The organism is Oceanobacillus alkalisoli (assembly GCF_022213125.1).
Taxonomy (GTDB): domain Bacteria; phylum Bacillota; class Bacilli; order Bacillales; family Amphibacillaceae; genus Oceanobacillus; species Oceanobacillus alkalisoli.
The window spans coordinates 1-115,343 of record NZ_JAKNRA010000007.1 but is presented as its reverse complement, the minus strand read 5'-3'; the positions used below and the strand labels follow the sequence as shown (position 1 = coordinate 115,343).

107 protein-coding genes and 1 pseudogene (1 of these 108 running past the window's edge) are annotated in these 115,343 nt (G+C 40.7%); 21 read left to right on the top strand and 87 right to left on the bottom strand.

The features are described from left to right. The 29 genes from L3V42_RS10680 to L3V42_RS10540 all read right to left on the bottom strand — a co-directional run. On the bottom strand, positions 1–798 hold the beginning of the coding sequence (locus tag L3V42_RS10680) for a UPF0182 family membrane protein (RefSeq protein WP_238471965.1). 1,953 nt of this gene lie to the left of the window's left edge; 798 of the gene's 2,751 nt are visible here — the first part of the coding sequence; it begins with the start codon at positions 796–798; its stop codon lies off the left edge, out of view. 275 nt (positions 799–1,073) lie between these two features. After that, a complete protein-coding gene (locus L3V42_RS10675; protein ID WP_235762589.1) occupies positions 1,074–2,123 on the bottom strand; it encodes an FUSC family protein in 1,050 nt (349 codons plus the stop codon). A gap of 675 nt (positions 2,124–2,798) precedes the next feature. After that, positions 2,799–5,888, bottom strand: a complete 3,090-nt coding sequence (locus L3V42_RS10670) for an AAA family ATPase (RefSeq protein WP_238471964.1) — start codon at positions 5,886–5,888, stop codon at positions 2,799–2,801. 23 nt (positions 5,889–5,911) lie between these two features. Further along, a complete protein-coding gene (locus tag L3V42_RS10665; protein ID WP_235762587.1) occupies positions 5,912–7,063 on the bottom strand; it encodes an exonuclease SbcCD subunit D in 1,152 nt (383 codons plus the stop codon). 98 nt (positions 7,064–7,161) lie between these two features. Continuing rightward, positions 7,162–8,358: a PDZ domain-containing protein gene (locus L3V42_RS10660; protein WP_235762586.1), complete on the bottom strand. Its 1,197-nt coding sequence runs from the start codon at positions 8,356–8,358 to the stop codon at positions 7,162–7,164. Between the two features lie 206 nt (positions 8,359–8,564). Further along, complete coding sequence (locus tag L3V42_RS10655; protein ID WP_235762631.1) at positions 8,565–10,025, bottom strand: S41 family peptidase; 1,461 nt, start codon at positions 10,023–10,025, stop codon at positions 8,565–8,567. Positions 10,026–10,733: 708 nt separating this feature from the next. Further along, complete coding sequence (locus L3V42_RS10650) at positions 10,734–12,167, bottom strand: murein hydrolase activator EnvC family protein (protein WP_235762585.1); 1,434 nt, start codon at positions 12,165–12,167, stop codon at positions 10,734–10,736. Between the two features lie 48 nt (positions 12,168–12,215). Further along, a complete protein-coding gene (gene ftsX / locus L3V42_RS10645; protein ID WP_235762584.1) occupies positions 12,216–13,109 on the bottom strand; it encodes a permease-like cell division protein FtsX in 894 nt (297 codons plus the stop codon). Continuing rightward, a complete protein-coding gene (gene ftsE / locus L3V42_RS10640; RefSeq protein WP_235762583.1) occupies positions 13,099–13,785 on the bottom strand; it encodes a cell division ATP-binding protein FtsE in 687 nt (228 codons plus the stop codon). Before ftsE ends, ftsX begins: the two co-directional genes overlap by 11 nt. Before the next feature lie 298 nt (positions 13,786–14,083). Continuing rightward, the gene (cccB, locus tag L3V42_RS10635; RefSeq protein ID WP_235762582.1) at positions 14,084–14,446 is read right to left on the bottom strand and encodes a cytochrome c551; all 363 of its coding nucleotides are present in this window, start codon (positions 14,444–14,446) and stop codon (positions 14,084–14,086) included. A gap of 167 nt (positions 14,447–14,613) precedes the next feature. Further along, positions 14,614–15,715 (bottom strand): peptide chain release factor 2 gene (gene prfB, locus L3V42_RS10630; protein WP_235762581.1). Its coding sequence is split into 2 segments (ribosomal slippage): positions 14,614–15,642 and positions 15,644–15,715, totalling 1,101 coding nucleotides; the frame shifts between segments, so codons are not numbered across the junction. Positions 15,716–15,823: 108 nt separating this feature from the next. Then, a complete protein-coding gene (gene secA / locus L3V42_RS10625; RefSeq protein WP_235762579.1) occupies positions 15,824–18,340 on the bottom strand; it encodes a preprotein translocase subunit SecA in 2,517 nt (838 codons plus the stop codon). 171 nt (positions 18,341–18,511) lie between these two features. After that, positions 18,512–19,066, bottom strand: coding sequence for a ribosome hibernation-promoting factor, HPF/YfiA family (gene hpf / locus L3V42_RS10620; protein WP_235762578.1), 555 nt, complete (start codon positions 19,064–19,066; stop codon positions 18,512–18,514). Between the two features lie 413 nt (positions 19,067–19,479). Continuing rightward, positions 19,480–19,833, bottom strand: coding sequence for a flagellar protein FliT (gene fliT / locus L3V42_RS10615; protein WP_238471963.1), 354 nt, complete (start codon positions 19,831–19,833; stop codon positions 19,480–19,482). Beyond that, positions 19,833–20,228 (bottom strand): flagellar export chaperone FliS, encoded by a 396-nt coding sequence (fliS, locus tag L3V42_RS10610; RefSeq protein WP_235762576.1) that lies wholly within the window; start codon positions 20,226–20,228, stop codon positions 19,833–19,835. Before fliS ends, fliT begins: the two co-directional genes overlap by 1 nt. Before the next feature lie 12 nt (positions 20,229–20,240). Continuing rightward, on the bottom strand, positions 20,241–21,767 hold the full coding sequence (locus L3V42_RS10605; protein WP_235762575.1) for a flagellar hook-associated protein 2: 1,527 nt from the start codon (positions 21,765–21,767) through the stop codon (positions 20,241–20,243). A gap of 12 nt (positions 21,768–21,779) precedes the next feature. After that, complete coding sequence (gene flaG, locus L3V42_RS10600) at positions 21,780–22,148, bottom strand: flagellar protein FlaG (protein ID WP_235762574.1); 369 nt, start codon at positions 22,146–22,148, stop codon at positions 21,780–21,782. 75 nt (positions 22,149–22,223) lie between these two features. Then, complete coding sequence (gene csrA / locus L3V42_RS10595; RefSeq protein ID WP_235762573.1) at positions 22,224–22,454, bottom strand: carbon storage regulator CsrA; 231 nt, start codon at positions 22,452–22,454, stop codon at positions 22,224–22,226. Next, positions 22,448–22,900 carry a flagellar assembly protein FliW gene (gene fliW, locus L3V42_RS10590; protein WP_235762572.1) on the bottom strand — a complete coding sequence of 151 codons (453 nt, stop codon included), beginning with the start codon at positions 22,898–22,900 and terminating at the stop codon, positions 22,448–22,450. The genes csrA and fliW overlap by 7 nt, the downstream gene beginning before the upstream one ends. A 256-nt stretch (positions 22,901–23,156) precedes the next feature. Further along, positions 23,157–24,047 (bottom strand): flagellar hook-associated protein FlgL, encoded by an 891-nt coding sequence (gene flgL / locus L3V42_RS10585; protein ID WP_235762571.1) that lies wholly within the window; start codon positions 24,045–24,047, stop codon positions 23,157–23,159. 9 nt (positions 24,048–24,056) lie between these two features. Beyond that, entirely contained in the window at positions 24,057–25,541 is a 1,485-nt protein-coding gene (gene flgK / locus L3V42_RS10580; RefSeq protein ID WP_238471962.1) for a flagellar hook-associated protein FlgK, read from the bottom strand. A gap of 24 nt (positions 25,542–25,565) precedes the next feature. Beyond that, positions 25,566–26,054: a flagellar protein FlgN gene (locus L3V42_RS10575; RefSeq protein ID WP_238471961.1), complete on the bottom strand. Its 489-nt coding sequence runs from the start codon at positions 26,052–26,054 to the stop codon at positions 25,566–25,568. Between the two features lie 45 nt (positions 26,055–26,099). Further along, positions 26,100–26,360, bottom strand: coding sequence for a flagellar biosynthesis anti-sigma factor FlgM (gene flgM / locus L3V42_RS10570; RefSeq protein ID WP_238471960.1), 261 nt, complete (start codon positions 26,358–26,360; stop codon positions 26,100–26,102). A 194-nt stretch (positions 26,361–26,554) separates the two neighbouring features. Continuing rightward, entirely contained in the window at positions 26,555–26,968 is a 414-nt protein-coding gene (locus tag L3V42_RS10565) for a TIGR03826 family flagellar region protein (protein WP_235762567.1), read from the bottom strand. Between the two features lie 47 nt (positions 26,969–27,015). After that, positions 27,016–27,702: a ComF family protein gene (locus L3V42_RS10560; protein ID WP_235762565.1), complete on the bottom strand. Its 687-nt coding sequence runs from the start codon at positions 27,700–27,702 to the stop codon at positions 27,016–27,018. Between the two features lies 1 nt (position 27,703). Next, positions 27,704–29,113: an ATP-dependent helicase ComFA gene (locus L3V42_RS10555; RefSeq protein WP_500797181.1), complete on the bottom strand. Its 1,410-nt coding sequence runs from the start codon at positions 29,111–29,113 to the stop codon at positions 27,704–27,706. Between the two features lie 113 nt (positions 29,114–29,226). Beyond that, positions 29,227–30,069 (bottom strand): DegV family protein, encoded by an 843-nt coding sequence (locus L3V42_RS10550; protein WP_238471958.1) that lies wholly within the window; start codon positions 30,067–30,069, stop codon positions 29,227–29,229. Between the two features lie 252 nt (positions 30,070–30,321). Beyond that, the gene (locus tag L3V42_RS10545; RefSeq protein ID WP_238471957.1) at positions 30,322–31,017 is read right to left on the bottom strand and encodes a response regulator; all 696 of its coding nucleotides are present in this window, start codon (positions 31,015–31,017) and stop codon (positions 30,322–30,324) included. Between the two features lie 65 nt (positions 31,018–31,082). Next, entirely contained in the window at positions 31,083–32,222 is a 1,140-nt protein-coding gene (locus tag L3V42_RS10540) for a sensor histidine kinase (protein ID WP_235762561.1), read from the bottom strand. 168 nt (positions 32,223–32,390) lie between these two features. Here L3V42_RS10540 and L3V42_RS10535 point away from each other — a divergent pair, with 168 nt between their 5' ends. Beyond that, entirely contained in the window at positions 32,391–33,038 is a 648-nt protein-coding gene (locus tag L3V42_RS10535) for a YigZ family protein (protein WP_235762560.1), read from the top strand. Positions 33,039–33,082: 44 nt separating this feature from the next. Here L3V42_RS10535 and L3V42_RS10530 read toward each other — a convergent pair whose 3' ends face one another. From L3V42_RS10530 to L3V42_RS10490, 9 genes are all read right to left on the bottom strand, one after another. Beyond that, on the bottom strand, positions 33,083–33,238 hold the full coding sequence (locus L3V42_RS10530) for a hypothetical protein (protein ID WP_235762559.1): 156 nt from the start codon (positions 33,236–33,238) through the stop codon (positions 33,083–33,085). A gap of 517 nt (positions 33,239–33,755) precedes the next feature. After that, on the bottom strand, positions 33,756–34,244 hold the full coding sequence (locus L3V42_RS10525; protein WP_238471956.1) for a VanZ family protein: 489 nt from the start codon (positions 34,242–34,244) through the stop codon (positions 33,756–33,758). Between the two features lie 124 nt (positions 34,245–34,368). After that, positions 34,369–34,701 carry a helix-turn-helix domain-containing protein gene (locus L3V42_RS10520; protein WP_235762557.1) on the bottom strand — a complete coding sequence of 111 codons (333 nt, stop codon included), beginning with the start codon at positions 34,699–34,701 and terminating at the stop codon, positions 34,369–34,371. Positions 34,702–34,762: 61 nt separating this feature from the next. Then, complete coding sequence (gene sinI, locus L3V42_RS10515; protein WP_235762556.1) at positions 34,763–34,897, bottom strand: DNA-binding anti-repressor SinI; 135 nt, start codon at positions 34,895–34,897, stop codon at positions 34,763–34,765. A gap of 197 nt (positions 34,898–35,094) precedes the next feature. Beyond that, positions 35,095–35,754 carry an LPxTATN C-terminal sorting signal domain gene (locus L3V42_RS10510; protein ID WP_238471955.1) on the bottom strand — a complete coding sequence of 220 codons (660 nt, stop codon included), beginning with the start codon at positions 35,752–35,754 and terminating at the stop codon, positions 35,095–35,097. A gap of 33 nt (positions 35,755–35,787) precedes the next feature. Continuing rightward, positions 35,788–36,360, bottom strand: a complete 573-nt coding sequence (gene sipW / locus L3V42_RS10505) for a signal peptidase I SipW (RefSeq protein WP_238471977.1) — start codon at positions 36,358–36,360, stop codon at positions 35,788–35,790. After that, positions 36,344–36,781 carry a hypothetical protein gene (locus L3V42_RS10500; RefSeq protein ID WP_238471954.1) on the bottom strand — a complete coding sequence of 146 codons (438 nt, stop codon included), beginning with the start codon at positions 36,779–36,781 and terminating at the stop codon, positions 36,344–36,346. Before L3V42_RS10500 ends, sipW begins: the two co-directional genes overlap by 17 nt. 34 nt (positions 36,782–36,815) lie before the next feature. Beyond that, positions 36,816–37,376 (bottom strand): TasA family protein, encoded by a 561-nt coding sequence (locus L3V42_RS10495; RefSeq protein ID WP_238471953.1) that lies wholly within the window; start codon positions 37,374–37,376, stop codon positions 36,816–36,818. Between the two features lie 100 nt (positions 37,377–37,476). After that, complete coding sequence (locus tag L3V42_RS10490; RefSeq protein WP_235762551.1) at positions 37,477–38,172, bottom strand: TasA family protein; 696 nt, start codon at positions 38,170–38,172, stop codon at positions 37,477–37,479. Positions 38,173–38,589: 417 nt separating this feature from the next. Here L3V42_RS10490 and srtD point away from each other — a divergent pair, with 417 nt between their 5' ends. From srtD to L3V42_RS10475, 3 genes are all read left to right on the top strand, one after another. Then, on the top strand, positions 38,590–39,195 hold the full coding sequence (gene srtD / locus L3V42_RS10485) for a class D sortase, LPxTATN-specific (protein WP_238471952.1): 606 nt from the start codon (positions 38,590–38,592) through the stop codon (positions 39,193–39,195). Between the two features lie 216 nt (positions 39,196–39,411). Next, positions 39,412–40,353, top strand: a complete 942-nt coding sequence (locus L3V42_RS10480; protein ID WP_238471951.1) for an LCP family glycopolymer transferase — start codon at positions 39,412–39,414, stop codon at positions 40,351–40,353. Between the two features lie 163 nt (positions 40,354–40,516). Then, positions 40,517–42,565 carry a penicillin-binding transpeptidase domain-containing protein gene (locus tag L3V42_RS10475; protein ID WP_238471950.1) on the top strand — a complete coding sequence of 683 codons (2,049 nt, stop codon included), beginning with the start codon at positions 40,517–40,519 and terminating at the stop codon, positions 42,563–42,565. 40 nt (positions 42,566–42,605) lie between these two features. On the opposite strand, the gene L3V42_RS10470 is transcribed toward L3V42_RS10475, so the two are convergent. The 4 genes from L3V42_RS10470 to L3V42_RS10455 form a co-directional block, all read right to left on the bottom strand. Beyond that, positions 42,606–43,073, bottom strand: a complete 468-nt coding sequence (locus tag L3V42_RS10470; RefSeq protein WP_235762547.1) for an IDEAL domain-containing protein — start codon at positions 43,071–43,073, stop codon at positions 42,606–42,608. Positions 43,074–43,276: 203 nt separating this feature from the next. Next, a complete protein-coding gene (locus L3V42_RS10465) occupies positions 43,277–44,794 on the bottom strand; it encodes an FAD-dependent oxidoreductase (protein ID WP_235762545.1) in 1,518 nt (505 codons plus the stop codon). Between the two features lie 55 nt (positions 44,795–44,849). Then, positions 44,850–45,797, bottom strand: coding sequence for a hypothetical protein (locus tag L3V42_RS10460; RefSeq protein ID WP_235762544.1), 948 nt, complete (start codon positions 45,795–45,797; stop codon positions 44,850–44,852). 67 nt (positions 45,798–45,864) lie between these two features. Further along, entirely contained in the window at positions 45,865–46,392 is a 528-nt protein-coding gene (locus L3V42_RS10455; protein ID WP_238471949.1) for a folate family ECF transporter S component, read from the bottom strand. 301 nt (positions 46,393–46,693) lie between these two features. Between L3V42_RS10455 and L3V42_RS10450 the strand changes: the two genes are divergently transcribed. Together L3V42_RS10450 and L3V42_RS10445 are read left to right on the top strand one after the other, a co-directional pair. Beyond that, the gene (locus L3V42_RS10450; protein WP_235762542.1) at positions 46,694–46,993 is read left to right on the top strand and encodes a DUF2089 family protein; all 300 of its coding nucleotides are present in this window, start codon (positions 46,694–46,696) and stop codon (positions 46,991–46,993) included. Beyond that, complete coding sequence (locus tag L3V42_RS10445; protein ID WP_235762541.1) at positions 46,993–47,283, top strand: hypothetical protein; 291 nt, start codon at positions 46,993–46,995, stop codon at positions 47,281–47,283. The genes L3V42_RS10450 and L3V42_RS10445 overlap by 1 nt, the downstream gene beginning before the upstream one ends. 745 nt (positions 47,284–48,028) lie before the next feature. Here the strand turns inward: L3V42_RS10445 and L3V42_RS10440 are convergent. The 6 genes from L3V42_RS10440 to L3V42_RS10415 all read right to left on the bottom strand — a co-directional run bounded on the left by L3V42_RS10440 (position 48,029) and on the right by L3V42_RS10415 (position 55,046). Continuing rightward, complete coding sequence (locus L3V42_RS10440; protein ID WP_238471948.1) at positions 48,029–48,766, bottom strand: Cof-type HAD-IIB family hydrolase; 738 nt, start codon at positions 48,764–48,766, stop codon at positions 48,029–48,031. Then, on the bottom strand, positions 48,766–49,947 hold the full coding sequence (locus tag L3V42_RS10435) for an MDR family MFS transporter (protein ID WP_310739802.1): 1,182 nt from the start codon (positions 49,945–49,947) through the stop codon (positions 48,766–48,768). Before L3V42_RS10435 ends, L3V42_RS10440 begins: the two co-directional genes overlap by 1 nt. A 125-nt stretch (positions 49,948–50,072) precedes the next feature. Next, positions 50,073–50,231: a hypothetical protein gene (locus L3V42_RS10430; protein ID WP_238471947.1), complete on the bottom strand. Its 159-nt coding sequence runs from the start codon at positions 50,229–50,231 to the stop codon at positions 50,073–50,075. Positions 50,232–50,493: 262 nt separating this feature from the next. After that, a complete protein-coding gene (locus tag L3V42_RS10425; protein WP_238471946.1) occupies positions 50,494–50,952 on the bottom strand; it encodes a chemotaxis protein CheW in 459 nt (152 codons plus the stop codon). 12 nt (positions 50,953–50,964) lie between these two features. Further along, on the bottom strand, positions 50,965–52,971 hold the full coding sequence (locus L3V42_RS10420; RefSeq protein ID WP_238471945.1) for a chemotaxis protein CheA: 2,007 nt from the start codon (positions 52,969–52,971) through the stop codon (positions 50,965–50,967). Between the two features lie 50 nt (positions 52,972–53,021). Beyond that, positions 53,022–55,046 carry a methyl-accepting chemotaxis protein gene (locus tag L3V42_RS10415; protein WP_238471944.1) on the bottom strand — a complete coding sequence of 675 codons (2,025 nt, stop codon included), beginning with the start codon at positions 55,044–55,046 and terminating at the stop codon, positions 53,022–53,024. A gap of 245 nt (positions 55,047–55,291) precedes the next feature. On the opposite strand from L3V42_RS10415, the gene L3V42_RS10410 reads away from it, so the two are divergent. Continuing rightward, complete coding sequence (locus tag L3V42_RS10410; RefSeq protein WP_238471943.1) at positions 55,292–55,759, top strand: flavodoxin domain-containing protein; 468 nt, start codon at positions 55,292–55,294, stop codon at positions 55,757–55,759. An 8-nt stretch (positions 55,760–55,767) separates the two neighbouring features. On the opposite strand, the gene L3V42_RS10405 is transcribed toward L3V42_RS10410, so the two are convergent. The 3 genes from L3V42_RS10405 to L3V42_RS10395 form a co-directional block, all read right to left on the bottom strand. After that, positions 55,768–56,586 (bottom strand): metallophosphoesterase, encoded by an 819-nt coding sequence (locus L3V42_RS10405; protein ID WP_235762533.1) that lies wholly within the window; start codon positions 56,584–56,586, stop codon positions 55,768–55,770. Positions 56,587–56,602: 16 nt separating this feature from the next. Continuing rightward, on the bottom strand, positions 56,603–57,784 hold the full coding sequence (locus tag L3V42_RS10400; RefSeq protein ID WP_238471942.1) for an acetyl-CoA C-acetyltransferase: 1,182 nt from the start codon (positions 57,782–57,784) through the stop codon (positions 56,603–56,605). 89 nt (positions 57,785–57,873) lie between these two features. Continuing rightward, positions 57,874–58,281, bottom strand: a complete 408-nt coding sequence (locus L3V42_RS10395; protein WP_238471941.1) for a YbaN family protein — start codon at positions 58,279–58,281, stop codon at positions 57,874–57,876. Positions 58,282–58,982: 701 nt separating this feature from the next. Here L3V42_RS10395 and L3V42_RS10390 point away from each other — a divergent pair. Then, positions 58,983–61,043 carry a catalase gene (locus tag L3V42_RS10390; protein WP_238471940.1) on the top strand — a complete coding sequence of 687 codons (2,061 nt, stop codon included), beginning with the start codon at positions 58,983–58,985 and terminating at the stop codon, positions 61,041–61,043. A 76-nt stretch (positions 61,044–61,119) separates the two neighbouring features. Here L3V42_RS10390 and L3V42_RS10385 read toward each other — a convergent pair whose 3' ends face one another. Then, positions 61,120–61,668, bottom strand: a complete 549-nt coding sequence (locus L3V42_RS10385; RefSeq protein ID WP_235762529.1) for an NADPH-dependent FMN reductase — start codon at positions 61,666–61,668, stop codon at positions 61,120–61,122. 422 nt (positions 61,669–62,090) lie between these two features. Between L3V42_RS10385 and L3V42_RS10380 the strand changes: the two genes are divergently transcribed. Continuing rightward, the gene (locus L3V42_RS10380) at positions 62,091–63,296 is read left to right on the top strand and encodes a M20 family metallopeptidase (protein ID WP_439651884.1); all 1,206 of its coding nucleotides are present in this window, start codon (positions 62,091–62,093) and stop codon (positions 63,294–63,296) included. Positions 63,297–63,487: 191 nt separating this feature from the next. On the opposite strand, the gene L3V42_RS10375 is transcribed toward L3V42_RS10380, so the two are convergent. Beyond that, on the bottom strand, positions 63,488–65,311 hold the full coding sequence (locus L3V42_RS10375) for a YhgE/Pip domain-containing protein (RefSeq protein ID WP_238471939.1): 1,824 nt from the start codon (positions 65,309–65,311) through the stop codon (positions 63,488–63,490). After that, positions 65,311–67,254, bottom strand: a complete 1,944-nt coding sequence (locus L3V42_RS10370) for an efflux RND transporter permease subunit (protein WP_238471938.1) — start codon at positions 67,252–67,254, stop codon at positions 65,311–65,313. The genes L3V42_RS10375 and L3V42_RS10370 overlap by 1 nt, the downstream gene beginning before the upstream one ends. Before the next feature lie 279 nt (positions 67,255–67,533). Between L3V42_RS10370 and L3V42_RS10365 the strand changes: the two genes are divergently transcribed. From L3V42_RS10365 to L3V42_RS10355, 3 genes are all read left to right on the top strand, one after another. Then, positions 67,534–68,118: a TetR/AcrR family transcriptional regulator gene (locus L3V42_RS10365; protein ID WP_235762526.1), complete on the top strand. Its 585-nt coding sequence runs from the start codon at positions 67,534–67,536 to the stop codon at positions 68,116–68,118. Positions 68,119–68,410: 292 nt separating this feature from the next. Beyond that, a complete protein-coding gene (locus L3V42_RS10360; RefSeq protein WP_235762525.1) occupies positions 68,411–69,268 on the top strand; it encodes a malate synthase in 858 nt (285 codons plus the stop codon). A 202-nt stretch (positions 69,269–69,470) separates the two neighbouring features. Then, a complete protein-coding gene (locus tag L3V42_RS10355) occupies positions 69,471–70,931 on the top strand; it encodes a DASS family sodium-coupled anion symporter (RefSeq protein WP_235762524.1) in 1,461 nt (486 codons plus the stop codon). A 281-nt stretch (positions 70,932–71,212) separates the two neighbouring features. Here L3V42_RS10355 and srtB read toward each other — a convergent pair whose 3' ends face one another. The 11 genes from srtB to L3V42_RS10300 all read right to left on the bottom strand — a co-directional run bounded on the left by srtB (position 71,213) and on the right by L3V42_RS10300 (position 81,469). Then, positions 71,213–72,004: a class B sortase gene (srtB, locus tag L3V42_RS10350; protein ID WP_235762523.1), complete on the bottom strand. Its 792-nt coding sequence runs from the start codon at positions 72,002–72,004 to the stop codon at positions 71,213–71,215. Positions 72,005–72,027: 23 nt separating this feature from the next. Continuing rightward, the gene (locus L3V42_RS10345; protein ID WP_235762522.1) at positions 72,028–72,798 is read right to left on the bottom strand and encodes an ABC transporter ATP-binding protein; all 771 of its coding nucleotides are present in this window, start codon (positions 72,796–72,798) and stop codon (positions 72,028–72,030) included. After that, the gene (locus L3V42_RS10340; protein ID WP_235762521.1) at positions 72,788–73,771 is read right to left on the bottom strand and encodes a FecCD family ABC transporter permease; all 984 of its coding nucleotides are present in this window, start codon (positions 73,769–73,771) and stop codon (positions 72,788–72,790) included. Before L3V42_RS10340 ends, L3V42_RS10345 begins: the two co-directional genes overlap by 11 nt. 23 nt (positions 73,772–73,794) lie before the next feature. Further along, on the bottom strand, positions 73,795–74,757 hold the full coding sequence (gene isdE / locus L3V42_RS10335) for a heme ABC transporter substrate-binding protein IsdE (RefSeq protein WP_235762520.1): 963 nt from the start codon (positions 74,755–74,757) through the stop codon (positions 73,795–73,797). Positions 74,758–74,937: 180 nt separating this feature from the next. Beyond that, positions 74,938–76,776: an NEAT domain-containing protein gene (locus tag L3V42_RS10330; RefSeq protein ID WP_235762519.1), complete on the bottom strand. Its 1,839-nt coding sequence runs from the start codon at positions 76,774–76,776 to the stop codon at positions 74,938–74,940. A 25-nt stretch (positions 76,777–76,801) separates the two neighbouring features. After that, positions 76,802–77,443, bottom strand: a complete 642-nt coding sequence (locus tag L3V42_RS10325; RefSeq protein ID WP_235762518.1) for an NEAT domain-containing protein — start codon at positions 77,441–77,443, stop codon at positions 76,802–76,804. A 414-nt stretch (positions 77,444–77,857) separates the two neighbouring features. Then, complete coding sequence (locus L3V42_RS10320; protein WP_238471937.1) at positions 77,858–78,805, bottom strand: cation diffusion facilitator family transporter; 948 nt, start codon at positions 78,803–78,805, stop codon at positions 77,858–77,860. Positions 78,806–78,937: 132 nt separating this feature from the next. Then, positions 78,938–79,363, bottom strand: a complete 426-nt coding sequence (locus L3V42_RS10315) for a DUF3021 domain-containing protein (protein ID WP_238471936.1) — start codon at positions 79,361–79,363, stop codon at positions 78,938–78,940. After that, positions 79,360–79,815, bottom strand: a complete 456-nt coding sequence (locus L3V42_RS10310; protein WP_238471935.1) for a LytTR family DNA-binding domain-containing protein — start codon at positions 79,813–79,815, stop codon at positions 79,360–79,362. Before L3V42_RS10310 ends, L3V42_RS10315 begins: the two co-directional genes overlap by 4 nt. Before the next feature lie 10 nt (positions 79,816–79,825). Beyond that, positions 79,826–80,572 (bottom strand): ABC transporter permease, encoded by a 747-nt coding sequence (locus L3V42_RS10305; RefSeq protein WP_235762514.1) that lies wholly within the window; start codon positions 80,570–80,572, stop codon positions 79,826–79,828. A gap of 15 nt (positions 80,573–80,587) precedes the next feature. Continuing rightward, a complete protein-coding gene (locus L3V42_RS10300) occupies positions 80,588–81,469 on the bottom strand; it encodes an ABC transporter ATP-binding protein (protein WP_238471934.1) in 882 nt (293 codons plus the stop codon). Positions 81,470–81,579: 110 nt separating this feature from the next. On the opposite strand from L3V42_RS10300, the gene L3V42_RS10295 reads away from it, so the two are divergent. After that, positions 81,580–81,939: a Ger(x)C family spore germination protein gene (locus L3V42_RS10295; RefSeq protein ID WP_438822756.1), complete on the top strand. Its 360-nt coding sequence runs from the start codon at positions 81,580–81,582 to the stop codon at positions 81,937–81,939. Between the two features lie 379 nt (positions 81,940–82,318). On the opposite strand, the gene L3V42_RS10290 is transcribed toward L3V42_RS10295, so the two are convergent. The 4 genes from L3V42_RS10290 to L3V42_RS10275 all read right to left on the bottom strand — a co-directional run bounded on the left by L3V42_RS10290 (position 82,319) and on the right by L3V42_RS10275 (position 86,895). Continuing rightward, the gene (locus tag L3V42_RS10290; protein WP_235762511.1) at positions 82,319–83,041 is read right to left on the bottom strand and encodes an amino acid ABC transporter ATP-binding protein; all 723 of its coding nucleotides are present in this window, start codon (positions 83,039–83,041) and stop codon (positions 82,319–82,321) included. Continuing rightward, positions 83,038–83,709, bottom strand: a complete 672-nt coding sequence (locus tag L3V42_RS10285) for an amino acid ABC transporter permease (protein ID WP_235762510.1) — start codon at positions 83,707–83,709, stop codon at positions 83,038–83,040. Before L3V42_RS10285 ends, L3V42_RS10290 begins: the two co-directional genes overlap by 4 nt. Positions 83,710–83,903: 194 nt before the next feature. Further along, positions 83,904–84,743: a transporter substrate-binding domain-containing protein gene (locus tag L3V42_RS10280; RefSeq protein ID WP_235762509.1), complete on the bottom strand. Its 840-nt coding sequence runs from the start codon at positions 84,741–84,743 to the stop codon at positions 83,904–83,906. 184 nt (positions 84,744–84,927) lie between these two features. Continuing rightward, positions 84,928–86,895 (bottom strand): acetate--CoA ligase, encoded by a 1,968-nt coding sequence (locus L3V42_RS10275; protein ID WP_238471933.1) that lies wholly within the window; start codon positions 86,893–86,895, stop codon positions 84,928–84,930. A 251-nt stretch (positions 86,896–87,146) separates the two neighbouring features. Here L3V42_RS10275 and L3V42_RS10270 point away from each other — a divergent pair, with 251 nt between their 5' ends. The 3 genes from L3V42_RS10270 to L3V42_RS10260 all read left to right on the top strand — a co-directional run bounded on the left by L3V42_RS10270 (position 87,147) and on the right by L3V42_RS10260 (position 90,163). Further along, positions 87,147–88,895 (top strand): carbon starvation CstA family protein, encoded by a 1,749-nt coding sequence (locus tag L3V42_RS10270; protein WP_238471932.1) that lies wholly within the window; start codon positions 87,147–87,149, stop codon positions 88,893–88,895. Positions 88,896–88,958: 63 nt separating this feature from the next. Further along, positions 88,959–89,216, top strand: a complete 258-nt coding sequence (locus tag L3V42_RS10265; RefSeq protein ID WP_235762507.1) for a cory-CC-star protein — start codon at positions 88,959–88,961, stop codon at positions 89,214–89,216. A 23-nt stretch (positions 89,217–89,239) separates the two neighbouring features. Beyond that, positions 89,240–90,163, top strand: a complete 924-nt coding sequence (locus tag L3V42_RS10260) for an ArsA family ATPase (RefSeq protein ID WP_238471931.1) — start codon at positions 89,240–89,242, stop codon at positions 90,161–90,163. 82 nt (positions 90,164–90,245) lie between these two features. Here L3V42_RS10260 and L3V42_RS10255 read toward each other — a convergent pair whose 3' ends face one another. Then, the gene (locus L3V42_RS10255; RefSeq protein WP_238471930.1) at positions 90,246–91,118 is read right to left on the bottom strand and encodes an SDR family oxidoreductase; all 873 of its coding nucleotides are present in this window, start codon (positions 91,116–91,118) and stop codon (positions 90,246–90,248) included. A gap of 174 nt (positions 91,119–91,292) precedes the next feature. Here L3V42_RS10255 and L3V42_RS10250 point away from each other — a divergent pair, with 174 nt between their 5' ends. Then, positions 91,293–92,588, top strand: a complete 1,296-nt coding sequence (locus L3V42_RS10250) for an NCS2 family permease (RefSeq protein ID WP_235762504.1) — start codon at positions 91,293–91,295, stop codon at positions 92,586–92,588. Positions 92,589–92,661: 73 nt separating this feature from the next. On the opposite strand, the gene L3V42_RS10245 is transcribed toward L3V42_RS10250, so the two are convergent. Genes L3V42_RS10245 through L3V42_RS10235 form a run of 3 tightly spaced genes read right to left on the bottom strand, consistent with a single transcriptional unit; the run spans position 92,662 to position 94,515 of the window. Then, positions 92,662–93,351: an ABC transporter ATP-binding protein gene (locus tag L3V42_RS10245; RefSeq protein WP_238471929.1), complete on the bottom strand. Its 690-nt coding sequence runs from the start codon at positions 93,349–93,351 to the stop codon at positions 92,662–92,664. Continuing rightward, positions 93,348–93,725 (bottom strand): GntR family transcriptional regulator, encoded by a 378-nt coding sequence (locus tag L3V42_RS10240; RefSeq protein WP_238471928.1) that lies wholly within the window; start codon positions 93,723–93,725, stop codon positions 93,348–93,350. The genes L3V42_RS10245 and L3V42_RS10240 overlap by 4 nt, the downstream gene beginning before the upstream one ends. A gap of 4 nt (positions 93,726–93,729) precedes the next feature. Beyond that, positions 93,730–94,515 carry a hypothetical protein gene (locus tag L3V42_RS10235; RefSeq protein ID WP_235762501.1) on the bottom strand — a complete coding sequence of 262 codons (786 nt, stop codon included), beginning with the start codon at positions 94,513–94,515 and terminating at the stop codon, positions 93,730–93,732. 346 nt (positions 94,516–94,861) lie between these two features. Between L3V42_RS10235 and L3V42_RS10230 the strand changes: the two genes are divergently transcribed. The 3 genes from L3V42_RS10230 (at position 94,862) to L3V42_RS10220 (ending at position 98,445) form a co-directional block, all read left to right on the top strand. After that, positions 94,862–96,271 carry an amino acid permease gene (locus tag L3V42_RS10230; RefSeq protein WP_235762500.1) on the top strand — a complete coding sequence of 470 codons (1,410 nt, stop codon included), beginning with the start codon at positions 94,862–94,864 and terminating at the stop codon, positions 96,269–96,271. Between the two features lie 184 nt (positions 96,272–96,455). Further along, positions 96,456–97,724, top strand: a complete 1,269-nt coding sequence (locus tag L3V42_RS10225) for an alcohol acetyltransferase (RefSeq protein ID WP_235762499.1) — start codon at positions 96,456–96,458, stop codon at positions 97,722–97,724. A 1-nt stretch (position 97,725) separates the two neighbouring features. Further along, the gene (locus L3V42_RS10220) at positions 97,726–98,445 is read left to right on the top strand and encodes a DUF6320 domain-containing protein (protein ID WP_235762497.1); all 720 of its coding nucleotides are present in this window, start codon (positions 97,726–97,728) and stop codon (positions 98,443–98,445) included. A gap of 194 nt (positions 98,446–98,639) precedes the next feature. Here the strand turns inward: L3V42_RS10220 and L3V42_RS10215 are convergent, their stop codons facing one another. Continuing rightward, positions 98,640–99,548: an RluA family pseudouridine synthase gene (locus L3V42_RS10215; RefSeq protein WP_238471927.1), complete on the bottom strand. Its 909-nt coding sequence runs from the start codon at positions 99,546–99,548 to the stop codon at positions 98,640–98,642. A gap of 212 nt (positions 99,549–99,760) precedes the next feature. On the opposite strand from L3V42_RS10215, the gene L3V42_RS10210 reads away from it, so the two are divergent. Continuing rightward, positions 99,761–100,330: a biotin transporter BioY gene (locus tag L3V42_RS10210; protein WP_238471926.1), complete on the top strand. Its 570-nt coding sequence runs from the start codon at positions 99,761–99,763 to the stop codon at positions 100,328–100,330. A gap of 207 nt (positions 100,331–100,537) precedes the next feature. On the opposite strand, the pseudogene L3V42_RS10205 reads toward L3V42_RS10210, so the two are convergent. The 13 genes and pseudogenes from L3V42_RS10205 to L3V42_RS18405 all read right to left on the bottom strand — a co-directional run. Then, positions 100,538–100,864, bottom strand: a pseudogene (locus L3V42_RS10205) (alpha-hydroxy-acid oxidizing protein); the annotation flags it as partial. A 179-nt stretch (positions 100,865–101,043) separates the two neighbouring features. Then, positions 101,044–102,594 carry a class I adenylate-forming enzyme family protein gene (locus L3V42_RS10200; RefSeq protein WP_235762493.1) on the bottom strand — a complete coding sequence of 517 codons (1,551 nt, stop codon included), beginning with the start codon at positions 102,592–102,594 and terminating at the stop codon, positions 101,044–101,046. A gap of 373 nt (positions 102,595–102,967) precedes the next feature. Continuing rightward, a complete protein-coding gene (locus tag L3V42_RS10195; RefSeq protein ID WP_238471925.1) occupies positions 102,968–103,936 on the bottom strand; it encodes an ROK family glucokinase in 969 nt (322 codons plus the stop codon). A gap of 73 nt (positions 103,937–104,009) precedes the next feature. Beyond that, the gene (locus L3V42_RS10190; RefSeq protein ID WP_238471924.1) at positions 104,010–105,680 is read right to left on the bottom strand and encodes a glycoside hydrolase family 13 protein; all 1,671 of its coding nucleotides are present in this window, start codon (positions 105,678–105,680) and stop codon (positions 104,010–104,012) included. A gap of 249 nt (positions 105,681–105,929) precedes the next feature. Beyond that, positions 105,930–106,898, bottom strand: a complete 969-nt coding sequence (locus L3V42_RS10185) for a sugar phosphate isomerase/epimerase family protein (protein WP_235764110.1) — start codon at positions 106,896–106,898, stop codon at positions 105,930–105,932. 15 nt (positions 106,899–106,913) lie between these two features. Further along, positions 106,914–107,948: a Gfo/Idh/MocA family protein gene (locus L3V42_RS10180; protein WP_235764115.1), complete on the bottom strand. Its 1,035-nt coding sequence runs from the start codon at positions 107,946–107,948 to the stop codon at positions 106,914–106,916. Between the two features lie 4 nt (positions 107,949–107,952). Then, a complete protein-coding gene (locus L3V42_RS10175; RefSeq protein ID WP_238471923.1) occupies positions 107,953–108,984 on the bottom strand; it encodes a Gfo/Idh/MocA family protein in 1,032 nt (343 codons plus the stop codon). 87 nt (positions 108,985–109,071) lie between these two features. Further along, positions 109,072–110,097, bottom strand: a complete 1,026-nt coding sequence (locus tag L3V42_RS10170) for a LacI family DNA-binding transcriptional regulator (RefSeq protein WP_235764108.1) — start codon at positions 110,095–110,097, stop codon at positions 109,072–109,074. Between the two features lie 39 nt (positions 110,098–110,136). Then, positions 110,137–110,988, bottom strand: coding sequence for a DUF1189 domain-containing protein (locus L3V42_RS10165; RefSeq protein WP_235764107.1), 852 nt, complete (start codon positions 110,986–110,988; stop codon positions 110,137–110,139). 33 nt (positions 110,989–111,021) lie between these two features. After that, positions 111,022–111,873 carry a sugar ABC transporter permease gene (locus L3V42_RS10160; protein ID WP_235764106.1) on the bottom strand — a complete coding sequence of 284 codons (852 nt, stop codon included), beginning with the start codon at positions 111,871–111,873 and terminating at the stop codon, positions 111,022–111,024. Between the two features lie 2 nt (positions 111,874–111,875). Continuing rightward, positions 111,876–113,186, bottom strand: coding sequence for a carbohydrate ABC transporter permease (locus L3V42_RS10155; RefSeq protein ID WP_235764105.1), 1,311 nt, complete (start codon positions 113,184–113,186; stop codon positions 111,876–111,878). Positions 113,187–113,249: 63 nt separating this feature from the next. Continuing rightward, the gene (locus L3V42_RS10150; protein WP_235764114.1) at positions 113,250–114,524 is read right to left on the bottom strand and encodes an extracellular solute-binding protein; all 1,275 of its coding nucleotides are present in this window, start codon (positions 114,522–114,524) and stop codon (positions 113,250–113,252) included. Positions 114,525–114,870: 346 nt separating this feature from the next. Beyond that, positions 114,871–115,343: LPxTATN C-terminal sorting signal domain (locus tag L3V42_RS18405; RefSeq protein WP_305082620.1), on the bottom strand; the 473-nt coding region annotated here is incomplete at its 5' end.

Below are 115,343 nucleotides of genomic sequence, written 5' to 3'. Positions count from 1 at the left end.
GATAATTGCAACTCCCGCTAGGATGTAAGCTTTCGGTATATTGATGAGCTCATCCGTATAACTTAATCCATAAACGACACTCGTCTGGAAGATATTCACCTGGTTTGATAGCAAGGTGTGATAGGGCTGCAGAAAATGAATCGCTGCCACCATTAGTCCAACAAGTCCGATTGTAATTCCAATGTGAAGCTGTGCCCGCTTACTTAAGCGATACATATGAAAGACGGAATAAGCCCCGATTACAACAAGCAGAGCTAAAATCGCCAATGTTAAGATTAAATAGACGATAAACTCCAAGAATGGTAAAACAAACATATAGAATGAAATATCCATATTAAAATGTGGATCGGCTACTCCGAACTTTTCATGCTGCAAGAACTTGAGCAGCGGTTCCCAGCCAAGCCCTTGGACAATCGAACTTCCTAAAATCCCTACGAAGAAAGATGTACCAACGATAATTAAGCGACTCAGTTTTTTCTCCGCAAGAAATGGCGGTAACTGACTTTCATGAAAGTGATTTAAATATGAACTGCGGATCCACTGTAAAGTTATGAATGACGCAACAAAGAAAAGGACGAACCCTACTCCGATCAATGTCATTTTACTTCCAAGAATCGTTGTGAATACGCTGCCGAACCCTAAGTTATCCAGCCATATATAATCGGTTATCCAATTAAATGTAAGTAAAAATAAAAGTCCTACCACTAACAAAATTCCAAATATCCAGCCGAAAATCTTTCCAATTTTCCTCAATTTTGCCAGTTGCTCTGGCGTTAATGTAGGTGGTTGTTTATTCAATGTGACCCTCCCTTTCTTTTTTATCTATATCACTATTAATCATAACAGAAAGTGAGCTAAGACGCTCTTTACATCTCTTGCTATGTTCATTCTGTCTTCCTAACTATACGAAAAAGAAGAACGAAATGTTTCACTTTTTGAATATAAAATGAGACTTCATTCAGTGGGTGGTTCTTTATCTCCCCATCTTGACATGTTTAGAGATGAGGTATTACAGACCGTTAATCCGTGAGAAAAAACCTAGCCTACAGACCAGGTATGAATTAGTCTATAAGCTAGGCTCTCATTGGTTGATTTTCTTTTTTGCGCACAAATTTCTCTAGTTTATCGAGTTCCGCAAATAATTCGATGAGACTGTTCGCTACTGGGAATACATATGTCCACTTATCATAGCCTGAACCTTGCAGTTCTTCAATTAGATTATTAATGGTCAGCCGCATTGCATTTTTTGTTTCTCGCTGCAGATCACGGTCTAGAACGATTTTATTTTGATAAAGTAAAAATACGTTTTCACTGTAATTTGCCATCTCATTAATTAACTTTTTTATGACATGACTTTTACCGCTGCCGAGTGCTTCTATTTCTTCTATATTTTTTTCCAATTGGGTAATAAGTGTATATTGTTTCTCAAGCACGCGAATCATATGTTTATAGATGACGATACTACGAAGAAAGTGAATCTTATTCCGGATAAATAATCGGCTGCGTTCTTCAACAATAATATCGAAGTAATCCTTGATTTTTGTTATTTTTTTTTCAATCTCTCGATCTTCCGTTTTAAGTGTAGGCACACTCATCGTCTTATTTGGAATAACACGCAGTAAAAAGAGTGTCTGATTAATCGCATCCTCAATCTGGTTAAAGAGCATCTTCTGATGATTCGGCGGGAAGACAAATGCATTTACAATAAATGCCGATACGACTCCAATCACTACAAGGGAAACCCGATTAATGATAAAAGGTACATTGATCCCATCAGCACTTTGGAGCATGATTGCGATAATCGTTAATACGGTTAAATTGACGGTTTTACTTAAGCCGAGGCGAACGTTAATCGCAATCGATATGATTACTACCGCACCAACGGATAGCGGATGGTTACCAAGTAGAAAAATCCCGATTAAGGAAAAAACAACGGCCACTGAGTTCCCTATCACGACTTCTTTAAAATAAGTAAAGGATCGCATGATCGATGGCTGCATTGCTAAGACGGCGGCTATAGCGGCCACTAATTCGAGTTCCATTTGCAATGTGTTTGTAATGACAAGGGTTAATATCACTGCGATTCCTGTCTTCAACATCCTCGGACCTATATTAAAATCCATTTCTACACCTCTATATTTATTGCAATTATAATTGCATCAACATATACCATCTTATTATAAATTCTTCCCACCACTTCCGCAACTACATTTACTACTCAACCGTAAAAGAAACTTGCTTTTCAGGTACCTAGACAAAGCTTACTAATCACAGTCACCTTCATCCAGCGTAAATGTTCCAAACTCTCATCCTGGAGGTCCGCAGTCCAGAACCTCTCGCACCTGCTGAGCGGCCGGCAAGTCTCCTCGCCAGGCCTATCCTCCCGCAGGAGTCTCGAGGTGTCTGGACTGCTCCTAAGCAAAGGCCGAATTTAGATCACTGTTTATTATTCCAAAAATATTATTTTTATCGAGATATGGCACTGGAATAATGCTTTTAATATTAATCATCCCTACCAGTTCAGTTGCCCGGAGGACGGTGACTCCTACGGGAAAAGCACGTGCCCAGACCTGAGCAGGAAGTGCCCTTCTTCCGAGGCAGACTAAGAACGCCACGTCCTGTGGCAACGTCTGCATTGGCACGTCCTTTGGGGCGAGGCTGAGGCTGTGCCCGTGGATGCGCATCCGTCCTCCGGGCAACTGAACGGCGATTAGAGAGCGAACCATGAGAACGTGCAGAACACTTACGCTGGCTGAAAGTGATTGGTTGCTCTTAGGGTTGGTAAGGACGGTGGGATATCATTTTAGTACAAATGCTGTTTCACTGTGCCCCTGTCGGGTTTTTTTGACCTCCAGGATGGCTGGGAAGATTTCTTTCAGCTCTTTGACGTGGGAGATCACGCCGATCATGCGCCCTGATTCCATGAGATCGACAAGAGTGTCAACAGCTTTAGCCAGGGCATCTTCATCAAGGGAGCCGAATCCTTCATCGATAAACATCGTATCGATCGCTATACTGCCCTGGAAACTCTGAATCACATCAGACATTCCTAAAGCGAGAGATAGTGCCGCATTGAATTTCTCCCCGCCGGACAATGTTTTTACATCTCTCGTTAATCCAGTGTGGTTATCGTACACATCAAGCGCGAGTCCACTTTGTTTACCATGGGATTCTTGTCTGTCGCTTCTCGTTAAATAATACTGGTTATTCGAGAGCTTCTGTAGCCTGCTATTAGCTGATTGAATAATTTGCTCCAAATACTCCATCTGTAAAAAACGCTCAAACGATATTTTCTTACTGTTTTGTCCGCGCAGCATGTCATGTACATCGGAAACTGCGGAAACAAGCTGTTCTTTCTTCCCTAATTCCTCTTCCGCTTCCAGAATCTCTTCCTTCCGCTTCATTGCACGTTTCCGGAAGTCACGTGCTTCATTAAGCTGCTTGAATGTTTCTTCATATTGGATTTCAAGCTCATCCAATTCCTGTTTTAGTGCAACTAAATCTTTTGGTTCTTTTCCTGTTAAGCTTGCCGCCAGCTCTTTCGTTTGCTTGGTTAGTATCGCAAGCTGTTGCTTGAATTCCGTCAATTCCTGTTTTAATCGTTTCTGTTCATCAATTTGTAGCTTTGCTTTTAAATATGCTTCTTCCGTATCAAAATTCGCTTCCATTAATTTATCGCGGAAATCTTTTTTTGCACCTTCTACTTTTAATGTAATCTCTTTTAGTTGTTTTTCTGTATGCAATGTATGTGCTTCACTCTTTGTGTATGCTTCTTTTTTCGCCTCAAGCAGCTTTTCAGCCGATTCCCATGCTTTTTCAAGTTGTTCTTTTTTATCTTGCGTCCATTTAATCTGGATTTTTAATTCCTTTAAATCCCTTAATGACTGAGGGATAACCCGCAATCTTTCTTCAAGGAGTGCTGTTTCCATCTTATATTCTTCGCGCAATGTATAATACTGGTCTTTCAGTTGATTAAAGTGTGGTTCTAACTTTCGCTTGATGCCTGCATATTTCTCTTCTTCTACCTTTTTTGTTTTTCGTTTTTTTCTAGCAGCATCATATTCCTCTACCTCGGCACGAACCTTTTTGCCAGTGACAACAAGCTGTTCATAGAAAGGTTTGATTTCTTCTCCTGCCGTTATCACAGTTACCTCTTCTACAATCTCTTTCTGCTGGGTACGCTTTGCCTCAAGTTGAATGCTTATTTGCCGATACGCATTTTCCATCTCTTCCAAGCTGGCTTTTGCAAGCTGAAGTTCTTCCCTGGTCACGCTTCTATCAGAGCTTGTTGCAACCTCGGGATGCTCGAAGCTCCCACAGACCGGACAAGCTTCTCCTTCGTGAAGATGACCGGCTAGTACAAGCGCTTGATTGCTGAGCCAGGAATTTTCTTTTTCTTGATAGCTTTCCTTTGCTTTCGTGTAGGATGCTGTAATCGAAGTTACCTTTTTTTCGATTTCACTAATCTCTGCAGTAATATTCCTATACTGCTCAAAAATTCGCACCTGATCCTTTAGCTTCAAGTACTCTGCCGGCTTATCACTCAACTTCTCGATTCGATCATCAAGGAGAGTGATTTCACGCCGGTACGCCTCGTACGTTTTTTCTGTTGACTCAAGCTGTTTTTCCGTTTCTTCAAGCTTTTGTTTCGTCTTTAAACCACGGCTCTTCATTTCGTTTATCTTTTGTTTCGTTTCCTCAATGCCTTGTACGATAGGTAAAAACTTCTCGAGCTCATTCAATTGATTCGCGACTTCATCTCTTTCTGTTTTCCTATTTTTTTCTGCCTCAAAAGTCGTTTCAGCTTCCTGCAATTCCTTTTTCGCTTGCTCTAATTGAATTTTCGCTTGTTTAAGATTTCCACGAGTCGTTTGTTCATCCTCCATCGCTTGTTCCTGTTGGCTTTCATAAAGCAGTAAACCATTCGCTCTTTCTGCAGCTTCTAAACTTGCTTCTTTCGCAGCGAATTCAGCCTCCCTTTCCGTCCATTCTTTTAACTGTTGCTCTTTAACCGCTAACTCACGGAAACGTTCATTCATATGCTCGGCTTCGTGAAATTGTTTTTGTCGTTTATTTCTTAACTCATAAGCTTGCTTATACTTCTCTTCGCTAGAACTGATTTGTTCCTCATAAAAGTCTGTTTCTTCCTCTAGCGCAGCAGCAACTTGATTAATATTGGGGTATTCTGCCTCGAGCAACTCACTCATTGCCGTGTCCGCCCGTAACGGAAGATAAGAAGAGATTCCATGAATATAATCATTTCTAATTTGCAATTGCCGATCATAATCTATTTTGGCTTGGTCGCGTTTCTCTTTTAAGACGGAATTAATTGATTGATAGTTTTCCGTTTTGAAGAGTCTGCGTAAAATTGCTTCTTTATTTTCCGTATCTGAAGTGAGAAGTTTGCGGAACTCTCCTTGCGGTAGCATGACAATTTGTTTAAATTGGTCTTGGGTTAACCCGATTAATTGCTCGACGCGTTCATTCACTTCCGAAACGATCTGCCTGTCGACACACGGTACTTCTTCCCCGTCTCTCTGGATGAAAAAGAAAATATCATCACCCGTTTTTGACTTATTTCCATGTTTCACATGACCGAGCTGCCTCCGGATGCGATAGTGCTTTCCTTTTAGTTCAAACTCTAATTCAACCGCAGTATGGACATCATCATCAGCAAAATCACTGCGGAGCATTCTTGACTCCCCACGGTCTTGTCCACTCGCCGTACCATAAAGGGCAAAACAAATTCCGTCAAATATCGTCGTTTTACCAGCTCCCGTATTTCCAGAGATGACAAATATATCGTTATCTCTCAGTTCGGAGAAATCAACAATTTCCGTGTTTTTATAAGGTCCAAATGCTGTCATCGTTAATTTTAATGGCCGCAATTCTATTTCCCCCTTTATTTCCGTTATTTATCTTCATTCATAATCGCTTCAAGCGCTTCTTTAAAAATATCCTCTGCCGCATTTCCTGGCGCTTCTCCTTTTACTTCTTCATAAAAGGCACGAAACAGTTCCAGTTCTGTCATTTTTCTTCGTTCTTTGATTGCTTCTGAATCATCAGTTAGATGGAGGGCTGAGTAAATTTTGCGTTCAACATGCATCGCATTCGGGTAAACCGAGCGGATTTTTTCCATTGGAGAAAGTACAGGAGTTTCATCCAACAACTGGACAAATACATAATCTTCACATACCGCTTCCTCTAAAATATCTTCCATAAACCCTTCTACTGTGTACATGTCTCGCCTAGGAGTGAACAATCGTTTTTCCAATTCGACTTTGCCTTCTTCGTCCATCGTTACAACATAATATCCTTTGTTATGATGTTCTTCTGAAATCGAATATTTCAATGGCGAACCAGCATAGCGAATCGTTTCGTTTGCAACATAATGAGCCTGGTGCAGGTGCCCAAGTGCCGTATAATCAAATGCATCATAAATTGTGGCATCCACATATTCAGACCCGCCGATAGATAACGGCCGTTCGGATTCACTCGTGTTCTCTGCCTCCTCCCCAAATGGTGTGACAAAAGCGTGAGCAATCGCAACATTTCGCGTATTCGGCAAAATGGATGCTTGTATTTTCTCCACAATCTTTCGCTGTGCCATGTTATGATTGCGTATCGAATCATCTTCATACAGATTACGAATCATACTCGGATCAGCGTAAGGGATTGGATGGAAATAAACTTCACCAAATTCATCATTTAATACAACAGGTTGATAATCCTTCTGCAATCTGCCGATCACATGAAACCCATTCTGCTGCATGAACCGACTCCCGAAGTCCAATCTGCTTGGGCTATCATGGTTCCCTGCAATTGCAATAACCGGCACATGCAAATCAAGAACAATTTTGTGCAGAACGTCATCCAGCAGCTGTACCGCATCAGTCGGCGGAACAGCTCGGTCATAAAGATCTCCCGCTATAATCACTGCATCCGGCTTTTCCTCTTCAACAGCCTGAACGAATTGCTCTAGTATAAATTCTTGGTCTTCCGTCATATAGACACCTTGGACAAGTTTGCCCAGATGCCAATCTGCAGTATGAAAAAACTTCATCTCGTTTCCTCCCGTTCTAATTTTCCCTATTAGAAGAGGCATTCGCATGTTTTAACTACGAATGCCTCCCTTCTACTGAATACGAAACAATAATCTATTTACGAACCTTCTTCAAGAACATCTTGATGATGGTGTGGTGCTTCAATAAAAAGTAGTCCCAATCTGTAATGATCACTTTCATAAAATGCACTTTGCACGAAGCGCATTTCCTCTTGGTCATCCAGTATTTCTAACTTAAAATAAGCACCTGCAGCCTGAAGTCCCTTATAAAATTCATCTGAGTTGTTAACTCTTCGATCATTTATTTTCGTAATTACTTCACCCGCTTGAATATCCAACCGTTCAGCAGGTGTGCCAGGAATAATTCCCAGAACACGTAGACCCTGTTGTTCCGGTTTGAAAAAGGCATTTTGCTTCTTCTCCTGTGTACGTAATCGATACGTAATGAATTCCCTGCCGAAAATAGCAAGTATCAAAGCAATTGGAGACAATCCTTCGAAAAAATAGCCAGTGACAGAAATAGCGATGACGAACATCCCCAACCAAAAGATTTGTTTACTTAACTGCTTGCCTCTAACAGGTGCAATACTCGCCCTTATCCGGTGGGAAAATCCGAGTAGAAAAGGAAATAGTACGATACCATATGATTCCTCGCCAAGTGAAATTAATGGCCAATAAGGAGCAAAACTCTCGAGCACCCCCCCTGGTACAAGGAAAAACAATGGAATCATCGACATTTTTCGCAAATGATGTTCACCGACCCAGATACCACGCTCACTCTTTACTAAGCGCGGGAATGTCTCATTGCGTTTTACCCGACGAACATAAATTGCTTCTGCAACTAACATGATACCAAGTAAAAATGTTAAACCGACGAAATTATTCTCTGCAAAATATGCAGTAGGAATAACATCCTGATTCTCCAGCAGCGTTGGCAACAAAAGTAATACGATATATGTAAGTCCAATCGTATAACTTGCTGATAGCAATGTAAAACGTAAATTCAAGGATAAGAGAATCATCACGAAGCTCAGGGTGATTAACGAACCATATGAAAATACAACCCCTCCTCCGATCAAAATGAGCGATACAAGTATTCCAGTGATAACAGCAGGAAGCAATGTCCGTCTCCATTCACTGAATAAGTCAAAGACTTTCACTCCGAACTGTTCCCTTTCCATCTTAATCCGCCGGTAACCAACTAAAAAGATTAATAGAAATATCCAATAAAATAATGGATTAAGAAATAATTTTAATATCCCTATCCCCAATTCTTGAAGCCATAATTCAACCAAGCAAACCACCCTTTACGTATGGATTCTTCTATACAGTATACCACGAAAAGTGGGACATGGGGTCAGAGCATTTGTCCCAAAAAATTAGAAATTTTGGTTGTCATCATTCCTTACGGTGACAACCAAGCCCGCACTTATGCAGTAAGAAAGGATTGATACTTATCTTTCTGCCAAAAAAAGACTGGGTTTCCCCAGCCTCTCCTGTCTTACTTATATAGTTCTTCCAATGCTTTTTCCAATTGGACATCATCTTCACCAGAACGAATCTGCTCGATCACTCTCGTATCAATTAATCCGGCTGTTTCTTCATCGACTTCACCAGTTGCCGATAGATCATTATCTTCCTGGAATTGTTTTACAGCTTCTTCCGTCTCTTCACTAAAGTAGCCATCCATTCGTCCAGGATCATAACCGATTCCATCCAGCATGAGCTGAATATTGGCAATACCTTCGTCCGTATCATCCAAACCAAACGGCTCTTCAATCGTAATCGGGTTAGCATAATAATAATCCGGCTGATCTACAGGAATGGTCGGCTCAACCCCTACTTCATTAATCCACTCGCCACTAGGGGATAGCCATTTGAATGTCGTTAATTTAATCGAACTTCCGTCACCTAATGGAACAGCAGTCTGAACAGTGCCTTTTCCGTAACTTGTCTGACCGACTATATCATTATCGAGCTCTTTTAATGCTACGGCAAGAATTTCAGATGCAGATGCACTACCTTCATCAATCAACACACTGATTGGATATTCTTTAGTTTCCTTCAGGTCAGAATGAATTGCTTCAACATTTCCCTCCGCATCTTCTATTTGAATGAATGGAAGATCCTCGGGTACAAATAATGCCAGCATATCTTCAACGACATTCAGTAATCCACCTGGATTTCCGCGAACATCAATGACTAATCCGTCCAATCCGCTTTCCTCCAGCTCATTTAAATGTTCCATGAACTCTGTTGCTGTATTCTCGGAGAAGTTCGTAATTTCAATAATACCAGTTGTATTTCCATCTATTGTTTCTGTTTCACTATAAACAGTTTCTACCGGAATGGTATCCCGGACTATGACTACATCAAAAGGATCACTTGCTGCCCGAATAATTTCAAGTGTTACTTCTGTTCCTTTTTCTCCACGAATTTTAGCGACAGCTTCATTTAAATTCAGTCCTTCAAGATCTTCGCCATCAACCGTAAGAACTTGATCATTCGGCCGTAAACCAGCTTTCTCTGCAGGCGAATCCTTGATTGGCGAAACAATCGTTACAACGCCGTTCACCATACTAACTTCTGCTCCGATTCCCTCAAAGGAAGATTCAATCTGCTGATTAAATTCATCCATCGATTCAAGGTTCAAATAGGATGAATGCGGATCTTCCAGTGTGGCAAGCATACCCTCAATTGCACCTTCGACCAATTCATTACCTTCGACTTCTTCAACATAATTTTCTTGAATGAGAGCATAAGCTTCCTCAATCTTTTGCAAATCACCTGTGAGTGTTTCCGGCTCATCACCGGGTAACTTTTCTTTCAGGTTTTCCCGGCTTGCTGTTTGCTGTCCACTATCATTATCTCCGGCTAATGAAATGCCTGCATACGCTCCAAGAAAACCGAGTACTAATGCAGCAGCTAATAAAAAAACTATTTGTAATCTGTTTAATTTCATCATTCCACCTCAAATTTCTTCCGTCCATTATAGAAAAGCATACCATTATATTTCTTTCATGACTATGCACAAGACCTAACATTGATGAAATTCTTTACAAGGTCATTCTGAAATATAATGCCCTACCTTTCTCACCTTTACATAAAGCAAATTTTAACATAAACTACTAATTGCTTTCATTCAGCGTAAGTGTTTTGGCTCATTAACATATTCAAAGCTTTAATCACCGTTCAGTTGCCCGGTGGACGGATGCGCATCCTTAGGCACTGCTAGAGCTCCTCGGGCTGCCGCCCTGCGGGGTCTCCAGGCTCGTGCTGTTCCCGCAGGAGTCACCGTCCACCGGGCAACTGAACTGGTTGGGACGATTATTAATAGCATTTATTTCAGTGCCATGTCACGATTAAATTATATCTTTGGAATAATAAACAGTGATCCCAATATGGCATTTCCTGGTAGCAGTCCAGACACCTCGAGACTCCTGCGGGAGGATAGGCTTGATGAGACCCCTTAATGCTCAGCCTGAGGAGGCTCATCAGCCGCTCAGCAGGTGCGAGAGGTGTCTGGACTGCGGACCTCCAGTAGAAAGTTTCCGAGTTTGGCACACTTACGCTGAATGAAAGCGATGATTTATTGGGTAAAAATTAAGTTATGATTATCACTATGGAAAAAGGTATCGTAAAAAATCACGATACCTTTTTCTTCTTTATATTATCTTAAATATGGCATTGGGTCTACTGGGTTACCGTATCCGCCAAGGTGAACTTCGAAATGGAGGTGTGGACCAGTCGAATTACCTGTGTTACCTGTTGCTCCAATCACTTGCCCCTGACTTACAGCCTGTCCAGCTGAAACATCCATTCTGCTTAAGTGCGCCATGACGGTTGTATAGTTTTTACCATTTATGTAGTGAGAAATCATGATGACATTTCCAAAACCGCCCATGGCACCTGCCGTACTTACTACTCCGTCCGCTGGAGCAAGAAGTGATGTCCCAGTTCCAACTCCAAAGTCAACTCCAGCATGCAAGCGAGGAATATTAAAGATAGGATGGTTTCTCATACCGAACCCTGAAGTGAGACGTCCATTTGCAGGGTGGATGAAAATTCCCCCTCCGGTATTTCCGGAATCAATTTTCGTCTCTGGTGCAGAAGCGACTTTATCTCGGTTATCATTATTATTGTTGTTATTATTGTTGTTATTATTGTTTGATTCCCGCTCTTGTCTTTCCTGTTCCATTTTACGACGCTCAGCTTCTTGGCGTTTTCTTTCCGCCTCTTCTCTTGCCAATTGCTCTAATTCTCCTACCTTCTGCTCAGCAAGAGCAATTGCTTGAGATTTTGCTTTTTCCTCAGCAGCAAGAATCGTCTGTTCTTCTTCAATCGTTAACTTAATCTCTTCCAAATGTTCATGTTCTTCTTCAAGCTTAGCCATAAGCGTTTCTCTTTCGGCTTTTTGATTATCCAGTTGATCTTTTAAAGCGAGAAGTTCTGTCTTTTGACTTTCCAGTTCTTCTTTCTTCGCTACGACTGTTTCTTTCTTTTCTTCCACTTCTTGTTTGTGCTCTGCAAGCAGTTGTTTATCAGCAGCTTGTTCTTCCATAATCTGCTTATCTTGATCCATGATTGTATTTACCGCTGACGTGCGGCTAATAAGATCTACAAAGTTTTTAGAACCGAAGATGACCTGAATCAGCTTGATTTGTCCACCGTTCTGTTGAATAGCACGAAGACGTTCTTTTAATAATTCGTCACGTTTTTCAATCTTATCTTCTAAAACCTCAATCTCGTTCGTAAGTGTTCCAATCTGCTCGGTTAAATCATCGATCTCATCATTCGTAGTTTTTATCTCGTTCTCTTTAGTAGCAATTTCATTCTGTGTTGTCGCAAGTTCATCTTCTATACCCAAAATCTCATTTTCTACTGTTTCCTGTTCACTTAAATTTTCATTGATTTTCGATTCTGTGTCCTGTTTATCCTTACTCAGGTTATTCTTATCCTCGGATATTTTAGATTTTTCTTCTTCATGTTGGTTGATCTGTTCTTTCAAGTCATCGATTGACTCTGCAGAAACCGGAGTTCCTGCTGGAACTGCAGTTGCTAGTAAGAGTGTAGCGGCTATACTCGATAGGATCGATTTCTTCAATTCGTATTCTCCCTTCATCATAATGCGTTCTTATCTTCTAGTTGTCTCTTAAACTTTCAGGAACTTACGTACGCTCATGACACTTCCCCAAACACCGATCGCTGCTCCAATTAGCAGAATACCTAGCGATAAGTACCAAGCAAATGGATTAAATTCCAATATCTCTACGAAACTAATATTAATTTGACTTGCAAGGTTTTCGGCTATGTAATGATATCCGAATAACACAACTGCAATTGGAATAATCGAACCTAGTACACCAAGCAATAATCCTTCCACAAAAAATGGCCAACGAATGAACCCATTGGTAGCACCAACAAGCTTTTGAATGGAGATTTCCGTGCTTCTCGCTATGATGGTGATTTTAATCGTATTGGAAATGAGGAATACTGCGGTGAGTACCAATGCAGCAATCAACACAAGCCCGATGATTCTTGCGTAGTTATTAAACTCAAACAATTTATCTACAATATCCTGACCAAACGTTACGTTATAGATATGATCAAATTCCATTATTTCTTCGGCAATTCTTTCTGTCTCCTGCGGGGTTTCCGCTTTGACGACGTAAGCATGGTTTAACGGATTATCTTGTTCAAATAACTCCCAAGCCCTTCCTTCTTCTCCTAAACTATTAGTCAAACTTTCTAGTTCTTCGTCATTAGAAGAAAAGTAGACGTTTTCGACACCTTCTATCTGTCTAAGTTGGTCTCCCAAGGCAATAACATCATCTTCTTCTGTTGTTAAATCAACAAGCACTTTAATTTCAACATCTGATTCAATATTTTTCGCAAATTCATTAAGGTTAAGGACGATTGCGAGGAATACACCGACGAGGATCAATGTTGTCGTTACGGCTCCTATGGAAGCAATAGTCATCCAACCATTCCGGAAAATGTTCTTCGTTCCCTCTCTCAGATGGCGTGTAAATGTTCTAAACTTCATAGCCGTATTCACCTCGTTGTTCATCTCTCACAATTACCCCGTCTTCAATCGCGATGACTCGGTTTTTAATCGTGTTTACAATTTCCTTACTGTGGGTAGCCATAATTATAGTAGTTCCTTTATCATTAATTTCTTCAAATGTCTTCATTATCCCCCAAGACGTCTCAGGGTCCAGATTTCCAGTTGGTTCATCCGCAATGACAATACGCGGGCGGTTGACTATGGCGCGTGCAATTGACACACGTTGCTGCTCTCCGCCGGAAAGCTCTGCAGGAAGAAAACGGGCTTTATTCTTTAAACCGACTTCTTCTAATACTTCCATAACTCTCGTTCGTATCCCTTTTGGTGTTTCTTCAATTACTTCAAGCGCATATGCAACATTTTCATAGACTGTTAATCTTGGCAAAAGCTTGAAGTCTTGGAAAACAACGCCAATTTCTCTTCTTAAATATGGGACTTTTCTTTCTTTCATCTTGCTTAACTCGATATCATTGATAACAATATTCCCTTTTGTCGGCTTCTCTTCCCGGTATATAAGTTTAATAAAAGTGGATTTCCCAGCTCCACTGTGGCCTACAATATATACAAATTCACCTTGTTTAATATCAACATTAATTCCGTTTAGAGCTGTGACTCCATTCGGATACGTTTTATGCACATCTTCCATTAAAATCATATATGTATCACCTTTTATTTATTTCAAATTATTTTTGTTTATTTATCAGACTTAACCATTTACTAGATTCCTTAGCTATTATAACATCATTAAGCGCACTTTTTAGACATAAAATTATTACATTTATGTTTCAAGAATACCGTTCATGTAATGTTAGAGGGATATTTAGGATGTTTTGTCGAACAAGCGGCATGCCACCTGAGATTGAGTGATGTTACGGAGGCGTAATAATAGGATTAGACAAAATAAAAGTTCGACTCACAAAATGCAAGTCGAACTTTTTTCATTTCGTTCGTTATTATTGTTCTTCCAACCAAGTCACTAATGCGTCAAGGTCGTCACCAGAAACATCTTGTGGAGGCATAGAACCTGTCCCATTCTGAACAATATCTGCAATTTCATCGCTGGAGAATTTACTTCCTACGTCTGTTAATGCAGGGCCTGCTCCACCGGAGAGATCTGCCCCGTGACACATTGCACAGTTGTTTTGGTAAATCTCTTCACCACTCGCAGTGTCAACAGCATCTCCATTGTCAGCTGGTTCTTCTGTGTCTGTGTCGCCGTTGTCTGCTGGCTCTTCTGTACTTGTATCATCTCCGCCGCCACAAGCTCCAAGAACTAAGACTGCTCCAAATAGAACCGCTAGTAACCATTTCTTCATGCATAAATCCCCCATTCGAATTGTGTAATAAGTACATCAATACTATTATATCCTATTGATTATTTTTTAAAACCTATTTAGAAGAGAGTCTGTGAACAAAATCCAACATTTTCCTAGTCTTACCACCATTTGGAGGCAGTTTCGCTTATTTTAGAATAATTTTCCGTTCATTGTATTTGAGAACGTAAATACGCATCGATAAACAAATCAATTTCTCCATCCATTACTGCTTGTGTATTTCCTACCTCCACATTTGTCCGGTGGTCTTTTACCATCGAATAAGGATGGAAAACATAAGAGCGGATCTGACTTCCCCAACCGATTTCTTTCTGTTCACCGCGAAGTGCAGCAAGTTCTTGCTCTTGCTTCTCTACCTCAAGCTGGTATAACTTGGATTTCAACATTTTCATCGCTGACTCCCTGTTTTTAATCTGAGAACGCTGATTTTGACAAGTTACAACAATATTTGTTGGTAGGTGGGTAAGACGAACAGCTGAGTCCGTTTTATTAACGTGCTGCCCACCTGCACCACTTGCCCGGTACGTGTCAACTTTGATATCCTCATCCCGCACTTCAATCTCGACATCATCATCCATTTCCGGCGTCACGTCGCAGGAAACAAAGGATGTATGGCGCCGACCAGAAGAATCGAAAGGTGAGATCCGCACTAAGCGGTGAACTCCTTTTTCCGTTTTCAAATACCCGTAGGCATTATGCCCTTTTATGAGCAACGTGACGCTTTTCACACCTGCTTCATCTCCCGGGAGATAATCGAGGGTTTCGACTGTAAAGCCTTTATTTTCAGCCCAGCGTTGGTACAGCCTTAATAGCAAGCTCGCCCAGTCTTGAGACTCGGTTCCTCCTGCACCAGGATGCAGTTCAAGGATTGCATTTTTCGAGTCATATGGTTCACTTAATAACATTTCCAGTTCAAAGTCATTAATCTTCTCCATATATGTTTCCAACTGTTCATTCAGATCTTGAAATAACTCCTCGTCCGCTTCCTCTTTCACCAGTTCATAGGAAACTTCGAGATCCTCCAGTGTCGATTCCATTTTTTCAAATGATTCCACTCGGTATTTTAAGCCATTCGTTTCGTCAATCACTTTTTGTGCGGCTTTTTGATCATCCCAAAATGTTGGATCTGTCATTTGCTGCTCTAATTCGGTAATACGTGCACGCTTGTCATCTAAGTCAAAGAGACCCCCTGAAAGCTTCAACACGTGAAGTTATTTTATCCAATTCATTTCTGATTTCTGCTAAATCCATGATACATCACCTCATAATAAATATATTTTATTTTACAGTTTCCTATGCAATAAAAAAGGAAAAGAACGAGGTCGGAATCACCCTGTTCCCTACCTCGTCTGAATTCGTTTAGTTTTTACCGTGACAGTTTTTATATTTCTTGCCGCTTCCGCATGGACATGGGTCGTTCCTGCCGACACGGTTTTCTTTAACAATTGGCTTACGAACCTTTTTCTTGCCGTCTTGTCCGCCTCTGGCTGCGGTCGTATTTTTCACAACTTCTTCCCGTTGTAAATTCTCACGGATTTGTGCTTTCATAATGAATCTTGCTACTTCATCTTCAATGGACTGAACCATCTGCTCAAACATCTGGAATCCTTCCATTTGGTATTCCCGGAGCGGATCTGTCTGCCCGTATGCACGCAGGTGAATTCCTTGACGGAGCTGATCCATTTGGTCAATGTGATCCATCCATTTCGAATCAACCGCACGAAGCACAATGACTTTCTCAAACTCTTGGAACTGGTCCGGTTCCAATTCTTCCCGTTTCGCATCATAAGCTTGCTCAATTTTTTCTAAGATGAGTTCTTTCATTTCTTCCGGTTCTTTACCTTTTAAGTCATCTGCCTTAATCGCATCAGGACTTAATACATTCGCATGGAGATGCTCAATGATCGCATCGATATTCCATAAATCCTCATCTTCATCTTGAGTGTGAGAGTCGATGACCCTATCGACCGAAGAGCGGATCATGTTCATGATGATTTCCGTTAAGCCGTCTTCCGCGTCAATTACTTCAAAGCGCTGTTTATAAATGATTTCTCGTTGTTCACGAAGAACGTCATCATAGGAAAGAATTGTTTTACGTGCGTCGAAGTTATTTCCTTCTACCCTTTTCTGTGCAGATTCTACCGCACGAGATACCATTTTACTTTCAAGCGGCTGATCCTCATCCATTCCAAATCGGTCCATCATCGCACGGAGATTGTCTGAACCGAAACGGCGCATTAGCTCATCTTCCATGGAAAGATAAAATTGCGTTACACCTGGGTCACCCTGACGTCCAGAACGCCCTCGAAGCTGGTTGTCGATCCGTCTGGATTCATGACGCTCTGTCCCAATAACAGCTAGACCACCAAGCTCAAGAACACCTTCTCCAAGCTTGATATCTGTACCACGCCCTGCCATGTTCGTTGCAATCGTGACAGATCCTTTTTCTCCTGCGGTTTCAATAATTTCCGCTTCCCGGTAGTGGTTCTTCGCGTTTAGTACTTCATGACGAACTCCTGCTTTTTTAAGCATTTTTGAAATTAATTCTGATGTTTCAACAGCTACTGTACCAACAAGGACAGGCTGACCTGCTTGATTTCGTTCTTTGATTTCTTCAACGACCGCACGGAATTTTGCTTCCATTGATTTATAAATCAAATCGGAGCGATCATCCCGAATAATCGGCTTATTCGTCGGTATAACGATGACATCCATATTATAAATATTACGGAACTCTTCCTCTTCCGTCTTTGCAGTACCTGTCATCCCGGATAGCTTGTTGTACATCCGGAAATAGTTTTGGAAGGTGATGGATGCAAGGGTCATACTTTCATTTTGAATTTGCAAACCTTCTTTCGCTTCAATCGCTTGATGCAGTCCATCACTATAGCGACGGCCTTTCATTTTACGACCGGTAAATTGGTCGATGATGACGACCTGTCCTTCTTCAACCATATAATCATCATCACGATGCATCGCTACATGAGCTTTCATTGCTTGGTTAATATGATGAGTTAAAGAAACATTGTCCAAGTCAAACAAGTTTTCGATATTGAAAAATCGTTCTGCTTTATTAATTCCTTCTTCTGTAAGCTGGACACCCTTCGTTTTTTCATCATAAGTATAGTCTGTTTCTCTATTCAAGGTCGTTACAAAACTGTTCGCCTGTGTGTAAAGTGATGCAGACTTTTTAGCTGCTCCTGAGATAATTAATGGGGTTCTTGCTTCATCAATCAATATCGAGTCGACCTCATCAATAATAGCGTAGTTAAGTGGTCTCTGTACCATCTGATTTTTATAAAGCACCATATTATCCCGTAAGTAATCGAAACCGAACTCGTTGTTCGTTCCATACGTAATATCACATTGGTAAGCTTCACGCTTTTGTTCTTTCGTCAGACTGTTTAAGTTAAGCCCGACTGTAAGACCAAGGAAATCATACAGCTCTCCCATTTCCTTCGCATCACGTTCCGCTAAATACTCGTTAACGGTAATAATATGAATGCCGTTTCCTGTCAGCGCATTTAAATATGCCGGCATGGTGGAAGCTAATGTTTTCCCTTCACCTGTTTTCATCTCTGCAATATTTCCGCCATGCAGGGCGATTGCTCCCATAATCTGAGACCTGAATGGGCGCATGCCGAGCACTCGTCTCGATGCTTCCCGAACTACCGCATAAGCTTCCTCCAATAGATCGTCTAATATTTCACCGTTTTCCAATCGTCCTTTGAATTCTTCTGTTTTATTTTTTAGTTCATTGTCTGAAAGTTTTTCCATCTCTGGTTCTAAAGCATCTATTTCATCTGTTCTCTTTTCAATTCGTTTAACTTGGCGCTTGTTTCCATCGCCAAAAATCTTTGTCAACAATCCTGCCATATATTATACGCTCCTCAATATAATCAATACCATATCACTATAATCATAACACTATATGTCAAAGCCTGACAACAAACAAAGGCGAAACAACCTAGTAAAGACACTAAAAGGATTGGCAAATTAAAAGGACGATTCTTCTGGGAAGAATCGTCCTTGCTAATATCCTATTTCTTAAATAGTTGGTTCAATTAGACCGTATTTACCGTCTTTTCGGCGATACACCACGCTTGTCTCACCTGACTCCACATTGTTAAATACAAAGAAGGTGTGGCCAAGCATGTCCATCTGAAGAATAGCTTCCTCAGAATCCATCGGTTTCAAGTCAAATCGCTTTGTACGCACGATTTCAAAATCATCAGATGTATCTTCTTGATTATTCGCAATTTCTTTTTCCATTTCCGCAAATACATGTTTAGGTGAACCATTTTGACGGGATTTACGATTAATTTTTGTTTTATATTTGCGAACCTGTCTCTCTAGTTTGTCTACTACTAAATCGGTCGCTGCGTATAAATCATCATGTCGTACTTCCCCACGCAATAGGAGGTTGGTCATTGGAATTGTTACTTCGATGCGCTGCTCATCATTATAGACACTTAAATTTACATGAACATCACTTGTTGGAGTAGAATCGAAATAGCGCTCGAGCTTGCTGATTTTCTTTTCCACATATTCTCTGATAGCATCTGTAACCTCAATATTTTCCCCACGAATGTTAAATTTCATAAAAGTGTCCTCCTTTAATTCTTTATATATATAGTATACTATGTTTCCCGCTATATTTCCTCTCAAACGTTAATCTTCTGTAAAGGCTTTCAGCGGAGTGCGCCAATAAAGGTTGATGCAGCAGCGTTTAAGCTAGCAACATTTTTTTATTAATTTTTACAATTTCTTCACTTTAAATTCATATTTTGCTAGATTCTGCTTTTAGTTAATAATTTAATGAATTTCATAATACGTATTTAATGCTTCACCATCACCATATGTAGTTGAGTTGGTTCGTTCCCAACTACATATGGTGATGGAAAAGCCGACTTTGGTAATTATGAAATTCAGTCAATTTACAACAATATTGGATAACGACAAAAAGTGCCATAACTTTTCCGAATACAGGTTGAAGTTATGGCACTTTCTATTCCTTAATTTTTACGGTCTAAAAAAGTACCGTCCGAGGTGGAAACATTTTTATACGGATTTGTGTAAGATTGCTGTGATTTTTTTTGCTGCTTCATTTGCTTCATTTCTGTTTTCAAATCTGTAAAGAGCATTTCCATTTTCATTTGGATTTTCGGGTTCAATTGAGCAATCTCATTACCAAGTTTCATTTCATCCTCTGAATATGGTGGAGATAGTTGTTCCATGCATTTCCCCCGTTCTTCAATCAGTCCATTTAGCTGTTGGATAACGTCATCCCGATTCTTTGATGTTACCGGTTGTTCAAGTAACATTATCAATTTTTTAGTCAGTTCATAGACTTTTTCCAGTGCCTCCATTAGACAGTTGGTCTCTCTGAATACTGCCGTTTCCGGTGCTGAAGAAGGACTTGTTTCCAAGTATCCCTGAATTCAGTTACAAGTTCAAGGACACCTTCCAACTTTTCACGACTATTATCAATATTTGCAGCTGTTAGTTCCGTAAGCATAAATTCATAAAGTGGCTGAAATTGCTTAGAAATCTCCACTTTCGAGTCTAACGTAATTAATAATTCACGGACGATATTCTGTGCTTTTTGGATATTTTTATTCTTTGCTTCAAAGTCCTTTGCATCCACATCTTTCATTGCCTGCTTTACAAATTTGATGCAGCCATTATAAAGCATAAGTGTCAATTCGCCGCCAGATGCGGTGTTCACTGAATTATTTTGATAAGTTTGATAGGCTTTATTCATGTTTCATACTCCTTATTGAGGCATATTACCGCCGAAATTCATTAACATGGCTGATTGGTTGTTCATCATGGAAATTGCCCGCTCCATTGCTGTGAACTGGCGCCAGTATCTATCCTCTACTTGCACTAAGCGATCTTCAAATGCTTTAATTCGTTTTTCCATCGCTTCTAGTTCGCGTCCCATTGTATACATCTGATTCGTGAAGGAACCTTTTCCTGCTCGTTGCTCAATTCGGCCAATTGTCGTCTCAAGCGAATCTTCCAATCGATTTAATAGCCCACGGTCTGAACCTTCCGAACTATTGAATAGCAAATTTTGGACAGAACTTACATCTTCCTCCAGCTTCTCACGTAATTGAACTTCATCGATTTCGAGCATTCCGCCATCCAAATAATCTTCCGTAGTCGTAATTCCAATCTCGGCCATCAACCGAAATGCCCCGTCATTATCAACCGTGGTTGACCAGGTCGAACGAAGACTCGTTAATGCAGAAGGGATAATGGATTCTCTGCGCAATAGTCCACTTCTCGCTTTTTCTTCCCAAAGTTCAATTTGTTTATCAGACATTTCTTCCATTTGTTGTTCTGTTAACGGTGGGAAGTCACGATAAATCGGTTCTTGCTGGGTACCGTTTAATGTCATAATCAGTTCATTATATTTATCGACGAATTCGGTGATATTTTCCACTGCTTTATCAACATCATTCGTAACTGTAAGTGTTGCGTTGATTAGCCCGCCACTTTCATCTTTTCCAGTAACATCGTGGAACGTGAATGTCATCCCGTTTAAGGTGTAGCGGTTGTCTTTTGACTCTAATTGAACAGCATCATTATAATGAAATATTGCATTTTCTCCGCCTTGTTCTTGATTATGTTTCATACCAAAAGTCTCAGTAAAAAAACTGCTTTCACCACTTTTGAATCCTATTTCGGCTCCGTCAAATTCACCGGTCGTGTTATATTCACCAGTACGTTTCGTCTCCATGACAAACTGCCCCTCAGCTTCATCATAAAAAGCACGAATGTTTTTATCTGCAGCTTGGATCTTTTTTATAACTGAATCGATTGTATCGCCCTGTTCAATTTCAAATGAACGTTTTTGCATCCCTGCTTCCAACCCTTTATCAGGATCAGCTTCTCCATAGGTGTAAAAACTTACTGTTTCACCATTATTATTGGAAATGAAATTCTCAATTTTTTCTTTTGAGGCCTTGCCCGTATTAATCGCATTAGTAGCAAGCTTCTCCACAGCAATCTTAAAAGTACCATTTCCCGCTGCGGCAGATCCAGTCGCTGTCACTGCGCCTTCCATAGAGGATGTAACCTTCTTCGGATTAATCGTATTACTGTTTAACCGCATATCTGTGATCAGTCGCTCCAGCTCTGATATCTGTTTATTAATATCACGGAAAGCATCACGCTGCCATTCCATTTTCGTCCGTTGCTGTTCGAGTTTATCCAATGGAATCCGTTCTGCGTTCATTAAGTCTCTTATCATGGAATCTGTATCTATTCCACTGGCCAAGCCACCTATACGCATATTTTCACTTCCTTATATTTTTTCATCGACTAGTAATCCCATGAATTCTGCCATTGCGGCATACATATCAAGAATTTTCTTTGGTGGGATTTCCTTGATTACCTCATCTGTCGCTTGGTCAATAACACTCACATAATATTTATCGAGCTTATCATGTAATTCGAATTTCAAATTGCGGCGAGAAGGCTCAAGAAACTGATTCAGATTATCAACCGCTTCTTCTACCGCTTCACGCTGTGCTTTCCCGTATTTTTCAATTTTTACATTTGTAGTGTTTTTTTGTTGGTGTTCTTTTGTAGCGGATCGATCAACTTTTATATCTTGTTGAAGTTGCATATTGCTCTGAATGATTGTCTGAGATCCGACCACTTTTATCGTCATCCCCACTCATCCCCCTCATCGTTACCTACTAATAGTATCGGCATATTCCGGATAGTTTGAAGGGAAATTATCAAATTACTTATCTAATGTATTATCGTTCATCAAATCAAGTAAATCGAGTGATAGATTAGCTGCCGCATTATTTTGTTCTTTAATATCCAAATAAATTTCTTTACGGTGAATATCCACGGATTTCGGAGCTGCTATCCCCAACTTCACTTGATCTCCTTCCACCCCAAGCACTTTGATTTCAATATCGTCTCCAATTTGGATGGCTTCATTTTTCTTCCTCGTTAACACTAACATGACGCGTCCCTCTTTTCGTCTGGGGCAATCGGCGCGCGGGAAGTATACTTGTGTTCGTTCAAAATATACTGTTTACCGATTAATCGCTTCGTATTGATAATTACAGGGGCACGCAGATTCATCGTGCTTTGGGTGAATGGTTTATTTAACGTCACAATTGAATAAACCGCGACATCTTCTTTATCCGTAATTTGTAATACCTCGAGAAAATCTTGTTCCAGCTTCAGTTCATAGGCTTGGTAAAATAAATATGGATTGGTGATTACGAAAGCGAGACTGCTAGTTTTTGTTGATTGTAACAATTGAAATGCTGTATTATTCGGCAATTCCAAGATGATGAATTCTGTTTCTTCAGGAAAACCAGGCAGACCATTTGGAAATCGAATCAGCTTCTTTTCGTCGATTTCCACATTGCCTAAATATTTAGTATGAAGTTTCATCGTCATAATACCTCTCTTTTTACAGTTTTTATTGACTAATAAATTTACAGGATTTATTTTACGAAAAAAACCCTAAGTCCTTTAAAAGGGCTAAGGGCTCTCTGTTTTTATATCGCAGTGTAACCGGACGCGCGACTCCCACTTCAAGAAATAAAAGATACTTCTTATTTCTGAGCGGGAGATCCAACAGCCGATAACGACCCGATTCGTTCAACTAACCTTCAGTCGAAGATAAAAGACCTCCCGCTAAGGTAAATTTCACTTATCTAAGAAAATCGAGCAGGCTTGGTTGAATCATTCGCGAACCACTGGAGAGTGCTGCACGGTGGATGCTCTCTTGCGTCATCAAATTGGTAATTGCCTCCGCATAGTTCACATCTTCATTAGCAGATAAAGATCCAGTTGCGATGATTTCTTGCTGTTCCAAGCGGTTCTCTACCAAATCTAACCGGTTCACTCGCGCACCAAGATCAGCCCTAGCATTGATTACATTATCAATAATTCCGTCGATAGCAGCAATGCTTTGGTCGATTTCCCCGTCCGCATTCCCTGTATTCAAGCTTGTAATGAACGAGTCGATTACCGCAAACATATCTGTTTCTCCGTCTGTAAATGCCTTATTCCCGTCGACATTTGCAGCTAAAGTCACACCTGCTGCGACTTCAATTTCGACTGAGCTCTCATTAAAGTCGGATATCACTTCACCGTCTACCATCTCAACAGGAGCTTCATTTGTTCGCGTACCATTGAAAATATATTTGTCATTTACTTTTGTATTCGCTACATCTATTAGGTCAAGTTTAATTTGTTCGGCTTCTTCTGCGATATTTTTCAGCTCTGCTTCACCATATGTGCCATTGCTTGCCTGGACAGCAAGATAACGCAGACGCTGCAGACCGCTATTTGTCTGATCCAAGGCGGCATCTGTATTGTCATACCAGTTCTGCACCTCGCCAGTATTCCGCTGGTATTGTTCGATTCGGTGCAATTCCGTACGGTAGCCGATTCCTTTCATTGCTGCTACCGGGTCTTCCGATGGACGGCTGAACTTCTTGCCTGTATTCAATTGGTTGAAATACTTATCCACCTCAGCATAACTTTTATTTAAATTTGTCAATAGATTATTTGAAATCATACTTTGTGTGACGCGCATGTATATGACCTACCTTCCTACAAGCCCCATATTATTAATAATGCGGTCCAATAATTCGTCTGTCGCAGTCATCGACCTTGCGGCTGCATTGTACGCATGCTGGAACTTGATCATATTCGTCATTTCCTCATCCAGCGAAACAGAACGGATGGATTGACGACTGCCTTCCAACTGGCTAAGTAACACAGTTGTATTACGCTGCATTCTTTCAGCATCCTCGACTTGAACAGCTAAAGATCCAGTTAATTGCGCGTATGCTTCTTTAATTCCCGCCTCATCAAAAACTTTCGCAAGCTCCAAAGCATTCTTCCCGTCGCCTTCACCTTCAAGCGCGGCAGTAATCCATTCCGGGTTATCAATTATCTCCTGATTCACCACCATATTCCCGTTATCATCGATGACAAAGAAATCAACCGGCTCCACTGTTTCGTCAAGGGGAACTCCTTCATGATGAACCACATTAAAAGCTTCAATGAAATTATTTCGCAAATCTGTTAAGTCTTTAAGACCTTTCAGGAAATCCCCTTCATTTTCCCCACTACCGTAAGCATCGATAAGGGATTTTAATGTTCCTTCTCTGCCAGTCTCCAAGCTAAGCGGGGATCCGTCAAGATCAAGCTGGATTCCACTAATATAAGAAAACCCTTCACGAACTGATTCGGCAAGTGAAATTGACTGATACGTTAAATTCTCTCCGCCAACAAGCTTGTAACCGTTCTTTGTATTTCCGTCTGCATCGGTATATTCTTCTGTCTTCACTTCAATTACAGCTAACCCTTGTGCAGCGTCACCAACATGGTCACCTGACTTCCCATAGCTTACATCAATCGGGATGATCCGTGATAACTCGTCAATAAGCAAGTCGCGTTGATCATATAAATCGTTTGGAATATAGCCCGCTATTTCAAGTGCTTTAATCTCTGTATTCAATTCATTAACCTGCTCTGAAATACGATTTACATTTTCGACAGAATGATTCATTTCCGTTTTTAAATCATTCCGAATCTGTGTTAAGGACTGGTTAAGATAATTAAACGTGTCGCTAAGCGCAATTCCACGATGGACAACAACAGAACGGGCGCCCCCATTCGTCGGATTTACCGCGAGATCTTGGAGCCCACTCCAAAACTGGTCCATCGCTTCAGACAATCCTGTATCATCCAAGTCATTCAGCACATTCTCCATGCGGCCAAGTGCTTCTGCGCGTTTTTCCCAATAGCCTGCTAAACTATTCTCACCGCGGAACTGATGATCAATAAAGTGGTCACGTATCCGCTGAATCGAACCAGCTTTCACACCTGTTCCAATTTGACCGGGCATGCCAGATCTATTTCTTGAAGCGCTCGGCATTGCCAGGTCAGCTTCAAAATTCACTCGTTGCCTCGAATAACCTTCTGTATTTGCGTTTGCAATATTATGACCAGTTGTATATAAAGCAGATTGCTGGGCAAATAATGCTTGTTTTGCCATTTCCAATCCGTGAAATGTACTCATTTGCTGTTACTCCTTTAATTTAAATTATGCCTTTGAGTCGAATATGGATCGATTTGGCTGTTCCGTACTTGGCTTATCCGTATTCGAGTAATTCATATTTTTAAGGGACGGACTCATTAAATCGAGCGACATATGCACAAATTGCATGGATTGATTAATAAGCGCGAGATTCAGTTTTTCTTGGGCTTTCAGTTCCGTAATAACTTTCGTTAGTCCAATCGCTACTTCTTCCAGCTCACGTTTGTCCGTTTCATTTATCATTTGTTCCAATATGAACGTAATTGTCGGGTTTGGTTCGGTCATCCCTTCTGCTTCAACCCAGTTATTTACAAGTCGAGTACGGATTTTCTCCGCCTTTTCAATCTTTCGTACAAGCTGTCGTTCATTGACTAGGGTTTGTTGCAGGTTATCGATATTTCCAGCTTTAATCCATTCCGTTTTTTCTACGGATATATCTAAAAGCTCCCGATGCAAATTTGTTAATTCCGTTAATGCTAGTCTCAATTCATTCATGGACTACATGGTCCTCCTTTGAATGGGGTTACCTCCCAGTTAAACTTACTTCGTCCAAAAATCGAGCATTTTTTGTGCGGTAACTTCATGATTCATTTTGTATTCTCCATTTTCTATCTGTTTCTTAATCTCCTGAACCTTCTCCGCGCGCTTATTGTTCGGCTGATCTTTTTCTTGAAGTTTTAGAGCTTCTTTGGAAATTTGCAGTTCATCCGAACGCTTTGCAGCCTTTTTCATTTCTGTCTGTTTTTGAAGCTGCTGTTTATAAGGATTGAAATTCAGTTGATTGGATCGATTGATTTTCATTCCTATGCCTCCTCCCATCTATTCATCTATCTATAACGAACAGTCGTTTTTAACTAATCCTATACTTAATATCGGCATATCATTAAAATTATGAAGGATTATTTACTTTTTAGCAGTCACAAAGTATAATTCCTTTCTTACTGCATAAGTGCAACTAAGGTTGTCACCCACAAGCTTGGTGACAACCAAGTTTTCTAATCTTGATTAAAGGAAAAATAAATGTTCTCTCGTTCTCTTTCTTCTCTTTCCTGTTTCATTCGTTCCTCTTCTTCCAGTACAGCCAAATCATTCTTCAATTCCTTTTGGCAATTCTCACAAAGCTTACCAGCCGTTATACCATTACCACACCTCTCACAAGGATAAGCAAGGTTGGGGAAATCTGTTGGCTGCAACCGTCTTTCTTTCACAAATTTAATAATCAATTCTTCTTCTACGCCCGTTTCTTCCACAATTTCTAGAATCGTTGCTTCCCTATTCTTCTTTTCACGAAGAAATTGAGAAACTGTTTGGAATGCTTCTTCCTCTTTTTTAAAACAATCCTGACAAATATCACGAATCGTTTTTACATATACTGTACCACAGTGGGAACAGTTTGCTAATTCTCCCATGGAAAATTCTCCTCTTCCTTTATTCTTCTTTTATTATAACAAAATTTCTACCCGCGAATTAGTGTTAAGGCATAAACACTTGGGCAGCCGTGTTCCTTTAATCGCCCAGCAGCATGCCGTAATGTTGTTCCGGTTGTATATATATCATCGACTAATAGAACGGGAGTGTTAATCTTTTCGATAAGAGAAAATGGATTTTTTGCCGTGATTCGTTCTCTTCGGTTTCTCTTCGACTGCTTTTCACTGTCTATTCGGATAAAAGCTGTCTTTGTTTCGAGCGGCAAAAAATGAGCAAGCATTTCCGCTTGATTAAATCCCCGCTCATCCATTCTCTTTTCACTTAAAGGAATCGGAACGGCAATTAATTCCTTCTTTTTCTTTCCGAACTTCTTACTGAAAGCTGCCCGTATATACGGGCGGAATAATTCCCCCAAAACGTAATCACCACGATACTTCCATTTTGCAATGATTTCCTGCATGAATAGGTTGTATGGAAAGATAGAATAATTAAATAGTAACGGATCATCTTGCATCTGTTTCTCCCAGCGGATGCAATCAAAACAAATCTTCTCTTCTGACTCTCTGCTGCATTTTGTACAACGGCTTGGGGTTTCATAAAGAAAAATCAGATTGGAAACACAGGAATCACATAGTTCATAAGGGTTCATTAAGTTTAAGAAATTTTTCCAGCCGATATGTCTGCTGCGTTCCTCCTCACACCATAAACAATTCATATTAAAAGCCTCCCCGCTTATTCATTTGCTTGATTACATAAATTGCAGCAAGCATCGCCTCTGTTTTTCCGTCATGAAAAAATAGGACTTCCCCTGTCGGATCATTCGAATTTCTTCCTGCCCGGCCAGCAATTTGAACGAGAGCTGATTCATCAAACACATCATGTCCAGCATCGAGGATTGCAACATCAACAGACGGAAAAGTTACTCCCCGTTCAAGGATTGTCGTCGTTAAGATAACTTTTAATGTTTTTTCGCGAAAAGACACGACTTTCCTTTCCCTGTCAGGGTCTGAGGCATGGACGGAACCGAGTTGATTAGGATGATGAATCAGCTTGTGCTTGAGCATTAAATTCGTTAATGGAGTTTTTAATTGACCAGCCCGTTCTACTGTCGGAACGAAGACTAGAAGCTGCCTTTTGGGATTTTGTCGGTTAAGAAGCCAGTAAAGGAGCGGATTAGAAGATTGCAATTTCGGGAGTTCTTTGTTTAGGGAATGCCACATTTTTAATTTAGGAACGGGCAGGGGATGACCGTGATAGCGAACAGGTACAAAAACATGTGTTAATTTACCACGGCGGATCTCAGCTTTCAAGTCTTCTCTAGGAGTCGCAGTTAGGTAAATTGTTGTACAATTTCGTTTGGCAGATCGTTTCTGGGCAAAGGGCAATGCTGGATCGGCATGAAAAGGAAAAGCATCGACTTCATCGATTATCATGACGTCAAAAGCTTTTTCATATCGGAGAAGTTGATGTGTTGTCGCGATGATAAGCTGTGCTTGTTTATGCTTATCTTTACTGCCGCCGTACAATGCTTGGATTGGAATATGCCGGAACGCTTCTTCCAGCCGGGGCTTTAGTTCCCGCACCACGTCTGCCCTGGGAGTAGCCAAACAAATGCGCATTCCCTCTTCAAGAGCTTTGGAGATTCCAGGGAAAAGCATTTCTGTTTTTCCTGCTCCGCAAACTGCCCAAGTCAGGATTTCTTTCTCTCTATTTGTAATTGCTTCTTTTATTCTTAGCGCTGCTTTTTCCTGGGCTCGGGTTAGTGTTCCTTCCCACGAGCAAGGATTTTTTTGTTTTGACCAAACTGCTGACGGGCCATTCCAATAATATAAGACATCACATTCCATCAGCCTTCCCATATCCATACAGTTTCTGCAATAAAAATGGGCTTTATTACATTTTTGACAGGGAATCTCAGCGAATTTCCGGGGAGTCTCATTGCCACAACGCATACACCGGGTACGAAGAAATGATTTGGTAAGAGCGGGCTTTGTTTTTAGAAGATTTCGAGAGAGGAGGAAGCGAGTCAGCTTGCGATCAATAGGGAGTTCTTCAAGTCGGAGCAGTTTACCATCTAAAGTAGAGGCTAATTCGGCGAGATCACGTTTTAATTTTTCTTGAATCAAAAGAATCTTCCTTTCTAAATAATATTAAATTTCAGTATATAATATCTCTTTTTAAAAAACAACAAAAAACAGCCTAATCCCTAAAGATAATAGACTGTTTCATGACAAGTTGCTTATTTCTCGTACCAGCCAACTCCAACGGCTTTTTCGCCGAGATGGGTGCCGATAACCGGTCCGAAATAGGAGATGGAAGTTTCGATATTTGGAAACTTTTGATTGAAATCTCTTTCCAGGGCTCGTGCAGATTCTTCGTCATTCGCATGGATGAAGCAAACCTTCAAATCCTTCCCTTTTTCTGCTTCACTTTCAAGCATTCCAATAATGCGGTTAATTGCTTTTTTCCGTGTGCGGATTTTTTCAAATGGAACGATTAATTTATCGACAAAATGGAGCACCGGTTTTACTTGCAGTAAGCTTCCAATGATTGCCTGGGCGTTTGATAGTCTTCCACCCCGAGTTAAATTCGTTAAATCATCCACCATAAAATATGCACGCATCGATTGCTTCATCTCATCCAGGCGTGCAATAATTTCTTCGGGTGTTTTATTTTCCTTACTAAGCTTCACAGCTTCATAGACATAGAAGGCTTGGACAAAGCAACTCGCTTCTGAATCATAAGCATATACATCTATACCTTCCACCATCTCACCTGCACTTAAAACAGTTTGCAATGTCCCACTGATCCCACTGGATAAATGGACGGAAATTACTGCATCGAAATCTTCGGCAAGTTGCTCTAGTTTCTCTGTGGCGTACCCAATAGATGGCTGGGATGTAGTTGGCAGTTCTTTATAATTCTTCAATTTCTCATAAAATTCTTCGGTTGTAATATCAATTTCCTCACGGTATGATGTATCATCAAACACGACGCTTAATGGCACCATATGAATGTTTAGCTCTTCACGGATTTTTTCCGGTATATAAGCTGTACTATCCGTCATGACAGCAATTTTCATCGTAACCTTCTCCTTATTCCATTTATTATTCAATTTCTGCAATCTGAAGCGGGTGGCTATTCCCTCTTCTATAACTCCATCTAAAAAATAACCGAAAGCAATTACAGATTCTGTTCATTTTAAAAAAAGCTTATTTACTATATTCCCGTATGTATGACCTATATTCTACATGAAAACCGGAAAAAATTCATTATTCATCAACTATTGTTTAACCAAACAAAGAGCCCCCGTTTTACCGGGGGCTCTTTAAGCTTACAATACTTCTACCCAACCTTTTTTAATCGCGGTTACGACGGCTTGGGTTCGGTCGTTAACATTCATTTTTTGTAAAATATTACTCACATGGTTCTTTACTGTCTTCTCACTTATATACAAGGTTTCTGCTACTGCGCGGTTGCTTTTACCGTCTGCAAGCAGCTGGAGCACCTGACATTCACGCTTCGTAAGCAAATGGAGTGGTTTATGATACTCAACGACCCTTTCACCTGCATCTGATGCAACGCTTTCCGTAGCAAGACGGCGGTACTCTTTCACTAGATTATGGGTAACTTTAGGGTGGAGGTAAGATCCGCCTTCACTGACGACACGGATTGCTTCGATTAAAGAATCGGAATCCATTTCCTTTAAAAGATACCCCGCGGCACCAGTTTTTAAAGCATGGGTAACATAAGCTTCATCATCATGGATCGATAAGATGATGACTTTCGTTTCCGGGAAGTAGCGAACTAAATCGCCTGTAGCTTCAATTCCATTAATATTGGGCATGTTGATGTCCATCAAGACAACATCTGGATTATTTTCCTTAACAAGCTTTGCTGCTTCAGTCCCGTCATCGCCCTCGGCAACGACTTCAAAGGATGATTCAAAATCTAGAATCCGCTTCACACCTTCGCGAAATAACTTATGGTCATCGATTAGTACAATTTTAATTACTTTGTCATTTGTCATCTGGACTTCCTCCCAAAAATCATTTAATTATCGATTTGTTTCTATTTGTGTAAAGTTCGGTTGTCTTATTCAGCTGCATCAGGAACGCGAATGATGACCGTCGTGCCTGCATTTGGTTCTGAACTGATGTCAATTTCACCGCTCAACATCTCCACTCTTTCCTTCATGCCGATAAGACCAAAAGAATTCTCTTTTTTTATATTTATATCGAATCCTTTTCCATTATCTTTAATAATCATGATGATACTTTTTTTCTGAATTTGTAATTTCACTTGAATAAGTGTCGGCTTGGCATGTTTAATTGCATTTTGAACCGATTCTTGCATTAACCGGAATAAAGCCACCTCATATTTATCATTTAACCGCTTTTCTTCCCCAATCAAGACAAAGTCAATATCGATTTGATGAAAATCAATGAGATTTGCAATATATTTCCGGATTGTTGGAATTAGTCCTAAATCATCAAGTGCCATCGGCCGTAGATCATAAATTATTTTTCTTACTTCATAGAGTGATGAACGGATCATTTTTCGTACACTTTGAAGCTCATTTACCGCTGCTTGAGCGGAACCTTCATTCAATACCCGCTCAATAATCTCAGAACGGAGGAGGATATTTGCAAGCATCTGAGCTGGTCCGTCATGTATCTCACGTGATAATCTTCTACGTTCTTCTTCCTGGGCTTCAATGATTTTCAGACCAAATGCCTGCTTTTCCTTGGCCGTTTCAATCATCTCATTAACCTGGTAGAGATCTTGTTCAAGATACTGTTCAACAACTGAGATTTTGCTTGTAATTCCTTCTGCTTTATTAATTGTATCATATAGATTAAGGAGTCTGCGCTCGATATCGTCGCGTTTTTTTCTTAGATCTGCTTCTTTGTCCCTGTACAGCGTCATCTGAGCTTGTAACCAGTGGGTTTCTTCATATGCTTGATGGATATCTTCTTCTGTAAAACGTACGAAATCTTTACTTACCTCCGCTAATCGTCTACGCGAGGCCCGCACGTTTAATTCCAAGCGGTCCCCCTCTTCTATGTACGTTATTACAAGTCTTTTTGTTTCCTCCAGTTCTGTTTTTAGGGTATCATATTCGTGACGAGCTTGTTCACTTATGTTGAAAATTTCATTCTTGCTACTCTTAACTACACGAATCATTTCATCGATGACCTGATCAATTGCTTTTTCACCGATATTGATCGACATCGTTACCACCACCCTATGTGTTATAATATACGCGATGCATTTCTATTTTCATGGGGTCTATTCCCTAGTTCCCTGTTTTCGGAACCTTTTACCTATTATTATCTACCGTTATGTAGTACACCATACAGGGATACTCGTGACTCAAGTATGATTGTAAGGAGTGATTCAATGCTATCACATTATTATACCGTAAAACAAGAAGGACAGGACGAAATAATCATACAGAAATCCCGTTTTATCGGTTACGTCCGGCGTGTCGAATCAGAAGAAGCAGCCCAAAGCTTCATACAGGAAATAAAGAAGAAACATTATGATGCCACCCATAACTGTTCATGTTATATGATTGGCGAAAATAATGAAATTCAGAAAGCAAATGATGATGGCGAGCCGAGTGGGACTGCCGGAGTACCCATGCTGGAAGTATTGAAAAAGCAAAATCTGAAGGATACTGCAGTAGTAGTGACCCGTTACTTTGGCGGGATTAAGTTAGGTGCAGGAGGTCTGATTCGTGCGTACGGAAATACGACAAGCCAGGCGATTAAAACGACCGGGATTGTAAAACGTGTTCTGATGCAAGGTGTTTCCGTCACAGTCGAGTATGGCATGCTTGGTAAACTGGAAAACGTTCTAAGACAATCTGACCATATACTGGAGACGATTAATTATCTGGAAAATGTAGAATTTATCGTTTATGTTGAAGTTGGGGAAAAAGATAATTTCATAGATTGGATGGTTGATTTAACGAGCGACCAGGCTGCTATCCACCTTACCGATCAAAAATATCTAGAAATTGAAGTAGAAAACACGACCGATTAAATATTCACAAAAAAAGCTGCATTCTTCATTAGAATGCAGCTTTTTTACTTGACTAAAGTGTGTTGTGATTTCACACCAATATTCGTTGTGAGTTCATTTATTAATGTGCGGATTAATTCTTCGGACGTTTGAATTTTTTCATTTTCAGTTGCATCGATCACTTTTCTTAACATGTTCTTGTATCGTTCTTGCTCACCCATAACTCTATTCCCGCCTTTTCATTGCAATTGATTCTAGTATTTTTGAAGTTCAGCCTCGTGATGCATTGTCAGTGTAAGCTTTCTCTAGAGGTCAGTGAATCAATGTTATAGCTTACGTTACGAACTTCATATTTTTTCTATCTTTTCATATAGGACATTATACAACTAAATTCATAGAGTTTCATCTTTTTTCGCGAAAATTTTTAAGGATTTTTAGGGAAAGCTTATAGTGTGTGTTCAAAAAGGAGGATAAAAAGGACCGAGGTCGGCTAAATAAGCAACGTCCTGTTGCAACGCCGACACTAGCACATCCTGTGCGTCGAAATTCGAGGCGGCGAAGCTCACGGCACCGGAATGTACGTTAGTAGGTACATGAGAAGCGGAAAAGCGAGCCAACGAGCTTCCACAGGAAGTGGTGAGTTCTACGTTGTCCACAGGACGTGGACGGACTTAGTAGAACCTCCCATTCACGAAGTGTCATTTTTACCGAACTTTTTGAACAACCTCTTATATAATACTATTTGGACCAGTTGATTTTACGAATAATAATCAAGAGAACTACAGCAATTAAACTACCCATACTATCAAGGAAAACATCCCCCATGTATGCGGTACGATTTGGGGTAAAGCCTTGATGAATTTCATCCATAATAGCATATGCAGCTGTCAGCAAAAAGGAAAATAATACTTGGTTTTGAAAGCGCATCTCTGTTGTCTTGTCGAAAGCGAGCTTGAACAGAAGTGTAAGGATGAAAAAGACGAATACATGCGCACCTTTTCGAATAAAGAACTCAACAATCCCTTCCACACCGTGGGTTTCGATACTTACAATGGATTCGTTATATGTAAAGCGCACCTCATCTGCCAAAGGCTCCAAAAACTCCAAGTTAACAGATTCGCCTAGAAATGGCTTCATGTCTTGCTGTTCATACGGTGTAGCAGAAGAATAGAAAATAATCCCCATCCATAAAATAGGAAACAACCAATACAAATATTTTTTATCCAATCTGGAAACGCTCCGATCCCTTCATTATTCGTTTATATTTTCATATGCAGTAAAAAAACCATAGTATAAGATGATACCATGGTTTGCAGGTTGTCCATTAAGAACGTAGAACAAGATAAAATCTCTAATCCAACTCTTGTTCTTTTCTCCATTTATTAAATTCAAGATATTCCTTAAATTGTTTTTTGGATACTCCTGACTCCATTGCTTCTAACACAATCTCAAGCCATTCCCTGTCCAGATCCTCAATATCAACTTCATCACCATCATAGAGAAGTTCATTTATCGAAACACCTAAAGCTTCACTAACTTTCTCAATAAATTGAATGGATGGGTTTGTTTGCTTGTTTCGCTCAATCGAGCTCAAATATGATTTGGCTACCCCTGCTTTTTCTGCTAATTCTGATATAGACATCTTTTGTTCTGTTCTGAATGTTTTAATACGTTCACCAAGCAAACCCACTCACCTACTTTCAATGGAATTATATCATATAATAGGTGAGGCTTCTATCCTTTGTTTATTGTTTTAATAATTTCTTTTGCTCTTCAAGGAAAAAACGCACCTCTTCCGTCTTCAACCCTATTCCTTTTGCCTGTAAAATTAATAAGACCCACTCCATATCCACCTCTACCGCTCTTTCCGTTTTTTCCACTTTGCCGCCCCCTGTATAAATCCATCCCTTTTTTAAATGCTCCATCGCTTACCCGGTAACTAGGACAGATGAACTGTAAACGCTTGACCATTTACTAAGTCTATTATACTACATCATTGATTGAATAAATTGACTTCCTTTGTCGACTTTCCTTATTTGTGATACGGAAAGGCAGTGAAAAAATGTTGCAACTTGTTTCATCGTTGCAACCGTTTTTTTCTTTTGTTCGAGTAACCAATAATGCCTCCAATAAAAAGCAGAAATAAACCAATTAACAGGTAGGTAAATAAGTGAGTTGCGGTTCGTGGTAAAGGGAATCCGACTCCTTTACCATTACTGAATTGTGGCTTACCTTCCCCTTTCAGGGTAGCAGCACCCACACTTTCCTCTATAATCGCCTTTGCAGTAAACTCCAGATGGAATGCTGCGTTCAAACCTTGATATTCGTTTCCAAGCTCTTGGGGAAACTCTAAACCGAATTCAATGGTTTCTTCTGTATGGGATTTCAACGGCCGCTCGACTATTCCTTCGTAATCTTTTAGTTTCCCATAAAAGATAACTTCATCCAAATACATTACTCGCAATAATAATGCATCATATAAAGTTGGATCACCAGCATTATGCAGTTCCATCGTATAGGTGATGTCTTGATTATGAATATTTTTGATGGCAAGTGTTCGGTAAGCGGCATCCCCTGGTTTCATATTTTCCAGTTGAAACAATACTTCATCTGGGTATCGTTCAATGGATACTTCTTTCGTAGCCGTATTCCCACTAACCGGATTTACCTCAAAGGTCCAAAAACATAAAGTCAGCAGGAAAACGACAGGAACATGAATAAAAAGTCGTCGCTTCATAAACTTCTTCCTACCTTCCGAAACATTTGCCGTTTATTTTACTTCCGCTTGTTCATTCTCTTTCTTCATATCTAATCTCCGGATTACCAGTGTAATCGTAATAAATGAATACCCAACCATTAAGATGCCAGGAAGAATTAAAAATGCTAGCGCACCATTTGGAGACTGGGCAAAGGAAGCGATATAGCCAATATAGGGAATGGTGAACCCTTCGTAGCTTGCGATAACATTGGCAGCAAGAACCGGGTCTCGGTCCTGACCGTTATTATTATCTCCTTTTGTTATATACAGCGCGCCATCTGCAGATTGCTTCACGTCGATGATGCGGTGCGTAATACGTTTATCGTTCGTTTCCAAAAAAGTAATAACATCACCGACCTTAAGATTGTTTTTCTCTTGGTCTCGAAGTGTCTTAACAGCAATAACAGAACCAGTTTGAATTTCCGGCTCCATGGAACCAGATAGCACTGTTTTCAGCTGGTATCCGGCAACCTCTGGCGCACCGCCCTGCATTTTCGTCATCATGACTAATCCAGCTACGGTTACTAATAATACGATGAGTATCGTGGAAACGACGTGATTTAACCATTTAAATACTGTCTTCATTTTCACTTGCTCCTTCCTCCTCTTCTTCAGTTTCTTCTGGGGTAACGGACTCTTCGTTTTTCACTTCTTCTTCAGAATGTTGCTCTTTATCTTCTATTGTTTCTTCTTGTTCCTCCTCTTTCTCTCCCTCATCAGACTCCGTTTCTTCTATTGGGTTATCTGTCTCTTCATTTGGAGGTTCCTCTGTTACTTTCTCAGTTTGCTGCTCTTCTTCCATATTTTTTTCTTCATCGGCTTCCGCATCGATTTCTTCGTTTTCTGCATGGATGCTACTGATGACTTTATAATTCTCTGTGAAAACAGCACCGGTTGGCGCATTCATATAAGTTAAAGTGAATAACAGTAAATATGAGATTAGAATGAGCTTACTAATAAAGAAAAATAGGCGATAGGTATCTCTGAATTTTCTTAAGCGGGTCAATCTCACTTCCTTCTCCACCTTTTATTGGATTTCTTTAATCATCAGTCTGGATCGCTTCAAAAGTCCAAAGCAGATCTATTTTATTACCTTGGAATTCATTCTGCTTTTCCTTTGTTTTTTTAAATTCGAATTCAACATAAACTTGGACTGTCGAGGAATTGACAGCTATATTTTCCTTTAAGATTACTGGGGTTTTACTTAATTTTTCTAAAGACATTGGTTTCTTAAGAATATTTTTATTGTCCACTTCAATTCTTTTCAAGATGATTTGGTTAGCAAAGCCATTATTTTTCTTATTTCCTTCACGATTGTAGGTTGTATGTTTGGAGTGAAGGCTAATATCCCTCATATCAAGTGTCCCGTTATTTTTCATGCTGAAACTGTGACTGAATGTATCTCCCGGTTTTTTATTCTTAAATTCAAATAAAACACCCTCATTATTTACGTTGCCAATGTCCAAATCCATATAGCCGGATAGTATTTGATTTTCCGTATCTGTTGCATCACTGAAATATGCGATGGTTCCCCCGCTTATCAGTGCCATTCCAATTAAACCGGTCATGATCCCTATGATGAGATTCTTCTTTATATCCAAGAAATCCCCCCTAAATTGAGTGATGTAAAATCTTGACATTGAAGTGTTCATTATGTAGAAAGAGAAGAGGGTGGGGCCTCTTCTCTTCTTATATGAAAACTTATCTTTCTTCACCTTCTGTTTGGAATCCTTCAAATGTCCACTTTAAATCCAACTTAAGATTTTGAAGCTCATTTTGTGATTCTCCTGAGTCAACGAACTCAAACCTTACATCAAATGGAGCAGTTTCTCCCGGCTCTAAAGTTTTTATATTTTCGGTTGGAATGTCATTTTTCTCCCAATATCCTATCCAATCGAAAGGCCAAGGTAATAGGGGAATCCATTGTCTAATTGTTTCAATATCGATTTCTGTTAACAACTCTTCAATATCATCTTCAGTCATATTCACAAGCTGATTGACGGTAAGTTCGAAAATCACCTCATAAGGCTTATCGCCACCAGTATTTCTTAAAAACTGAACCATCATAGCATCACCATATGCCTCAGCTACACTTGCATCTACCGGCATATTATTTGATGCGTTTTTTACAGTATAATCTGTTTTTAAGGTCACACTCCCAATATCTAAGCTTCCGTCATTAAGTAGTCCAAATTCTTCTTGTATAGTATCCCCGGGTTTTAGATTGTCTAAATTCACAACAACTTCCGGAACAGATTCTAGTGAGAGTGTACCCGAAGCAAATGTATTCGTTTGCTCTGTAGTATCACTGAAATAAGCAAAAGTCCCCCCACCAATTAGCGCCATCCCTAACAATGCTGTTGCAATACCTGATGTTAATTTTTTCTTTAAGTTCATGTTTTGTTCCTCCTGTTTTTTGTTTTGTAGATTTCTACATCCCCTTATACTGTTTACCTTCCTTTATTGACTGTCCGCTTTTTTCCACATGACCCTCCTTTTGCTCTATGTAATGTCGTTCTTAATAATTATAATTTGTTCTTTTTAAAGAACACACAACTAGAGTATAATTTGTTTTCTCAAAATAAGAAAACCATAAAAACAGCCTTTCGTACTATATAAAGAACACTTTACTTGAAATACCTTCCATTTACTTTGTTTTAAATAGTTTTTTCTATTTCTGTCCTTCCCGCCTGAAACTTGATATATACTATAGTTGGAATTATTTTTCTAATAATGGATAGTCCGTACAAGGAGCTTTTAAATTTTGATTCATCACGCTATACTAAAGTTAACGCTTATAATGAGGTGGAACAGATGAAACTTCTCTCTTACTTGCTCATGATTGCGGGTATTGTTGTATTAGCTTTTAGTGGTTATCAGTGGTATGCAACTACGACAGCACAAAATGAAGCAACAGCAGAAGCCCAGGCAATGCTCAAAGAACGGGATACTGATACTGCCAACAAGGCAGAAGATTTTAATGCACAGGAGGTCGCAGAAGGGTATGATCCAGATATAGGTGAAACCGCTGGGATCCTGCATATTCCTGCGCTTGAAGCTGATTTACCGATTATTGAAGGAACTCATGAAGACGAGCTCGCTCGTGGTGTTGGTCATTACCGGGGAACGGCTTACCCTCTGCAAAATGAGCAAATTGTTCTTTCGGGGCACCGGGACACGGTCTTTCGTCGTATGGGCGAACTTGAAATAGGAGATCAGTTGGTTCTTAAGATGGATTACGGTGATTTCATTTATGAAATCAAAGAAACGAAAATCGTCGATGCAGATGACAGAACGATAATCGTTCCGCACGGTGAGGAAGTACTTACCCTTACTACGTGCTATCCCTTCAATTTTGTCGGCTATGCGCCAGACCGATATATCATGTACGCTTTCCCTGTAAAAGCTCAAGATGAATAAAGTCATCTCGGGCTTTTATTTTTCCTTGATAAGCGACATACTTCCACATATTTTACCAAATTCATGCAAGTTCTTATAGACGAAATGAACTAATTCGGCTATAATTTTATACAGTAAAAGTAACTGACAATTGCTTAAGGTCTATAGGGCCTGTTTTTTTAAAAAAACGCTTTCCCTGTCCATGGGGAACATTATACATAAGAGGAGAATTTACAAGTGGTAGCGAGAATGCAAAGAAGTAGTGGAAAAAAGAGACGTAAATGGCCATATTGGGTTGGTGGAATTTTATTACTGTTCATTATTACAATTGGAGGACTTGCTTTTTACGTATATAGTCAACTTGGCAGTACTGTAGATACAATGCACACTCCGCTTGCAAGAGATGAAGACCCGGAGCGGCAAAAGGTAATCAAAGAAATATTTGATGAAAAAGCTTCTGTAAATATGTTATTGCTTGGAGTCGACGAACGGCCCGGGGATCAAGGAAGATCTGATACGATGATTCTAATGTCTTTGAATCCGAGGACAGACTCGATGATTATGTTAAGCATTCCACGGGATACATATGTTAATATTCCGACGCGTGGAATGGATAAAATTAACCACGCCTACGCTTTCGGCGGAGTGGAATTAGCCGTCCAAACGGTTGAAGAGGCATTCGATATTCCGGTTCATGTGTATTCACGCGTAAATATGGAAGGATTTAAACAGGGAATTGATGCAATTGGCGGAGTAACCGTGAATAATACGCAAAACTTCTCCCAAGGTGGTTCTAATTTTGCTGAAGGGGCGATTCACTTAAATGGAGAACAAGCACTTGATTACATCCGGATGCGAAAACAAGATCCACGTGGTGATATGGGACGGAATGATAGACAACGGGCGGTTATTACTGCTGCAATGAACAAAGGTGCAAGTTTCTCCAATATTACGAAATTCGGTGAGATTCTTGATATCCTTGGCGGCAACGTTCAGACCGACTTGGATATGCAAAAGATCCAAACCCTTTTCACTGGATATCTTGGAACAAGACATAATATTGAAACGCTTGAGATTGAAGGTTCTGGTTCAACTATTAATGGTATTTGGTACTATGTGGTGCCAGACTCAGAATTCAACAGAATTAATTCTGAAATTAGAAGTCATATGGAAGGTTAAAGAAAAACGCCAAGGGAGTTATTGTCCCTCGGCGTTTTTCTCTAATCACATTCATTTTACCCAGTTATAATTGAAACATTTTTCACAGATTTTTTCCTATAAACAATACTTACATGATGATATACTAGGTATATATGACGAATCAGGGGGCGGAATAAATAAAATGAAACGTGCTTTTCTATTGATATTTGTTGCTTTAGCATTAGTAGCATGCTCCAAGGAAGAACAAGTTTCACCAAATGAACGATTTTCCACTTTTACTTCTCATTGGAGTGAGCAGGAATTTGAAGAGGTCTATGATATGTTCAGCAAGGAGACAAAATCGAACATAACACCCGAACAATCAGTCGAACGATACGCAAAAATCTATGAAGATTTAGATGTGGAAAATATCGAGATTACCTTTGATGAACTTTCTGAGGAAGAAGTAAAAGCATTAGCTGAGGAAGAGAATCCGAGCGTCACCCTTCCCTTCTCTGTTGAGCTGGAATCCTTTGCCGGACCAATTGTTTTTAATTATGAAGCAACACTTGTTCAAGAACCAGTCAGTGAGGAAGATGATGCCGAATTAAGCTGGTTTGTTAATTGGGATGCTGGTTTTATTCATCCGGAACTTCAGAATGGCGGAGAAATCGGCATTCAACCTGTACAGCCAGTGCGTGGTGAGATTCTCGACCGGAATCAGATGCCGCTAGCAATAAATGATTATGTTTACCAAATCGGCATTAAGCCTGGAGAGTTAGAGAACAAGGAACAATCAATCGCGGAAATGGCCGGCATTTTAAATATGAATGAAGAAAAAATTAATGAAGCACTGGATGCTGATTGGGTGGAGGATCATCTATTTGTTCCGATTACGACAATCCTCCCGACGGACAAAGATATCTATGATCAATTAATGGCAATATCCGGTGTGCAAAAAAAGGATATGACAGGCCGCATCTATCCGGGCGGTGAGGCAACTGCTCATTTAGTCGGTTATATCGGTGACATTACAGCAGAATTCCTGGAAAGTACAGACAGCGATGAATACGGGCCGAATGACAAAGTTGGCCGGCGTGGTTTGGAACAACTATATGAAGAGCAACTGAAAGGTAAACGAGGAGTCACCGTGTTCATCCGTAAAGAAGACGGCAGTGAAGTTACCATTGCAGAAAAGCCGGTTGAAAATGGCAAAACGATCCAACTTACAATTGATATAAATACTCAAGAGAAAATTTTTAACGTTTATAAAGAAGATGCCGGTACTGCTGCAGCAATTGACCCACAAACAGGAGAGACGCTTGCACTTGTGAGTGCCCCATCATTTGATCCGAATGAAATTCTTTATGGCACCAATAACGTATGGGACGATTTAGAGAAGGATCCGAAACAACCTCTCGTCAATCGGTTCGCAGCAAGTTTTGCACCTGGGTCCGTCATCAAGCCTGTCACAGCAGCTGCTGGTATCCATGCAGGTACACTTGATCCAGAGGAAACATTTGAGATTGATGGATTACAATGGAGTAAGGGTGAAGAATGGGGCGACTACAAAGTGACACGAGTTTCTTTATCGAATGGTCCCGTCGATTTAAAAGACGCCCTCCTCCGCTCCGACAATATTTACTTCGCCATGCAAGCAGTAGACATGGGCAGTGATGCGTTTATTGAGGAATTTAAACGGTTCGGATTTGAAGAAGAATTCCCTTACGAATATCCAATCGCAACGTCAACGATTTCAAACAACGGTGGGTTAGCTGATGAGGTCTTGCTCGCGAACTCTAGTTACGGTCAAGGAGAACTTGAAATGACTGCACTACATTTAGCCACTTCGTATACGACATTTTTAAACGAGGGAAATATGTTGCAGCCTACCCTGCTTCTTGATGAAGAAACAGGACAAATCTGGAAAGAAGGTCTCGTTGCAAAAGAAGAAGCCCAACGAATAGATGACATTCTTCGGGCTGTTGTTACAGATGGTACAGCACAGCAAGCGGAAGATGCGAATGTCCCGCTCGCTGGTAAAACAGGAACAGTAGAATTAAAATTGACTGCCGAAACAGGCGGATCCATTAATAGTTGGTTTGTCGGTTATCCGCATGAATCGCGGGATATTTTAATTGCAATGATGATGGAAAAAACGGAAGATAAACCGAATGGCTATACAGTCGGACAATTCGTTGACGTGATGAATCAAATTTATCCAGGCGAACAAGAAAGTCAGGATGATTAAAAAGCTGGCAGAGAAATTTCTCTGCCAGCTTTTTCTTTTTTCATTGCTGCTCCTGCTCCATATCCACTAAGATTGTTGCCAATGCTTTAAATGTATCTTCATCTCGTTCGTCTAGTGCTTTATCGATAAGTCGTAATACGTTTTGGCGTTCCAGTTCGGTAATAACCGCTGTATAATCTTCGCGCGTTTCTGTTTCTACCTGTTTTTGGGCACTGAAGTAATATGGTCTTGCAATATCATGAATCTGTTCCAAAAACTCAGGTAAGGTAATGAGCTTCACCATTGGGACATTAACAATTTCTTTGCCATTCTGAAAAGCAAAGACCGCATCGATGTTCTCAATTTTCTCCGTGCGGCGGTTAACGCGAATTTCATTGGATTCTACAGGAATGAACTGATAGACTTTGTTTTTAATAATGACGGAAAAATATTGATACGCTAAAATGATTCGGACAAAGTTCTTTTCATTCTTAATGTAGTAAGGTTTCAACATTTTCAACGTTACCATAACTTCACCACCCTTTTTTAATGTCCTATCCTAATTTTCAGTTAATTAATTGTAACCGATTTCAACAAAAAACACAAGGGTGATTTACTAAAATAATCAAAATACTCCTTTTGTTTGAACTTCTTATGACTGAAGTCGGGGGTATTCTTGGTTTATTCATAAAAAAATAAAGTACAGACCCGCTCTCCATTCGGGTCTATACTTTATTTTTTTAATGGCTTTTCTGCAGGTCCTTCGATTACTTCACCCGTATAATCGAATCGTGAACCATGACAAGGACAGTCCCATGTCCGCTCTCCGTCATTCCAATTCACCTCACACCCAGCATGCGTGCAAGTCGTGTCAACGATATGAAGCTGTCCTTGTTCATCTTTATAAGCACCTTTTCTTTGACCATTCAGCGTAACGATTGCACCTTCATCGTTTGCCAGGGATTCCGGAGATCGGTCCGGTCTTTCAAGTTTTCCTTTTACAAGGCTCGTAACGACCTTTTTATTAACCTCGACAAGTGAAGGAATGCTTGCTTTCGCATGGAAACGAGACGGGGTGTACAGCTCTTCGTATTTATTTTTCTGCCTAAGTACTCGGTCATAAAAAAGCTTAGCTGCAACAACACTATTTGTCATCCCCCATTTCCTGAATCCAGTCGCAACCGTTACATATGGATGATTCGGAGTCAATTCTCCAATATAAGGCACTTTATCCAAGGTAATTAAATCCTGTGCCGACCAATGGTATGGAATATCTTCTATTTCAAATAATTCATCACCAAAAGCCCGCAGCGACTCATACAACTTGTGTGTTTCCGTTTCCTTACCTGTCTTGTGGGTCATTCCGCCGATGAGAACCATTTCTTCTCCATCAATCGTTACACTTCGGAGCGAATGTACGGGGGGATCTGCTTGAAGGTACATTCCCCCTGGATAAGTCTTTTTCATTTTAGCAGCGATGATATAAGAACGTTCCACATCCATGCGGGCTGCATATAGACCGAACCCTTCATGAAATGGAAAGTGGCTCGCAACAAGTATATGTTTACTTAAAACTTGCGCCCCATTCCTCATGACAACTTTTTGATTATCACCTTTTTCAACTTTCACTGCTGTCGTCTGTTCGTAAATCTTTACATCCTTTTTCTTCAGTTCTTGAACGATATACTGTAAAAATTTCACAGGATGAAATTGTGCTTGCTCCTTCATAATCAATGCATTCTTAATAGGTATATCAAGTGGAATATCCGTTGTAAGTGTACCGGGAATACCGAGCCGTTCATAGGCTTTCGCTTCCCGTTCGATTTTCGCCTCATATTCCTTTGTCGTTGCATAAAGGATTGCATCTTGTTCTTTATAATCACAGGAGATATCCAACTGATTGATCATCTGTTTCAGATATTGTTTCGCTGCTTCATTTGATTCATAATATAATTTAGCTTTTTCTGCTCCCACATTGGATATCAATTCATCATAAATTAGTCCATGCTGTGTTGTAATCTTCGCCGTCGTATGTCCTGTTGTACCGCTCATCAATCGTCCTGCATCCACTATAGCGATGCGTAGTCCTTCGTTTGCTAAAAGATAAGCTGCTGTGAGTCCGGTAATTCCTGCGCCGACAATCGTAACATCTGCTTTAATATCCTCTTCCAGTGGTGGGAATTCAGAGAGTGTGTCATTGCTTGTTAACCAATAAGATTCTGGAAATTGTGGAATAGTATGGCCCGTCATATACTTTGTCCTCCAACCTGTCTGTTTTGCTTAGTTTACCCACTGGCTGGAGATTTTAATCGAGTTTCATTTGAAGGTTGTCGACACTTTCATTTATTTCGGTTTGATTGAACGGTTTCTTCGCATCTTGTGCAATGATTTCTGCACCTTCCCTTTGTAGAGCGGCTAATCCTTTTTTCATATAGCTTTTATATTGCTTTGTCAGATTGCTAATTTCGTCCGCATACTTTTCATCTGTACCGGGTGTAACGGTTTCTTTGTATAAATCAATCACTTTTTCTTTTGTTTCATCTTCTGGTTCAAAAGCGTGTGGGTCTGTACTATCAAATAAGCAAATATTCAGTTCCGGTATTAAAACCATATCGATACTGTTAGGATCGAAACTGCAATAATAAATCTCAAGGTCTAAACCTCGCGCCTCGCATGCCTTTACGATTCTTTTCATGAAAGTCGATTTCCCTGTGCCCGCTCGGCCTTTGATATGATAAACCCTATCCAAATGAGCAGTCAGATTGGGTACTTCATTTACAACACCGTCCATTGTATTCGTACCGAAAAGTCTCCGAAAAATCTGAGGGTTGCGAGATCCTTTTACGTTCTCCGGAAGCAGTTCCTCGATATACCTCTTTGCTAAATCATCCGCCTTTTCGAAGTCCATTTCCTGGATAAATACGAGTTCAAGGTCATCGTGGATATGCAGACCTTTTTTAAATAAATCATATGCCTGGTTCGAAAACGGGCAATCCCTGTTACCAAGAATGGCTATCTTCTTCTCCCTGAAAATGACCCCTTCAAGAAATTCTTCACTAATCGGGCTTTTTAAGACTTCAACTTGTGTCTGCTCTTTATTTTGCTCGATCAATTGTTTGATGATAGCCGTATTTGTCTTATAAGAAGCATTACCGAGTTGAATCACTTCTTCTATGCCATGTAAATTAGACTCTAAGCTATCTACATAGCCTTCCGCTGTATTTCCAGAAACATAATATTCTTTAAGCTTCATCAGAATCATCCTCTTCTAGCCTGATATGTTTAGTTTATGCGCATTAAAATCCCAGGTGAGCAAATCGTTATAATTTCAAGTCTACCCTACTGAGGTTTTTTAATAAGGCGTACAGTAAACCAACTTCAACTGGATAAAGAACAATCGCTTTAACAATCCGTGGCCCGGCAAATAATGGACTGCCAAACATAATATTCAACCAAATCGGTGTCAAGATCAGCGAAATGATAATCGTAACAACCAAATTAGCTGTCGCAATTCTTCCGAGGGTAATTGTTTTCCTATAAAAGAACCAACCGAATAATAGCCCGATCAATAATGCATTAAAAGTAAACCCGGGGAAAAAGAATCCGGCAGGTCGTAAAACAAAACCGATCGTATCAGCAACAACAGAAGCTATTCCCGCATTCACTGGTCCATAGAGAAAGCCAAGCACTGCAATTGGTAAAAATGCGAATCCTATTTCCAGCAAAGGACCGAATGCTAAAGTGAATTGATTCAACACTAAATTGATTGCAACTAGTGCAGCTGTAATTGTTAGCATTTTAGTCGGACTTTTTGTTCGTCCGTTCACTACTTCTTTTTGCTTCTGCATGTTTACGCACTTCCTGACGTCAAAATAATTCGTTCATCTGTCCTCGTATCATATCCTATTTTTAATCATTCGCCAACCGCTTAGCTTCTATCTTTATCGATTCAGACCCGTTTAAAGTGAAACTTCAATCAGTGGCGGTTAACCTCCGTTATCTCCCACCTAAACTTTCTCGAAGACCCTAAAGTCGGGATAAATGATTTCACATCATTCCTTTGAATAATTATTAATAAAATTAAAAATCACTTTAACTTTATTAAGTTTTATGTTAAGGTATATTTAAATAATAAAAAGAGGTGAAAGGATGGAATTGAATAAAATACCCGCTTGGATATTAGCTTTAGAAGCGGAAGACATTGAATTTATCAAGAACTTTGTCGTGCACTCCGGTTCATTAAAAGAAATCTCCAAGCTCTATGATGTCTCATACCCTACCGTTAGAATCCGGCTCGACCGATTAATTGAAAAAATTAAGGTCAATGAGAAAGTAGAAAATGAAGGATTTATCCAATTTATTAAACAGCTGTCCATTGATGACAGAATCAACTTAGAAGAGGCGAAATTAATTATCGATAAGTATAAACAGGAAAGGACTAATGCGTAATGTTTGGTTACGGTATTTATGATGTATTGATCATTGCGGCTTTTCTCGGGGTACAGTACTTCTTTTCCACGAGGAATAATCCATTCTGGGGTGCGATTGTACCTATTCTTTTTGCTACGTGGATGACCATTTCATTCATAAATGGCAATATAGAAAGCTTCTGGTTCTACCTCATCATCCTAATCATCGGACTGCTCTTTTTATTCGAGCAATGGAGCGAAGGAAGGAAATCGTTAAAGAAAAAACAAGAAAAAGAATTAGAGAAAATGCAAGCACATGATTTGAATTAATATTATTGATTTCTATTTGTAAAGCCAGCTTTCACAACCTAAAACAGCCGGATAATTCATCCCAATCTTTTAAAAGCTATGAATTGCTTTCACTCAGCGTAAGTGTTTTGCACGTTCTCATGGTTCGCTCTCTAGTCGCCGTTCAGTTGCCCGGTGGACGGATGCGCATCCTTAGGCACTGCCGGAGCTCCTCGGGCTGAGCACTAAGGGGTCTCCAGACTCGTACTATTCCCGCAGGAGTCACCGTCCACCGGGCAACTGAACTGGTAGAGATGATTATTATGAATAGCATTTATTCCAGTGCCATTTCACAATAAAATTAGATCATTGGAATAATAAACAGTGATCTAAATTTGACCTTTCCTGGTAGCAGTCCAGACACCTCGAGACTCCTGCGGGAGGCCGGCTAAGAACGGTCACGTCCTGTGACCAACGCCGGCATTAGAACTTCCTGTTCGGAGGTAAGCCTGGCGAGACCCCGCAGTGCGATAACGCGAGGAGGCTTGCCGGCCGCTCAGCAGGTGCGAGAGGTGTCTGGACTGCAGACCTCCAGTAGTAAGTTTCGGACACTTACGCTGTATGAAAGTGATTAGCATGTTGTTGAAATGATCATGTATAGCAGATTATTGGTGATGAGTACTTGATAAAATTGTTCCATTTTTGATTTTCGAGTGCAATAGTAGAGCAAATAAAAATAAGGCGATTCTTCATGTTTTAAGAATCGCCTCTTACTATGCCGGCCGGTTTATACATTCAAAACAAATTTTTCAATCGCCACCCCAACACCTGATTCATTATTCGTCACTGTCGTGTGATCTGCCACTTTTTTAATCGCTTCCTGGGCATTCCCCATTGCGACTCCTACTCCTGCTTCCTGAATCATTTTAATATCATTCAAACTATCTCCGCAGGCTAGAACATTATCCATCGTTATGCCGATTCGCTCACATAAGAAATGCAGCGCATCTGCTTTCGAAACACCTTTCGCATTCACTTCGATGTTTGTAGGAAGTGAGTTCGATAGCTCGAGCTCTTCGTACTTAGAAAATTCTTTGATAAGAATATCTAGCTTCCTTTGATCCGTCGTATGACAGCCGAATTTCAGCCATTCGTATTCGTTAAAATCTTTCGGGAAATCTCCGTTAAAAGCCCCCTCCGTAGAAATCATCCACATACCTGCCCCTACTTGTGTGGCAATATTATAAAGCTTTTCCATCATTTCCGTTTCTAATTTTCTTCTTCTAAGCAATTCCTTCTCCATTGTCCAAATTTCCGCTCCATTGGCGGAAATGAGGTATGTTGGCAGCTCCAGGTCCACTGCATAAGGGTAACACGTATTAAATCCGCGACCGGTGCTTAATACAACATGAACATCTTTTGCAAGTGCTTGCTCAATTGCTTTTCGGTTCCTTTCCGGCACTTCTTGATTATCATTCAATAAGGTACCATCCATATCTAATGCAATTAATTTAATATCTTTCATTATAATCCTCCTTGTTCGGCTTTTATTTTTTTGTCATACAGGAAGGTGGTTATATAAGGTATTAACAGTAACCCTACTAAACAGAAGAATAAAATTTCAATATGATAGTAATCGACAATGAAACCGCCGACTAATGGACCTGTCATTCTTCCCACCGTTGCAATACTATTAACTAATCCCTGATAAAACCCTTCTCTCCCTTTTGGTGCTAGCTTGTTGGCTAATGTTGGGAAGGCCGGCCACATGAGAACCTCACCGATTGTCAAAATAATCATCGCCACAGCAAACATCGTAAACTGCTGGGCATTCATAACAACTAGAAAAGAGACAATCATAATGGTCGTTCCTATATAGATGTGGTGCTTCTCATTTGTAAAACGATTCGTAAACCATTGTACCAAAGGTTGAGCGAAAACGATAAGGAAACCATTGATTGCCCATATTGTACTATATTGTTCAACCGGTATACCAATGTCTTGTGTATAAGAAGCAATTGTTGTCATCCATTGGGAATAACTAATATGTATGAATAGAAATCCAGCACAAAGAATCAATAAAGCTATGAATGTTGTACTGTTTTTAACTTTTCCTCGTTGCTCAATTATCGACGTATGCATCTGTCTGTTTTTCGCTTCGTCCAACTGTTTAAATGCAAACAATACGAGCAGAAAAAAGAGAGCAATGAAAAGGGCATTTGCTATGAATATATAATCGAATGAAAAGCTTGCAACATAACCACTCAGCGTAGCTCCTAGCGCGACCCCGAGATTTTGGGCTACATAAACCGCATTAAATGCCTTTCTGCCACCATCTGGCCAAAGTGAACCCGCCATTGCAAACATAATTGGCCAAGTAATTCCATTTCCAAATCCAATGACGACAAGTAAGATGGCATAGGGAACAATCGAATGATTGAAAGCCATCGTGATTGCCGCAATAAGAGCAATGCCTGTTGCACAAAGGATAGAGTAATAAGCGCTGAAACGGTCATACAACGCTCCACCAATCAAATTCCCTATAACAGCTGCACCCTGATTCAACATTAAAATAAACCCGGCAAAAGCTAATGATTGCCCGAGCTCATTATGCATATAAATCGTATTCATCGGCCATAAAAAAGATCCGCCTGTAACGTTAATCGTTGTTGCTATCACTAATAACCAAATCACTTTAGGCATCATTGCATCGCACCTTCTACATTTTTTTCAACGCCTTAAATTCCCTATCTCATTGTAAATTACAAATGAACATCCGGCAATTGGGACAAATGCTCTGATTCCCTGTAGTTGGGAACGAACCAACTCAACTACATATGGTGATGGTGAAGCATTAAATACGTATTATGAAATTCATTAGTTGCAAGTTTTTGTGCTTCAAACGAGCCGATGTTCTTGGCAAATTTCGCTTGCATGGGTGCGACAAAGGCATGAAGTTGATATTCTGAATATCCGTAGCTTTGTTCCATCGCATGGACTTCATCGATCAGTCGTTTATATTTACATGATTTCTTTTTCCCCCGCTGTCCGTCCCTTTGCCTTCTTCGCTTTAGCGGAGTGGTAAAAAGAACGAGAAACTAAAAAGTTCGGCTTACGACACCCCACAAGGGAGTGCCCCACTCCGAACTCCCTATCATCCTCCCCTTAAAGGAGTGAGCTTTCTCGTTCGTAAGTTCTGTAAACATGAAAGCCCGGATGAATTTTTTCATCCGGGCTTTTCTCTTATCATCGCTATTGTAATACTTCTCTTAATCCCTCTGTTTCTTCCAAATTAAGTGTTTTTGCGATGTTTAACAGGAGAATCAATTCTCCATTGACTTTTGCAACACCTTTCAGATAGGCAGCATGGACTCCAGAAATGATTGGGGGAGCTTCTTCTATGTTACTCGGTTCAATATCAATCACTTCTGTCACCGAATCTACAATTAGGCCAATTTGCATCCCTTCCAATGTAACGACAAGAATCCGGGTGTCATCCGTATTCGCTGTCGCCGTTATATTTAATCCTGTCCGCAAGTCAATAATGGCAGTTGTTTGATGACGGATTTCCGTAACACCTTGAATAAATTCCTCTGTTCGCGGAACCTCCGTAATCGCCTGCATCCGTTCAATCGATATAACATGCTCTATTCCAACAGCAAAGGTTTGAACATGTAGTGTAAATAGTATATATTTACGAGATTTTTCCATTCCAATACCACCTTACTTTATTAATGCATTTGGATCGATTATTAAAGCTACTTGTCCATCACCTAAAATCGTCGCTCCAGAGATTGCAAATACATCACCTAAATAATCACCGAGAGATTTTAAGACGAGTTCTTGCTGACCGATTAGATGATCAACGACAAGCCCAGTAAGTTTGTCACCCTTTTTCATGACTACAACAGCATGCTCTTTCTCCTCTTCTCCATGACCCGGAATCGCCAATACTTCCCGCAAATCAAGTAAAGGGATAATTTGTCCACGGAAATCTATAACTTTTTGACCATGACTTGTCATGATTTGTTCTTTCTGAAGCAATACCGTTTCAATTATTGAAGAAAGTGGTATCGCATAGGTCTCTGCCTGAGATTTTACGAGCAAAGTAGAAATGATGGAAAGCGTTAATGGCAATTGGATGGAAAAAATACTCCCCTCTCCTTGTGTCGATTCAATGGAAATCGAACCACCGAGGGATTCAATTTTATTTTTTACGACATCAAGCCCAACACCGCGTCCGGATACACTCGAAACTTTTTCAGCCGTACTGAAGCCGGATGCGAGAATCAATTGTGATACTTCTTGCTCAGATAATTGTTCTGCTTCGGCATTCGTTACTAATCCGTTATCGATTGCTTTTTGCTTTACCTTTTCCGTATCAATTCCTGCACCATCATCTTCAATTTCAATGAAAACATGGTTTCCACTATGGAATGCGCGCAGCACGACATTTCCCTCTTCAGGCTTTCCGGAATTTTTTCGTTCTTCCGGTCGTTCAATTCCATGGTCTACCGAGTTTCGGATTAAATGAACGAGCGGATCACCGATTTCATCAATTACCGTCCGGTCGAGTTCCGTATCTGCTCCAATAATTTCCAAGTTAATTTGCTTATTCAAATCCCGGGCAAGACCGCGAACCATTCGCGGGAACCGGTTGAACACCTGCTCAATTGGCACCATACGCATTGCGAGAATTAAACTTTGCATATCGGATGACACTCGGTTCATATGCTCTACCGTTTCTGTTAATTCCAGGTTATTAATCCCGGTTGCAACTACATTCAATCTGCTCTGATCAATAACGACTTCTTCAAAAAGATTAAGCAAGTCATCAATCCGGTCTAAATTGACACGAATTGTTTTAGCAGGCTGATGACTGGGGGCAGCTGCATCTGGCTGATCAACAGGATGGACTTTTTCCGGTTCTTCTTCTATTTCAATTTCATCCTCTTCTATCGCCTCATTCTCGGAATGGAAACTCACTTGATTGATTTGAACATTATGAACCTCAGATACTTTTGAAATCAAAGACTCTAACTCTCCTGGACTTTCTTTGGAAAGGAAAATCATTTCAAAAGAATGATCAAAATTACCTTCTTCGATATCTTCTGTCGCAGGATTTGTTTTAATAACTTCCCCTTTGTCTTCCAATGCTTCAAAAACCATATAAGCCCTGGCACCTTTCAGAATCGACTCTTCCGAAAGCTCGACGATGATCTGATAAGCGGCAAATCCTTGTTCTTCGCCCTGTTCAAGAATTGTCATCTGAAACTCATCAAGATCAACGGGAACAGCTGTTATTTCTGCAGTAGGTTCCATCATGCTCGGTTCGACTGCAGCAGCTGCTTCGCCTTTTTCAAAGCGATCAAGGCGGGCCACTAATTCAGTGACATCCTTTTTCCCGTCAAGACCATTGCTGATTGCTTCGACCATTTCTTCTAAGTATTCAATTGCTATAAAAATAATATCAATTACTTCCGTCGTAACTTGTAATTGCTTATTACGAATTAAATCCAGGACATTCTCCATCTTATGTGTTAGAGAAGCAATATCTTCATAACCCATCGTTGCGGCCATCCCTTTTAATGTATGAGCTGAACGGAAAATTTCGTTCACCAAGCCATCATTCTGTGGTTCCTTTTCTAATCGTAAAGTATGGTCATTAATCGCTTGAAGATGTTCCCTGCTTTCATCCAGAAAGACATCCAAATATTGATTGGTTTCCATCATGTACATCCTTTCCAAAACTCCGTTTCATCACACTTAAGCGGGCCAGTTTAATTAATTTTAAATCGGTTAATCTCTTCGTTCATTGTGCTTGCGATTGCTTCTAAGTCTGTAGCTAAATCAGTCAACATTTCCATCGAAGCAGTTTGTTCTTCAATTGACGCAGAGATTTCTTCAGTACCCGCAGCCGTTTCCTCACTGATTGACGCATAATTTTCCGTGTTCTGAATGAGTTCTTTTTCCATTTCTACAATCGAATTCGTAAGCTTCATAATCTGTTCTGCCATTTGGCTGTTCTCATTCACTGAACCAGAAATAGCAAGGAAAGCTTGTCCAGTTTCACCGACACTCTCCGTTTGCTGTTCAAATAAACGCATTGTTTGTTCTACGATTCCAACTGATTGCTTTGTTTCTTCCTGCATCTCAGCAATAATTGCTCCAACATCTTTCAAGGCGTCTGTCGTCTGTTCTGCAAGCTTACCAACTTCATTTGCAACAACGGCAAAGCCATGACCATGTTCCCCGGCACGTGCTGCCTCGATGGACGCATTTAGGGCAAGCAGGTTTGTTTGGCTTGCAATGTTTGCAATCTTGTCAACGATGGTATTAATATTTGCCGATTTCTCATTTAATTGTTCAATCGCGGTCACAACCTGCTGCGCCACTTCTGACGTTTCAGCAGATCGGGTTGCAAGCGCCTGGATTGATTTTACCCCAGTACTGGAAAACCGCCCCATGTCCTCAGCTTTAGCAAAGATTTGTTCATTCTTTTCTTTAATTTCCTGAATCATTTCTGATAAAGATTGGAACGCTTTTGTGTTCTGTTCATTTAAGTCGGCTTGATTACTTGCACCAGCAGCAATCTCTTCCATCGTCCGGGCAACTTCACTTGCAGAGGCCGTATTTTCTTCTGAACTTGCGACAAGATTTTCGGCAGCATCCGATACTTTGTATGAACTATGGGATATCTGATCGATTACATTGCGCATTTCATTCACCATAAAGCTGAAACTCTTGCTTAATGCACCAATTTCATCCTTCCGGGGAATAACCTTCGTCGCTGTTAAATCTCCCTCTTCCACTCGCTTCATTGATTGTTGCAATTCCTGAATCGGATTAATCAAACGATTGGAAATGATTGCTGCAGCAATTATCGCTAGAACTAACACGATAAGCAGCGTAATAAAGATCGGTAACATAACAGCACTTGCTTTATCTGCAAATTCATTCTCATCGAGAAATCCTGCAATAATCCACCCGGTTGTCGAATTTTTAATAAAACCGATGGTTAAGGATTCTCCGTTTACATTCGTCTCAATCATACCTTGCTCACCTGCAGCAAGTATCTCCTGATAGAAATTTTCCTCTGCTACATTTTCTCCAATCCGTGTTTCATCGGGATTCGTAACGAAATTTCCAGCCTCGTCCAAAACAACTGCATACCCGTTATCTCCAATTTGAATATCATTAATTAAATTCAACAAGGCATTTGTATGAACATCAATCCCCGCCACGCCAACGAGTTGATTATATTCGTAAAAAGCTTTTGCAGCTGTAATGACGATATCCCCTGAAAGAGCATCTTCGTACGGCTCGGTCCAAACAATTCCTCCATCCTGTTCTACTGCTTCCGTATACCAATTCCGTTCTTTCGGGTTAACATCCTCTATCGCATTATCATGAGGATAAATAATGATTTCTTCACTATCATCGTAACCTGCAAATGTAGCCTTTAAATCATCACTCGCCAAACTCGATTCTTGCAAATAGGAAAATAGTTCACTGAAATTATCCCCGCTAAATCTACGTAATGTTGAATTCGATGCCATTCGAGTCAAAGCATTTTCCATATAGCCAAAATACATATCAAATGTGTGATTCACACTAATCATTTGCTGTTCCACATTTTTAGATAGTTCATCTGTAGTCGTCCGTACACTGAAATTATAACTAACAAAGGCGACAATTCCCACCGCAAGAACAATTAATATAGCGAAGGGAACCGTTAATTGCATGCGGAGACCTGCTGTAAATTTTTGCCGTTTATTTTTCTTTTGTGCTTCTTTCTTCTTCAATCACTTCACTTCTCTCTATATGTGTTGGTTATTATGTTATGTATTTCTGTAAGTCTACCTATCTTATATCGGCAGCTTCATCCATTTCTTAAAGGTTCTTGACAAATTAATGTGATTAAAAAGACCTAAACCCTTTTTTCCTTCCATTTTGTAGAACAGATAATAATATTTTTCTAGAATGTCCTTTTATTGAAACGGATTCGATTTATACGTTAAAATAAACAATGGAAGATGGAGGGATTATAATGGCAAATATATTACTACTTTATATTTCTACAACAGGGAATACAGAAATGATGGCAGAGGCAATTGCCGGCTATCTTGAATATAAAGAGCATGACGTAGAAATCAGGACCTTCGACTTCGACCCAATTGATGTTGATGAATTATCCGACTACGATGCTGTATTTATCGGGACCCACTCATCCGATGACGGGGAAGTTCCGTTTGAAGCAGAAGATTTTTATGATGAATTGGATGATGCAGATTTAGGAACGACGACATTCGCTGTGTTTGGATCTGGTGATACTGCTTATGATGAATTTTGTTTATCTGTCGACTTAATGGGAGATAAGCTAAAGTTTCTTGGAGCAAAGCTTGCACCAGTTCGTTTTAAAGTTGACTTAACACCATCCAACGAAGATATCGAGCAACTCGAACAATTTGCAGAAGCCGCTATTCAAATCGCTGCAAATGAAAACAAGGACAGTTAGGTGTTTGCCTAATTGTCCCCATTAATTTCAATAAGACTAATCTGACTTTGATTCAGAAAGCGAACAGGTATCATACTCGTACCTAACCCACTATCTACGTAGATATACCTATTCCGCTTCCATTCACACGTCCCTTTATCAAGTTCTGGAAACACTCCACCTCCCGGAGATATGACAGCGCCAATGAACGGCAAGCGCACCTGACCGCCATGCGTATGACCACTTAATACGAGATCCGCCGGAAGATTCGGATACGTCTTAATCACATAGGGAGAATGGGATAAAAGAATCGTATACCCGGTTTCACTTATCTGTTGAAATGCCTCCTCCACATTTTCATGATGCGTGGAACTATCATGGACGCCAACAAGAGTGAGCGGAATACCTGCAACTTGAATCCGGGTACTTTCATTTCCTAGAATCGTTATATTCCGTTTCCTTAATTGTTTCATGAATTTTTTTCTCTTTCTATTTCCCCATTCATGATTTCCTGTAACAAAGTAAATCGGAATGTGCATATTGATCAGCTGATCGAGAAAATTAAATATCTGTTTGAAGTTCCTTGTCCGCCGGTCGATCAGATCTCCTGTGATCACGATAATGTCCGGTGATGATCTATTTATTTTATGAAGTAAACGTTGATGAATATTCCAAGCCCTTTTATTATGCATATCACTCAGTTGAATAATCCGTAAAGATTGACTAGGCCTGAGCTTGTTTGTTTTAAATTCTATTCTGTTTATTTTTACATGATTCGTATCTTTCCATGTTTTTAATGTTAGCCACATCGCAAAGATTGTAAAAAATCTCCATACATATTTGAGCAAAATGTCACCTGATTCCTTAACTTCTTTTCATAACCATCGCAATTCCTTGACCGCCTCCGATACAAAGACTGACAAGTGCATATTCCTTATCCCTGTTTCTTAGTTCATAAGCTGCGGATAATGCTAGACGAGTACCGCTTACTCCAACTGGATGGCCTAAAGCAATCGCTCCGCCGTTAACATTCGTTTTCTCTCTATCAAGTCCAAGCTCCTTCTCCACGGCAAGATATTGGGCTGCAAAAGCTTCATTTACTTCCACGAAATCAATATCTGTAAGTGTAAGTCCAGCTTTCTCCAACGCTTTCTTCATTGCCGGAACCGGCCCAATTCCCATAACTGATGGGTCGACACCTGATGCGGCCCAAGAAACGATTTCAGCAAGCGGTTGTAATTCCCGCTCTTTTACCGCTTGTTCTGAGGCAATGACAACACTTGCTGCTCCGTCATTGATCCCCGAAGCATTGGCAGCAGTTACCGTGCCATCTTTCTTAAATGATGGGCGCAATCCACTGATTTTTTCTAATGTCGTATCCGGTTTAATATGTTCATCTTGGACAATGGATTCCGTTTTCCTTCTTGATTTCACGTCTACAGCAACAATTTCTTCATTAAAACGGCCGGACTCCTTTGCCTTTCTTGCACGCTCATGGGAAAGAACTGCATATTCATCCTGTTCCACCCGGGAAATATTATATTGTTTTGCAAGATTTTCCGCAGTTACCCCCATACCAAATCCAGTATATTCATCAAATAATGTAGATAGAAGCATATCATGGAATTTTAATTCACCGAGTTTTGCGCCACCGAATCTTTTTTCGAAATTCGCATATGGTGCTTGGGACATATTTTCCACCCCGCCAGCGAGGACGATTTCTGCATCGTTCAGCAATATTTCCTGCACACCCGAAACAATGGATTGCAGCCCGGAACCACAGAGCCGGTTCACAATATAAGCGGGGACTTCCTTTGGCACACCTGTTTCCAGTCCAATATGTCTCGCGATGTATGCCGCATTTGTCTCGGAATGGATAACATTCCCGTAAATCACATGGTCAACCTGTTCCGACGCAACATTCGATCGCTTTAAGGCTTCTTTCGCTGTTACGGTTCCAAGCTCTGTTGCTGTTACACCAGCGAAAGAACCACCAAATGCTGTGAAAGCTGTTCTTGCTCCATCAATTAAATAAACCTTTTTCATGATCATTCCCCCTCTTATTTCTTTGTACTACGGATGCCAAATAAAAACAAGCAGGATCGTCAGCATATCGCTGACGATCCTGCTTGTTTCTATTTATCCATAACTAGCTCAATTTCTTCCGGTTTTATTGTTTTAATATGATAAATGAAGTAGTAATGTTTGATAAGTCCTAGTGTAATCATGATGATCCGAATAATAAGTATATCAATCATCACTACAGAAAGGATAATAAAAAAATCGGCAATAAGATTGATCCGAATTTTTTCCCATCTTGTCATATATCGTTTAATGAAGTAGCGGTCTACATATTGTTTATAGAATGATGTGCTTTTAAACCATCTGTCGAGACGTTCCGAACTCTTTGTGAAACAATATGAAGCAAATAGGAAGAAAGGTCCTCCCGGCAGTACTGGCAGTATCGTTCCAGCTACCCCAACTCCGAAAGAAATAAGTCCTAGTGTAATATAAATCCATCGTCTTAGATTACTGATTGCCATCACCTAATTTCAAAATAACCTCTCCTCCTATTTTACCATAGAATTCATCTTTCTTTATGAAATGTTTATGAAAATTTTTGGCCATTCATGAATAATCCAACCTAGTAATGAGACGGTTATTTCTCACCCCGACCCAACCACGACACCAAATCAAAAAATCACTTTTATTCAGTGTAAGTATTTTGCGCATTCTCTAGACTGGAGTTCTAATCACCGTTCAGTTTCCCGGTGGACGGATGCTTTCCGCGGGCACTGCTGGAGCCTCCTCGGGCTTCCGCCCTGCGGGGTCTCCAGGCTCGTGCTGTTCCCGCAGGAGTCACCGTCCACCGGGCAACTGAACTGGTAAGATGGTTATTTTAAATAGAAATTATTCCGTCGCGATAAGGATTCAATTCCTGGAATATTAAACAGTGATCTAAATTCGGCCTTTGCTGGGAGCAGTCCAGACACCTCGAGACTCCTGCGGGAGGATAGGCTTGGTGAGACCCCGCAGCGGGCTTGCCCGCGAGGAGGCTCACCAGCCGCCCGCGGAAAGCGAGAGGTGTCTGGACTGCGGACCTCCAGAAGTGAGTTTCAGACACTTACGCTGAATGAAAGCGAGTGCTTTATTTTAGTTTGATGGTTAAGTTCTAGTTCTAATCACAGAGCATAGCAATATAAATGGGATTGTAATTTAGACGGATAAGGCGGGTGTTTAATAAATGGATAATAAACCATCAAGAAATCAAAGTTCCAACACTGAAAACGAAAAAAATGAACAGTTGAATGAATTCCGTGTTAAAAATACTGGAAAACCAATGACTACCAATCAATCGTTAAAGGTATCCAATGATGAAGAAATTTTAACTGCCGGAGAGCGTGGACCAGGTTTATTAGAGGACTTTCATTACTTTGAAAAGATGACACACTTTGTTAAAGAAAGGATACCGGAAAGGGTCGTTCATGCAAGGGGGTACGGGGCACACGGAGAATTCGAATGCTATGAATCCATGAAACAATTTACAAAAGCTGGATTTTTACAGGAGGCTGGGAAAAAGACTTCTGTATTTGTCCGGTTTTCTACTGTACAAGGCGGCAAAGATTCTTATGACACTGCACGAGATTTACGCTGCTGGGGAACAAAATTTTATACAGAAGAAGGAAATTATGATTTAACGACCATTGCCATGCCTGTGTTAATTAACCAAGATCCGATGAAATTTCCAGATGTGATACATGCATACAAGGCCGAGCCACGTTCGGATATCCCAACAGCTTCTGGGGCCCACGACAACTTTTGGGATTATGTAGCAAATAATCCAGAATCCCTGCACATGGTATTATGGATCATGTCTGAGCGAGGTATTTTACGAAGCTATCGCATGATGGAATCTTGGTCCATTAATACGTATCTCTTTGTTAATGAACATGGGGTGGCTACCTTTGTAAGATTTGTTTGGAAACCGGTTCTTGGTGTGCATTCTTTACTGCAAGACGAAGCACTAAAAATAGGGGGGCTCGATCCAGACTTCCACCGCCGGGATCTCAGGGAAGCAATTAATCGTGGAGCTTATCCGGAATATGAACTAGGTGTTCAACTCATACCGCTTGATGATGAATTCAAATACGACTTTGATGTTCTTGATCCTACCAAGTTTTGGCCAGAAGAACTTATACCTGTCCAGCTTGTTGGTAAAATGACATTAAATAAAAATGTGGACAATGAATTTGCCGAATTAGAACAAGTAGCATTTAACCCAGCAAACGTTGTTCCAGGAATAGACTTCTCGAATGACCCTGTCTTGCAAGGTAGGTTGATTGCTTACCAAACGGCCCAGTATCACCGCCTTGGTTCAGCTAACTTCCAGGATCTGCCGATTAACCGACCGATCTGTCCGTTCCATAATAACCAGCGGCAAGGGTTTATGAGATACCGTATTGATGTCGATCAAGTAAACTATCATAGAAACTCAATCGCAAATAACACACCATATACAACGCCTCCTAAGGAAGGCGGATATGCACATTATCCAGCGAAAGTTGAAGGGCATGTCACTCGGAATCGAAGCGAATCTTTCTATGATTACTTTTCACAGCCAAGAATTTTCTGGAATAGTCTAACACCTATTGAAAAACAGCATACGATTGACGGGCTTAGTTATCAGGTTGGAAGTGTGAAAAGAGAATTTGTCAGGCAGCAGGTTGTTGATCTTCTTGTTAACGTTGATAAGGAGTTAGCAAATATTATTGCTGATAATATTGGGGTTAACCGTCCTAGTGGGACGAATGTTCCTGTTTCCACAAGCTACCCTTCCCTGAGCCAAGCAAACACCCCTAAATATGCTGCTACACAAAAAGTCGGTGTATTGATTGGCGATGGTTTTAATTATAATGAAGTATCCAGCGTACTGAACACCCTTGAACGTTATCGCGTATTTGTCGTTATTGTAAGTGAAACACTCGGTACCGTTACAGGATCTAATGGCACAGAGCTCAAAGTGGATGAAACATTTCTTACCTCGAGTCCCTATCTCGTAGACTCACTATATGTCGTTGGCGGAAATGCTAGAAACCAGAGGAAATTCAATACTGACGTGACAGAGTTTGTTCATGTAGCATATAGGCATTATAAACCAATTGGCATTGCAACAACCGGACAAAGCTTTATTCAGTCATCAGCTGGAAATAACCTAGCAGGTGTTATATTTGCAGCGAATAATCCAAATTTCGGTGAGGAGTATGTATCGGCAATTGCACAGATGCGTTTTTGGAATAGAACGTAATCAAAAAAAGGAAATGGCTACTACGTCATTTCCTTTTTTTGATGGGATGGAATTTAAAGATTAGGTTAAAGCTTTCTTACGCTTCGTGACGCTTTACGAAAGCAACATAAGCTTCTACTATGGATTGCAAGAATCCTACTGTATCCTGATTTGTAATCTTTCCGTCTTCACCAAGCAATTCGTGGACATTTGCAATATATACTTCTGGCTGCTGTACAACTGGCATGTTTAGGAATGCGAGCACTTGACGCAAGTGGTGGTTTGCACCGAATCCACTTAAATTACTTGGAGACTGGCTCACAATTAGAGCTGGTTTGCCGTCCCATACATTTGAACCATAAGGACGTGAACCAACGTCAAGAGCATTTTTAAGTGCAGCTGGGATGGAGCGGTTATGTTCTGGTGTTACAAATATAACAGCATCAAGGGCCTTTATTGTATTACGGAAAGTTGTATAAACTTCCGGGATATTATCATCAGAATCCTGGTTATAAAGTGGTAGATCTGCAATTTCGATAAATTCTGCTTCATAACCTGCTGGGAAGAACTCTACAATATTTTTAGCAAGCTGCTCGGAGAATGAATTATTACGGATACTTCCAATTACAATACCTACTTTTGTCATCTCAATCATCCTATTCTTTTTAAATTTAATTACAACTCAATAGTAAGTTATTATTAATAACCCGTCAATCGAATTGCTCTTTCCTTCTATCTTGCACAATCCTTCAACTTTCTATGTCTGGTTATTTTAAATAGAAGTTATTCCGCCACGATAAGGAGTATACTTTTTCCAGAACATTAAACAGTGATTCAAATTCGGCCTTTCCTGGTAGCAGTCCAGACACCTCGAGACTCCTGCGGGAGGCTCACCAGCCGCTCAGCAGGTGCGAGAGGTGTCTGGACTGCGGACCTCCAGAAGTGAGTTTCGGAGTTAGGCACACTTACGCTGAATGAGAGTGATGAGTTGTTACAAGGGCTTGACAAGGTTGGGGGTGCTTTGGTTTTATTAAGTGAGATTGTTGATTTAAAAAGGAGGAGTTTTAAGTGGCAATGACAAAAGCTGTGAAAGATGCGTTAATGCAATCGATAGAAAATAATAAAGAACATTATATCCAAACAAGTCACTCCATACATGAAAAACCTGAGATCGGTAATCAAGAGTTTTTCGCAAGTGATTTACATATTAAAAACTTAAGCAACGAAGGGTTTAAGGTTGATAAAGCTGTAGCTGGCCATGAAACATCCTTCTACGCGATAAAAGAGAGCGGAAAGCCTGGCCCTACTATCGCATTCCTTGCAGAATATGATGCCCTCCCAGGTCTTGGCCATGCATGCGGGCATAATATTATCGGAACATCAAGCATTGCCGCGGCAATAGCACTCTCAAAAGTTGTCTCGGATACAGGTGGACGAGTCGTTGTGCTCGGGACGCCTGCTGAAGAAGGTGGACCGAATGGCAGTGCGAAAGGGAGCTTTGTAAAGCATGGCTACTTGAAAGATATCGATGCTGCACTCATGCTCCACCCAGGTGGTAAAACGACGCTTTCTCAAGATACACTCGCTGTCGAACCACTTGATTTTAAATTTTACGGAAAATCCGCCCATGCGGCAACTTCTCCAGAAGAAGGTATCAATGCACTTGATGCAGTTATCCAATTGTTTAACGGTATCAGTGCATTAAGACAGCAGCTACCTCAAGACGTTCGGATTCACGGCATTATTACAGATGGCGGTGATGCACCGAATATTATTCCAGAATACGCAGCTGCCCGCTTTTTTATCCGGGCAGACTCATGGAAAAAGACGGAGAACGTTGCAGCGAAAGTCCGCGCAGTCGCTGAAGGGGCAGCTCTTGCCACTGGTGCGAAAGTGGAAATCGAGCGGTTCCAAAATGAAGTAAAAGACTTTGTCATTACTCCCCTGCTAGATGAAGTACTTGGAGAGGAGTTAACAGATGTTGGAGAAGAACTCGTTATTCAAGAAACGGAAGGGAAGATTTCGACGGACGCTGGCAACATTAGTTACGAAATTCCAACCGCCCATTGCTATATTAAAATCGGTCCCGATGATCTTATTGCTCATACAGTTGAATTTCGGGAAGCAGCCAAATCCAAGCTTGGAGATCACGCACTCCTAAACGGTGCCAAAGCGTTAGCAACTACCGGTTACCGGCTACTCACCGATCAAACTTTGCTTGAGCAAATCAAAGCGGAGCATATGCAATCTACTTCAGAAAAAAGTTCCTTATAAAGTGAAACTACTTCATTGAGGGGGCTTTCCCCCGCTGAATGTTGGTTGAACAGAATCAGGGATTTACGAACTGTTTATCCCCCATCTTCACATCTTAGATGTCCATCGTGTTTAGAGGTGGGGGATTACAGACCGTTAATGCGTGATAATAACGAAAAAAAAGATGCACCCAGTATGAAGGTGCATCTTTTTTATCTGAATAAATCTAAAAACCGTTCCCAAAGTGATTTCTTTTCCGATTCTTCTTCCGCTTCATCTGTTTCCTCTGCTTTTTCAATCGGTTCCGTTTTTAAAACAAATTGAACCGAATTTACTTCCTCATTTTTGTCGGACACAAATGAAACAGCTTCAAAATCGGACTTATCATATTGGGCGAGCATTTCATCAATTTCTTCTGTTACCTGTTCCGGCATATCCTGCGTCGCTTCTGCAAGTTCATCCGTGCCATCCCGAAGTTCGGAAACACCACTTGCCAGCTCACCGGTACCATTATTTAATTCACCAATACCTGCATCGATTTCCGTATAGCCTGCAGCAAGTTCTCCGACGCCTTCCGTATACGTAACAAGCCCGGAATGGAACGCTTGATAGTTAGCTGATAGGGTAGAAATTCCTTCTTGTAATTCCTTTAATCCGCTCGTCGGGTCCATTTTTTCAAGGAATTCATTGAATCCAGCAATCAGTTCCTCTATTGAACCTACAATCGTTTCCAAGGATGTTATCATTGTTTCCAGTGTGCTTGTAACTGCGGAAAATCCGTCTTTCACCTGTTCATACGTTCCTTTAACCGTTAATGCCGCAGTATACACTTCAAGCAGTTTATCCACCGTATCTTGGTTTGCATTGCTTTGTTTTAATGCAATGATTTCTTCTTCACTAACTTCGTGTCCGGGAATTGCTGTAATGGCCTCATCAAGTGCTTCATAAGCTGCACCGAATCCATCTTTTAATTCAACTAAGCCATTTTTAATTTCTCGTAGTGCACTGGCAAATTCCTCGAGGCCTTCTGTCATCATATTAAAATCACCGCCGTCAATACCACCTGTATCGCCAAGTGATTGATCAATCGTTGCCAGTGCGTCTTGAATAGCTTTCGAACCACTCACAAGCTCCCCGGAACCGTTATTTAAAGCCTGTATTCCCTCTTTATATTCGGTTGAACCGCTCTGTAATGCCGTCGTCCCTTCGTGTAGTTCTGTTGCTCCACCCTTCAATTCAAGAACGCCATCATCAATTGATTGCAAAGCATCAGCAAGTGTACCAATCTCCGCTGTGAATTCATCTGTATCCGGCGCATCGATCGACATATTTTGCGGGATAGCCGATATATCTATACTAGCTAGTTCAAAATCTGTTACATCAGCTGTCACCGATAATACCGCTTCTTCTTCCGGCAGTACCGTATAAGTTACTTGGATGTCTTTTCCTGCATTTGCCAGAATACCTTCATCTGTTTCAATATTACTTGTTTTCTCTCCGTCAAACGCAAAAGATATCTGGAGTAAATAGTTTTCATAAAAGATGGGGTCAATCGCTTCGTTTTCACTTGTATCAATCTCTATTTCAAGGGTTCCATCTTTTCCTGCAAGTTCTTCCGGTGTCACTTCTTCCCCGTCAAGGTAGTACGTCATCTTGAAATCCCAAGGCAAGTTTGTATGATCTAACGTACCTTGGTAATAGAACTTCCCAACAGATGCACTCATTTCAACCACATCACCGGATTGGCTGATCTCAGATAAATCGGTAAGGTTCTTCACATTCGAGTATGCTCCATAATCAGCAATCTCGCCCGCTTCCGTTACTTCGAGACTATTAACGATATAAAGCTCTTTTCCTGCACCAGAGGGACTTAATGTTGCATAAACCACTTCATCTTTACCAGCTGTTTCTCCTGCATCTTCCGCTTCAATTTCAGTCTCATTCTGATGATTAGAAGCAGCCGTAAACGGTGCAAGCCAAGGCAGCACGAGGAATAAGCAGAGTAAGGAAATTAAAATTTTCTTCATACTTTTCATTATCGCTCCTCCTTGTAGAAATTCGCTTTCCATGTCGTTTTTTCAATTACTTTATCAAATAATACGAGTAATGCCGGCAGGAAAATAATCACTAATAGGAACGCTAGCAATGCTCCCCTGCCAAGCAAGAGTCCAATCGACGACACAATTGGATTCGTCGATGTAAGCCAGAGGATGAAGCCGACACTGGAAAGAATCGACGCCGAGATAAGAATAGCGAAGAACTTATCATTCAGTGCCTGTTTAATAGCCTGAAAGACAGGCATTTCTTTCCGTTTCAACGTATAGTCTTCTGTCAGCAATATCGCATAATCAATCGTTGCCGCTAGCTGCACCGTACTTACGATAAGATACCCGACAAACACAAGCGGAGATTCCGTAAAGTATGGAATCGCCAAGTTAATCCATACCGATGCCTGAATCGTGAGCAATAGGACAATCGGGAATGATAATGACTTGAATGCCACAATAAGTGCGAGAGCAATGGTTACAATTGTCATGACATTCACAAACGTATTATCTTCCGTCACAACAGATTTTATATCGTAGAGCGTGACACTCTCACCTAGCATATAAAAATCATCGTAATATGCTGATGCCGATTCATCCACCTTTTCTACAAATGAAAAAGCTTCCTCCCCTTCATCTTCCGTTGTCGTATTTAAAATAAATCGACTATAATTTTCCGAATAGAATTGTTCCGTTACTTCTTCATCTAAATACTCAGGCGGAACAGCTGCGCCGACTGTTGTAACATAACTCATGATGCTTTTCACTTCGTCATTTCCTAATAGATCTTGTGTGAGCTGCTCCTCTTTGCCGATATCACCTTTAGGAACGAGAAGAACGACCTGCGTATTTTTCCCAAACTCTCCTTCGATTTTTGCAATATCCATACCTGCTCTCGTCTCTTTTGGCTGCTCCCCTATGCCATAGATAAAGTCGGTTTGACTTTGTGCTAAAAACGCTGGAACAATTAATAGAATGACAAGGACGAATACGGGAAATCTCAATTTTAATAGTCCTTTTCCTACCTTGTTCAATCTAGGAACAAACGGACGGTGCTTTGTTTTATCAATCCATTTGTAAAACATAATCGTAAATGCCGGCAAGAAGACCATCACACTAATAAAGCTAAAGATGATTCCCTTTACAAGGTTGAACCCAAGGTCAGAACCAATTTCAAAGTTCATGAAGCTTAGTGCGATAAATCCGAAGAAGGTTGTTGATGCACTAGCGATTATTGCCGGGAATGAACGCTTGATCGCAAGCTGCATCGCCTCTTTCGGATCCCCGACCTTTTCCCGGTAATCGGAGAAGCTGTGCAGTAAGAATATCGCATAATCCAGTGACACGGCGAGCTGCAGAATTGGTGCAACGGATTGTGTCACGAACGATATTTCACCAATAAAGATATTCGTTCCAAGGTTAAACAGAACCGAAATTCCAATTGCCGTTAAGAAAAAGAACGGTTCGACCCAAGAGGTCGTGGAAAGAATAAGAATAATAATGATGATTGGTACGAGCAATGCTGCTGCATACATCGTTTCGGTAAAAGCCATTTTTTGCTGTGTCGCTGTATCCATCGCTTCCCCAGCCATCGCATTTTCTTCACCAATCAATTCATAAATTTCATCGGTAATCCGCACCTCTTCCCCGTCACGGACAACAAAAGAAAAGAGTGCATTATTATTTTTATAATAGCCCTCGACGACATCTGGGTCTTCCATTTCAATCGGAGTCTTGATATCCATGACATCATCAAGCCAGAGCACATCCGTCACGCCATCGATTGCTTCGAGTTGTTTTTTAAAAACAAGTGCTTCCTGCAAGGAAACATCATAAATCATTACATTCGTATTCGGGATTGCTCCCCCATACTCTTCCTCCATCACTTCAATCGCTTCGGTTGATTGGGCATTATCCGGGAGATAATCTACCATATTATAATTAACCGAAACGAAAAATTGAAGGATGACACTAATAACAGCAAGACTTACGAACGTAATGACAATTGACTTTCTTTTTTCAATAATCCAGGCTGCAATATTTATCGTGGTTCATCCTCTCTGTTCCCCTGCCTTTACATTTTAAAAATGTCACGATATTATTATATAAAACACGATGTTGGTTTATCAACAGTCAGTTCGATAAAATCCGTCTAATATCCAACGTTTTTAATTAAAATGTTGGATAACTCCGGTTAGAAAGGTGACAAAAATATGACTTCTGAAAAACTAGATCGCAGAAAGAAATATACACGAATGGTTTTAAGGAAAAGCTTACTCCAATTGTTGAAACAAAAAAGCTTCTCCTCCATCACGGTAAAAGAAATCTGTGAGCGTGCAGATATTAACCGTTCTACCTTCTATGCGCACTACAGCGACCAATTTGAACTTCTTGAGACGATTGAAAATGAGATCGTCTCTGATATGAAGCAATATATTGATACATATAACTTACAGGAAAAAGAAGACGCACTGCGCATGACCGAGAAGCTAATCAGCTATTTCGCAGCCAAGCAAGAAGAATTAATCATCTTATTAAATGCCAGCGGAGAGACCTCTTTTGAACGGAAAGTAAGAGAGGTCGCACAGACCTCCATCCGCAACGAATGGATTGACACGGAAAATGCCAATCAACCACTTTCTTCTTATATGAGCGCTTTTATCATTAGTGGGAGTGTGCATGTATTGAAGATGTGGCTGCTCGGCGGCATGGAAGAACCACCACATGCAATGGCCAAACTGATTAATAATTTAATTAACCATGGGATCTATGGAAGTAATTGGGATAACTTCGCTTGATTGTAAGATTTGCTTGGAAGGGACAGTTGAAATATTAATGCCAAAAGATTTTCATTATACAACAGATAAAATGTCCATGTCAATAGATAACTTGTGTTTTTCACTAAAAAGTGATATACTATAGTTGTAGTAATTTTACGATGATACTTTTCCAGCGCATCTTCATTGAGTTTTGAATTGGGATGCTCTATTTTCATCCCAAAACTCCCCCGCTGTTGGACCGGTAAACATACTTGCAGAAGTCGTATCGCTCGAAAAGAATGTCGTGGGCATAATCTAAAGGAGTGGAAAAATGAATCTGATTGACAAAAAGGTCATGCACAAAAGTTTCGGTAAAGGTAATATTGTGGACCAAGATGATGAGTTTGTAACGATTGATTTTGATAAGGAAACGAAGAAGTTTGTTTTTCCTGATGCCTTTGGAAAGTTTTTAAAGCTCAAGGATGATTCAGCACAAGCAACATTAAAACAAGCTATTACAAAGTTTGAAGCAAAACAGGAACAACTGGAAAAAGAACGGGAAGAAGAACAAGCACAGCGTATTTTAGAACAGCAACGCAAGAATGAACTTAAGAAATTATTGAAAAACCACCGGCTTCATGAAAAATCCCAACTTGTATTTTGGCTTGAGGATACAGAAGAAGAGCAAGCATTTGCCGATTGGCAAGTATTCGCTGGCGAAATTAGAAGCGGTAAAAACAAAGGGAATCCGAACAAGCCCGTTCGTCTCCATCAAAACAGCCTCGTGTTGCTTACCAAACGGGATGATGAAGAAGATGAAAACGAACGTAAAATCGTCGGGCTATACATGGTAGAAGAAACATTTATCGGGAGACTCGCAGAAGACGGGCTCATTCCTGCTCATTCTGAACTTCGATTAAAACTTTCCGACGAAGAAGCCGAAGACATGCTGTTTTGGAATTATTATATTAATGAAAAATACCCGCACCGCATGACATGGAACACTGGGAAATATCGTTATTTCGATAATATTTGGGCTGCACAAATTTTGAGAGATATCGTATCACTCAAAAAAGATCCAAATGAAAAACAACTTGCGGAAGAATTCTTTTTGCATTTCTGTAAAATGAACCAGCTCGAACCAAACGAAATTCCAGAACCAAATGGTGCTTTAAAGTATAATAAATGAACTCAAAAGGTTAGGCCCTACATGGCTTAACCTTTTTTCTGTTTCCGTTTTCCTTTTACAACTTTAGGGAAGTGTAAATTAGTCGTAAAAGTTTAACAAATTGTCAGAGAGATGTCAGGTAAGCACCTTTCCTTACTGTATAATGAAGCTAGAATCAGATCATGCCAATAGACACTGTTCGATTTCGAGGAGGAATCAGCACATGAAGATCAATAAGAAAAGTTTCGTCATTCTACTTATCGCAACTGCTGTCATGTTCATCATCTTGTTCTTACCTAACCCGGAAACATTACCTGTAGCCGGACAACGTGCACTCGCAGTGCTCGCATTTGCTGTCATTCTCTGGATAACGGAAGCTGTAACATATCCAGTAAGCGCGGTGATGATCGTCAGTTTACTTGCATTATTCATCGGTTTATCCCCGACAATTGAAGACCCATCGGTAACATACGGCACAAGCCAAGCTCTTAGTTTGGCAATTGGGGGATTCAGCTCTACTGCTGTCCTGCTCGTCGGTGGCGCACTCGTTCTTGCAGCAGCGATGGAGATTACCGGACTGCACCGGCGGATCGCTTTATACATCTTATCTAAAGTAGGTACACAACCTGGCAGACTCGTAATGGGAACGATTCTAGTGAGTTTCATTTTAGCGCTGTTTGTCCCAAGTGCAACTGCAAGAGCTGGAACGCTCGTACCGATTTTACTCGGAATTGTTGCAGCTTTTGGACTAGCAAAAGAAAGTAGGCTTGCGGCTTTATTAATGATTACAGCTGTGCAGTCTATTTCAATCTGGAATATCGGGATTAAAACAGCAGCTGCCCAGAATATGGTCGCTTTAGGGTTTATTCAAGCTGAATACGGAATGGATATCACATGGGGAGCATGGTTCCTATACGCAGCTCCTTGGGCGATTATCATGTCATTTGTCTTGTATTTTGTCATGACCCGACTCATCAAACCTGATATTCCAGATATATCGCAAGGAATCAGTCTTAAAAAACAGCTAGAAGCGTTGGGTAAAATGTCAGGTAAAGAAATGAAACTCATTATTATCGCACTCGCCCTGCTTATCCTCTGGTCAACAGAAGGATTGCTTCACCCATTCGACTCCACGACAATTATGATTGTCGCTGTAGCTGTCATGCTGACTCCGATTGTTGGAATTTTTGGCTGGAAAGAAGTTCAACAAAAAGTGCCTTGGGGAACATTGATTGTTTTTGCTACAGGTGTATCGCTTGGAACTGTTCTTTTGTCGACAGAAGGAGCATCCTGGTTATCAGCAAACTCCTTTGAAGCCATGGGAATTAATTCGATGTCACTCGTGATGATGATTGCATTGCTTGCTGCTTTTAATATACTGATCCACCTTGGCTTTGCAAGTGCAACAAGTCTTGCTTCTGCATTCATTCCAATCGTCATCGCTCTTGCAGGCAGTATGGAAGCAACGAGCTTTAACGCAATTGGGCTTGTACTTATTATGCAGTTCGTCGTCAGCTTCGGATTCCTGCTTCCAGTGAACGCACCGCAAAGTATGCTTGCTTACGGAACAGGAACCTTTACGGTAAAAGATTTCCTGAAATCCGGAATACCATTAACTGTCATTGGCTATCTCCTCATTATTATTTTCAGTGCCACGTATTGGCAGTGGATTGGATTGCTGTAGGTTGTAATACGCCGGGTTGTAAATTACATTTGGTCGTTAAAAGAGCGTCGATGGGGTGATTAAAAGCTTGATAAACGACGGTGAAACTAGTATAAGAGCATCATCTAGGCAATTAAAGGCACGATAAACGACGCTTCCTCGATGGAAGAGTATCATTCGGTTATTTAAAGCCCTCCTAAGCGCCCACTTTAATCTAAGAGTACAAAACAAGTCTTTCATTATCCTAATAAAAATCAGCAGGTCACTCATAAGAATTCTTCCCATGAGTGACCTGCTGATTTTTACTTCGCGGCCTGCACCGCTCCACTATCTTTTTTCGTCAACTTCGCCTGGACAACGAATCTTCCTGTTAATTCATCCAACTCATAATCACATGTCGATAACGTGAGGATATGATCATCTGCAGTGACATCCACACCTGTGTCATACAAGGAATGCCCGTCAATTTTATTTAATAACGCGTCAAAATCCTCATCATTTGCAAAGTCGGTTTGAATATAATTGAAATCCGTCGTCGTATTATAAACAGCAAAGATTTCCGCTTCATAACTGTCGTACAACGTATCAAAGGTGAATGATTGATGCTCTTCAAAAAATGCCTGATCCTCGTATTTCGTCAAGCCTTCAAACATCGATTGGTCCTTCGTCCGGTGGCCATAAACAATCGTATTTTTACCGAGAGATGTAATATCATTCCGGAAATCCATAAAAATACTGCCGAGAATATTATAGTCATTATGAAAATCATGACGTAAATAATCAAAGTTATTATCGGATTGAAGGATTGGATAATCTATTTGCGTCCCGTCGATTGTAATCCAGCCAACCAATTCTTCATTTTCTTCCAGCAAAACATCGAAACCGGAACGGACGTTCAGCTCATCGCCGTCATTATCCGCCCATTCCGTAAAACCTCCACCTTCATAAAAAGTCTGCTGGAGATCATCCATTGTTTTACTGTTGTTGTGATAATCAAGATACGTACTGATTAATCCATGGGCCGCATAGACAAAAACCCCTGCACATACGAGGGTAACTCCAATTGACAGTATACGTTTCAATTTATTGTTCATAACATCCACCTCACCTAAGTCGGTTAAATCCCAATCGGCACGATATACATGCCGAGCTCTGGGTCATCTTTGACAACGACATTTACACCATACACATCCTGCATCAATTGCCTTGTTACGATATCCCTTGGATTACCATGGGAAATGATCCGGCCGTTTTTCATCGCAATGATTTCATGGCTGTATTGAACCGCCTGATTGATATCATGGAGTACCATCACAATCGTGAGTCCTTCCTCTTTACAAAGCTCCTTTACCAGTTCAAGTATTTCGTATTGGTAAAAGATATCCAAGTTGGCAGTTGGTTCATCTAAAAATAAATACGGTGTATCCTGGGCAAGTGCCATCGCAATCCATGCCCGTTGTTGCTGACCGCCGGATAGGTTGTCTAACGGAGCATGGCGCTTTTCGATTAATCCGGTACGTTCCAGCGCCCAGGCCACCTTCTCCGCATCCTTGTCTCCGTGCTGCGTGAAGGCTTGCTTGTGGGGAAGTCTTCCGTAATAAACAAGCTTCTCGACCGTCATCCCGGACGGGGCGCTATTTTGCTGATGCACTACCCCAAGCTTTTTCGCAAGTTCTTTCGGTTTATATTGTTTAATCACTTTTCCATCTAAGATGACCTTGCCCTTTTGGGGCGCGAGATTATTCGTAAGGACGCCAAGAAGCGTTGACTTTCCCGAACCATTCGGGCCGAGTATCGTCGTAATTTTCCCTGGCGTAATACCAGTTTCAATCCCATGCAGTCTTACTACTTTATCCTGATAGGCAAAAGTTATATCTTTAATTTCCATAAATCCGATCACTCTTTCTAAGTAGGAATATCAGGAATGGTCCACCAATTACGGCCATAATGATCGATGCCGGAATCTCAATTGGCGCCATGATTGTCCGTCCTAACGTGTCTGCTGTTACAATAAGCAAAGCACCCGCAAGTGCTGAAAACGGAATCAACACTTTATGGTCATTACCGACGAGCACACGTCCGATATGCGGGACAAGCAGGCCGACAAAGGTGAACATCCCAGCAATCGCTGTTGCAATCGATGCAAGCAGGACTGCGACAACAGAGATGGTGAATCGCGCTCGGTTCACTTGGAAACCGAGGTTACGCAACGTTTTATCCTTTAAGCCTAAATGGTTACACCATGCATAGAGCAGCAGGCTGAGCAGAAGCCCAATCGTCCCGTACAGTACGATAATCCCCACATCATCCCAAGTCTTCATCGTGAGTGTCGATGCATCAACGGAAATACCTGACATCAGGCTGCTTGCATTTTGCGCGGATAACAATTGACTAAGTCCAGTGAACAATGCGTTAATCGCGACCCCGATGAGAATCATCCGGAGCGGATCGAGCCCAGACTTCCATGCAAACAGATAAACGAGCAAGAATGCTGCCGCCCCACCGATGAAAGAGAATAATGGCGTATAGAAATAAAGTGTCGGGAAAAAGGTGATCATCACAATCGAAACGAATCCTGCACCTGAAGATACCCCAATTATACCCGGTTCTGCAAGCGGGTTCCGTAAAACGGCCTGTAAGAGCACACCGGAAACCGAGAGACAAGCACCTGCAAACAAAGCGATAATAATCCGTGGCAAGCGCAAGTCTTTTATAATTTCCACATTTTCATTCGTACCTGTAAATAATCCAGTAATAAGTTCTCTTAGACTAATTTCAATACTGCCCGTGATCATGGAATAAAGACTTACAAAGAGAAGCAAGCCAAGCACGGCAATGAAACTGATTAACTTTTTGTACATCTAAAAAACCTCTTTCGTAAGCCCTACTCTGCTAATTCCCGGTGAAGTAATCCAACTAACTCTTCGAGCGCTTCCACGGCTGCAAGGTTAGCTGTAGTACCAAAACGAGTTTCTTCCAAATCATAGACCCGATCGTTTTGAACTGCTTTAAAGTGACTCCAAATGTCATTTTCTTGGAACTCTTTATGAAACATTTCCACTACTTCATCTGGCATCCCGTGGGACATTCGTAAAATAATATCCGCATCGGTCTGTTGTAATACTTCTGTATTTGCAGATACGTACTCTAGGTCTGTATCCTCAATCGCATTGGTTCCGCCGGCGCGGCGCACCAAGTCACCAACATAGGAATTTTCCGTTGCGACGAGGTAACTGCCGGGAACACCTAGAAGGATAAGTACTTTCGGAGATTCTTTTCCTTCAATCTTTGCTTCAACTTCCGCTAATTTCTCTTCAAAATCTGTAACGAGTTCAGCTGCATGCTCTTCCCGGTTATATTTGTCGCCAAGCGCCTCAATTTCTTCATACATATTTTCAACACTATCTAAATTCATATATGTAGCTGGTACGTCTGTTTCTGAAAAGGAATCCTGTACATAATCAGTCAATGTCGTTACGGTAAGCACATCTGTCGGTTTTAAGGAAAGGATCGTTTCCATATCGGGATCCATTGCCATACCGATTTCCGTAACACCGTCATAACGGGCCGGGAGATCTTTATAAGATGTCGGAACCCCTACAAGATCCAATTCCAGTGCGTCCATCATTTCTACGATTGCTACGGTTGTTGCGATGATATCACCATCTGTTTCGAGGGCCGGTTCCGCTTCTTCAGCCTCTTCGTCTGCCCCCGTTTCCTCTGTTGTTTCTGCGTCTTCCTCTTTGCCTGCACTCGCATCAGAGTTCGCTGCTGATTCATCCGATCCACAAGCCGCTAAGACAATAATAAATAAAAGCATTAAACATACATATAGTTTATTTTTCATTCTTTACACCTCTGTTTAAAAAGTTGCGCATCATTATGTATATAAGGATAGAAGGAGAAATAATCCGAAGCGCTAGAGAGTTGGGGAGTTAAAATACAAGTCGGGACAATTCAGAACCTGACATTTGCCAGGTTCTGCATGCCCCGTCTTGCACTTGGAACAAATAATATTCGTTCCTATTTACACAAAGCGTCTTTTTAGTTGAACAGCTAATGGGATTGCAGATGCAATCAATAGCAGCATGTACAACATGACATTTGTTTCTTCCCCTGTTTTAGGGTTAAGTCCGCTTGAGTTTGTGTTCGTATTTGTTGATTTGCCGCCATTGTTATCTGAATTGCCAAATTGCGGTTTTTCCGGTGTGTTTGGATCCAGTTTGTTATTACCAGGTTTGTTTCCACCAGGTTTAATATTATCTTCTTCTGGAGCTACATCTGCATTTTCTTCCGGATCTTGGGCATTTTCAGCGTCAGGACCGTTTTCATTTGTGGAAGCAACTAACAGATAGTTACTTGCATCGATAGCTTTCATACTGCTTGGATCAAGTATGAGTCTTGCAGAATGCGCTTGGTTTTCATAAACGCCTGGAACTGTAAGCAGCATATCAAGCATAATTTCATCCGTTAATTTACCGTCAATCTTAAGCTGGTAAACAACAGAACCATCCATATTTTCCCGAACGAAAACAAACTCGCCAAACTCATTTTTGATAGAGTTGATATATTCGCTTCCATTAACAGTGATCTGCAAGTAGTAGACACCATCTTTTTCTAAAAGAATAGCTGGTTTAACAAAGAAACTGTCTGCAGCAGATGGACGATCCTCTGTTTCATGTTTGATTTCATAATTAATTTCGTACGCTTTATCTGGAACTAGACCATCGTCTTTTTTTGGTGCTTTAGGTGTTTCTTTGTTGTCTTTATCATCATTTGCAGGGTTCTCAGGTTTTGTCGGCTTTTCTTTATTTTTATCTTCGTCTTCTTTAGGTGTTTCTTCTTTGTCTTCATCTTCTTCTGGAGCTTTTTCTTCAGGTTTTTCTTCTGGCTTCTCACCTTGCTCCGGTGCTAATAGAGTGTAATTATCCACGTCGACTTCCTGTTTCGTATCTTCTACAAACGAAATCTCTGCAGTATGTTCCATATAGCCCATCGGAGTGTCTATGTACATACCAAGTTCATATGTTGCATCGAGTGAAGTAACTTCGAACTGGGCAATGTAATGATCATTATTATCTACATTACTTAACGTGACTTTCTCACCATTGATTGTCAGATAATCAATAAACTGTCCCATGTTACCAACAATTTGGATATATGTTTTTCCATCTTTATATAGTAATGCAGCTGGGTTATGGAAGTAACGATCTAGAGCAATATCGGATTCATACGTAATTGTGTATGCTTCCTCTGGAGTGAATTCCGAATCCACTTTTTCTTCTTCATCCGCCTCATTTTCATCTTCCGGTTCTGTTGGCTGCTCCGGTTCAGTTGGTTCTTCTTCAGGCTGCTCTGCTGGCTCTTCCGGTTCAGCAGGGTCTTCTGGTTGTTCAGGTGTCGGATCTTCTTCTGGTTCTTCTTCAACAACTGGTATTTCGTCCAATCTTTCTAAAATAAATCGGAATGGTTCGTCACCTTTCATGCCAATCGCTGGAACCTCATATTGTACTTGAGCGTGAAGTTCTGCTTTAACAGTTTCCAGTGGAAATGCCATAGACCTTGCAGCATCATCCTCGGTTACAGTAGCTTCGATTCCTTCAATTTGAATACCTGTAACTTCAGCCATTTCATTATGCGGCACTGTAATAACCAGAGTAGCTTTTCCATCCACTATCTTCAATACAGCTTTTTCATCTATGAAACCAGCTGCACCAGAAGGGTCATCTGAATCTTTTTTAAGAGCTACTGCATTTATTGTATACTCTCCGTCCTCATAAACAACTTCCTCTTCCGCAAATACAGACGTGCCGAATAACGGCAGCGCTAATAATGCGACAATTAAAGCAAGAAACCATTTTCTCATTTCATTCTCTCCCTTGTATCTTCAATTAGTTACGTGCAGGTCGGAATTTCCAAATGGAAATCAATGCGATTCCCGATACTAATAAAAGGACAGTGTACAATACGATTGGCGTTTCCTCTCCAGTTTTTGGATTTTCAACTACTTCGCCACCGACGTTTGCTGTAGATTCATCTGTTGCACCGCTAGTTTCGCCGGAAGTACTTGTCTCGCCTGCATCTGTGCTTGCTTGTGCACCAGCTTGCGGTAATCCGCTGGCATTGAATACTGCACGAGCTGTATGGACCGTATCATATAAATCTGGAACAACAATATGCATGTCCATGTTTAAAGGTTGAGATAGATCTCCATCTACACGAAAACTCACGGTTCTCGTTTCATTGGCGGAGTCTTCGCTTACTACATTGACTGCCCCAGCAGGTGTGGAAAGGGATTCGATATAATTACTGCCAGTTACCGTTAACGAAACAGTCTGTACACCATTTTCCACCGTCAAAGTAGCAGGACTAACAAAATATCCATCGGCAATGGACGTGTTGTCACTGCTCTGTTCCTTCATTTCATAAGGCACTTGATATGTACCGTCTGCGATTTGCGCAGATACTGGTGTTGCAATTAACGTAAAAATGATTGCAGCTAACACCATACCAAGTGGAAATCTGAACTTCATTATTTTTCCTCCTTATTATTCACGATAAACAGGAGATTAATAGATTCCAAGTGACCGGTAAGCGTATTTACACATTCGTCCGGCTCCTTTTAATCTTATCAACTGCTTATAACGTATTTATTTCTCACATATTCTAATCTATCACAAGAACGCGTTCACATACAGGAGTATTATGAACAAACGATGAACAATCAATGAATTTCCGCTAACAAAAAGGTTAAATAAACAAATAACGGACTAATTGAATGAATTTCTTAATTACCAAAGTCGGCTTCATCATCACCATATATAGTTGGGAACGAACCAACTCAACTACATATGGTGATGATGAAACATTAAATACGTATTATGAGATTCATTAAATTCTTTCAATATAAAAATAATCACCCAATGAATTCAAGGTGATTATTTTTATTATTTCCAATTGATTTTTCCGTCATCTTCAAGGATACCTAGAACAACATCAGCTACATCAGGCTGATTCAAGAGCATATTTCTCAGATGAATTTGTACATCGTCGGCTTCGTCCAGCATCATTCCTTTTCGTAATTCAATCGTCCCTTCGACATGGTAAAGCCGCCCCTCCTGTATAATGCGTATTTGTTGAATATCAACTATATCTTTATGTCCAAGGATGATATTGGTGATATTCTCTTCCACTTCAGCTGGTGCAGCAACTCCAATTAATCCGACCATATTATCATAGCCAACTCGGTATGCTACATAAAGCATCAAGATTCCAATAATGATGGATGCGATTCCATCTGCTGCAAGTACATTGAAAAATTGGGCGAGCACAATTCCAATAATCGCTAAGACGGCGCTGAATGTCGCAACTAAATCTTCATAAAAGACGAGACGAGTTGCTGGTGCCGCCTTTCGAACTTGTTGGAACGCAGTACGAATGAGTCCACCTTTTTCTGCAGTGCCTGTTTCATCGCGGATTTCCTTCATAGCCTTGACTAATATAAAGCCATCTACGAAAAATGAAATGAGAAGAATGATGATGTTAAGAAAAAAGTTTGTCGCCTCTATTGGGTGTTGCAATAAATGCCAGCCTTCTTTAATTGTTTCATAAGCCATGATAGTTACGACTACAACAGCAATCATGCAAAAAATATTTATGACTCTGCCAAATCCTGTCGGAAATCGTTTCGTGGGCGGGAGTTCAGCAAGCACACTTCCAAAAAACACAAATCCCTGGTTTATCGAATCAGCGAGAGAATGCATGGCAGAAGCAAACATCGTCCCGCTTCCACTAATGGAAGCTGCAACCGCCTTAATTCCAGCAAGAAAAATATTCCCAACCGCAGCAACACCAGACGACGTGTTCCCCTTTTTTATCTTCTCCAACAAACCCATCCATTTTCCTCCATTTCATTGGGACGTGGGGTCAGAGCATTTGTCTCCGGGACAAATGCTCTGACCCCACGCCTCACCTTCTTACAGCTAGTTTGTATCGCAGGAAATTATTTATACAGGAATTAATGGAAATCATTGTTCTTCTGGTTCCCTGCTCCGATTTAAACTTGCATTCAAATTCTCTTCTACTTTTTTATAGTAGAGATAATAAGCGGTCCAGAATATCGAATAAACGACCGTAAATAAAAGTGTTGTCACGAGCATCGCAATAAATGTCAATGGCACCCAGCCACCTACCAGAGCAATGATGAAATAAAAAACTACCGACATGCAATAGTGGATGATTGTCTGCTTGAGCATACTCATTCCATTTTCCACAAAAATTAGAGAAGACAAACCAAAGTAAATACCAAGGATGAAAGATAGCAGCATGTAAAACCAAATTTTAAAAACGGTAGTCTCCGTCCCTGTCCACATTACGATTGTTAAAGCAATGAAGGTTACAATACCTCCAAAAGCTATTCCGGTCATAATCCTTTTAATTGCCTCGGCTATCATTGGCTCTTACCTCCCATCTCCAACTTTTTCTTTACTGCCCCCACATATTTTTTTGTAATATACTCTTTGTTTCCCGATTGAAAATACACACAGAGATTCCCATTGAAGGCTAATTCAAACCGTTCAATTCTACTCAAGTTACCAATAACGGATTTAGAAAAGCGCATGAATTGATGGGGATAGAGCAACTCCTCCACTTCATATAATTTCATTCGAATCTCCACTTGTCGTTTGCCCATACAGGCGAACACTTTCCGACTCTCCGCATAGACAAAATCAATCCGTTTCGGATCAAGGAGGATGGTTTGCTCATCCTCCACCCCGAATATACGCTTCCTGTTTTTCCGCTTTAAAATCATCACAATTTCCTCTAACTCTTCCGTCCATTCATTCGTTTGAATCGTAATGGAAGGTTCATCATATTGGTCATCAATATCGATATTGATTTTCATGAAGCTCCCCCTATCCCGTTGTTCGTTTAAGAAAGTTCGGATACCTGACAACTGCAAGGATAAAACCAACAATACCGAAGCCAAGCAGAATACTTGAGGTTTTAAGGAAATCACCTATCTCGAGTGTTCCGGCCATCGCTGCTTGCAATCCTTGATGTCCCCAATACTGTGGTGTGAATCGGCTGATTGTCTGTATGAAATCAGGCATCATATCGACTGGCATCCACAAGCCGCCAAGCACCGCTCCGCCTAAAGCAAGAACCTGAGTAAGCGCAATTCCCATATTTGTTGTTTTTACAAGAATGGCCAGCGCCAGACCTACTCCAGTCACCATGAATGTCAGCACAAGTGCCAATACAATAATATTAAACAACTGCTCAAGTGGAACATTATAAACGAGCTTTCCAAACAATAACAAAATAACGATCTGTATAAAAACGATATACATGTAGGGAATCCATTTGCCCAGTAAATATAAATTACGAGAAAGCGGCGTACTTGCAATTCGGGCAACGAGACCGTTATTTTGATCCTTTATCAGCGACTCTGTCATCGTTATCATAATAAAAAAGACGAACATTACCGTGTATCCTGGAACAATCGTCAAGATCACAGGCCGACTCTCGGCTTCATTAAGTCCTGAAGTAAACACGGAAATAAATAACACCGTGAATAATAGTGGTAATACTAGCGTCCAGAAAATCATTCCCCTATCCTGCATGTTCTTTTTTAACTCTAGCTTCATGATCGCTTTCATAATGATCTCCTCCCTTTATTCCCTTAATAGGTTTCCTGTTAATGAAAAGAAAACATCTTCAAGTCGCGGTTTCGCAAGCTCCAGGCGTTCAGGATAAGTGCCGTTCTGTTTACAATAACCAACAATTAACTCCATTGCGTGCAGTGGAGCAGAGGTGATAAGCAGATAGCCTTCTTCTTTTTCCTGAATATCTCCAAGCTTTTCGATTTCCTCCGGCAGACAGTCTTCCCCGCGGACAAAAATCGAAGGGGTACCATGTTTTTGCAATATCGCTGAAATCTCTCCGCTTTCTATCACTTCCCCGTGATCAAGAAAGACAGCTTCATCCCAAATCCGTTCAATCTCTTCCATATAATGGCTCGCATAAATAATTGTCGTCCCCTTTTGCTTCAATTGCTCAATCATTTGAAATATATACTGACGAGACTGGGGATCGATTCCGACCGTCGGCTCATCCATTATGATGAGATCGGGTTGGTGCAATAAAGCACAGCCGATATTCAACCGCCGCTTCATTCCACCCGAAAAGGTCACGACTTTATCCTTCGCCCGCTCCGTAAGACCTATTTCTTCAAGCACTTCTGCTATCCGTAATCTCAACGCTTCCCGAGAAAGTCCATATAGTTTACCGAAAAATAAAAGATTATCCTGTGCGGTGACCGTTTCTTCAAGTGCTATTTCTTGGGGAACATAACCAATCGTCCTATCCATATCTGCTTGTCGAACCTTCCCTTGATAATCACGGATGACTTTTGCAATGATTTTCAGAAGTGTCGATTTCCCGGCTCCATTCGGACCAACCAAACCAAAACAGTTACCCGGCGGAATCTCCAGCGAGACATTTGCTAAAGCTGTCTTTTTTCCGTATGCCTTTGTTATATGATTCACTTTCAACATATTTATCACCTTCCCTTTTTCTTAATTTCATTATTACAAATACCTACGAAAAAGAATGAAGAACGTGAACAACATACACCGCTTCCTGCATGAAATAACAGAATCATGTTATAAAGAGCTCTTTCGTTCGGGATTTAAATATTGGACAATCGAGCAGGGAAGAGCGTTCGGTAACCAATATAATGACAAGCGCAAAAGGAAGAAATATCAGGGAAGCAAGTCTTCATGTCGACCGGAATATCGCCGGTACATTTGATCCAGCAAAAGGGAGAACCGTCATTTTGGGAAAAGATCTTGCTAGGGAAAATATTTATCAAGCATTCGATTCAGTGTTTCGTAAACCGCGGGTCAATATAAATGCATATGTAGCAATGACAGATGGAACAGCCGAAGATCTCTTGACCCACTTATCCGAAAATGAAGTAGAAAAAGCAGAATTCTTCTATGAACTATTCGATAGCAGCGAATAGTTTACCGAGATCCCTTTTATTACACTTCAGAGTTGCTAACGTTATTATTTGATGAAGGGAAGGATTTCTTTATTCCGTATGTAGGTATCGATGAAGAAGTAAAGATGGCAAGTGTCAAAGGTGGTGCACTTTTCCATCAAGAAGATTTACCGCTAAAGGAACTAATAAGCTCTATCTATGACCTGAGGTGGTGATAATCCGTCGCATAAGGAACTGACACGCTTATCTATAACCTATCACAGTAATAACAGCTTACAACCAGCATTGGTATGCTCGTTCAATGCCTTGAACTAAAAGTAATTCACCAGCTTGGACGTATATTACAAAGAAGAAGCAGGGATTGACCCTGCTTCCATGCGCGAGACTGCTATATCAATTCTCAAAGAATTTTATTTAGGAATTCTTTCGTCCGCTTGCTTTGCGGGTCGGTAAAGATCTGATTAGGGTCCCCTTCCTCCATGATAACCCCCTCATCCATAAAGAAAACCCGATCGCCCACCTCGCGGGCAAATCCCATTTCATGGGTAACGACAACCATCGTCATCCCGTCCATGGCGAGGCGTTTCATCACTTCAAGCACTTCTCCAACAAGTTCTGGGTCAAGTGCTGAGGTCGGTTCATCAAACAACATCAGCTTCGGCTCCATTGCAAGCGAGCGGGCGATGGCTACACGTTGCTGCTGACCACCGGAAAGCTGGGATGGATATTGTTCCGCCTTCTCCGCAAGTCCCACTTTTTCAAGCAGATCCATCCCTCGCTTTCTCGCCTCCTTATTTGATATTTTCCTCACTTTCATTGGCGCAAGCATTAAATTTTCAATAACCGACTTATGAGGGAATAAATTAAAATGTTGAAACACCATTCCGACTTCTGTGCGGATTTTATTAATATTTACCTTTGGATCTGCTAAATTATCCCCATCTATAACTACTTCTCCATTGGTGATCGCTTCAAGTAAGTTCAAGCAGCGTAAAAATGTACTCTTACCAGACCCGCTCGGCCCGATCACACAAACTACTTCTTCGTCAGCAATCTCACAGTTAATTCCTTTTAAAACTTCATGGTCTCCAAACGATTTATGCAAATCCTTCACCGTAATCATTGAACATCCAACCTTCTTTCTACGTAGCGTAAAATATAAGACAGGGACAACGTAATCGCCAAGTAAAACACAGCTACCGTCGTATATATCTCAACGGCATTAAAATGGTTTGAAGCGATTAATCTGCCTTGGAACATCAACTCAGGAACGAGAATGACAGATAATAGCGAGGTATCTTTAATACTGATGATAAACTGGTTACCTAAAGGTGGAATCATCCGCTTAAATGCTTGCGGCCAAATGATATATTTCATCGTTTGTGACTGATTCAGACCTAAAGACCGGCCTGCCTCATGCTGACCTTTATCAATTGATTGAACTGCACCACGGACAATTTCCGCAATATAAGCACCAGAGTTAATCGAAATAACGACAATCCCAGCTACTACGGAAGCCATATTGTATCCAGTAATAAGCGGCAAAGCAAAGTAAATCCAAATAGCTTGCACGAGAACCGGGGTACCACGTATCACTTCAATATAAATCGAAGAAACCGCATAGAAAAATTTATTTTTAGAAATCCGTCCGAGCCCAAAGATTCCGCCTAAAATAAAACCAATTAACAGTCCGACTACCGAAATTAACAGAGTATAGTAAAGACCTGTTCCTAAGTTGGGTAAAAAATCAATTACACTTGCCCAATTAAAACGCGAAAATCGCTCTAGCATCCTTTCACCTCTTCAATTGAAATAAGGCTTATCTTATCTGAATGAATTTCATAATTACCAAAAACGGCTTCTTCGCCACAGCATGTAGTTAAGAAAGCTTCTACGAAACTACATATTGTGGCGTAGAAGCGGTAAATCCTTATTATGAAATTCATTAATCTGTTTGGATAAGCCTTATTATTTACGTGTTTTATTTAGTCCTCTTCCGTTCCCTCTTCACTGTCACCTTCCGCATCGCTAAACCATTTATTATAAATCTCATCATATGTTCCATTTTCTCTTAATGTAGCTAATGCATCGTTAATGGCGGCAACTAAATCTTCATTCCCGGCGGTGATGCCAATCCCATAATCTTCTGCTTGATAAAGTTCGCCGACCACTTTCATACTGCCATTTCCTTCTGTTGCAATATAATATTCAATATTCGGTAGATCATACATGACCGCATCCGCACTACCATTTTCTACAGCAAGGTAAACCTGGTCCATTTGCTCATACTCATTGATTTCCGCACCTGGAACATTCTCTCTTAGATAGTTACCAGAAGTAGTTCCTAGGCGAGTCGCTACGGTTTTCCCATCCAAATCTTCCAGTCCATTAATATCATCCCGGTCAGCTAGCACACCGATGGCAATCCCTGATTCATAATAGGGATCAGAGAAATCAATAACTTCTGCACGCTCTTCCGTAATACTCATTCCTGCAATCGCTATTTCAAATTGACCGGTCTGCAGTCCTGGAATAATTCCGTCAAAATTTGTTGTTTCAATTTCATCATTCTCAATCCCAAAGCCTGCTTCTTCAGCAATTGCTTTAATTAATTCAATATCAAAACCGACAAGCTCCCCGTCTTCCACGAATTCAAAAGGGACGAAGGAATTATCGCTAACAACCGTATACGTATCTTCCAAATCATACTCCCCATCAGCAGAAGCTGTATCGGAATCTCCCTCATCCGACGTCCCGCAAGCCGCAAGTAATGTCACGAGCCCCACAAAAAATAGAATCCCAAGTTTTCTTAAATCTTTAACCATCTAAAATCCTCCCCTTATGTTTTTGTAGCAACTACGATAAATAACCACTACTCGATATGTAATGCTACATTTTTAATTATTTAATCTATAACCTAAATTCGGACAATTAAAACATCAGTAAATGGAACTGGGGTCAGAGCATTTGTACCAGTGGGACAAATGCTCTGACCCTGATGTCCCGCATTCACCTTTCCTTGGCAGTGACGACTTCTTTGATTTGCTGGATTGCTGCCGGGTCTTCCAGACCAGTTACGTCCCCTGCAACGTCACCTTCTACTTGCAGTTCTTTCAGTAACCGGCGCATAATCTTTCCGCTGACCGTTTTCGGCATTGCTTCGACAAAGAAGACATCACGTGGTTTTGCAATTTGGCCGATCCCTTTTACAATGCTCGCTTCAATCTTTTTCCTTAAATCCTCATTTCCTATATACCCTTCCGCAACGGTGACAAATACAATCGGCACTTCCCCCTTAATTTTATTAGGCGCACCAATCACAGCAGCTTCCGACACACCAGGAACTTCAAGGACCGCACTTTCAATTTCCATCGTACTTAATCGGTGACCGGATACGTTAAAGGCATCATCGGAACGACCGACAACCCAGAAATAACCATCTTCATCAATTAAGGCGATATCACTTGCATAATAACTTCCTTTGACCTGGCTAAAATAGGTCGCATGATAACGTTCCGGCTCTTTCCATAATGTGCGAGAGAGCATCGGGAATGGATTGCGGATAACAAGGTTTCCAAGTGTCCCTGCTGGAACTGGTGCTCCTGCAGCATCCACCACAGCTGCATCAATTCCAAGGAAAGCAACACCGGCAGATCCAGGTTTCATCGGTGTCAGCCAAGCCGCTCCTGCAAGCGGAGTCCCAGCGGTTTCCGTTTGGCCCCATGTATTATTTACACAAATATTTCCACCACCTAAAACATCCCTAGTCCAGTGCCACGTATCCGGGTCAAATGGTTCTCCTACAAGGGATACAACATCGAGACAAGATAAATCATATGCACCGAGCGCCTTCTCCCCGAGACTCCGCAGCATTCGTAATGCGGTAGGAGCGGTGAATAGCTTATTGACACGATACTTTTCAATCATTTGATAGATTCGGTCCTGATCCGGATAGTTTGGTGCTCCGTCATAAACTACTGTTGTTACCCCGTTAGCTAAGGAACCCGCAACACCCCAAATATGCATCGTCAGCCAGCCCACATCAGCCGTACACCAGAAAACATCATCTGATTGATGATTCATATGATACTTCGCATAAATATAATTCTGAATGACAAAAGCCATCCCTGAGTGTACTACCCCTTTCGGCTTCCCAGTCGTACCACTCGTATAAAAAACAATTCCCGGCTCATTCGCTTCAACCCACGCCGGTTCACAATGAATTGCTACTTTTTTCCGTTCTTCATGCCACCAGACATCCCTGCCCTTTTTCATTGCAATTTTGCTTCCTAACCGGTCGACAACAAGTACACCGGTAACGCTCGTTATATCACGTACAACCTGGTTCACTTTACTTTTAAGCGGAATCGTTTGCCCGCGCCGTACAGCCGCATCGGCCGTTACAACAACTTTCGGCTCAAAAGCTTGTAGACGGTCACGTAAGGATTGCTCGGAAAAACCGGAAAAAATGGTGCTATATACTGCCCCAAGCCGGAAACATGCTAGTATCGCAATAAAGGATTCAGCAAGATTCGGTAAATAAATCGCTACTGGGTCACCTTTTTTAATTCCTAAAGACTTCAGCACATTGGCGAAACGGCTCACTTCAACCAGAAGCATCTGATACGTATAAAAACTTGTTTCCCCGTCTTCCCCTTCCCAGATAAGAGCGGTTCGGTTGCCGGCACCATTTTCGATATGACGATCAAGCAAGTTATAACACGGGTTACTGATTCCCCCTTTAAAAAACTCAAAATCAGGCAGCTCACCAGTCATCGTTTCTTCCCATGGTTTGAACCAGTGCAGTTCACTCGCAACCTCTGCCCAAAATGCTTCCGGATCTTCCTGTGACCGCTTCAATAACGCTGCAAAAGCTTCACTATTTCCAAGCTCTGCTTTTTGTTGTTCCTCTTCTGTCGGATGAACTAACTTGCTGTTCCTGACGATTTCCTGAATTCCCCCAACATCCGTATGCATCTTATATAACCTCCTTTAGCTAATTTCGTTAGAAACAAAGATGAGACTTCCCGAAATGATAACGCTTCCAACATTATGCATCTTAAAATTCGTTTGTTCTAATAATATATCTATTCAGAATGAAAAGTCAACAAAGTTGAGTAGAATCTTTTAACTTTTTCCAAATCATTCGCAATTGAAAATAACCCGCATGTTTTATAGTCCATAAAATATATATAGTAGTAGCTTATGACAAAGGGGGAAGACATGCTGTGAATGCAATTTTAGTTGCCATCATTGGAATGCTTATTTTAGCGCTTGGTTATCGCTATTATTCCAAATTCGTGGCGGAAAAGATTTTCAGACTAGATCCGAACTATGTCACACCTGCCCACCGGTACAATGATGGAGTCGATTATATACCCACGAATAAGCTTATCTTGTGGGGACATCATTTCACCTCTGTAGCAGGGGCTGCTCCGATCTTAGGTCCGGCAATTGCGTTATATTGGGGCTGGCTTCCGGCATTTCTCTGGGTTATCCTCGGAACGGTTTTTGCAGCGGGGGTTCATGATTTCGGAACACTGGCAATATCAGTGCGTAACAAAGGACAATCTATCGGAACCATTGCCGAAAAGTTGATTGGAAGACGCGGGAAAATCTTATTTTTATTTATCATTCTTACCCTTGTTCTAATGGTTAATGCTGTGTTTGCTTGGGTTATCGCCAATCTGTTCATCTCTTATCCAGCAAGTGTTTTTCCGGTATTCATTCAAATTCCTTTAGCAATCTGGATTGGCTTTGCGGTGTACAAGCGGAAAGCGAAAATGCTTCTTCCATCATTAATTGCTCTTGGTGTAATGTATTTAGCTGCTATTTTTGCGGCCGAATACCAATTTCTCCAAATCGACCTCGTCCAGTACATGGGAGGAGAAAATGGAACTGGGATCTTCGGTTTAGGTGCAGTTGGAACCGCGTTTATGATCTGGATTATTATATTGATGATCTATGTCTATTTCGCTTCAACTTTACCTGTATGGATGCTCCTCCAGCCGAGAGACTTCATCAATTCTCATCAGCTCGTCGTTGGGCTCGGTATTCTTTATCTCGGTCTTTTATTTACAAATCCTACGATTACGGCACCAGCGACAAATGCAAATCCGGATACTCCTTGGCTGCCGTTGCTCTTTATCACGATCGCTTGTGGTGCTATATCCGGTTTCCATGGCCTTGTTTCATCGGGTACATCGGCAAAGCAATTGAATAAAGAAACGGACGCCCGATTTGTTGGCTATTTAGGGGCAGTTGGAGAAGGTATTTTAGCTCTTATCTCCATCCTAGCAGTTGCAACTTTATTCCATAATGCAGACGCTTTTAAAGAAGCATATTCCAGCTTTAGTGCTGCAAATGCTGGCGGTCTTGGGAATTTCGTTGAAGGTGCATCCGTTCTAGCAGGCGGTCTTGGCATACCAGCTCATATTTCCGTAACAATCGTATCCATCATTGTCGTCAGTTTTGCGGCGACGACATTAGATACTGCCGTTCGACTAATGCGCTATATTATTGCGGAGATTGGCGCGGAATACAATGTACAACCACTCACAAAAAAACATGTCGCCACATCTGTTGCCGTTCTATCTAGTGCTGCCCTTGCAATTCTCCCTGAAGGACCAAGCGGATTCGGTTCTGGCGGATATTTAATCTGGCCGCTTTTTGGAACATCGAACCAATTACTTGCAGGGATCAGCTTACTGCTCATCTCCATTTGGCTGAAGCGGAAATGCATCAACTATGCCGTTACCCTCATCCCAATGATTTTCGTCATGTTTATGACGTTGTATGCCATGTTCCAGCAAGTATTCTTTGAATGGATTTGGTTCGGAAATGAAGCAAATAATCTACTCTTTGTCCTCGGATCGGTCATTTTTGTCTTTGCGGTATGGATCACGTTGACTGCGATACAAGTGTTCAGAGGGAAATTCGAACAAGAGAATGTGGATGATGAGCGGACAGATAAGTAATTTTAAAAGGGATCATTCATTTGGTCCCTTTTCCTATATATCAATAAAGAAGAAGGTGTTAAAGTGCTGGACCGTCTTAAACGCATCATAGAAATATATGAAGAAATCCTTCGTATGCCCCATCGTACGGAAATTGCCCGTGAATTACGGGAAGAGGACGATATTTTTTTACTCTTGCTTTACTCCGAAATGATTGGAATTCCGAACCCCGTCTACTACTATACGCTGGAACTTTATCCATACATGATTGAGAAGTTCCATGACTGGCATTTACGGATGGGTATGGAGAAATCCCCCCTATCCGGTATTCGTTGCTGTTAATTATTGAGGAAAGGTGGCTTCACATGTTAAACGATACAAAGAAAATCTTATTTATCGGGGGTAAAGGCGGTGTAGGGAAATCAACTTCCGCTTCAGCTATTGCTTGGAGACTCGCTATAATGGGGAAGAAAACCTTACTTATTTCTACAGATCCAGCCCATAATCTAGGGGATATTTTCTCCGTAAAGATTGGCGGAGAACCGAAAAAAATTGTTCAAAATTTATATGCGCTTGAAATTAATCCGGAACACGAGACGACGAAATATATTAATACCGTAAAAGACAATATAAAAGGGGTCGTCCATTCAAGCATGGCTGACGAAGTATACCGTCAGCTCGACACAGTAAAAGCTTCACCAGGTGCAGATGAGGCAGCATTATTTGATAAACTCATTTCCATTATCATTGAAGAAAGGGAAGAATATGACCATCTCGTATTTGATACTGCACCAACCGGACATACAATCAGGCTCCTAACCTTGCCAGAACTAATGGGAGTTTGGATAGAAGGAATGCTTAAGAAACGGAAGAAAACGAATGAAAACTATGTACAGTTATTGAATGATGGTGAGCCAATTGAAGATCCAATCTATGAGGTATTACTGGAAAGGAAAAATCGCTTCCGTAAAGCGCGGGAAATCCTGCTTAATCAGGATCGAACAGGCTTTATCTTCGTTCTCAATCCGGAGAGGTTACCTATTTTAGAAACGAAAAAAGCTATTGATTTATTAGCAAGATATGACCTGCACGTCCATACAATCATCATTAATAAAATACTGCCAAAAGAAGCAGACGGAGCATTTATAAAAAAGCGAAAAGAACATGAAAAGCTGTACTTGGAACAAATCCAACAGCTATTCAGACAGCAAAAACTCATTCATGTACCACTACTCTCTGAAGACATTACAACGACAGATCAATTACACACCTTCAGTAATTATTATTAAAATACGGGACATGGGGTCAGTGCAAACGTCCCAATTGGGACATTTGCACTGACCCCATGTCCCAACTTCAGTCATGAGAGGTTCAACCGCTTACGATTGTTCCACCGTTTACATGGATGGTTTGGCCTGTGACATAGCTTGCGTCTGCACTTGCCAAATAAACATAGGCAGGTGCTAATTCTCTCGGTTGACCTGGTCGTTTCATTGGGGAATCGCCGCCAAACTGGCCAACTTTTTCTTTATCGAAAGATGCGGGAATAAGTGGTGTCCAAATTGGTCCTGGCGCAACTGCGTTCACACGGATTCCTTTATCCACAAGGGACTGGGACAGGGAACGTGTGAAGGAAGTGATTGCACCCTTTGTCGCGGAGTAATCGATTAAATCCACATTACCTTTGTACGCAGTAATCGAGGAAGTATTAATGATTGCACTGCCCTTTTTTAAATTCGGCAAGACAGCTTTCGTCAAATAAAACATGCTGAATACGTTGGTACGAAACGTTTTCTCCAGTTGTGCACTTGTAATACCCATAAAATCTTTCTGCTGATGCTGCTCCCCTGCGTTATTCACAAGGATATCGATTTTTTTATAATGCTTTAATACTTGCGTCACTGCCGATTCACAAAATGTTTGGCTGCCAATATCACCGCTAATAAGCAAACAGTTCTGTCCTTCCTGCTCCACCAACCGCTTCGTATCATCAGCATCTTGATGCTCATCCAGGTAGATAATCGCAACATCTGCCCCTTCTTTTGCAAAATAGACGCTGACAGCACGGCCGATTCCGCTATCTCCACCAGTAATGATTGCTACTTTTCCTGCTAATTTACCACTGCCTTTATAATTTGGACTTGTATATTCTGGTTCCGGCTTCATTTTTGATTCAATCCCCGGCTGCTTGTCCTGCATTTGTGCAGGTGGGGTTATTTTCCCATTCTTCTCTTCCATTTCCATCGTTCAATTACCTCCTTGGATGTAAGATTATCATGTACGTTCGCGTGTACTTTTCCCATATTCGCGAAAGGTTAATCATCAAGCATCTTTTTGGGATATTTTTTGTTGATTATTGGGGGATTTATCGATAATATATGGAATGTTGGTTAATAACTTTAAGAGAGAATGGTGTGTATGTTAGAGAAATTCTTTAAACTGAAAGAAAATAATACAACGATTCGTACAGAATTCACAGCAGGTCTCACAACCTTTCTTACGATGGCTTATATTGTTGTCGTGAATCCAGCAATCCTCCATAGTGCGGGAGTACCTTTTGAACAAGTGTTTATGGCAACTATCATCACAGCCATCGTTGGCTCATTGATGATGGGGTTACTCGCAAATTATCCGATCGCAATCGCTCCAGGCATGGGGTTAAACGCCTATTTCGCCTCCGTAGTTGCTACACAGGGATTGTCTTACCAAACTGTGTTCGGCACGGTATTTATTGCTGGTATTCTATTCCTCCTTCTTAGCTTAACGACATTGCGGGAGACGTTGATTAATAAAATACCAAATAGCTTAAAATTCGGGATCACCGCTGGTATTGGTTTATTCATCGCTTTCGTTGGATTGAAAAATTCAGGGCTTGTCGTTCCAAATGAGACCAATATTATCGGGATGGGGGATTTAACCGATCCGATGGTGATGCTCACCATTGTTGGATTATTCCTTACGTTAGTGTTCTATATGCTAAACATTCGAGGCGCACTATTTCTTGGTATGATTCTGACAGGAATTCTGGCCTACTTCACGGGACAAATTCAATTCGAAGGCGTTATTTCTGCACCGCCTGCTCCAGTATTTTTCGATTTAGATATCGCAGGCGTTTTCTCACACGGCCTTTATACCGTCGTTATTGCATTTTTACTTGTTACATTATTTGATACAACAGGAACAATCATCGGAGTCGCGGAGCAAGGCGGGTTCATGAAGGATGGAAAATTACCGCGCTCTAAACAAGCCTTGATGGCTGATGCAACAGCTACAACGGTCGGGTCTGTATTCGGGACAAGCCCGGCAACTGCTTATATTGAGTCAACTTCAGGTGTTGCTGCGGGCGGGAGGACAGGACTGACTAGCTTTTTCGTCTCCCTACTATTTGCCTTGTCAATATTCTTCACGCCGATTATTAGTGTCGTAGCTAACGTTCCGGCAATCACGTCGCCAGTCTTGATCATCGTTGGTTCATTTATGATGCAAGGCTTGGCAAAAATTGACTGGAAATCGTTTGATGAAGCATTCCCAACCTTTATTACAATGATTGCCATGCCATTTACAGCTAGCATCGCAACCGGAATCGCAGTCGGGTTCATCACGTACCCACTCATGAAACTAGCAAGAGGTAAAGGCAAAGAAGTTCACTGGCTCATTTACCTGTTCGCTTTGCTTTTCCTTTTGCAGCTCCTATTCTTTCCGATGAACGGGTAATTAGCGGGACAGGGGGTCAGTGCAAATGTCCCAGTTTTTGGGACACTTGCACTGACCCCATTGCTCTCTTCCATCATGCATAGATTTCCGTCATCCAATCAACGATGCTTTGTTTGTTTTCTTTTCTAATATTGTCAACATTATGATGTGCGATGATATTTCCGTCCCTGATTGCCACAATTTCATCTAGAATATTTTCCACTTCTCTAATCTCGTGTGTCGTAATTAAGACGAGTTGTTTATCTAAATCTACAAAGGAAATAAGTCCTTTGACAATTGAGTTTCGCACCATCGGGTCAAGACCCGAAAAAGGTTCATCCATCAAGACAACTGACGCATTCCGACCTAAGGTAAGCACGATTTTCACCCGGCCCCGATTCCCTTTTGACAAATGTTTCAACTTCTGCTGTGGCTCAAGCTTCATAAACTTCATAATTTCATACGCCTTCTCGATATCGAAGTCCGCAAATTGACTCGCTTGAAACTCAATTGCATCCTTCACGGTGAAGAAACGATAATATTCATCCAGCTCCGATAGGTAGGATACAGAGGTAGCAATTTTCCGAGTGACTTTTTCACCGTTTACCGTAATATCTCCGCGTGTTGGATGATTCAAACCGGCAATCAGCTTCAGTGTCGTCGATTTACCGCTCCCATTTTCCCCGACAAGACCAATTAACTTTCCCTTGGATAAAGTTAAATTCACGTCTTCCAGTGCCATTTTCGTCCCATACTTCTTCGTGACATCCGTTAACTTAATCATTCCTTACTCCCCTCCTCATCTAAAAAATCCGCCAGTCCCCGTGTGATTTCCTCTTTTGAATAGCCCATTTCATCCATCTGTCGCGTGAAATTCTGTAAGATTTCAGCTTTCATTTCTTCCCGGATTGCAGCAAGCACTGCTGTATTCCCCGTAACAAAGGTTCCTTGCCCCCGCTTTGACTCAACAATTTCCATCGATTCCAACTCCCTGTATGTTCGTTGTACCGTATTCGGATTTACATTCACCTCAATCGCCATCTCACGAACAGACGGCAGCTTATCACCCGCATGCAATTCTCCCCGGATGATTTGCTTCTTGATCAATTCTGCAATCTGTTCATAAATCGGCTTTGAAGAATGGAATAAATCTGCCATTCCACTACACCTCAACTTTTCTATCAATCATCCAACAAGCTGCGAAAAACATAATAATGGAAACAATAAGATCTCTTATAAAATGTCCAATATAAAAAATGGAAGCTTCACTCAGTGTGTTTGCTTCGAAAGCATTATCCATGTAACCAAACTCGAATCCGACGATAATGTCATCCACTCTGATCGGCCCCCATGTTGTGATTGTCTCAACGAATCCCATACTCGTAATTAAGCCATAAACCCATCCGGTAATAAGAAAAAGCATGAATGTCAAAATGAAACTGAGAAAATCATTCATCTGCTGACTAAAGGTTAGAAATATCGACCAGAAGAAAATAAATGTGACAGCTAACCATATTGCCCCGTTAAAGACAACCGCTGTAGAAAGTCCCATAATATTATAAATAGTTTGCTCATTGAAAAAGTCAATGTTTTGATTGAAAAATAGGGAAGATGCTGACAAAGTAACCACGAATGTAACAGCCATAAACACGATACCCGTGAACAATTTGGATAGGAGCAATCCAGCGATGGACATCGGTGTATGCAACCAGAGATGTAATCTTTTTCTTTCTGAACTTAATGTGTAGTGAAGATAAAAAACTAAGAAAAGAATATGAACCCCCATTACAAACATAAATGCCATCAAAATTAACGCTTCTTCATGATCAATTTGTTTCCCTAAAAAATACGCACCAACCATCATTCCAGCATACAAAATCAAAGCAGTAATAAAAACTGGAAAACCAAGCCGAAACTCCTTCTTCGTTAACGCCAACCAAGCACCCATTTTTTCATCCTCCCGTACATTGCATTAGTGTACCACTCAAATAGTACACTAATACTAAAAGAACTGTCAACACCCTTTTTAAAGTTGGGACAGCGGGGTCGGAGCATTCGCCCCAAACACTGGGACAAATACTCTGACCCCACTTTTCAATCTAAATAAACAGATGCGATAACATAATTTTACATTTAGTAAACTATCATCTAAAATAAATTTACAATTCATCTATAGATTTTAACTTTGAACTTTTATATGATTATTTAAAATACTTTAAACAACACGCGTGTTTGTAAGCGCTATCTTTCGTTTGAAGTAGTAGAATTATAACTTTACAGTGGGAGGAATTGGGATGAGTAATCAGCAAGGTCAATTGAAATCTGATTTAAAAGTGAGACATATAAGTATGATTTCAATTGCAGGTGTTATCGGGGCAGGTTTATTTATTGGTAGTGGGGCAGTCATTAATTCCTCTGGACCAGGTGCACTTCTTTCGTATGCTTTTGCCGGGTTAGTTGTTGTCCTCGTGATGAGAATGCTTGGAGAAATGGCGGCAGCCAGGCCAACAAGCGGGTCCTTTTCCACATATGCAAGTGATGCGATCGGACCATGGGCCGGATTTACGATTGGTTGGTTATACTGGTTTTTCTGGACGGTTGTCATTGCAATTGAAGCGATTGCTGGTGCAGCCATTATCCAGTACTGGATACCAGATTTTCCACTCTGGCTCATGGCGCTTATCCTAACTGTATCTCTTACGATGACGAATTTATTTTCCGTCAAATCCTTTGGTGAGTTTGAATATTGGTTCTCCCTCATCAAGGTTGTTAGTATTGTTGCATTTCTGATATTAGGACTCTGTGTTATCTTCGGCTGGTACCCGGGCATCGGCGCTCCTGGTACATCCAATCTATTTGGTAATGGCGGGTTCATGCCAACTGGTTTCAGTTCTGTCTTGATTGGGATAACCGTTGTTATTTTCTCATTTATGGGAACTGAAATTGTCGCCATTGCGGCGGGCGAATCGGAGCACCCAGCGAAGTCCGTGCGAATCGCAACCAATAGTGTCATTTGGAGAATACTTATCTTCTATATTGGTTCCATTGCCATCGTCGTCACACTATTACCATGGAACTCGGCAAATATCTTGGTAAGTCCATTTGTTGCGGTGCTTGATTATGTCGGCATACCAGCCGCAGCGCAAATTATGAATTTCGTCGTTTTAACAGCTGTACTTTCTTGCTTGAACTCAGCCCTCTATGCAAATTCCCGGATGCTATTCGGAATGGCGCAGAAAGGGGAAGCACCGAAAGCTTTCCAGAAGTTGAGTAAAAAAGGGGTACCAGTTCGAGCAATTTTATTCAGTACATCATTCGCTTATGTTGCCGTTATTTTCAGCTATATTTCACCGGACAAACTGTTTCTTTTCCTCGTAAATTCGTCAGGTGCAGTTGCCTTACTTGTTTATCTTGTCATTGCCTTCTCCCATTTACGAATGAGAAGAAAGCTAGAGGAGGAAGATCCAGGATCCCTGAAAATAAAAATGTGGTTATTCCCGTACTTAACCTATGCGACTATTCTATTCATCGTTGGGATTTACGGGGCCATGTTCTTTATTGAGTCCTTAAGAATTCAAGCGATTCTCACTTCCCTAATAGCCGTATTTACCGTTGCTTCCTATTTTATGTTTGTCCGGAGTAAAGAAGCCGTTAAAAATTTGCAGGAGGACATGACGCAAACATCTTCGGAACATACGAGATGATGAAAAGATGTCAGGCACATTGATTTGTGCTTGACATCTTTTTTCCAATCGGGACATGGGGTCAGTGCATTTGTCCCAAAATTCTGGGACAGATGTACTGACCCCATGCCCCAGTTTCTTTCCCTCTCTCCCATATGGTATAATGACCAGGTAATAAAGATACGGCAGGAAGGAGCTGAAAGCTATGGGAAATGATAAATCATGGTACAAATTAGATAATGCCGGGAAACTATATTCCTCTATCATATCCTCCCGTGCGACAACCCTATTCCGACTTTCTGCCACACTTACAACCCAAATTGATCCAGCCTATTTGCAGCAGGCCCTGGAACTAACCCTGGAACGCTTTCCTTTTTTCAAAGTTCAATTAAAGCAAGGCTTTTTTTGGTATTATTTTGAAGGTACCGAACAAATGCCGAAAGTGGAAAAGGAAATGTATTATCCATGTATCAGCTTATCGATTAAAAAGCGTGGTTCTTTCCCTTACCGGGTATATTATTATAACAATCGAATTGCTTTGGAATTGTCGCATAGTATGACGGACGGGACGGGCGGTCTACAATTTTTAAATGAACTCGTCAAACTATATTTGCATTTGAAGGAATCCATCCCGATTGAGGTGGAGAATATAAGTAATGAACAGCTGCAAATGGAAACAGAAAATGCTTTCCGTAAATATTATGATAAAAAAATACCTGCTCCAAGAACGCGTGTAGGAAGTTCATACAAATTGCCGCTGGAATTAGATAAAAAGGGGTATTATCATATTGTTACGGGAATTGTCTCAGTAGAAGCGCTAAAGAAAAAAGCGAAAGAATATAATGTGTCGATCACTATCTTTCTTACTGCTGTTTATATCCAATGTCTGTTAAAAATTCAAGAAAAAACGTCAAGGCGTAAACGGCCAATTGTCATCAATGTTCCAGTTAATATGCGCTCTTTCTTTCCAAGCGACACGATGCGGAACTTTTTTGTAAGCATTACACCTTCAATTGATGCGCGGCTCGGCGAATATGAATTTGAAGAAATCATTCAGGAGTTAAACATTGAATTCAGCCGTCTATTGACACCGAAAAAATTAAAGCAATACATCAAGCGCAGTGTTATCAGCGAGAAATCTTTGGCGTTACGATTAATGCCATCACCAATTAAAGACATTGTTGCTCCGTCCATTTATTCTTTTTTTGGTGAGGGTCAATATACAAGCGGCTTATCTAACTTAGGCGTTGTACAAGTTCCTAGTGAAATGGAGGCATTCATCGAAAGGATCGAATGCTATCCGCCTCCTAGTATTGGAAATAAAGTGAAGGTCATCCTAATTAGCTACAAACAGCATATGTATATTTCATTTGGTAATTTATCCAGAGATCGCGTAGTTGAGCGCGAATTCTTCCGTAGCCTCAGGCGGTTCGGAATTGAAGTAGTAATAGAAACAAACGATGAGGAGAATTAAAATGGCCTATTGTCCAAAATGCGGTATAAAAGTGGAGAGGGATAACCGGCCATGTCCACTCTGCAACTTCCACATCCCAAAAGTACAAGAAGAAAATGAGGATGTCCTAAGAGTTAAAAAGTTTCCTAAAACAATAAATCCCTATCCGACTTATACAAGAAGAGTGTTGAACCGAATCTTTATCTTTATCACTTTATTAGTTTTCGTTGCGGTCAGTCTTCTGTTTTACATCGACTATGAACTGAATAATACATTTACATGGTCAAGATACAGCAACTTAAGTGTGCTGGCAGGTTGGGTCATGGTCTATTTCACGTTCGGATATGTGAGAAATTATTATAAAGTAATCATCGGCATCGGCTTAGACGCTCTTATCTTATTATTTGGACTGGATATGTTGGATGGCAGCTTAGAGTGGTTTATTCCGTTAGCATTTCCGATTGTCACTGGAACAACGGTTATCGGGATTAGTTATTGGAGTGTGATACGAGCATTATCCGTTAGAGGTTTTAATGTGATTGGATTCTTATTCATCGCGATTGTAATTCTCACGATGTGGGTTAACTTTTTCATTCAAAATTACCAAAACAAAACAGATCCATTATATTGGATTATCGTTACCGCACTACAATTACTGCCTGTTTTATTAATTATGCTCTATGTCAGATATGGCATGCCCGAGCGAATCAAACAAAAAATTGCACGGAAATTTCATTTATAACGTGAAACGTCATTCAGTGGATTTTTCCTTATCTTCTCCACTCCATGTTAGTTGAAAAGGATCAGGGATTTACGGAATGTCTATCCCCCAGCCTTCACAAGTTGGGTTTCCCTTATGTTTAGAAATGGGGGATTACAGACCGTTAATCCGTGATAAATAAATGGAGGGTGACAGCTAAACTGCACCCTCCCCTTTTATTTAGATTTTTTTATGAAAGACGCTGGTACATCCGCTTCAAACGTCATCAATTTATTTGTCGCCGGATGATGGAAAGCTAATACCTTCGCATGTAGTCCGAGCCTTCCAATTGCATTTCTCTCCTTCGATCCATACTTTTTATCTCCTACAACCGGGTGGCCCAGATCTTGCATATGAACCCGAATTTGATTTTTCCTGCCCGTTTCTAGATTCACTTCCAATAAAGAAAAGTCCGCATTACCCTGAATAAATTTATAGCGGGTTTTCGCGAGTAATCCGTCATTAGGCGTTTGGCTGGAATACATAATATGTGTTTTCGTTTCTCTAAGCCAAGACGTGATGTACCCTTCTTTTTTTGAAACTTTTCCTTCCACGAGTGCCGCGTATGTCCGTTCTTTCACCATGGTCTTCCAATTATCCTGCAGTTTCCTTTTTACGTCATTTGACTTGGCAAACAGCATAATCCCTGACGTATCCTTGTCTAAACGATGTACGATAAAAATGCGGTTATCGGGATTTTCCCTTTTCACATATTTCATTAATTGATGCAGAGCGGTATGTCTTTTCTCTTTCTCTGTTGCAATCGATAATAATCCCGCTTCTTTATTGATGACAAGAATATCATCGTCCTCATAAAGAATTTGCACGCCAATTAACGCATCTTGTTTGATAGCAGCTTTGTTTTTTAAAATGGTGACCGTTTGACCGGGTTTTAATTTGTAATTAAACTGCTTCTCGATTGCGTCATCGATCATTACTTGGCCTCTGCCGAGAATCGATTTTACAGAGTTCCTGCTTCGAGTAGGCATTGCCTTGAATAAAAAAGATAGTAATTCATCGGGTTCTTTCACCCGGACGATAATTGAGTTGGCATCTTTCCTGTAGTTGGATTTCTTTTTAGGCATGTGATATACTCCTTAAAATAGTGAAGTTGTAATGATTCCATCATACACCCTTTAACTAAATAAGAACAATCCCTAACCTTTTTTTAAGAATTAACAACCTTATTGTCAACCGCGAAAATAAATAGTTGACAATTAATTTATTGCGTTATACAATCCAAATAATAAGAAAATTATCGGGTAACTTATCACAAATCAAAAAGGGGTTTTGTTCGATGGATGCAAAAAGCAAAAAACTTAGAATTTTACTCAATTGCTCAATGTTCGCAAGCGTTACAGCAATACTGGCACAAATTGAAATCCCCCTCCCCCTCATTCCCATCAGTGGTCAGACGCTCGCAGTTGGGATAGCAGCGACCATTCTCGGCAGCCGACAAGGCGCACTAGCAATGGTTTGCTATGCAGCTATCGGCGGAATTGGACTCCCTGTCTTTGCCGGTTTTGCTGGTGGTCCGCAAGTTTTAGCAGGACCATCTGGAGGATACATTTTTGGCTTTATCGCAGCTGCTTATGTGACCGGATTAATCCTTGAGAAAACGAAATTCTCTATTACAATGGCGCTTGTTGCTAATATAGCTGGAATGGTTGTGACACTACTTTTTGGTACGGTACAATTAAAAATTGTATTGGATTTGAGTTGGAGTGCTGCACTTGCAGCTGGTGTCTATCCGTTTCTTGTGGTGGGATTTATTAAAGCATATTTGGCTAGTTTGATTGGGATTAAGGTAAGAGAGCGGTTGATTGATGCGAGGTTGATTGTGGATCGAAAGAAAGTTGCATCCTAATATACTAGATACTTGATAAAAATCCATTGTCCAAAGCTTTAAAAACAAAAAAATCCCAATACCAATCTTTTCTGGTATGGGATTTTTCATGCACCACTATTAACGCATGCAACCAATTTGAGAATAAAAGATATCAAGTTCGGTATGCAAATGTTGTTATGAATATTTTAATCTATTTAATTTTTTCTTAAAATCGATGTACCCAACCTACTGACTTTGACCGGAGAGCCCCATCGTAATATCCAAATCGGCGAGCATATGCTGCAATACTTCCTTAACCCCCAGCTGACCGGCAGCAGCAAGTGCCGAACCAACTTCTCCTTCCTTATGAATAATGGATTGCACACCAATAGGTGCATGCAAGATAGGAGACGGATAAATCTGGCCAAATAAATTTATTGACAAGTCCCGCTGTTCAACATCCCGAAGCATTCGTGGGACAACTTTAATGTCAGTAAACGCTTTCAAATTTTCTCGCATTGTATGTTCTGCACCAGCTCCGCCTGCGATATAATAATATGGTCCATCTTCTAGTTTTTCCCGAGCAAGTTTTTCTCAATCCTCAATAATTACTGGAAGCCTATCAGGATCAGGACGATGCATCGTGGAATAAATCTGATATTGAATCATGTTTCCGATATTTTCCATGAAATATATCTCCAATTCCTTACTTTTGAAGATTATTTACCATTACTTTGCAAATGAAAATAGTCTTATCTTTTAGTTACATTATCTAAATATCTCGCACGCAACTGATATTTAAGTAACTTTCCTTGAAGACTTCGCGGCAGTTCATCAACAAAATCGACGCGTTGGGGAATCTTATATTTAGCTAGTTTCCCGGAACAAAAATCTATTATTTCCTCTTGATTTGCAGATTCCCCTTCTCCTAAAACAATAATAGCAATTGGTATCTCTCCCCATTTTTCATGAGGTATACCAATGACTGCCACGTCGGCAACTTTAGAATGCTCATGTAGAACTTCTTCAATTTCGGCAGGGTAAACATTGATAGCACCTGAAAGAATCATATCTTGCTCCCTATCGACGATATAGTAAAACCCCTCTTCATCCTGTACACCTACATCACCCAAACCGAGCCATTCCCCTTTAAATGATTCAGCTGTCGCATCTGGTCTATTATAATATTCATCAAACAATGTGATTCCCTTTACGTAAAATGCTCCCGCTTCACCAGATTGGACGGTATTCCCTGCTTTATCGATAAGCTTCACTTCCATGCCAAGCATCGGTACTCCTACAGATCTGTTTTTATTCCTTTGATCTTCCGGGAATAAGTTTGCAGCACCACCGAGTTCCGTTGCCCCGTAGAATTCATTAAGGTCCGCAGTATTGAAGTATTCCAAGATTTTATTTTTGGTATTCGTATGGAGTGGTGCTCCCACCGAGATTATGGACTGTAAAGAAGAAACATCATACTTGTTTTGAATCTCTTCCGGCAACGAAAAAATAGCATCAAACATTGGCGGGGCCAAAAAAGTAGAAGTCGGCTTTTCTCTTTCAATTGCTTCTAAAACTTCAATTGGATGAAACTTTTCTAGAATATGAACTGGATTCCCGACAAAAAAGTTCGGCAGCGCAATTGAAAAAGCCGCTGCACCGTATAATGGGCCTGATGCCAACCCTTTTCCATTTCTTCCTATAGCAAATTCAATGCTGAAAAGTAAAGCAACCAAATATAAACTTCGATGTGTTCTTAAAGCCCCTTTAGGACGACCAGTTGTTCCACCAGTGTACATAATCGATATCCGATCAAGTTCATTCAATGTTTCAGATGGGATTGGTTCATCATTCGAAAAACTAGAAATCCAGGCTTCATATTCGAAATCTCCAATATCAGTGGCATTTCCAACAGTTATAAAATGCCTTGTCGTTCGAACCTTGTTTGAAATAGCAATTATTTCATTTGAAAATCGACTATCGAAAATAAGAACACAGGAATCTGAATCATCTAATACATGTTGGATTTCAGGACCAACAAATCTGGAATTAATCGGAACAAACACTGCACCAATTTTGCTGCATGCAAAGACAATTTCAAATAACTGGTTGCAATTCATTAACATAAACGCTACTTTATCACCTTTTTTAACTCCAATATGTTGCAAGGCATGTCCCAACTGATTAATGCGACTATTGAATTGGTGATATGTAAATCTCTTCTCCATAAAAGATACTGCTTCTTTTTCCCCGTAGCGAATTGCATTTAATTTGATTGGATCGCTGAACAGCATGTGCTGCATCCGTCATTCCCCCTTGGAAGTTTTATTCTAATACGTGATCTAGTCGTATTACCTGTAAATCCACCCACCTTTCCAGCTAGCGTTTACTATACATTTTACCATAAGATTGATTATTTTCTATAAACTATTTATAATTATTTTTCAGAATTCTGCACCCTGACTCTTATTTATGCTTTGCTAAACTTAATGAATTTCATAATACGTATTTAATGCATCACCATCACCATATGTAGTTGAGTTGGTTCGTTCCCAACTACATATGGTGATGGGAAAGCCGACTTTGGTAATTATGAAATTCATTCAAACTAACTAACAAAGGAGAAAACCAATCTCATGGTTTTCTCCTTCTATCATTCTAATAAATTTAGCATTCTTAAATCCCCTGCTTTTCAAACCAACTTTTCACAAGGTAAGCAGCCCCAATCATCCCTGCATCATTGTCCAATTGTGCAAGCTTCACTTCGCAACAATCACTTACTCTAGGGAGGGCATACTTTTTAAAGGCAGCTGTTATTTTGGCAAGCAGTGGCTCCCCTGCTTTAGAGACGCCACCGCCAATTATAATGTGACTGGGGTTGATTGTAACTGCCAGATTTGCCATTGCCATACCTAATGCTTCTGTCATCCGATTAATAATCCTTTGACTCGCTTCATCCCCAGCCATTGCACAATCAAAAACATCTTTCGCTTCCAGCATACCACGTTGGTTATAACAGGCAGCCAATACACCATGAGGGGCTTTATTTATATGATCCATGGCCATATGCACAATTCCCGTTGCTGAAGCTATTGCTTCCAAACATCCCACTCTTCCGCAATTACAGCGGTATTCGTTTGGTGCAACCAGAATGTGGCCAATTTCACCGGCAGTGCCATTCGTTCCGTTCAAAATCTCTCCATTCGCGATAATTCCACCACCAACCCCGGTGCCAAGCGTAATGAAAATAAGGTTTTCAGCAGAGTTGCCGCTCCCTTTCCAGTTCTCAGCTAATGCCGCTAAATTAGCATCATTTTCTATAAATACAGGTAAATTGCATAATCGGTGCAGTTCTTCTGTCAAATTGAAATTTTTCCAACCAATATTTACAGCCTCTTCCACGATTCCGGTTTCTGGGTTTATAAAACCAGGAGCGCCCACACCAATTCCTATTATTTCATTTTCTATTTTATGTTTTGCTATCATTTCCGTTATCGATGTCCATATGTCATTTATAACTGCCTGACCCGCATTATCTTTATTCGTTGGAATTTCCCATTTAACTAAAATTTCCCCATCATGATTGATTAGGCCGATTTTTACAGTTGTACCTCCAATATCTATACCTATCATCAACTCGTTCATCCAGATGCACTCCCTTTCATATGAAATGGAACAGGCTGCTCCAGTTTATATTAATTAATGATCAATCAACACCTCATTTTATCTGATACACTCGGGCTTCATAAGGACGAAGTGTCATCGTATCCAGTGTTTCATGAATCTGTTCCACCTCATAGTTGCTTAATCGCAATTTCGCCTGCTTCCCTGTTAAATCTTCAGGGAATTGGGCATCTGCGGTACCATCCGATAAGTTTGTCAAAACAATATACTTCTGATGCCCCAGCGTTCGCACGTAGGCATATACTTGCTCATGCCCTTCTAGAATAAGTTCATAGCTTCCATAGATGAGTGTTTCATTTCCACGACGCAACCCAATCAACTTTTTATAGTAATGATAAATCGATTCAGGATTTTTCAACTCTTCTTCTACATTTATTTCCTTCACATTCGGGTTTACTTTCATCCATGGTGTTCCCATTGTAAATCCGCCGTTTTCCCCACTATTCCATTGCATCGGTGTTCGGGAGTTGTCCCGGCCATTCTTCCAGATGATTTTCATTACCTCTTCATGGCTCTTGCCTGCTTCCCGTTCCTCATAATAAAGATTTTTTATTGCCACATCATTATAATCATCAATGGAATCAAATGCGACGTTCGTCATCCCAATTTCTTGTCCTTGATAAATAAACGGTGTCCCTTGCATTAAAAAATACATGGTTGCAAAGCTTTTTGCCGATTTTTCCCGCAAGTCCGTATCATTTCCCCACGTAGAAACAGAGCGGGGTTGATCATGGTTTTCTAAGAACAGGGCATTCCAGCCGACACCATCCAGACCTTTTTGCCATTTGCTGAGCGTTTTTTTAAGCCCTTGCATATCGAGCCCGCCTGTTGCACTCTTGCCCCATAGATCCAAGTGTTCAAATTGGAAGATCATATTGAAAAAGCCATCCTCCTCGCCAACCCATGCATCTGCTTGTTCAATTTTGACCCCGTTTGCTTCTCCGACAGTCATAATATCGTATTTATCAAACGTTTCTTTTCTCAATTCCTCGAGGAAAACTTCAATTCCAGGTCGGTTCATATGCCCCTCATACGATGGAACATATTTTTGGTTGTCAGGATTCGGCATATCCGGAAAACCGGGAACTTTTTTAATATGAGAAATTGCATCGACTCGGAAACCATCGATCCCCTTATCGAGCCACCAATTCACCATTTTATATAAATCATGGCGAACTTCCGGGTTTTCCCAGTTCAAATCCGGTTGTTTACTGGCGAAAACATGCATGTAATATTCTCCAGTCTTCTCATCATATTCCCAGACTGATCCCCCAAAGATAGATTCCCAATTATTTGGGGCTTCACCGTTTATTCCTGGATGCCAAATGTAATAATCACGGTAGGCATTGTCCTTGGATGAACGGGATTCAATGAACCATTCATGCTCATCCGATGTATGATTGATGACAAGATCCATAATCAATTTCATCCCCCGGGAATGTACCTCCCGCAGCAATTCATCAAAATCTTCCATCGTTCCGAATTCAGTTGAAATCCCTTGGTAATCACTAATATCGTATCCATTATCAATATTCGGAGATGGATAGATCGGCGAGATCCAAATGACATCAATCCCTAAATCCTGTAAATAATCCAATTTTGAAATGATTCCTTGTATATCCCCGACGCCATCTCCATTTGAATCCATAAAACTTCGCGGGTAAATTTGATAGGCTACCGCTTCTTTCCACCACTGGCTAGTCATACTGTTCCTCCTTGAGCGCCTGAGACTAACTTTATCGATTGTTGATAAATCCGAACAACTTATAGAAAGCGTCAACTGCCGCTCCGGGAATATACGGAGCTAGTTAGCAGAGTTGTTCGGAATTAATCCTTGTTAGAATAGTTAGGTCCCAGCAACAATACTTTCCCTTTAAGATTTTATTTTTCAAAGTTTTTTAGTTCATGATTTCAATGTTCATTTTTCTCTAAACGACTGGTTACGCCATGAATATTATGCCCACCACATATCAGCAGGAGCTTCTTCCATATTGACCGCCTTCAAATTTCGTACTGCTGCGCGAAAGCCTTCATCAATGGACATAATCGGGTCTTCGTGTTCGATGCTAATAACATAATCGTAGCCGTACGTCCTTAACGCGCTAACAATATTAGACCATTCCTGCATGCTATGGCCGTATCCGACTGAACGGAAACTCCATGCCCGCGTTTGGACAGCTGCATAAGGCTGCATGTCTGTCAGACCATACATATTGACATTATCTTGATCGATATAGGTGTCTTTCGCATGGAAATGATGAATCGCATTTTCCTTACCTAATATTTTAATCGCCGCAACCGGATCAATACCTTGCCACCATAAATGACTTGGATCCAGATTGGCTCCAATTGCGTCGTTCGTTGCATCTCTAAGCTTCAGTAATGTATAAGGAGTATGCACGAGAAAACCTGCATGAAGTTCCAATCCGACTTTCACCCCATGATCTTTCGCGAATTGAGCTTGCTCTTTCCAATAAGGAATCAATTTTTTCTCCCATTGCCAATTTAGAATATCCGTGTATTCAGTTGGCCATGGTGTTACAGGCCAGTTAGGGTACTTCGAATCTTCATGTGAGCCGGGAGTACCAGAAAACGTGTTAACGACTGGTACATCTAGCATTTGAGCAAGTTTCACCGTTTTCACGAATGCATCATGGGATTTTTCTGCATGTTCTTTATTTGGGGAAACTGGATTATCATGACAGCTGAACGCACTGATTGTTAAGCCTCTTGAATGGACTTTATCAATAAATTCCTTCCGTTTATCCCCACTCGCGAGTAATTCATCCACATTACAATGAGCAGTTCCCGGATTTCCGCCTGTACCGATTTCAACTGCATCCAGGCCAGCATCTTTTACATGATCCAACATTTGTTCAAAAGGTTTTTCAGAAAATAATACGGTGAATACGCCTAATTTCATGGATATTGCCTCCAGTTAAATTAATTTTATACTTGATTGAATTTCACTGCTTTTATATATGGCTTCGATTATTTTGGTAACAGTTCTAGCCTGTTCGGGTTTATTCACTAATTCCGCTTCCCCGAGACAACTTTCAATAAAATTTTTAGCTTGAAGCAATCCTGCTTTTTCTTGGTCTTCCTCCACTTTTGCTTGCGTCGTCAGGAATGCTCCATGTTTCGGTTGATAGAATTCAAATGGAAATACACTTAGCCCACCAGTTGAACCGGATATGCTTACATTTGTCGTATCTTCCTTTATATTTGCTGCCCAGGAACATTCAAATAGCATAGAGGCTCCATTTTCAAATCGAATATAGGAGGATACATGGTCATCCACCTCAAACGATTCATGATCAAAGGTACCCCACTCATTAAGCTGATTTGGTGTTTTGCTTAATATGTTATAGGTCGTCCCTGCGACTTCTACGGCGGTTGGCTCATCTAAAAGCCAGAGTGCTGTATCCAAAAAATGACAGCCCCAATCAATCAGACTTCCACCGCCCTGTAATTCCTTATTCGTAAACACACCCCAGCCTGGAACTTTCCGGCGTCTTAACGCCTGGACCCTCGTTACAAGCGGATCACCGATTTCTTTCATCGTTTGTTTTGCCAGCTGAACAGATTCCAGGAAACGATAATGATATGCAATGCTCAAACATTTATCCGCTTTCTTAGCTGCTTCAATCATTAAATCGCACTCTCCCGTGGTAATGGCCATCGGTTTTTCACATAAGACATGCACTCCTGCTTCTAATGCTGCGATAGAAATTTCTGCATGAAATTTATTCGGTGTGCAAATTGTAACTGCATCAACGACTTCGAATAGTTCTTCATAATCAGTAAACACGTTAGGGATAGTAAACTTTTCCGCTACTTCTTTTGCTTTTGTAATTTTAAGGTCTTGTATAGCGGTAATTTCTACTTTGTCTGATAATGCTTGATAGGCTGGGATGTGACGATCTTGCGCTATCCCACCAGCTCCAATGATTCCCATTTTCAATTTCTGCATCATTTCACTTCTCCAAACTAATAATCCGTTTCGTTTCCACCGATTCTAAAGCACCTAGAATCACTTCCAATGATTTCTTGCCTTCCTCCCCATCAATTAATGGATTGGTATCTTGAAGGATAGATTCGACGAAATGATCGATTGTATGTGACGTTGTTTGCCCGCCATCTTCATTCGATTGAATACCATCCAACTCATACTTCACTACCTCTCCATTATTGTATTGCACAATGAGAGAGTATTCCGGGTCATCTTCAAGCCGTAACGTTGCCTTCTCCCCATAAAGAATCGTTGAATTATCTTCTTTTGCTGTATATGCCCAGCTTGCTGCGAGGGTCCCAACAATCCCGCCTTTTGTTTTTAAAATCAACGTTGCGTTATCATCGACATCGGTATTTACTTTGGCATTCGTTTCAACAAAAGCTCCAACCTCTGCAAATTCCTCACCTAATAAATAACGGAGTAAATCTGCTTTATGTACGCCTAGATCACCCATCGCTCCGATAAAAGCCTGATCTTTTTTGAAGAACCAACTGTCCGCTCCTTCTGCACTCCAGCCTTCCGGTCCACCATGGCCAAAACTCGTTCGGAAACTATAAATCTCTCCAACTTCACCTTGTTCAATTAACTTTCTTGCCTTTTGATGAGAAGAAACGAAGCGCTGATTATGACCGATCATCAGTTTTTTATTATTTTTCTTGGCCGCTTCAATCATCTGTTCCGCTTCTTCATAAGAGGTTGCCATCGGTTTTTCACATAGCACGTGAACACCTGTGTTTAAAGCAGCTATAGTTACTGGCGCATGTAAATAGTTAGGAAGGCAGACACTCACTGCATCGATAGCTTCTGATCCAAGCAATGCTTCATAACTTGTATAGGCTTTCGCATGATATTTTTCAGCAGTTTCTTTTACTCTTGCTTCATTAATGTCACAAACAGCGACAATCTCCACATGGGGGTTATTACTATATTCGATTAAGTGGCGGTGTTGTGCAATACTTCCACAGCCGATGACGGCAACACGGATTGTTGACATCCTACGATTCCTCCTTTGTTTATCTTTTTGCTAGATTCTCTAGGGTTTCTGTACTTCCATACGCACGGAGCACGACATGTTCCGTACTCACTCACCCTTATATTCACTTACTGATTCACGATAAATGACCTTATGCGGAATGATAATTCGCTTTGCTGGTTCAGCTTTGTTTACCGTCTTTTCTATTAACGCTTTAGCTGATTGTGCGCCTAATTCATAGATTTGTATATCAATTGTCGTTAAGGCAGGACGAGTGATTTCTGATAAATATACATTATTAAAACTCGCTAACGAAATATCCCTTGGAACTTGAAGTCCCGAATCTTCCAACATGCTTAAAACACCTAAGCTGATTAAATCATCACTGATGACCATCGCTGTTGGGGGATGTGGCAACGTTAATAAACTCTCTACCGCTTCCCTTCCACCTGATTTCAGAAATTCGGTATGAATATGATATTCCTCTTTGTTTTCTAATCCTGCCTCGGCCAGTGCTGCCTTATAACCTTCCTCACGATCTACTGTTACGAATAAATCACGTGCTCCACCAATAAATGCAATTCTTTGGTGACCTTGTTCAATAAGATGCTCTGTAATTTCCTTACCTGCTGAAAAATTATCATTATCGACATGCGTCGTTTCACTGATACCCTCATAAGGTTTTCCAACAACGACAAACGGAAATTCCCTTTCTCTAAGGAACTGTGTCACAGGATCATTCATCCGGGAATAAAGTAAGATCATTCCGTCGACATAACTTCCATAGACCATGCGTTTGACTTCTGCAAGTATTTCTTCCTCTGTTTGTCCGCTGGATAGCATCATCGTATATTGCTTTTTATGTGTGACTGAACCAATTCCCCGCAATATTTCCGGGAAGAATGGATTTTGCAATGCTTTATCAGCAGATGATGGCAAGATAACACCGATTGCTTTTGTCGATTTGACAACTAAGTTGCGCGCATGGATATTCGGATGATAACCCAATTTTTTCATTGCTTTCCGTACTTTCTTCTTGGTATCTGGGCTTATCCTTGGATTATCGGCAATTACTCTAGAGACCGTTGAAGGTGATACACCTGTTGCCTTTGCTATGTCTTTTATTGTGACCATTTTCCATTTCACTCCACATCTATACTCGACTAACTTCCCTTACTGATTCTGTGTTTTCTGTTGTTGTTTCCTTGCAACGTACTCCTCACTGAAATGAGTCTGATAAAATACGGCGAGCAGAACGAAGATTAGAGCTGTTGACTGTGTCATGATAATGACAATAATATCAAATCCTAACAACCCCACGATCATTGCGATTAAGGTTGCCAACCCTAGTGTATTTACAATGAGGTTGACAGATTCTTTATAGGTCCGTATTGATGAGGTTTGGCCTCTTTTCGTTAAATAGATGAAGAATGAGGCACCGATTACAAAAAAGAGCAAACTCGCAAAGGTAATATTAAATACTGCAAACAGCAAGCCACCAACAACAATTGCTTTATTCTGAGTAAACCATTGGTTTGAAATGGCTGCTTTCAGTTCTTTTTCATCGGTTACGCCGGACAAATCGAAATCCGCAGTATATTTAATCGTTGCAATTGGCTCTCCCGCTTCTTTGATTGTTATGCCTTCCACTTGGAAGAGAACTGCATTCTCCTTCTCCAGCGCTTCTTCCGCTTCCTCTTCAGATAAGTTCCCACCAATCACGCCAGTTGCTTTCTCATGATAGAAGGTAGGAGCATGCTCCATTTCTCCCTCGGAGAACGTTGCACTTTCCAATGAATTCACGGTTGTATCATCAATTAATTCAAACGCAAATGGATACGTATCATCAATTTGGAACGTATCCATTTTCGCAAAATTAAGCGACACCGGAATCAAAATCAAACCATTTAAAAAGAGAAACACGATGATGATTTGAAACCAGTTTAATTGATGTCTCCCCGTAAACATGTTAGTTGGCCTGAATATGCTTGTAAAGTAATTTAATGGGAAAATATCTGTTTTCATCTCTACTCACTTCATTTCTATTATTTAAATCAATTATCCCTTTGTTCCGCCTGCAGTTAAACCGGAAACGAAATTCTTTTGCAACATAAAGAATAAAATACTGATCGGTATTGCAATCAAGATTGCCCCTGCAGCAAAGAGCGCTACTTTCTGTTCTTGCGGATTACTGATGAATGTATGTAATCCAATCGCCACCGTATAATTCTCCGGTGAACGGAGTAGGAACCTTGCTAACATATATTCACCAAATGGTGTCATAAATGCCCATAATGCTTGAACGGCAATCATCGGTTTTGCCATTGGCAGCACGATTTGCGCGAATATCCGGAAATGACCGGCACCATCCAGTTTCGCCGATTCATCTAAATCATACGGTATCGTATCAAAATAGCCCTTCATCAGCCATGTATTCATCGGAATACCTCCACCGATGTAAAGGAATATTAAGAACCAACTTTGATCGAGTGCACCTAACAAGAGTGCCATCACATAGAAGGCGACTAAGGTAGCAGTGGTTGGTATCATTTGCACGAGTAAGAAAAACATCAAGCTTTTTTTACGTCCGATAAATCGATAACGGCTAAATGTATAACCAGCCAAAGTAATGAGTGTCACTTGGACAAACATCGTGACGAAGGCGATGACTAACGTATTAATATACCATTCGCCATATAGTGTTTCTGTAAATAATCTGCTGAAGTTATCCAATGTCCATGTTGCATCGAAATTCAAATCAAAGGCAGAGATATTTCCGGCTTTGAATGCTGAACTTGCTGTGATCAACAAAGGGTACAAGATGATAACAGATAACAGTAATAAAAATGCATACGTGAAAAATTTTGTAAAGAATCGGGAAGATTTTTGGGATCGCAATAGATTACTCATCGTTAATCCTCCATTTCAAATGCTTTTGTCTTTTTAAATACAACTAACGCAATCGCAATGACAAATATCGAAATAAATAATGTTACTGCTGCTGCGATTGAATATTGTGGTGAGGTTCCAGTTGTAAGCTTAAATATCCATGAAATCAAGATATCCGTCGAACCCGCCCCAGCCCCGATACTTCCTGGTCCTCCTTCGTTAAAGAGGTAAATCATATTGAAGTTGTTAAGATTAAAAGTATACTGTGTAATAAACACTGGTGCCGCAATCATTAATATCGTTGGAAGTGTAATATGACGAAAGCGGCCAATTGGACCAGCTCCATCAATTTTTGCTGATTCATATTGCTCTTCTGGAATAGATTGCAAGATTCCGGATACCAACACATAAATATAAGGGAACCCTAACCAACCCTGAACGAGTATAATGGCAATCTTCGTAAAGAACGGGTCCGTCTTCCATGGCAATGATCCCAAATCGATGAACGGAATCAGTGAATTGATAAATGGAATAACCTGTGTATTAATGGCTCCCAAGCTGTCATTAAACATGTTGGAGAAGCTCATAATCGTAATGAATGCAGGTACCGCCCACGGAAGTAAGAATATGATTCCAAATAAGCGTTTAAACTTAATGAACTTTTGATTTAATACAACAGCCGTGAATATACCGATCGCTATTTGCAATGTAGTCGCACTGAGTGTCCAAATGATTGTCCAACCGAGTACAGCGATAAATGTATCACGATAGGAGCTGAGGAAGAACATATTGATAAAGTTATCAAACCCAACCCAATCAATTAAACTAGCTGGTGGTATATGATAGAAATCATAGTTCGTAAATGAGATAAAGATCGTAACTAAAACAGGGAAGATAATTGCAAAAATCATGACTAAGTATGCTGGTATCGTAAACAAGTAAGGAAACCCATTATGATACACATTCTTCAAAGTATCTTTCGCCGTTTTATTGATTTTCTTTTCCTGAACGATTCGTATTGCCACTTTCTTCGCATCATAAATATTAATTGCATAAAACAAGAGGAATATAACCGTCAACAGAAATTGCAAGGAGCCTTCGATAAGCAAGAATAAAGAGTGATCCTCGCCTGGTGTTAACCCTAATGTAACCATACCAGTAAATGCCTCAAAGCCAAACACAATCATTTCATAAATAAACAAAGCAAATATAGCTAGAAAGACAACACCTTTAAATGTTTGTTTATTATAAAACTGACCTATTCCTGGAATGACCGAGAGCCATGTCGCTGTTCTTATTCTCTTCTTCCCGTCCTCTGTATGTTCCACAACCATGTCACTCCCTTTTCCAAATGCCCGGCAGAGCCCAATCAGGCCCCTGCCGCTACATTATTTTCCTTATTGATATTTTTGTTCGATATTTTCTTGAATGACTTTTACTGCATCATCTGCAGATTCTTCCGGTGTTTTATTTCCAGATGCTGCATCGAACATTAATGTTTCAGCACCTGTCCAGACTTCCGCCATTTCAGGAATATTCGGCATTGGAATAGAAGTGTTATATTGTTCAATTACCGCAGACGTTAATTCGTTATCCCCTTGACTGACTTCTTCTTTCGTGAAATTGTTAGCTGGGATTTCTGCTCGCATATCATATAATGTTTGTTGATTAGCTTCATTTGTCACATAAGTCAACCATTCTTCTGCCAGTTCTTGATCTTCTGCATATTTACTAATGATCCAGGCTTTCCCACCGGCAAATGGCTGGTAAGCTTCACCATTTGGTAGAGTAGGAATAGCTGATACGCCGTAATTAACGCCTGCTTCATTATAGTTGGCAGCTTGCCAAGGTCCACCGATAATAGCTGCAGCGTTTCCATCCGTGAACTGTGCATCAATGAAATCTCCTGCTGATGTGGCATCCATCATCCCTTGTGGCCATACATCCTGGAACCATTCTGTCGCATACGCAATCCCTTCGATTGCTCCAGAGTCATTTAAGCCAATATCTGTCGGATCTGTACCGTCTTGTCCAAACACATAGCCACCATGTCCCGCAAGTAATCCATACGTGCTATAGAAATCCAACCAATTTGCCAAGAATGCCGTACTCTTACCGCTCTGAGAAGCAAATGCAAAACGCTCATCATCTGTTAGAGCTTCCAACTCCTCAAAAGTTTCCGGTGCCGCATCTAGTAAATCTTTATTATAATAAAAGACTAATGCTTCAATAACGAATGGTGCGCCGTAAATCTTTTCTTCAAATGTCACTTGCATTTGGTCTGTTTCATCATATCTTTCATCCTCAGGAAACGTATATTCCGCTAAATGCCCTTGTTGGCCTAAGTTTCCAACACGGTCATAAGGAGCAATCATAACGTCCGGTGCAAGTCCAGCCGGACCATCTAATGGCAGCGCCTCCAATGTGTCGAACATGTCTTTTTCGGAAATACTAATCGTGACACCATGTTCTTCTTCAAACGCAGGAGCTATTTCTTCTATAAAACTGACATAGCCTTCTTCTACGCCAACTTCTAATGTAGCGGATCCTGTACTATCCCCTCCATCTGTTGAATCGGATGAATCAGATGTATCTTCTTCTCCACCACTACAAGCTGCCAGAAATAGAACTGCAACCATAAACATGCTTAAAGTGAATTTTTTCCAATTCATTGTATTCATTCTTACATCTCCTCTTTCTCATTTTTAATGTTGATAACCTAAACCATTTGCCCCCTAGCAACTACTAAAACGCTTTCTTTAATGCCAAAAAAAGAATGATTTTTGTTTTAAGTATGATATCTCCTTTCCATATCGTAGGTTTTACAAAACTTGCGAAATCGTTTGCACAACCTCTATTATTTATAATATACTAAACTCAAAGTTTGCGCAAACGATTTCACCAAACTTTTTATATTATTCTATTATAAATTCATGAATAAGTAAGAAACTTGCTTCCGTCTTCTATTAAAGGGATTAAAAAATTGCTATACCCTAATTGGTATAGCAAATTTTTTTCCTATCTCGATCTCCGTTTTCTTTGCACGACAAATACAATTAATCCTGCCAGCAGTAAAACGAGACCAGCAAGTATCCAGCTATAAGTAGCTGTCGCTGTTTTGGGTAATTTTCTACCTTCAGTTTTACCTTTTGTTAATTGATTATCGTTTCCGTTTTTAAGCTTCCCTTTACCTCGGTCATCTTTACCTTTGTCTTTACCCGCTCCTGGATTTTCATCCTCTCCAGGCACTTTATCATCTTGCGGTTTTTCAGGTTCCTCCGGACCTGATGGGGATTCACCATCTCCTGGATCATTCGGATCCTCCGGTTCTGATGGAGGAGTCTCATCTCCTGGATCACTCGGGTCCTCCGGTTCTGATGGAGGAGTCTCATCTCCTGGATCACTCGGGTCCTCCGGTTCTGATGGAGGAGTCTCATCTCCTGGATCACTCGGGTCCTCCGGTTCTGATGGAGGAGTCTCATCTCCTGGAT

What these genes read in the sequence shown, in the direction of transcription:
- L3V42_RS10675 (WP_235762589.1), bottom strand. Translation starts at nt 2,123, where the DNA reads ATGGATTTTAATATAGGTCCGAGGATGTTGAAGACAGGAATCGCAGTG.
- L3V42_RS10665 (WP_235762587.1), bottom strand. Translation starts at nt 7,063, where the DNA reads ATGAAGTTTTTTCATACTGCAGATTGGCATCTGGGCAAACTTGTCCAA.
- L3V42_RS10655 (WP_235762631.1), bottom strand. Translation starts at nt 10,025, where the DNA reads ATGAAATTAAACAGATTACAAATAGTTTTTTTATTAGCTGCTGCATTA.
- ftsX (WP_235762584.1), bottom strand. Translation starts at nt 13,109, where the DNA reads ATGAAGTTTAGAACATTTACACGCCATCTGAGAGAGGGAACGAAGAAC.
- ftsE (WP_235762583.1), bottom strand. Translation starts at nt 13,785, where the DNA reads ATGATTTTAATGGAAGATGTGCATAAAACGTATCCGAATGGAGTCACA.
- cccB (WP_235762582.1), bottom strand. Translation starts at nt 14,446, where the DNA reads ATGAAGAAATGGTTACTAGCGGTTCTATTTGGAGCAGTCTTAGTTCTT.
- secA (WP_235762579.1), bottom strand. Translation starts at nt 18,340, where the DNA reads ATGGCAGGATTGTTGACAAAGATTTTTGGCGATGGAAACAAGCGCCAA.
- hpf (WP_235762578.1), bottom strand. Translation starts at nt 19,066, where the DNA reads ATGAAATTTAACATTCGTGGGGAAAATATTGAGGTTACAGATGCTATC.
- fliT (WP_238471963.1), bottom strand. Translation starts at nt 19,833, where the DNA reads ATGGAGGCACTGGAAAAAGTCTATGAACTGACTAAAAAATTGATAATG.
- fliS (WP_235762576.1), bottom strand. Translation starts at nt 20,228, where the DNA reads ATGAATAAAGCCTATCAAACTTATCAAAATAATTCAGTGAACACCGCA.
- L3V42_RS10605 (WP_235762575.1), bottom strand. Translation starts at nt 21,767, where the DNA reads ATGCGTATAGGTGGCTTGGCCAGTGGAATAGATACAGATTCCATGATA.
- flaG (WP_235762574.1), bottom strand. Translation starts at nt 22,148, where the DNA reads ATGACGATAAAAGTGGTCGGATCTCAGACAATCATTCAGAGCAATATG.
- csrA (WP_235762573.1), bottom strand. Translation starts at nt 22,454, where the DNA reads ATGTTAGTGTTAACGAGGAAGAAAAATGAAGCCATCCAAATTGGAGAC.
- fliW (WP_235762572.1), bottom strand. Translation starts at nt 22,900, where the DNA reads ATGACGATGAAACTTCATACTAAATATTTAGGCAATGTGGAAATCGAC.
- flgL (WP_235762571.1), bottom strand. Translation starts at nt 24,047, where the DNA reads ATGCGCGTCACACAAAGTATGATTTCAAATAATCTATTGACAAATTTA.
- flgK (WP_238471962.1), bottom strand. Translation starts at nt 25,541, where the DNA reads ATGAGTACATTTCACGGATTGGAAATGGCAAAACAAGCATTATTTGCC.
- L3V42_RS10575 (WP_238471961.1), bottom strand. Translation starts at nt 26,054, where the DNA reads ATGAATGAATTGAGACTAGCATTAACGGAATTAACAAATTTGCATCGG.
- flgM (WP_238471960.1), bottom strand. Translation starts at nt 26,360, where the DNA reads ATGAAAATCAATCGATCCAATCAACTGAATTTCAATCCTTATAAACAG.
- L3V42_RS10565 (WP_235762567.1), bottom strand. Translation starts at nt 26,968, where the DNA reads ATGGGAGAATTAGCAAACTGTTCCCACTGTGGTACAGTATATGTAAAA.
- L3V42_RS10560 (WP_235762565.1), bottom strand. Translation starts at nt 27,702, where the DNA reads ATGAATTGTTTATGGTGTGAGGAGGAACGCAGCAGACATATCGGCTGG.
- L3V42_RS10550 (WP_238471958.1), bottom strand. Translation starts at nt 30,069, where the DNA reads ATGAAAATTGCTGTCATGACGGATAGTACAGCTTATATACCGGAAAAA.
- L3V42_RS10545 (WP_238471957.1), bottom strand. Translation starts at nt 31,017, where the DNA reads ATGACAAATGACAAAGTAATTAAAATTGTACTAATCGATGACCATAAG.
- L3V42_RS10540 (WP_235762561.1), bottom strand. Translation starts at nt 32,222, where the DNA reads ATGTCGATCAATATCGGTGAAAAAGCAATTGATCAGGTCATCGATGAA.
- L3V42_RS10535 (WP_235762560.1), top strand. Translation starts at nt 32,391, where the DNA reads ATGCTATCACATTATTATACCGTAAAACAAGAAGGACAGGACGAAATA.
- L3V42_RS10530 (WP_235762559.1), bottom strand. Translation starts at nt 33,238, where the DNA reads ATGGGTGAGCAAGAACGATACAAGAACATGTTAAGAAAAGTGATCGAT.
- L3V42_RS10510 (WP_238471955.1), bottom strand. Translation starts at nt 35,754, where the DNA reads ATGAAGCGACGACTTTTTATTCATGTTCCTGTCGTTTTCCTGCTGACT.
- sipW (WP_238471977.1), bottom strand. Translation starts at nt 36,360, where the DNA reads ATGAAGACAGTATTTAAATGGTTAAATCACGTCGTTTCCACGATACTC.
- L3V42_RS10490 (WP_235762551.1), bottom strand. Translation starts at nt 38,172, where the DNA reads ATGAACTTAAAGAAAAAATTAACATCAGGTATTGCAACAGCATTGTTA.
- srtD (WP_238471952.1), top strand. Translation starts at nt 38,590, where the DNA reads ATGAAACTTCTCTCTTACTTGCTCATGATTGCGGGTATTGTTGTATTA.
- L3V42_RS10475 (WP_238471950.1), top strand. Translation starts at nt 40,517, where the DNA reads ATGAAACGTGCTTTTCTATTGATATTTGTTGCTTTAGCATTAGTAGCA.
- L3V42_RS10470 (WP_235762547.1), bottom strand. Translation starts at nt 43,073, where the DNA reads ATGGTAACGTTGAAAATGTTGAAACCTTACTACATTAAGAATGAAAAG.
- L3V42_RS10465 (WP_235762545.1), bottom strand. Translation starts at nt 44,794, where the DNA reads ATGACGGGCCATACTATTCCACAATTTCCAGAATCTTATTGGTTAACA.
- L3V42_RS10460 (WP_235762544.1), bottom strand. Translation starts at nt 45,797, where the DNA reads ATGAAGCTTAAAGAATATTATGTTTCTGGAAATACAGCGGAAGGCTAT.
- L3V42_RS10455 (WP_238471949.1), bottom strand. Translation starts at nt 46,392, where the DNA reads ATGCAGAAGCAAAAAGAAGTAGTGAACGGACGAACAAAAAGTCCGACT.
- L3V42_RS10450 (WP_235762542.1), top strand. Translation starts at nt 46,694, where the DNA reads ATGGAATTGAATAAAATACCCGCTTGGATATTAGCTTTAGAAGCGGAA.
- L3V42_RS10445 (WP_235762541.1), top strand. Translation starts at nt 46,993, where the DNA reads ATGTTTGGTTACGGTATTTATGATGTATTGATCATTGCGGCTTTTCTC.
- L3V42_RS10440 (WP_238471948.1), bottom strand. Translation starts at nt 48,766, where the DNA reads ATGAAAGATATTAAATTAATTGCATTAGATATGGATGGTACCTTATTG.
- L3V42_RS10435 (WP_310739802.1), bottom strand. Translation starts at nt 49,947, where the DNA reads ATGATGCCTAAAGTGATTTGGTTATTAGTGATAGCAACAACGATTAAC.
- L3V42_RS10430 (WP_238471947.1), bottom strand. Translation starts at nt 50,231, where the DNA reads ATGGAACAAAGCTACGGATATTCAGAATATCAACTTCATGCCTTTGTC.
- L3V42_RS10425 (WP_238471946.1), bottom strand. Translation starts at nt 50,952, where the DNA reads ATGGAAAAATCTCGTAAATATATACTATTTACACTACATGTTCAAACC.
- L3V42_RS10420 (WP_238471945.1), bottom strand. Translation starts at nt 52,971, where the DNA reads ATGGAAACCAATCAATATTTGGATGTCTTTCTGGATGAAAGCAGGGAA.
- L3V42_RS10410 (WP_238471943.1), top strand. Translation starts at nt 55,292, where the DNA reads ATGGCAAATATATTACTACTTTATATTTCTACAACAGGGAATACAGAA.
- L3V42_RS10400 (WP_238471942.1), bottom strand. Translation starts at nt 57,784, where the DNA reads ATGAAAAAGGTTTATTTAATTGATGGAGCAAGAACAGCTTTCACAGCA.
- L3V42_RS10395 (WP_238471941.1), bottom strand. Translation starts at nt 58,281, where the DNA reads ATGGCAATCAGTAATCTAAGACGATGGATTTATATTACACTAGGACTT.
- L3V42_RS10390 (WP_238471940.1), top strand. Translation starts at nt 58,983, where the DNA reads ATGGATAATAAACCATCAAGAAATCAAAGTTCCAACACTGAAAACGAA.
- L3V42_RS10385 (WP_235762529.1), bottom strand. Translation starts at nt 61,668, where the DNA reads ATGACAAAAGTAGGTATTGTAATTGGAAGTATCCGTAATAATTCATTC.
- L3V42_RS10375 (WP_238471939.1), bottom strand. Translation starts at nt 65,311, where the DNA reads ATGAAAAGTATGAAGAAAATTTTAATTTCCTTACTCTGCTTATTCCTC.
- L3V42_RS10370 (WP_238471938.1), bottom strand. Translation starts at nt 67,254, where the DNA reads ATGGTAGATTATCTCCCGGATAATGCCCAATCAACCGAAGCGATTGAA.
- L3V42_RS10365 (WP_235762526.1), top strand. Translation starts at nt 67,534, where the DNA reads ATGACTTCTGAAAAACTAGATCGCAGAAAGAAATATACACGAATGGTT.
- L3V42_RS10360 (WP_235762525.1), top strand. Translation starts at nt 68,411, where the DNA reads ATGAATCTGATTGACAAAAAGGTCATGCACAAAAGTTTCGGTAAAGGT.
- L3V42_RS10355 (WP_235762524.1), top strand. Translation starts at nt 69,471, where the DNA reads ATGAAGATCAATAAGAAAAGTTTCGTCATTCTACTTATCGCAACTGCT.
- srtB (WP_235762523.1), bottom strand. Translation starts at nt 72,004, where the DNA reads ATGAACAATAAATTGAAACGTATACTGTCAATTGGAGTTACCCTCGTA.
- L3V42_RS10345 (WP_235762522.1), bottom strand. Translation starts at nt 72,798, where the DNA reads ATGGAAATTAAAGATATAACTTTTGCCTATCAGGATAAAGTAGTAAGA.
- L3V42_RS10340 (WP_235762521.1), bottom strand. Translation starts at nt 73,771, where the DNA reads ATGTACAAAAAGTTAATCAGTTTCATTGCCGTGCTTGGCTTGCTTCTC.
- isdE (WP_235762520.1), bottom strand. Translation starts at nt 74,757, where the DNA reads ATGAAAAATAAACTATATGTATGTTTAATGCTTTTATTTATTATTGTC.
- L3V42_RS10330 (WP_235762519.1), bottom strand. Translation starts at nt 76,776, where the DNA reads ATGAGAAAATGGTTTCTTGCTTTAATTGTCGCATTATTAGCGCTGCCG.
- L3V42_RS10325 (WP_235762518.1), bottom strand. Translation starts at nt 77,443, where the DNA reads ATGAAGTTCAGATTTCCACTTGGTATGGTGTTAGCTGCAATCATTTTT.
- L3V42_RS10320 (WP_238471937.1), bottom strand. Translation starts at nt 78,805, where the DNA reads ATGGGTTTGTTGGAGAAGATAAAAAAGGGGAACACGTCGTCTGGTGTT.
- L3V42_RS10315 (WP_238471936.1), bottom strand. Translation starts at nt 79,363, where the DNA reads ATGATAGCCGAGGCAATTAAAAGGATTATGACCGGAATAGCTTTTGGA.
- L3V42_RS10310 (WP_238471935.1), bottom strand. Translation starts at nt 79,815, where the DNA reads ATGAAAATCAATATCGATATTGATGACCAATATGATGAACCTTCCATT.
- L3V42_RS10305 (WP_235762514.1), bottom strand. Translation starts at nt 80,572, where the DNA reads ATGAAAGCGATCATGAAGCTAGAGTTAAAAAAGAACATGCAGGATAGG.
- L3V42_RS10300 (WP_238471934.1), bottom strand. Translation starts at nt 81,469, where the DNA reads ATGTTGAAAGTGAATCATATAACAAAGGCATACGGAAAAAAGACAGCT.
- L3V42_RS10290 (WP_235762511.1), bottom strand. Translation starts at nt 83,041, where the DNA reads ATGATTACGGTGAAGGATTTGCATAAATCGTTTGGAGACCATGAAGTT.
- L3V42_RS10285 (WP_235762510.1), bottom strand. Translation starts at nt 83,709, where the DNA reads ATGCTAGAGCGATTTTCGCGTTTTAATTGGGCAAGTGTAATTGATTTT.
- L3V42_RS10280 (WP_235762509.1), bottom strand. Translation starts at nt 84,743, where the DNA reads ATGGTTAAAGATTTAAGAAAACTTGGGATTCTATTTTTTGTGGGGCTC.
- L3V42_RS10275 (WP_238471933.1), bottom strand. Translation starts at nt 86,895, where the DNA reads ATGCATACGGATGTTGGGGGAATTCAGGAAATCGTCAGGAACAGCAAG.
- L3V42_RS10260 (WP_238471931.1), top strand. Translation starts at nt 89,240, where the DNA reads ATGTTAAACGATACAAAGAAAATCTTATTTATCGGGGGTAAAGGCGGT.
- L3V42_RS10255 (WP_238471930.1), bottom strand. Translation starts at nt 91,118, where the DNA reads ATGGAAATGGAAGAGAAGAATGGGAAAATAACCCCACCTGCACAAATG.
- L3V42_RS10250 (WP_235762504.1), top strand. Translation starts at nt 91,293, where the DNA reads ATGTTAGAGAAATTCTTTAAACTGAAAGAAAATAATACAACGATTCGT.
- L3V42_RS10245 (WP_238471929.1), bottom strand. Translation starts at nt 93,351, where the DNA reads ATGATTAAGTTAACGGATGTCACGAAGAAGTATGGGACGAAAATGGCA.
- L3V42_RS10240 (WP_238471928.1), bottom strand. Translation starts at nt 93,725, where the DNA reads ATGGCAGATTTATTCCATTCTTCAAAGCCGATTTATGAACAGATTGCA.
- L3V42_RS10235 (WP_235762501.1), bottom strand. Translation starts at nt 94,515, where the DNA reads ATGGGTGCTTGGTTGGCGTTAACGAAGAAGGAGTTTCGGCTTGGTTTT.
- L3V42_RS10230 (WP_235762500.1), top strand. Translation starts at nt 94,862, where the DNA reads ATGAGTAATCAGCAAGGTCAATTGAAATCTGATTTAAAAGTGAGACAT.
- L3V42_RS10225 (WP_235762499.1), top strand. Translation starts at nt 96,456, where the DNA reads ATGGGAAATGATAAATCATGGTACAAATTAGATAATGCCGGGAAACTA.
- L3V42_RS10220 (WP_235762497.1), top strand. Translation starts at nt 97,726, where the DNA reads ATGGCCTATTGTCCAAAATGCGGTATAAAAGTGGAGAGGGATAACCGG.
- L3V42_RS10215 (WP_238471927.1), bottom strand. Translation starts at nt 99,548, where the DNA reads ATGCCTAAAAAGAAATCCAACTACAGGAAAGATGCCAACTCAATTATC.
- L3V42_RS10210 (WP_238471926.1), top strand. Translation starts at nt 99,761, where the DNA reads ATGGATGCAAAAAGCAAAAAACTTAGAATTTTACTCAATTGCTCAATG.
- L3V42_RS10200 (WP_235762493.1), bottom strand. Translation starts at nt 102,594, where the DNA reads ATGCAGCACATGCTGTTCAGCGATCCAATCAAATTAAATGCAATTCGC.
- L3V42_RS10195 (WP_238471925.1), bottom strand. Translation starts at nt 103,936, where the DNA reads ATGAACGAGTTGATGATAGGTATAGATATTGGAGGTACAACTGTAAAA.
- L3V42_RS10190 (WP_238471924.1), bottom strand. Translation starts at nt 105,680, where the DNA reads ATGACTAGCCAGTGGTGGAAAGAAGCGGTAGCCTATCAAATTTACCCG.
- L3V42_RS10185 (WP_235764110.1), bottom strand. Translation starts at nt 106,898, where the DNA reads ATGAAATTAGGCGTATTCACCGTATTATTTTCTGAAAAACCTTTTGAA.
- L3V42_RS10180 (WP_235764115.1), bottom strand. Translation starts at nt 107,948, where the DNA reads ATGCAGAAATTGAAAATGGGAATCATTGGAGCTGGTGGGATAGCGCAA.
- L3V42_RS10175 (WP_238471923.1), bottom strand. Translation starts at nt 108,984, where the DNA reads ATGTCAACAATCCGTGTTGCCGTCATCGGCTGTGGAAGTATTGCACAA.
- L3V42_RS10170 (WP_235764108.1), bottom strand. Translation starts at nt 110,097, where the DNA reads ATGGTCACAATAAAAGACATAGCAAAGGCAACAGGTGTATCACCTTCA.
- L3V42_RS10165 (WP_235764107.1), bottom strand. Translation starts at nt 110,988, where the DNA reads ATGAAAACAGATATTTTCCCATTAAATTACTTTACAAGCATATTCAGG.
- L3V42_RS10160 (WP_235764106.1), bottom strand. Translation starts at nt 111,873, where the DNA reads ATGAGTAATCTATTGCGATCCCAAAAATCTTCCCGATTCTTTACAAAA.
- L3V42_RS10155 (WP_235764105.1), bottom strand. Translation starts at nt 113,186, where the DNA reads ATGGTTGTGGAACATACAGAGGACGGGAAGAAGAGAATAAGAACAGCG.
- L3V42_RS10150 (WP_235764114.1), bottom strand. Translation starts at nt 114,524, where the DNA reads ATGAATTGGAAAAAATTCACTTTAAGCATGTTTATGGTTGCAGTTCTA.